The 115,343-nt window shown below is 49.2% G+C and carries 107 protein-coding genes and 6 pseudogenes (1 of these 113 cut by a window edge); 80 read left to right on the top strand and 33 right to left on the bottom strand.

What is annotated here, in order from left to right:
- The first annotated feature begins 90 nt into the window (after window positions 1-90).
- The 4 genes from A1WG_RS01460 to A1WG_RS01475 all read left to right on the top strand — a co-directional run bounded on the left by A1WG_RS01460 (window position 91) and on the right by A1WG_RS01475 (window position 2,310).
- The gene (locus A1WG_RS01460; protein WP_016242653.1) at window positions 91-690 is read left to right on the top strand and encodes a DUF1367 family protein; all 600 of its coding nucleotides are present in this window, start codon (window positions 91-93) and stop codon (window positions 688-690) included.
- Complete coding sequence (locus A1WG_RS01465; protein ID WP_000228038.1) at window positions 690-980, top strand: DUF1364 domain-containing protein; 291 nt, start codon at window positions 690-692, stop codon at window positions 978-980. The genes A1WG_RS01460 and A1WG_RS01465 overlap by 1 nt, the downstream gene beginning before the upstream one ends.
- On the top strand, window positions 977-1,519 hold the full coding sequence (locus A1WG_RS01470) for a DUF1133 family protein (RefSeq protein WP_016242652.1): 543 nt from the start codon (window positions 977-979) through the stop codon (window positions 1,517-1,519). Before A1WG_RS01465 ends, A1WG_RS01470 begins: the two co-directional genes overlap by 4 nt.
- Window positions 1,520-1,740: 221 nt before the next feature.
- The gene (locus tag A1WG_RS01475; protein WP_001208722.1) at window positions 1,741-2,310 is read left to right on the top strand and encodes a hypothetical protein; all 570 of its coding nucleotides are present in this window, start codon (window positions 1,741-1,743) and stop codon (window positions 2,308-2,310) included.
- On the opposite strand, the gene A1WG_RS0122515 is transcribed toward A1WG_RS01475, so the two are convergent.
- Window positions 2,279-2,494: a hypothetical protein gene (locus tag A1WG_RS0122515; protein WP_152948782.1), complete on the bottom strand. Its 216-nt coding sequence runs from the start codon at window positions 2,492-2,494 to the stop codon at window positions 2,279-2,281. The genes A1WG_RS01475 and A1WG_RS0122515 overlap by 32 nt on opposite strands.
- Before the next feature lie 163 nt (window positions 2,495-2,657).
- Between A1WG_RS0122515 and A1WG_RS01480 the strand changes: the two genes are divergently transcribed.
- The 32 genes and pseudogenes from A1WG_RS01480 to A1WG_RS23950 all read left to right on the top strand — a co-directional run.
- Window positions 2,658-2,999: a phage holin, lambda family gene (locus tag A1WG_RS01480; RefSeq protein WP_000781775.1), complete on the top strand. Its 342-nt coding sequence runs from the start codon at window positions 2,658-2,660 to the stop codon at window positions 2,997-2,999.
- Window positions 3,000-3,002: 3 nt separating this feature from the next.
- Window positions 3,003-3,479: a glycoside hydrolase family 24 protein gene (locus tag A1WG_RS01485; RefSeq protein WP_001194112.1), complete on the top strand. Its 477-nt coding sequence runs from the start codon at window positions 3,003-3,005 to the stop codon at window positions 3,477-3,479.
- A complete protein-coding gene (locus A1WG_RS25440; RefSeq protein ID WP_000092309.1) occupies window positions 3,476-3,940 on the top strand; it encodes a lysis protein in 465 nt (154 codons plus the stop codon). Before A1WG_RS01485 ends, A1WG_RS25440 begins: the two co-directional genes overlap by 4 nt.
- Window positions 3,941-4,077: 137 nt before the next feature.
- Window positions 4,078-5,535: a Trk system potassium transporter TrkG gene (trkG, locus tag A1WG_RS01495; protein WP_024196611.1), complete on the top strand. Its 1,458-nt coding sequence runs from the start codon at window positions 4,078-4,080 to the stop codon at window positions 5,533-5,535.
- A gap of 137 nt (window positions 5,536-5,672) precedes the next feature.
- Complete coding sequence (locus tag A1WG_RS01500) at window positions 5,673-6,464, top strand: ParB/Srx family N-terminal domain-containing protein (RefSeq protein WP_001291093.1); 792 nt, start codon at window positions 5,673-5,675, stop codon at window positions 6,462-6,464.
- Window positions 6,457-7,389, top strand: a complete 933-nt coding sequence (locus A1WG_RS01505) for a GREB1-related protein (protein ID WP_001204028.1) — start codon at window positions 6,457-6,459, stop codon at window positions 7,387-7,389. Before A1WG_RS01500 ends, A1WG_RS01505 begins: the two co-directional genes overlap by 8 nt.
- The gene (locus A1WG_RS01510; protein ID WP_000126788.1) at window positions 7,367-7,576 is read left to right on the top strand and encodes a hypothetical protein; all 210 of its coding nucleotides are present in this window, start codon (window positions 7,367-7,369) and stop codon (window positions 7,574-7,576) included. Before A1WG_RS01505 ends, A1WG_RS01510 begins: the two co-directional genes overlap by 23 nt.
- A gap of 3 nt (window positions 7,577-7,579) precedes the next feature.
- Entirely contained in the window at window positions 7,580-8,674 is a 1,095-nt protein-coding gene (locus tag A1WG_RS01515) for a terminase small subunit (RefSeq protein ID WP_016242650.1), read from the top strand.
- Complete coding sequence (locus tag A1WG_RS01520; protein ID WP_000625350.1) at window positions 8,655-9,956, top strand: terminase large subunit domain-containing protein; 1,302 nt, start codon at window positions 8,655-8,657, stop codon at window positions 9,954-9,956. Before A1WG_RS01515 ends, A1WG_RS01520 begins: the two co-directional genes overlap by 20 nt.
- Before the next feature lie 2 nt (window positions 9,957-9,958).
- A complete protein-coding gene (locus A1WG_RS01525) occupies window positions 9,959-11,365 on the top strand; it encodes a DUF4055 domain-containing protein (protein WP_000763709.1) in 1,407 nt (468 codons plus the stop codon).
- Window positions 11,349-12,461: a phage minor head protein gene (locus A1WG_RS01530; protein ID WP_001317036.1), complete on the top strand. Its 1,113-nt coding sequence runs from the start codon at window positions 11,349-11,351 to the stop codon at window positions 12,459-12,461. The genes A1WG_RS01525 and A1WG_RS01530 overlap by 17 nt, the downstream gene beginning before the upstream one ends.
- 104 nt (window positions 12,462-12,565) lie before the next feature.
- Window positions 12,566-13,330, top strand: coding sequence for a DUF6651 domain-containing protein (locus A1WG_RS01535; RefSeq protein WP_000770037.1), 765 nt, complete (start codon window positions 12,566-12,568; stop codon window positions 13,328-13,330).
- A 98-nt stretch (window positions 13,331-13,428) separates the two neighbouring features.
- Entirely contained in the window at window positions 13,429-14,568 is a 1,140-nt protein-coding gene (locus tag A1WG_RS01540; protein WP_016242649.1) for a major capsid protein, read from the top strand.
- A 42-nt stretch (window positions 14,569-14,610) separates the two neighbouring features.
- Window positions 14,611-14,787: a hypothetical protein gene (locus A1WG_RS24920; protein ID WP_000908084.1), complete on the top strand. Its 177-nt coding sequence runs from the start codon at window positions 14,611-14,613 to the stop codon at window positions 14,785-14,787.
- A gap of 3 nt (window positions 14,788-14,790) precedes the next feature.
- On the top strand, window positions 14,791-15,186 hold the full coding sequence (locus A1WG_RS01545; RefSeq protein WP_000634212.1) for a hypothetical protein: 396 nt from the start codon (window positions 14,791-14,793) through the stop codon (window positions 15,184-15,186).
- Window positions 15,186-15,569, top strand: a complete 384-nt coding sequence (locus tag A1WG_RS01550) for a hypothetical protein (protein ID WP_000524259.1) — start codon at window positions 15,186-15,188, stop codon at window positions 15,567-15,569. Before A1WG_RS01545 ends, A1WG_RS01550 begins: the two co-directional genes overlap by 1 nt.
- Window positions 15,570-15,950, top strand: coding sequence for a hypothetical protein (locus A1WG_RS01555; protein WP_001029819.1), 381 nt, complete (start codon window positions 15,570-15,572; stop codon window positions 15,948-15,950). It abuts the gene before it with no gap.
- Window positions 15,947-16,339 (top strand): phage tail terminator-like protein, encoded by a 393-nt coding sequence (locus A1WG_RS01560; RefSeq protein ID WP_000144680.1) that lies wholly within the window; start codon window positions 15,947-15,949, stop codon window positions 16,337-16,339. The genes A1WG_RS01555 and A1WG_RS01560 overlap by 4 nt, the downstream gene beginning before the upstream one ends.
- Before the next feature lie 26 nt (window positions 16,340-16,365).
- On the top strand, window positions 16,366-17,328 hold the full coding sequence (locus tag A1WG_RS01565) for a phage tail tube protein (RefSeq protein WP_000094292.1): 963 nt from the start codon (window positions 16,366-16,368) through the stop codon (window positions 17,326-17,328).
- Window positions 17,329-17,478: 150 nt separating this feature from the next.
- Window positions 17,479-17,838: a protein YdaY gene (ydaY, locus tag A1WG_RS01570; RefSeq protein WP_012565075.1), complete on the top strand. Its 360-nt coding sequence runs from the start codon at window positions 17,479-17,481 to the stop codon at window positions 17,836-17,838.
- A gap of 107 nt (window positions 17,839-17,945) precedes the next feature.
- Window positions 17,946-18,146, top strand: coding sequence for a hypothetical protein (locus A1WG_RS0122510; protein WP_001755909.1), 201 nt, complete (start codon window positions 17,946-17,948; stop codon window positions 18,144-18,146).
- 165 nt (window positions 18,147-18,311) lie between these two features.
- Complete coding sequence (locus tag A1WG_RS01575; protein WP_016242648.1) at window positions 18,312-21,545, top strand: phage tail tape measure protein; 3,234 nt, start codon at window positions 18,312-18,314, stop codon at window positions 21,543-21,545.
- The gene (locus tag A1WG_RS01580; RefSeq protein ID WP_000024051.1) at window positions 21,538-21,876 is read left to right on the top strand and encodes a phage tail protein; all 339 of its coding nucleotides are present in this window, start codon (window positions 21,538-21,540) and stop codon (window positions 21,874-21,876) included. The genes A1WG_RS01575 and A1WG_RS01580 overlap by 8 nt, the downstream gene beginning before the upstream one ends.
- Window positions 21,876-22,574, top strand: a complete 699-nt coding sequence (locus tag A1WG_RS01585) for a phage minor tail protein L (RefSeq protein WP_001152433.1) — start codon at window positions 21,876-21,878, stop codon at window positions 22,572-22,574. Before A1WG_RS01580 ends, A1WG_RS01585 begins: the two co-directional genes overlap by 1 nt.
- Window positions 22,575-22,579: 5 nt before the next feature.
- Window positions 22,580-23,323, top strand: a complete 744-nt coding sequence (locus tag A1WG_RS01590) for a C40 family peptidase (RefSeq protein ID WP_024196610.1) — start codon at window positions 22,580-22,582, stop codon at window positions 23,321-23,323.
- Window positions 23,320-23,892 (top strand): tail assembly protein, encoded by a 573-nt coding sequence (locus A1WG_RS01595; RefSeq protein WP_000847641.1) that lies wholly within the window; start codon window positions 23,320-23,322, stop codon window positions 23,890-23,892. The genes A1WG_RS01590 and A1WG_RS01595 overlap by 4 nt, the downstream gene beginning before the upstream one ends.
- A gap of 59 nt (window positions 23,893-23,951) precedes the next feature.
- A complete protein-coding gene (locus A1WG_RS01600; protein ID WP_016242646.1) occupies window positions 23,952-27,365 on the top strand; it encodes a phage attachment tail tip protein J in 3,414 nt (1,137 codons plus the stop codon).
- A gap of 60 nt (window positions 27,366-27,425) precedes the next feature.
- Window positions 27,426-29,798 carry a prophage tail fiber N-terminal domain-containing protein gene (locus A1WG_RS01605; protein ID WP_016242645.1) on the top strand — a complete coding sequence of 791 codons (2,373 nt, stop codon included), beginning with the start codon at window positions 27,426-27,428 and terminating at the stop codon, window positions 29,796-29,798.
- Entirely contained in the window at window positions 29,798-30,079 is a 282-nt protein-coding gene (locus A1WG_RS01610; protein ID WP_000654143.1) for a hypothetical protein, read from the top strand. Before A1WG_RS01605 ends, A1WG_RS01610 begins: the two co-directional genes overlap by 1 nt.
- Window positions 30,080-30,088: 9 nt before the next feature.
- Window positions 30,089-31,129, top strand: a complete 1,041-nt coding sequence (locus A1WG_RS01615; RefSeq protein WP_001405874.1) for a tail fiber domain-containing protein — start codon at window positions 30,089-30,091, stop codon at window positions 31,127-31,129.
- A gap of 42 nt (window positions 31,130-31,171) precedes the next feature.
- Window positions 31,172-31,465, top strand: coding sequence for a hypothetical protein (locus A1WG_RS01620; protein ID WP_016242644.1), 294 nt, complete (start codon window positions 31,172-31,174; stop codon window positions 31,463-31,465).
- 19 nt (window positions 31,466-31,484) lie between these two features.
- Window positions 31,485-31,604, top strand: a pseudogene (locus A1WG_RS23950) (tail fiber assembly protein); the annotation flags it as partial.
- A 212-nt stretch (window positions 31,605-31,816) separates the two neighbouring features.
- Here the strand turns inward: A1WG_RS23950 and sitD are convergent.
- From sitD to nifJ, 7 genes are all read right to left on the bottom strand, one after another.
- Window positions 31,817-32,674 (bottom strand): iron/manganese ABC transporter permease subunit SitD, encoded by an 858-nt coding sequence (sitD, locus tag A1WG_RS01625; RefSeq protein WP_000968131.1) that lies wholly within the window; start codon window positions 32,672-32,674, stop codon window positions 31,817-31,819.
- Window positions 32,671-33,528 (bottom strand): iron/manganese ABC transporter permease subunit SitC, encoded by an 858-nt coding sequence (gene sitC, locus A1WG_RS01630; protein WP_001101728.1) that lies wholly within the window; start codon window positions 33,526-33,528, stop codon window positions 32,671-32,673. Before sitC ends, sitD begins: the two co-directional genes overlap by 4 nt.
- Window positions 33,525-34,352, bottom strand: coding sequence for an iron/manganese ABC transporter ATP-binding protein SitB (gene sitB, locus A1WG_RS01635; protein WP_000983721.1), 828 nt, complete (start codon window positions 34,350-34,352; stop codon window positions 33,525-33,527). The genes sitC and sitB overlap by 4 nt, the downstream gene beginning before the upstream one ends.
- Window positions 34,352-35,266, bottom strand: a complete 915-nt coding sequence (gene sitA / locus A1WG_RS01640) for an iron/manganese ABC transporter substrate-binding protein SitA (RefSeq protein ID WP_016242643.1) — start codon at window positions 35,264-35,266, stop codon at window positions 34,352-34,354. The genes sitB and sitA overlap by 1 nt, the downstream gene beginning before the upstream one ends.
- A gap of 586 nt (window positions 35,267-35,852) precedes the next feature.
- On the bottom strand, window positions 35,853-36,287 hold the full coding sequence (gene uspF / locus A1WG_RS01645; protein ID WP_001516438.1) for a universal stress protein UspF: 435 nt from the start codon (window positions 36,285-36,287) through the stop codon (window positions 35,853-35,855).
- Window positions 36,288-36,427: 140 nt separating this feature from the next.
- Window positions 36,428-37,561, bottom strand: coding sequence for a porin OmpN (ompN, locus tag A1WG_RS01650; RefSeq protein ID WP_000837952.1), 1,134 nt, complete (start codon window positions 37,559-37,561; stop codon window positions 36,428-36,430).
- A 365-nt stretch (window positions 37,562-37,926) separates the two neighbouring features.
- Window positions 37,927-41,451: a pyruvate:ferredoxin (flavodoxin) oxidoreductase gene (gene nifJ / locus A1WG_RS01655; RefSeq protein ID WP_000628247.1), complete on the bottom strand. Its 3,525-nt coding sequence runs from the start codon at window positions 41,449-41,451 to the stop codon at window positions 37,927-37,929.
- Window positions 41,452-41,723: 272 nt separating this feature from the next.
- On the opposite strand from nifJ, the gene A1WG_RS01660 reads away from it, so the two are divergent.
- Window positions 41,724-41,990 (top strand): putative hemolysin, encoded by a 267-nt coding sequence (locus A1WG_RS01660; RefSeq protein WP_001200698.1) that lies wholly within the window; start codon window positions 41,724-41,726, stop codon window positions 41,988-41,990.
- On the opposite strand, the gene hslJ is transcribed toward A1WG_RS01660, so the two are convergent.
- Complete coding sequence (gene hslJ / locus A1WG_RS01665) at window positions 41,987-42,409, bottom strand: heat shock protein HslJ (protein WP_001516437.1); 423 nt, start codon at window positions 42,407-42,409, stop codon at window positions 41,987-41,989. The genes A1WG_RS01660 and hslJ overlap by 4 nt on opposite strands.
- Before the next feature lie 157 nt (window positions 42,410-42,566).
- Window positions 42,567-43,556: a D-lactate dehydrogenase gene (ldhA, locus tag A1WG_RS01670; protein WP_000762228.1), complete on the bottom strand. Its 990-nt coding sequence runs from the start codon at window positions 43,554-43,556 to the stop codon at window positions 42,567-42,569.
- Window positions 43,557-43,763: 207 nt separating this feature from the next.
- Between ldhA and A1WG_RS01675 the strand changes: the two genes are divergently transcribed.
- The 4 genes from A1WG_RS01675 (at window position 43,764) to A1WG_RS01690 (ending at window position 48,003) form a co-directional block, all read left to right on the top strand.
- Window positions 43,764-46,400, top strand: a complete 2,637-nt coding sequence (locus A1WG_RS01675) for a YdbH family protein (protein WP_001516436.1) — start codon at window positions 43,764-43,766, stop codon at window positions 46,398-46,400.
- Window positions 46,400-46,585 carry a YnbE family lipoprotein gene (locus A1WG_RS01680; RefSeq protein ID WP_000699961.1) on the top strand — a complete coding sequence of 62 codons (186 nt, stop codon included), beginning with the start codon at window positions 46,400-46,402 and terminating at the stop codon, window positions 46,583-46,585. The genes A1WG_RS01675 and A1WG_RS01680 overlap by 1 nt, the downstream gene beginning before the upstream one ends.
- Before the next feature lie 7 nt (window positions 46,586-46,592).
- The gene (locus A1WG_RS01685) at window positions 46,593-46,916 is read left to right on the top strand and encodes a YdbL family probable chaperone protein (protein ID WP_001516435.1); all 324 of its coding nucleotides are present in this window, start codon (window positions 46,593-46,595) and stop codon (window positions 46,914-46,916) included.
- Window positions 46,917-47,136: 220 nt separating this feature from the next.
- The gene (locus A1WG_RS01690; protein ID WP_001516434.1) at window positions 47,137-48,003 is read left to right on the top strand and encodes an aldo/keto reductase family oxidoreductase; all 867 of its coding nucleotides are present in this window, start codon (window positions 47,137-47,139) and stop codon (window positions 48,001-48,003) included.
- Window positions 48,004-48,043: 40 nt separating this feature from the next.
- Here the strand turns inward: A1WG_RS01690 and azoR are convergent, their stop codons facing one another.
- Window positions 48,044-48,649, bottom strand: coding sequence for an FMN-dependent NADH-azoreductase (gene azoR / locus A1WG_RS01695; RefSeq protein WP_000048921.1), 606 nt, complete (start codon window positions 48,647-48,649; stop codon window positions 48,044-48,046).
- Between the two features lie 200 nt (window positions 48,650-48,849).
- Here azoR and hrpA point away from each other — a divergent pair, with 200 nt between their 5' ends.
- From hrpA to aldA, 3 genes are all read left to right on the top strand, one after another.
- A complete protein-coding gene (gene hrpA / locus A1WG_RS01700) occupies window positions 48,850-52,752 on the top strand; it encodes an ATP-dependent RNA helicase HrpA (protein WP_024196609.1) in 3,903 nt (1,300 codons plus the stop codon).
- Between the two features lie 267 nt (window positions 52,753-53,019).
- On the top strand, window positions 53,020-53,820 hold the full coding sequence (ydcF, locus tag A1WG_RS01705) for a DUF218 domain-containing protein YdcF (protein ID WP_001516432.1): 801 nt from the start codon (window positions 53,020-53,022) through the stop codon (window positions 53,818-53,820).
- A gap of 195 nt (window positions 53,821-54,015) precedes the next feature.
- Window positions 54,016-55,455: an aldehyde dehydrogenase gene (gene aldA, locus A1WG_RS01710; protein WP_001516431.1), complete on the top strand. Its 1,440-nt coding sequence runs from the start codon at window positions 54,016-54,018 to the stop codon at window positions 55,453-55,455.
- 41 nt (window positions 55,456-55,496) lie between these two features.
- Here aldA and gap read toward each other — a convergent pair whose 3' ends face one another.
- On the bottom strand, window positions 55,497-56,498 hold the full coding sequence (gene gap, locus A1WG_RS01715; protein WP_001516430.1) for a type I glyceraldehyde-3-phosphate dehydrogenase: 1,002 nt from the start codon (window positions 56,496-56,498) through the stop codon (window positions 55,497-55,499).
- A gap of 188 nt (window positions 56,499-56,686) precedes the next feature.
- Between gap and cybB the strand changes: the two genes are divergently transcribed.
- Together cybB and A1WG_RS01725 are read left to right on the top strand one after the other, a co-directional pair.
- A complete protein-coding gene (gene cybB / locus A1WG_RS01720; RefSeq protein WP_000428995.1) occupies window positions 56,687-57,217 on the top strand; it encodes a cytochrome b561 in 531 nt (176 codons plus the stop codon).
- A gap of 279 nt (window positions 57,218-57,496) precedes the next feature.
- Window positions 57,497-57,670 (top strand): YdcA family protein, encoded by a 174-nt coding sequence (locus tag A1WG_RS01725; protein ID WP_000736410.1) that lies wholly within the window; start codon window positions 57,497-57,499, stop codon window positions 57,668-57,670.
- A 72-nt stretch (window positions 57,671-57,742) separates the two neighbouring features.
- Here the strand turns inward: A1WG_RS01725 and A1WG_RS24915 are convergent.
- Together A1WG_RS24915 and A1WG_RS25215 are read right to left on the bottom strand one after the other, a co-directional pair.
- Window positions 57,743-57,855, bottom strand: a pseudogene (locus A1WG_RS24915) (Hok/Gef family protein).
- Window positions 57,803-57,947 (bottom strand): annotated as a pseudogene (locus A1WG_RS25215) (hypothetical protein). Before A1WG_RS25215 ends, A1WG_RS24915 begins: the two co-directional pseudogenes overlap by 53 nt.
- A gap of 199 nt (window positions 57,948-58,146) precedes the next feature.
- Between A1WG_RS25215 and A1WG_RS01730 the strand changes: the two are divergent.
- On the top strand, window positions 58,147-59,787 hold the full coding sequence (locus tag A1WG_RS01730) for a methyl-accepting chemotaxis protein (RefSeq protein WP_001098610.1): 1,641 nt from the start codon (window positions 58,147-58,149) through the stop codon (window positions 59,785-59,787).
- A 37-nt stretch (window positions 59,788-59,824) separates the two neighbouring features.
- Here the strand turns inward: A1WG_RS01730 and A1WG_RS01735 are convergent, their stop codons facing one another.
- A complete protein-coding gene (locus tag A1WG_RS01735; RefSeq protein ID WP_000414559.1) occupies window positions 59,825-60,748 on the bottom strand; it encodes a LysR substrate-binding domain-containing protein in 924 nt (307 codons plus the stop codon).
- A gap of 216 nt (window positions 60,749-60,964) precedes the next feature.
- Here A1WG_RS01735 and A1WG_RS01740 point away from each other — a divergent pair, with 216 nt between their 5' ends.
- The 4 genes from A1WG_RS01740 (at window position 60,965) to rimL (ending at window position 65,142) form a co-directional block, all read left to right on the top strand.
- Window positions 60,965-62,308, top strand: a complete 1,344-nt coding sequence (locus tag A1WG_RS01740; protein ID WP_001516428.1) for a 2-oxoadipate dioxygenase/decarboxylase HglS — start codon at window positions 60,965-60,967, stop codon at window positions 62,306-62,308.
- Between the two features lie 225 nt (window positions 62,309-62,533).
- The gene (gene opgD, locus A1WG_RS01745; protein ID WP_061090526.1) at window positions 62,534-64,189 is read left to right on the top strand and encodes a glucan biosynthesis protein OpgD; all 1,656 of its coding nucleotides are present in this window, start codon (window positions 62,534-62,536) and stop codon (window positions 64,187-64,189) included.
- A 140-nt stretch (window positions 64,190-64,329) separates the two neighbouring features.
- Window positions 64,330-64,554 carry an HP1242/YdcH family protein gene (locus A1WG_RS01750; protein ID WP_001516426.1) on the top strand — a complete coding sequence of 75 codons (225 nt, stop codon included), beginning with the start codon at window positions 64,330-64,332 and terminating at the stop codon, window positions 64,552-64,554.
- A gap of 48 nt (window positions 64,555-64,602) precedes the next feature.
- On the top strand, window positions 64,603-65,142 hold the full coding sequence (gene rimL, locus A1WG_RS01755) for a 50S ribosomal protein L7/L12-serine acetyltransferase (protein WP_001516425.1): 540 nt from the start codon (window positions 64,603-64,605) through the stop codon (window positions 65,140-65,142).
- On the opposite strand, the gene ydcK is transcribed toward rimL, so the two are convergent.
- The gene (gene ydcK, locus A1WG_RS01760) at window positions 65,134-66,114 is read right to left on the bottom strand and encodes a YdcK family protein (protein WP_001234026.1); all 981 of its coding nucleotides are present in this window, start codon (window positions 66,112-66,114) and stop codon (window positions 65,134-65,136) included. The two genes, rimL and ydcK, sit on opposite strands and share 9 nt — an antisense overlap.
- A gap of 123 nt (window positions 66,115-66,237) precedes the next feature.
- On the opposite strand from ydcK, the gene tehA reads away from it, so the two are divergent.
- The 3 genes from tehA to A1WG_RS01775 all read left to right on the top strand — a co-directional run bounded on the left by tehA (window position 66,238) and on the right by A1WG_RS01775 (window position 68,791).
- On the top strand, window positions 66,238-67,230 hold the full coding sequence (gene tehA / locus A1WG_RS01765) for a dicarboxylate transporter/tellurite-resistance protein TehA (RefSeq protein ID WP_024191883.1): 993 nt from the start codon (window positions 66,238-66,240) through the stop codon (window positions 67,228-67,230).
- Window positions 67,227-67,820 (top strand): tellurite resistance methyltransferase TehB, encoded by a 594-nt coding sequence (gene tehB / locus A1WG_RS01770; RefSeq protein ID WP_001516423.1) that lies wholly within the window; start codon window positions 67,227-67,229, stop codon window positions 67,818-67,820. Before tehA ends, tehB begins: the two co-directional genes overlap by 4 nt.
- 302 nt (window positions 67,821-68,122) lie before the next feature.
- Window positions 68,123-68,791, top strand: a complete 669-nt coding sequence (locus tag A1WG_RS01775; protein ID WP_001261035.1) for a DUF3313 domain-containing protein — start codon at window positions 68,123-68,125, stop codon at window positions 68,789-68,791.
- 34 nt (window positions 68,792-68,825) lie between these two features.
- Here A1WG_RS01775 and A1WG_RS01780 read toward each other — a convergent pair whose 3' ends face one another.
- Window positions 68,826-70,037 (bottom strand): benzoate/H(+) symporter BenE family transporter, encoded by a 1,212-nt coding sequence (locus A1WG_RS01780; RefSeq protein WP_071990339.1) that lies wholly within the window; start codon window positions 70,035-70,037, stop codon window positions 68,826-68,828.
- Between the two features lie 52 nt (window positions 70,038-70,089).
- Here A1WG_RS01780 and A1WG_RS01785 point away from each other — a divergent pair, with 52 nt between their 5' ends.
- A complete protein-coding gene (locus tag A1WG_RS01785; protein WP_001516421.1) occupies window positions 70,090-70,626 on the top strand; it encodes a helix-turn-helix domain-containing protein in 537 nt (178 codons plus the stop codon).
- Between the two features lie 72 nt (window positions 70,627-70,698).
- On the top strand, window positions 70,699-72,660 hold the full coding sequence (gene rlhA, locus A1WG_RS01790) for a 23S rRNA 5-hydroxycytidine C2501 synthase (protein ID WP_024191881.1): 1,962 nt from the start codon (window positions 70,699-70,701) through the stop codon (window positions 72,658-72,660).
- Between the two features lie 93 nt (window positions 72,661-72,753).
- Here rlhA and A1WG_RS0122490 read toward each other — a convergent pair whose 3' ends face one another.
- Window positions 72,754-72,984, bottom strand: a complete 231-nt coding sequence (locus A1WG_RS0122490; RefSeq protein WP_000494240.1) for a DUF2554 family protein — start codon at window positions 72,982-72,984, stop codon at window positions 72,754-72,756.
- 221 nt (window positions 72,985-73,205) lie between these two features.
- Between A1WG_RS0122490 and hicA the strand changes: the two genes are divergently transcribed.
- The 8 genes from hicA to patD all read left to right on the top strand — a co-directional run bounded on the left by hicA (window position 73,206) and on the right by patD (window position 80,919).
- The gene (hicA, locus tag A1WG_RS01795) at window positions 73,206-73,382 is read left to right on the top strand and encodes a type II toxin-antitoxin system mRNA interferase toxin HicA (protein WP_000813795.1); all 177 of its coding nucleotides are present in this window, start codon (window positions 73,206-73,208) and stop codon (window positions 73,380-73,382) included.
- A 45-nt stretch (window positions 73,383-73,427) separates the two neighbouring features.
- Window positions 73,428-73,844: a type II toxin-antitoxin system antitoxin HicB gene (gene hicB, locus A1WG_RS01800; RefSeq protein WP_077627724.1), complete on the top strand. Its 417-nt coding sequence runs from the start codon at window positions 73,428-73,430 to the stop codon at window positions 73,842-73,844.
- A gap of 78 nt (window positions 73,845-73,922) precedes the next feature.
- The gene (locus A1WG_RS01805) at window positions 73,923-75,332 is read left to right on the top strand and encodes an aminotransferase-like domain-containing protein (protein ID WP_001516419.1); all 1,410 of its coding nucleotides are present in this window, start codon (window positions 73,923-73,925) and stop codon (window positions 75,330-75,332) included.
- 238 nt (window positions 75,333-75,570) lie between these two features.
- On the top strand, window positions 75,571-76,716 hold the full coding sequence (ydcS, locus tag A1WG_RS01810) for a putative ABC transporter substrate-binding protein YdcS (protein WP_000047463.1): 1,146 nt from the start codon (window positions 75,571-75,573) through the stop codon (window positions 76,714-76,716).
- 17 nt (window positions 76,717-76,733) lie between these two features.
- Window positions 76,734-77,747, top strand: coding sequence for an ABC transporter ATP-binding protein (locus A1WG_RS01815; RefSeq protein ID WP_001516418.1), 1,014 nt, complete (start codon window positions 76,734-76,736; stop codon window positions 77,745-77,747).
- Window positions 77,748-78,689 (top strand): ABC transporter permease, encoded by a 942-nt coding sequence (locus A1WG_RS01820; RefSeq protein WP_001516417.1) that lies wholly within the window; start codon window positions 77,748-77,750, stop codon window positions 78,687-78,689.
- The gene (locus A1WG_RS01825) at window positions 78,679-79,473 is read left to right on the top strand and encodes an ABC transporter permease (protein ID WP_000555487.1); all 795 of its coding nucleotides are present in this window, start codon (window positions 78,679-78,681) and stop codon (window positions 79,471-79,473) included. The genes A1WG_RS01820 and A1WG_RS01825 overlap by 11 nt, the downstream gene beginning before the upstream one ends.
- A gap of 21 nt (window positions 79,474-79,494) precedes the next feature.
- On the top strand, window positions 79,495-80,919 hold the full coding sequence (gene patD, locus A1WG_RS01830) for an aminobutyraldehyde dehydrogenase (protein ID WP_001163919.1): 1,425 nt from the start codon (window positions 79,495-79,497) through the stop codon (window positions 80,917-80,919).
- 98 nt (window positions 80,920-81,017) lie between these two features.
- On the opposite strand, the gene yncL is transcribed toward patD, so the two are convergent.
- Complete coding sequence (gene yncL, locus A1WG_RS23940) at window positions 81,018-81,113, bottom strand: stress response membrane protein YncL (RefSeq protein WP_071985532.1); 96 nt, start codon at window positions 81,111-81,113, stop codon at window positions 81,018-81,020.
- Between the two features lie 193 nt (window positions 81,114-81,306).
- On the opposite strand from yncL, the gene A1WG_RS01835 reads away from it, so the two are divergent.
- Both A1WG_RS01835 and ydcY read left to right on the top strand, forming a co-directional pair.
- A complete protein-coding gene (locus A1WG_RS01835) occupies window positions 81,307-81,480 on the top strand; it encodes a GhoT/OrtT family toxin (RefSeq protein WP_001516416.1) in 174 nt (57 codons plus the stop codon).
- Between the two features lie 85 nt (window positions 81,481-81,565).
- On the top strand, window positions 81,566-81,799 hold the full coding sequence (gene ydcY, locus A1WG_RS01840; protein WP_000018633.1) for a DUF2526 family protein YdcY: 234 nt from the start codon (window positions 81,566-81,568) through the stop codon (window positions 81,797-81,799).
- Here ydcY and A1WG_RS01845 read toward each other — a convergent pair whose 3' ends face one another.
- Both A1WG_RS01845 and A1WG_RS01850 read right to left on the bottom strand, forming a co-directional pair.
- Complete coding sequence (locus tag A1WG_RS01845; protein WP_001076542.1) at window positions 81,800-82,249, bottom strand: DMT family transporter; 450 nt, start codon at window positions 82,247-82,249, stop codon at window positions 81,800-81,802.
- A complete protein-coding gene (locus tag A1WG_RS01850) occupies window positions 82,246-82,764 on the bottom strand; it encodes a GNAT family N-acetyltransferase (RefSeq protein ID WP_001516415.1) in 519 nt (172 codons plus the stop codon). The genes A1WG_RS01845 and A1WG_RS01850 overlap by 4 nt, the downstream gene beginning before the upstream one ends.
- 184 nt (window positions 82,765-82,948) lie before the next feature.
- Here A1WG_RS01850 and curA point away from each other — a divergent pair, with 184 nt between their 5' ends.
- Window positions 82,949-83,986, top strand: coding sequence for an NADPH-dependent curcumin/dihydrocurcumin reductase (curA, locus tag A1WG_RS01855; protein ID WP_001516414.1), 1,038 nt, complete (start codon window positions 82,949-82,951; stop codon window positions 83,984-83,986).
- A gap of 38 nt (window positions 83,987-84,024) precedes the next feature.
- On the opposite strand, the gene pqqU is transcribed toward curA, so the two are convergent.
- The gene (pqqU, locus tag A1WG_RS01860; protein WP_001516413.1) at window positions 84,025-86,127 is read right to left on the bottom strand and encodes a TonB-dependent receptor PqqU; all 2,103 of its coding nucleotides are present in this window, start codon (window positions 86,125-86,127) and stop codon (window positions 84,025-84,027) included.
- 241 nt (window positions 86,128-86,368) lie between these two features.
- Here pqqU and A1WG_RS01865 point away from each other — a divergent pair, with 241 nt between their 5' ends.
- Window positions 86,369-87,430, top strand: a complete 1,062-nt coding sequence (locus tag A1WG_RS01865; protein WP_000550691.1) for a 7-bladed beta-propeller protein YncE — start codon at window positions 86,369-86,371, stop codon at window positions 87,428-87,430.
- A gap of 197 nt (window positions 87,431-87,627) precedes the next feature.
- On the opposite strand, the gene ansP is transcribed toward A1WG_RS01865, so the two are convergent.
- The gene (ansP, locus tag A1WG_RS01870) at window positions 87,628-89,127 is read right to left on the bottom strand and encodes an L-asparagine permease (RefSeq protein ID WP_001516412.1); all 1,500 of its coding nucleotides are present in this window, start codon (window positions 89,125-89,127) and stop codon (window positions 87,628-87,630) included.
- Between the two features lie 844 nt (window positions 89,128-89,971).
- On the opposite strand from ansP, the gene A1WG_RS01875 reads away from it, so the two are divergent.
- The 9 genes and pseudogenes from A1WG_RS01875 (at window position 89,972) to A1WG_RS01905 (ending at window position 100,731) form a co-directional block, all read left to right on the top strand.
- Window positions 89,972-90,502 carry a hypothetical protein gene (locus tag A1WG_RS01875; RefSeq protein ID WP_001516410.1) on the top strand — a complete coding sequence of 177 codons (531 nt, stop codon included), beginning with the start codon at window positions 89,972-89,974 and terminating at the stop codon, window positions 90,500-90,502.
- Window positions 90,499-90,855 carry a hypothetical protein gene (locus A1WG_RS0122480; protein WP_024196608.1) on the top strand — a complete coding sequence of 119 codons (357 nt, stop codon included), beginning with the start codon at window positions 90,499-90,501 and terminating at the stop codon, window positions 90,853-90,855. The genes A1WG_RS01875 and A1WG_RS0122480 overlap by 4 nt, the downstream gene beginning before the upstream one ends.
- A 221-nt stretch (window positions 90,856-91,076) precedes the next feature.
- Window positions 91,077-93,071: a type VI secretion system Vgr family protein gene (locus tag A1WG_RS01880; RefSeq protein WP_001516408.1), complete on the top strand. Its 1,995-nt coding sequence runs from the start codon at window positions 91,077-91,079 to the stop codon at window positions 93,069-93,071.
- 50 nt (window positions 93,072-93,121) lie between these two features.
- Window positions 93,122-93,574, top strand: coding sequence for a DcrB-related protein (locus tag A1WG_RS01885; protein WP_000141610.1), 453 nt, complete (start codon window positions 93,122-93,124; stop codon window positions 93,572-93,574).
- 18 nt (window positions 93,575-93,592) lie between these two features.
- Entirely contained in the window at window positions 93,593-98,164 is a 4,572-nt protein-coding gene (locus tag A1WG_RS01890; protein WP_016242640.1) for an RHS repeat-associated core domain-containing protein, read from the top strand.
- Window positions 98,161-98,757 (top strand): hypothetical protein, encoded by a 597-nt coding sequence (locus A1WG_RS01895; RefSeq protein WP_228029517.1) that lies wholly within the window; start codon window positions 98,161-98,163, stop codon window positions 98,755-98,757. Before A1WG_RS01890 ends, A1WG_RS01895 begins: the two co-directional genes overlap by 4 nt.
- 156 nt (window positions 98,758-98,913) lie before the next feature.
- Window positions 98,914-99,408: pseudogene (locus tag A1WG_RS24760) on the top strand (RHS repeat-associated core domain-containing protein); the annotation flags it as partial.
- The gene (locus A1WG_RS01900; protein WP_001516398.1) at window positions 99,395-99,844 is read left to right on the top strand and encodes a DUF2947 family protein; all 450 of its coding nucleotides are present in this window, start codon (window positions 99,395-99,397) and stop codon (window positions 99,842-99,844) included. The pseudogene A1WG_RS24760 and the gene A1WG_RS01900, both read left to right, overlap by 14 nt.
- A gap of 602 nt (window positions 99,845-100,446) precedes the next feature.
- Window positions 100,447-100,731, top strand: coding sequence for a hypothetical protein (locus A1WG_RS01905; protein ID WP_001516396.1), 285 nt, complete (start codon window positions 100,447-100,449; stop codon window positions 100,729-100,731).
- 41 nt (window positions 100,732-100,772) lie between these two features.
- On the opposite strand, the pseudogene A1WG_RS25210 reads toward A1WG_RS01905, so the two are convergent.
- Window positions 100,773-100,904, bottom strand: a pseudogene (locus A1WG_RS25210) (toxin SymE, type I toxin-antitoxin system family protein); the annotation flags it as partial.
- Window positions 100,905-101,039: 135 nt separating this feature from the next.
- Between A1WG_RS25210 and A1WG_RS23915 the strand changes: the two are divergent.
- Window positions 101,040-101,666, top strand: a pseudogene (locus A1WG_RS23915) (ISAs1 family transposase); the annotation flags it as partial.
- Window positions 101,667-101,695: 29 nt separating this feature from the next.
- Here A1WG_RS23915 and A1WG_RS01910 read toward each other — a convergent pair.
- Window positions 101,696-102,745 carry a sensor domain-containing diguanylate cyclase gene (locus A1WG_RS01910; RefSeq protein WP_016242638.1) on the bottom strand — a complete coding sequence of 350 codons (1,050 nt, stop codon included), beginning with the start codon at window positions 102,743-102,745 and terminating at the stop codon, window positions 101,696-101,698.
- A gap of 102 nt (window positions 102,746-102,847) precedes the next feature.
- Window positions 102,848-104,824 carry an alkyl/aryl-sulfatase gene (locus A1WG_RS01915; protein ID WP_001516393.1) on the bottom strand — a complete coding sequence of 659 codons (1,977 nt, stop codon included), beginning with the start codon at window positions 104,822-104,824 and terminating at the stop codon, window positions 102,848-102,850.
- Between the two features lie 322 nt (window positions 104,825-105,146).
- On the opposite strand from A1WG_RS01915, the gene pptA reads away from it, so the two are divergent.
- Window positions 105,147-105,374 carry a tautomerase PptA gene (gene pptA, locus A1WG_RS01920; RefSeq protein ID WP_001120151.1) on the top strand — a complete coding sequence of 76 codons (228 nt, stop codon included), beginning with the start codon at window positions 105,147-105,149 and terminating at the stop codon, window positions 105,372-105,374.
- Between the two features lie 4 nt (window positions 105,375-105,378).
- On the opposite strand, the gene A1WG_RS01925 is transcribed toward pptA, so the two are convergent.
- On the bottom strand, window positions 105,379-105,948 hold the full coding sequence (locus tag A1WG_RS01925) for a flavin reductase family protein (RefSeq protein WP_000085920.1): 570 nt from the start codon (window positions 105,946-105,948) through the stop codon (window positions 105,379-105,381).
- A 174-nt stretch (window positions 105,949-106,122) separates the two neighbouring features.
- Here A1WG_RS01925 and nhoA point away from each other — a divergent pair, with 174 nt between their 5' ends.
- Window positions 106,123-106,968, top strand: coding sequence for an N-hydroxyarylamine O-acetyltransferase (gene nhoA / locus A1WG_RS01930; RefSeq protein ID WP_001516392.1), 846 nt, complete (start codon window positions 106,123-106,125; stop codon window positions 106,966-106,968).
- Between the two features lie 142 nt (window positions 106,969-107,110).
- Here the strand turns inward: nhoA and A1WG_RS01935 are convergent, their stop codons facing one another.
- The 6 genes from A1WG_RS01935 to narU form a co-directional block, all read right to left on the bottom strand.
- On the bottom strand, window positions 107,111-108,004 hold the full coding sequence (locus tag A1WG_RS01935) for a PhzF family isomerase (RefSeq protein ID WP_000804361.1): 894 nt from the start codon (window positions 108,002-108,004) through the stop codon (window positions 107,111-107,113).
- 80 nt (window positions 108,005-108,084) lie between these two features.
- A complete protein-coding gene (gene narI, locus A1WG_RS01940) occupies window positions 108,085-108,765 on the bottom strand; it encodes a respiratory nitrate reductase subunit gamma (RefSeq protein ID WP_000617141.1) in 681 nt (226 codons plus the stop codon).
- The gene (narW, locus tag A1WG_RS01945) at window positions 108,762-109,457 is read right to left on the bottom strand and encodes a nitrate reductase molybdenum cofactor assembly chaperone (protein ID WP_001516391.1); all 696 of its coding nucleotides are present in this window, start codon (window positions 109,455-109,457) and stop codon (window positions 108,762-108,764) included. Before narW ends, narI begins: the two co-directional genes overlap by 4 nt.
- Window positions 109,457-111,001: a nitrate reductase subunit beta gene (narH, locus tag A1WG_RS01950; RefSeq protein ID WP_000702537.1), complete on the bottom strand. Its 1,545-nt coding sequence runs from the start codon at window positions 110,999-111,001 to the stop codon at window positions 109,457-109,459. Before narH ends, narW begins: the two co-directional genes overlap by 1 nt.
- Window positions 110,998-114,738: a nitrate reductase Z subunit alpha gene (gene narZ, locus A1WG_RS01955; RefSeq protein WP_001516389.1), complete on the bottom strand. Its 3,741-nt coding sequence runs from the start codon at window positions 114,736-114,738 to the stop codon at window positions 110,998-111,000. The genes narH and narZ overlap by 4 nt, the downstream gene beginning before the upstream one ends.
- Before the next feature lie 132 nt (window positions 114,739-114,870).
- Window positions 114,871-115,343, bottom strand: partial view of a nitrate/nitrite transporter NarU gene (gene narU / locus A1WG_RS01960; RefSeq protein ID WP_001207879.1) — the final stretch only. Its footprint extends 916 nt past the window's final position; only the last 473 of its 1,389 coding nucleotides appear in the window; its start codon lies off the right edge, out of view; it ends in the stop codon at window positions 114,871-114,873.

The following is a 115,343-nucleotide window of genomic DNA, read 5'->3' as shown; positions in this document are numbered from 1 at the left end:
GGGCTTTACACTGGAACCAGTTTATTTATACTTTATACGTCAGCCTGAACAACTGGCATCTGCTGCACTGCGCCATCGAGAGATTGAGAAATGGCGCATATACAACTGGTCAAACAAACTTCTTCTGGTTTACTTCTCCCGGCGACGCCGGAGAGTTGCGATTTTCTGCATCAAATCAAAATAGGTGAGTGGATACACGCAGACTTTAAGCGTGTGCGTAACTACGCATTCCACAAGCGTTTTTTCAAACTCCTGCAACTGGGATTCGATTACTGGACTCCGGTCGGTGGAGCGATCACGCCTCGCGAACGAGAACTGCTGTCTGGTTTCGTTGATTACCTGTGCGAATCAGTTGGTCGGGAACACACGCCAGCCCTGAGTGATGCCGCAGAGCAATATCTGAATACAGTTGCGACACGCAGAACCCGGGATACGGCATTGCTAAAGTCGTTTGAGGCTTTTCGCGAGTGGGTAACCATTCAGGCTGGATTTTACACCGAACATTTTTATCCGGACGGTAGCCATGGGCGTCGGGCGAAATCCATCGCTTTTGCGAACATGGACGAAACCGAGTTTCAGCAGGTTTATAAATCTGTACTGAATGTGCTGTGGAACTGGATCCTGTTCCGTAAATTTTCCTCTCCGGAGGAAGTCGAAAATGTGGCCGCACAGTTACTGGAGTTTGCGTAATGGTGGATTTACGTAAAGCGGCGCGGGGGCAGATGTGCACCGTCAGAATTCCTGGCTACTGCAATCACAATCCCGAAACATCTGTGCTGGCGCATTACAGGCTGGCGGGGACGTGCGGAACAGCGACAAAACCACACGATATGCAGGCAGCGATTGCCTGTAGCTCATGCCACGATTTAATCGACGGGCGGGTAAAAACCAGCGATTACACCAAAGAAGAATTACGCCTGATGCATGCAGAAGGTGTTTTTCGCACACAAGAAATCTGGAGAAAGGAAGGTTATTTATGATTTACCCAACAAATACAGGCAAAAGCGGGGAACACCTTCGTCTCACCACGCTGGAAAGTGTCTGGATTCAGGGAAAACTGCGCATGTGGGGGCGCTGGTCGTATATTGGCGGCGGTAAGACGGGAAATATGTTTAACCAGTTGCTGGCATCCAAAAAATTGACGAAAACAGCCGTCAATGAAGCCCTGCGCAGGATGAAAAAAGCGGGAATAGAGAAACCTGAGCTGGAAGCGTTTTTGCGAGAGATGATCAATGGCAAGCAAAAGACCTGGCTGGCGCATTGTACTGATGCAGAGGCGTTATGTATTGATAGAGTCATAAGTGAGGTGCTGGCAGAGCATCCAGGATTGATTTGCATTCTCCGGCAACGCTATGAAGGGCGGGGGATGACTAAGCGTAAAATGGCTGAATTGCTACATGATGCACACCCAGAGTGGTGTTTTAGCACATGCGAAAAGCGAATTGCTAATTGGTTGGCCGTTGCTGAGTATGCGCTATACATTCCCATGCGAGAATCATTCGCTCAAAAAACGGCTTGATTTTTTACGCGTAAACTGCTTCAATTTTGCTACGCTTCGCAAAGCTGTATCGCGAGGCGAACCAAGCGCATGAACTTTACCAGAACCCGCCATTGAGCGGGTTTTGTTGTTTCTGGTACTGGCGAACCTGATGTTTCATTTCTGGAGCGCGATTCCTGGCGGAATACCTAGAATCGAGACATTCTGGTAAAATTGTTTTCAGTACAGGATGTGGAGGTGAGATGAGAGAACTACCTAAAGATTATTTTTTAGGAGTAGATGATGAGCTCGTCGATTATCTTGAAAAACAAGGGGAAGAGACGATACGAGAGATTCATCTTTCTAACAAAACCAATGTTGAGAATGGATACAAACTTCTGAACATTCAGATTGTTGGAATTGGTTCATCTTTTTTATTGCTGACACAGAAAACTAATTTCGATTTTCTCACCGCCGGAATTACCACATTTACATTACTATGGACATGGTGCGCCATTTACTTGGTATGTACTGGTTTATCTGTGAAGGTTAGGGGCCTGATCAATGCCCCTCCTGATCATCTATATCATGAAAAATATAAGGATATGGAGCCCTCGAGCTTTAAAATATTCGCTGATGCAGGATATTTAGGACCTGATAAGTTATTGCCGCTTATACGAAGGTATCGCCTTGTTGACTTGAGTGATACAGCAAGAGAGTTACTGTTGGAAAATGAGAAAATCCGCACGAGTCTCGATAAAGCAAGGATGTATACCATCCTTGCTCCGGTAGCGGCGATGTTTATCTCGGCTGTTTTTTTATATGTTCAATGACTGAGTCGGCAGAATCTCCAACAAAAACACGACGTGTAGCAAAGTCTGTAGTACTTTGTGTTGGAGTTGGTTTTGGTGCCACGGGTTGCTGAGGTTTATTTTCACCTTGTGGTTTGTTTTTTTCAGACATAAAAATCCTCTTTGTTTGAATTGTTACTTTTGGCGATTTAACGATATCAAACACGAGTATATACCGCCAGAAGCTTAATCTGGCACTCCATCTGGCCCCGGCATGTCCCGGGGCTTTTTCGTTGTTAGGCTCCGGAAACATCCTCGACTTCTTGTTAGCAAGCCTGAGAGCCTGAATCTTACACTTAGCACCATCCGAACTCTCGGAGGTGAGGCTTATGAAAATGCACAATGCCCCTCATTCCTGGCCTGACTTACTGGAACTCTTACAAAGTTGGTGGCGTGGAGATACGCCGCTGGGTGCAGTGGTTATGTCAATTATTATGGCTGGTTTGCGCATTGCCTATTTTGGCGGTGGCGGCGGCTGGAAACGAAAAACGCTTGAGATTCTGCTTTGTGGTGCTCTGACGCTGACCTTTGCATCCGCGCTTGAGTATGTCGGATGGCCTAAATCACTTTCTGTTGCCATTGGTGGTGGGGTGGGGCTGATTGGTGTTGATGCTATTCGTGGTGCGGCAATGAGGGTCATCGGTAACAAGTTCGGTGCCCATAAGGAGTAATTAATGCAGACACTTAATTCCCAGCGTAAAGCTTTCCTTGATATGGTGGCATGGTCAGAAGGAACAGATAACGGACGGCAGAAAACCAGAAATCACGGTTATGATGTTATTGTCGGTGGCGAACTGTTCACTGATTACTCCGATCACCCCCGCAAACTTGTCACGCTAAATCCGAAACTCAAATCAACAGCCGCTGGACGTTACCAGCTTCTTTCACGCTGGTGGGATGCCTACCGCAAGCAACTTGGCCTGAAAGATTTTTCTCCAGAAAGTCAGGATGCTGTAGCGCTGCAGCAGATTAAAGAGCGTGGCGCTTTGCCGATGATTGATCGCGGTGATATCCGTCAGGCTATCGACCGTTGCAGCAATATATGGGCTTCACTGCCGGGCGCTGGTTATGGTCAGTTCGAGCATAAGGCTGACAGTCTGATTGCAAAATTCAAAGAAGCTGGCGGAACGGTCAGAGAGATTGAGGTATGAGCAGAGTAACCGCGATTATCTCCGCTCTGGTTATCTGCATCGTCGTCTGCCTGTCATGGGGTGTTAATCATTACCGTGATAACGCCATCGCCTACAAAGAACAGCGCGACAAAAATGCCAGAGAACTGAAGCTGGCGAACGCGGCAATTACTGACATGCAGATGCGTCAGCGTGATGTTGCTGCGCTCGATGCAAAATACACGAAGGAGTTAGCTGATGCGAAAGCTGAAAATGATGCTCTGCGTGATGATGTTGCCGCTGGTCGTCGTCGGTTGCACATCAAAGCAGTCTGTCAGTCAGTGCGTGAAGCCACCACCGCCTCCGGCGTGGATAATGCAGCCTCCCCCCGACTGGCAGACACCGCTGAACGGGATTATTTCACCCTCCGGGAACGACTGGTAATGATGCAGGCCCAACTTGAAGGTGCTCAGCAATACATAACCGAGCAGTGTTTAAAGTAAAATCTTAACTACAATATGATTCATTTTGATGATTGTTTCATAAGGAACAGTGAAGTAAGATCTAAGAGGAGTTAAATTTTATACAGTATAATCATAATATTGCAGCAAGGTGGTTATAATTGAAAGAATATTTAGATATGAATACATCTCATGTAAGAGTTGTTACTCATATGTGTGGGTTCCTGGTTTGGCTCTATAGTCTTTCAATGTTGCCACCAATGGTTGTAGCATTGTTTTATAAAGAAAAAAGCCTGTTCGTTTTCTTTACAACTTTCGTTATATTTTTTTGCATTGGTGGCGGAGCGTGGTATACAACTAAGAAATCTGGCATTCAATTACGTACCCGTGATGGGTTTATTATAATTGTAATGTTTTGGATTTTGTTTTCTGTTATTAGTGCATTCCCTTTATGGATTGACTCAGAACTTAATTTAACGTTCATTGATGCTCTGTTTGAAGGGGTTTCTGGAATAACAACAACAGGAGCAACTGTAATTGATGATGTTAGTTCATTACCTCGGGCATATTTGTACTATCGGTCACAGTTAAATTTTATAGGTGGTTTAGGAGTTATTGTTCTGGCGGTTGCTGTATTGCCATTATTGGGTATTGGTGGTGCAAAGCTTTATCAGTCAGAAATGCCGGGGCCATTTAAGGATGACAAACTCACTCCCCGCCTGGCCGATACGTCACGGACACTGTGGATAACTTATTCTTTATTAGGTATTGCTTGTATTGTCTGTTATAGACTTGCAGGAATGCCTTTGTTTGATGCTATTTGTCACGGGATTTCCACAGTTTCGCTTGGTGGTTTCTCAACTCATAGCGAGAGTATCGGATATTTTAATAACTATTTGGTTGAGCTGGTGGCTGGTTCTTTTTCCCTGCTATCGGCTTTCAACTTCACTCTTTGGTATATTGTTATTAGCAGGAAAACGATAAAACCTTTAATCAGAGATATTGAACTTCGTTTCTTTCTGTTAATAGCCTTAGGGGTGATCATTGTTACCTCTTTCCAGGTCTGGCATATAGGTATGTATGACTTGCATGGAAGTTTTATTCATTCGTTTTTTCTTGCCAGCTCCATGCTCACTGATAATGGTTTAGCTACGCAGGATTATGCAAACTGGCCCACGCACACGATAGTGTTTTTGCTGTTGTCAAGTTTCTTTGGGGGATGTATAGGTTCAACTTGTGGTGGAATTAAGTCACTTCGATTTCTTATACTTTTCAAACAAAGCAAACACGAGATAAATCAGCTTTCTCATCCCAGAGCGTTGTTGAGTGTAAATGTAGGAGGGAAGATAGTTACAGATCGTGTAATGAGGTCTGTATGGAGTTTCTTTTTTCTTTATACTCTCTTCACGGTGTTTTTTATACTGGTGTTAAATGGTATGGGATATGATTTTCTTACATCATTTGCAACAGTGGCTGCATGTATTAATAATATGGGATTAGGTTTTGGGGCTACTGCATCGTCATTCGGAGTGCTTAATGACATTGCAAAATATTTAATGTGCATAGCTATGATTCTTGGTCGCCTTGAAATTTATCCTGTTATTATATTGTTTTCAGGTTTTTTTTGGCGCTCCTAATATATGGCTGATTTATAATTGTGAGTTTAATATTATGTTGACTCACTCATTGATCCAATACCTAACTTTACCAGCAACACCTCCGCCCCCAGTAGCACTGGCTGCTGGGGTGCGTTTTATTCATAAAGCAAGGCTGTATGAGCGAGAAATTAAAGATAGTCTATCGCCCATTACAAGAATTGTCACCGTATGCGCACAACGCCAGGACGCACAGCCCTGAGCAGGTGGCACAACTGGTAGAAAGTATTAAGCAATTCGGCTGGACTAATCCGGTGCTGATTGACGAAAAGGGCGAAATTATTGCGGGTCACGGTCGTGTTATGGCGGCTGAAATGCTCAAAATGGATTCTGTTCCGGTCATTGTTCTGTCTGGCCTGACGGATGAGCAGAAAAAGGCGTACCGCCTGGCAGATAATCGCCTGCCGATGAATGCTGGCTGGGATGAAGATCTGTTGCGGATGGAGCTGTCGGACCTAATCAATGCTGATTTTGATGTCTCCCTGACAGGCTTCATCCCGACAGAAATTGATGAACTGTTGACGGATGTTTTGCCCGGTACAGGAAATGAGGAGGAGCCGTATACGACGAAAATTGATACGCCTGTTTATGAGCCGTCGGGCGGTAAACCGGATATCAGTGAACTGTACGACGATACGAAAACGCAGGAGCTGATCAGCCGGATACGTTCGGCGTCCCTTGAGCCTGATATTGAGAAATTCCTCCTGTGTGCGGCAGAACGTCACACGGTGTTTAATTTCAGCAGAATTGCGGACTATTACGCTCACGCCCCCGCTGAAATTCAGTGTTTTTTCGAGGAGTCGGCGCTGGTGATCATTGATTATCAGCAGGCTATTGAAAATGGATTTGTCCGGATGACGCAGCGCATGGTGGAGATCATGCATGGTGGTGAGGAGGAGGAATATGCGTGATGATTTTTGCGCCTTTATTCTGACTCACGGGCGACCGGACAAAGTTCTGACTTACCGGACGTTGCGTCGTGCTGGCTATACCGGGAAAATTTTTATCGTTGTTGATGATGAAGATAAGACACGGCATCAGTACATGGCTGAATTTGGTGAACAGGTGCTGGTGTTTTCCAAAGCCGATATCGCCAGTCGTTTTGACGAAGCCGATAATTTCTGTGACCGCCGCTCAATTTTTTACGCCCGTAATGCCTGTTTCGACCTGGCAAAACTGGTCGGGTGTAAATACTTCATTCAGCTCGATGATGATTATCACGAGTTCCAGTTTCGGGTGGATCGCAACTATGACCAGGCCTATTTTCCGATAAGGAAACTGGATGCGATCCTTTCTGAAATGCTGGCGTACTACGAATCAATACCTGCTCTTTCCATCGCTATGTCGCAGGGCGGGGATTTTCTTGGTGACAATGGCGGCCATGCTTCGTGGGTGAAACGCAAGGCAATGAACAGCTTTATCTGTTCGGTTGATCGACCGTTCTCATTCATGGGGCGCATTAACGAGGATGTGAATACGTACACGAATCTCGGTCGCTGTGGTGAATTGTTTATGACGATCGGTGCTGTCCAGTTAGGGCAGAAACAGACGCAGAAAAACAGCGGCGGAATGACCGAGCTGTATCTGGATTCCGGAACCTACGTTAAAAGTTTTTACTCCGTCATGTATGCGCCGTCGTGCGTAAAAATTTCACTGATGGGTGCCAGCCATAAACGCATTCACCATCAGGTCACCTGGAACAACGCTGCAGTAAAAATCCTTCACGAAAAATACAGGAAGAAGACACCCTGCATATCAATGGGGGTGACAAATGATTCCGTATTCGAAAGTCGAGTCTCTGGCAGCGTGCCGGATGACTGCACAACAAATCGCTGACGTTCTGGATGTTGATCTGAACCGACTGAAAGAAAATCGGGAAGCAATGACAGATTTTTATGCGGCCATCCGTAAGGGCAGAGCGAAAGGTGAAGCCGAGTTACGAGCGGCATTGTTTAAGCTTGCCAGAAAAGGGGATGCCTTTGCTCTGCGCGAACTACTCAGGGTGGATAAAAATCAGGACTAACTGATGAGCAGACCGGACTGGGGGGCGTTGCAGCAGGAGTATATTGCTGAATACACCCGCTCCGGTATATCTCCGGTGGCATGGTGTGAAGCAAGGGGACTGAATTACGCAACAGCCCGTCGTTACATCAAAAAAACTCCGAAAAATGCGCAGACAGAAATGCGCAAAACTGCGCAAAAAAGTGCGCAGAAAAAATCTGCGCAGACTGCACAAAAGCGGAACGAAAAATCTCAGGAAAAAAAGCCAGTATTCGATGCGGGCCTGAATGAGGGCGACGCGGAGGAATTTTCGTTCTGTCCCGATGAATTCGGCATTTCTGACCAGCAGGCTAAGTTTGCGATGCTTGTTGCTCAGGGTAAAAAGCCGACAGAGGCGTACCGACTAGCCGGTTATGAGGGGCAAGGTGCGACAGCTAACAGCAACGCTAGTCGTATGCTTAGAAATGCCAGGGTTTTTCGCGCTATCAGCTACTTCCGCAATCAGTACCAGAAACGCTATACCGCAGACCTGGATTTACTAGTGAGTCAGTTGATGGCCATTGTCCTGGCCGACCCCAATCAGCTTGCACAATTTCGCCGTGTTAACTGCCGTTATTGCTGGGGCGAGAATCATCTCTACCAGTGGCGCGATATAGCAGAATTCGACAAGGCAGCGGCGCAGGCTTCCAGAGATGGCAAACCCGAACCGGAATATGGAGGCCTCGGCTTTGTTGATAACGCCATACCTAATCCGGACTGCCCGAAGTGCTGCGGTGAGGGAACGGGACAGCTTTATATGGCTGATACCACTCTGCTTGATGGGGATGCGCGGCAATTATATGCAGGGGCAAAATTCGGAAAATTCGGCGTTGAGATCCTGCTGGAGGATAAGGCTGCCGCCCGGCGTGAATTGTTGCGTTTGCTTTCTGCTGGCGGGGCTTTATGTGCAGATAAGCGGCTACAGGAACTGGAAATTGAACGGCGCAGAATGGAAAACCAGAAGCTGCGCAAAGAGATCGAAACGGTGGAAGATAATGAACATCCCCAGCCTGTGGCGATCAATATTAATGTGGTTGATGCCAGAGTAAGGAGTGATGAAGATGATCTCTCCGACGCTTAATGTGCCTCAGGCGCGATTTCTTTCAATGCCCCATAAATTTAAAGCCTATATTGCTGGTTTTGGCTCGGGCAAAACATGGGTTGGGTGTGGCGGCATATGCAAGGGGATTTGGGAGCATCCAGGTATAAATCAGGGATATTTTGCGCCAACGTATCCCCAAATTCGCGATATTTTTTACCCTACAGTGGAAGAAGTTGCTGCTGACTGGGGATTGAACGTAAAAATTAATGAGGGAAATAAAGAGGTTCACTTTTATTACGGACGCCAGTATCGGGGAACCACTATCTGCAGATCGATGGAGAAGCCACAAACGATCGTCGGTTTCAAAATTGGTAATGCGTTGGTGGATGAACTGGACATTTTGCCGAAGGAAAAAGCCAGAACGGCGTGGCGCAAGATAATTGCGCGTATGCGTTATAAGATTGATGGACTTCGCAACGGTATTGACGTTACAACCACGCCGGAAGGATTCAAATTTGTCTACGAGCAGTTTGTTAAAGCCGTGCGTGAAAAAACAGAGCTGGCCTCACTGTATGGTCTGGTGCAGGCATCTACTTTCGATAATGAAAAGAACCTGCCAGCAGATTACATTCCTTCGCTTCTTGAATCATACCCTCCAGAGCTGATTAAAGCCTATCTGCGAGGACAGTTTACTAACCTGACAAGTGGTACTGTTTACCATCAGTTTGACCGGAAACTGAATAATTGCGAAGAAGTGGAGCAGCCAGGGGAGCCGATTTATATTGGGATGGATTTTAACGTTGGAAAGATGGCGGGAATCGTCCATGTGCTGCGTTTGGGGCTTCCATGTGCGGTAACTGAAATCATCAATGCCTACGATACGCCGGATATGATCCGCATCATTAAAGAACGCTTCTGGCCGTATGACGGGCATGATTACCGGAAAGTGAGGGAGATTTATATTTATCCAGATGCTTCCGGAGATTCCAGAAAATCAAGTAACGCAAGTACGACGGATATAGCCCAGCTTAAGCAGGCAGGTTTTAACGTTGTGGTGAACAGCTCGAACCCGCCAGTAAAAGATCGCGTTAACTCAATGAATGCAATGTTCTGCAATGCCAATGGTGAGCGTCGCTATAAAGTTAATGTGAAGCGTTGTCCGGTATATGCCGAATCTCTGGAGCAACAGGTCTGGGATGATAAGGGGGAGCCTGATAAAAAATCTGGCAATGATCACCCGAATGATGCCGGAGGTTATTTCATCGTTAAGCAATTCCCTATTGTCAAACCGACCGGAAGAGTCACATCACTTCGGATTTAATTATGGCTGATATATCAACACCCAACCTCGACTATAACGATATGCTGGAGGCGTGGGATATTAACGACGCATTGATGGGCGGTACGCTTGAAATGCGCAGGCAGGGGGAAAATTATCTCCCCAAATGGCCTAATGAAGATGAAGACGCTTATAAAAAACGCCTGTCTGTGGCTACGCTACTTCCTGTGTATGAAGAAAGCATCAAACAAAATATTGGGCGAATATTTGCAGAGCCGACAGTATTGAGTGAGGAAACGCCGGAAAAAATCAGGGAATATGCAGAAAATATCGACATGGAGGGGAGCCGACTGGATGTGTGGGCGCAGCAATTTTTCAGTCTCGCATTTCAGTATGGTGTGGCACATGCGCTGGTGGACTATCCACGAACGGATATGAACGAGATTCGGACAAAAGCCGATGAAAACGCGGCCGGTGGTCGCCCGTACGTTACGATGCTGAATCCACGCCAGGTTATTGGATGGAAATCGAAAGTTGAAAAAGGGAAAGTTGTTCTCACTGATTTGCGTATAAAAGAGGTCATCATTATTGATGGTGATGATTTCGGGCAGAAGAAGGTGGAGCAGATCCGCCATATTATGCCCCGTCGAGTAGAAATTTATCGACGCAGCGAAGGTACTAATGGCGAATCTGTCTGGATGCTTCATGAGTCATGGAATACCAGCCGTGATGATATTCCTCTGGTAACACTGTATACGAAGAAAACAGGGTTTATGCGTGGTACACCGCCATTGCTTAATCTTGGCTTGCTGAATATCAAGCACTGGCAAAGCCAGAGCGAGCAGGACAATATTCTTCATGTTGCCCGCGTTCCATTGCTGGTGGCCTACGGGCTGGACAGGAATGAAGAACTGACGGTTGGTGCATCCACCGCTACGATTTTTGAGGACAGAACAAAAAATGGCCTCGAATATGTTGAACATAGTGGCGCAGCGATAGAATCTGGCGAAACATCACTTGAGAAGCTGGAAAATCAGATGCGTCATGCCGGCGCTAAACTTCTGCGGGCTGAAAATACATCCACCAAATCTGTTGATCAGACTAATGAAGAGCGGATGCAGGAACACTCGCCGCTTTATACAATGGCGAACTCCCTCGAAGATGCCCTCGATAATATTCTCCAGATAATGGCGGAATGGAGCGGAGAGAGTTGCGGTGGCAATGTGGATGTGCGCACTGAACTGGATGTATCTGCCCAGGTGTTTGACTCATCCTCCGCGCTGGCTGTTCAGTCATTGCGTCAGGGCGGTGATATACGTCAGATTGATGCGGTTCGGGTGTTGCAGGCGTTGAAATTTATCGATCAGGATTCCCGTCCAGAGGAAGTGATCGATGAATTAAAAAATCAGAGTGTAATGCTGATGGAAATCAATGATGCAAACCGTGAATGAACGGCTGCGTGATGAATCAATTGCTCATGCAGTCTGGATATCCCGCTATAGCACTGGTGTGGCTGCCAGAATGGTGAAAATACTGAATGACAGCGATGCGGAGCTTACAGCTCGCCTGCTGGTAGCACTGGACAGCCTCGATCCTGGTAGTTTTACCGTTACGCGCCTGGAGTCACTTCTGGCGAGTGTCAGAGAGGTTAACCGCGCTGCTATTAACAGCATGTTTACCAGTCTCTCCGGAGAGCTGAACGAGCTGGCAATTTATGAGGCTGGTTATCAGTTAAGTCTGTTTGATTCTCTGCTACCTGATTTTGTTGCTGATGTTCACCCTCTGGTTGGTATATCTTCTGATGCACTTTACGCCGCTGCAATGGCGCGACCATTCCAGGGACGACTGCTCAGTGAGTGGGCCTTGGATCTTGAGGCGGATCGGCTCAGACGCATAACAAATACGGTGCGTCAGGGTTTTTTGCTGGGGGATACCAATGAGCAGATCGCAAGAAAAATTCGGGGACATGTCAGCAAGGGATTTCAGGATGGTGCATTGCAGATGAGCCGGGCTAATGCGGCCAGCATTGCAAAAACAGCGGTTGGACATCTTGCTGCTACTGCCCGTGAGAGTTTTGCCAGCGCGAATAATGATTTGATTAAGGGTAAGCAATGGTTATCAACGCTTGATAATCGTACTACGCCACAATGTCGAATCAGGGATCGCCTCAAATATACGCTGGATAATAAACCTGTAGGTCACAGTGTGCCTTATTTGCATGGGCCGGGAAAAATTCATTTCTGCTGCCGCTCAACGGAAACGTTCATTCTGAAATCAGCGAAGGAACTGGGTATTGATGTTCGTGATATTTCCCCGGCTGAGCGGGCCAGCATGGATGGCGTGGTGGCCGGAGATACAACCTACAGGGAATGGTTTTTGCGTCAGCCTTACACCAGACAAAAACAGATTGTGGGGGAAACCCGGGCAAAGCTGATTCGGGATGGCGGTATGTCGCCAGATGAATTTTACACCGATAAAGGCGAATGGCTGACGCTGAAGCAACTCCGTGAGCGTGATGCACAGGTATTCAGAAAAGCAGGGATTTAAATAAATCATTTATTACAACAGGCTACCTTCGGGTGGCCTTTTTTATTGCTGCGATCCGGATGGTGAGCAGCGTAACTGTCGGAAGACTTAAACCAGGTACTAATATGAAACTGAAAACGGTCGAGATTAACGGAAAACAATACGCAGAAATTGATACTGCTGGCCTGCCAGTTTATGTGCACGACGATGGTAAAGAAATCGGCTTCGATGCACCGCTGGCGATAAAAAAAATTACAGAGCTTAATGGCGAGGCAAAAAATCATCGCCTGGCTAAAGAAGCTGCAGAGGAAAAACTGGCTAAGTTTGCCGCTATCGAAGACCCGAAGAAGGCGATCGAGGCACTGGAAATGCTGTCAAAAATCGACCAGAAAAAGCTGATCGATGCGGGACAGGTTGACCAGGTTAAGGCAGAAATTACGAAAAATTTTCAGCAGCAATTAGATGAAGAAAAGCAACGCTCTCAGATGCTGGAGACGCAGCTTTACGATTCTATGATTGGCGGTAGTTTTGCGGGTTCAAAATATATTGCCGATAAAATTGCGATCCCGGCAGATTTATTACAAGCCCGCTTCGGGCAGGCATTCAAAGTGGAAGAAGGGAAGATCGTTGCTTATGACGCTTCCGGCAACAAAATTTATTCCCGCGCGAAGCCTGGCGAACTGGCGCAGTTTGATGAGGCGCTGGAGTTCCTCGTCGAAAATTACCCTCAGAAAGACTACATCCTGAAAGCCAGTGGCAACAATGGCGGCGGATCCCGTCCGACACAGCATGATATTGGTCAGAAAACGATGAAACGCTCTGCTTTTGATGCACTGGATGTTGCAGGTAAGCAAAACGCATTGAAAGACGGTATCACAATTGTTGATTAACACATTTGTCAGCTTCCGGATGGGAGCTGGTGTCAGGGCTGGATAGCTCATTACTCCATCTATTCACAATTACGCAAATTTTTAAGGAATATTTAATTATGGCTGGAAATACCCTGACCGGGTTGATCCCGACTATTTATACCGCCCTGGATATTGTATCCCGTGAGCAGGTAGGTTTTATCCCTGCGGTAGCAAAAAACGCAAAAGCTGACGCCGCAGCAAAAGATCAGACGGTAACCGCGCCAGTTGCGCCTGAGGCGAAAACCGAAGATATCGTACCGGGGCCGTCAGCTCCGAATACCGGTGATCAAAATATTGGCACTGTTGATGTGAAAATTACTAAATCCAAAATGGCACCGGTTAAATGGAATGGTGAAGAACAACTGGCTCTTGGCCCTTCAGGGACTTACAACACCATTCTGGCTGATCAGTTTAAGCAGGCTTTTCGCGCCCTTGCAAACGAGGTTGAGGCTGATCTTGGTGCGTTGTATTTCGGTGCTTCCCGCGCCGTGGGAACCGCAGGGACAACGCCGTTTGGTGTTAAAGATGATCTTTCTGATGCTGCTCTGGCTCGTCAGGTTCTGGAGGATAACGGCGCACCGACAACCGATCTGCAGATGGTGCTTGGCTCCAGTGCCATTGCTAATTTGCGCGGAAAACAGTCTGTACTGTTTAAAGTGAATGAATCCGGCACTGAACAGCTACTGCGTGAGGGCGTGTTGGGGCGTCTGGAGGGATTCAATATTCACAGTTCGGCAGGTGTAAAACGAGCGCCAAAGGTTGCTGCAACTGGTTATCTCGTGAATGGCGAGAAAAAAGAAGGCGATGTTCTTATTTCCATTGATACTGGTTCGGGGAGTATTTCTGCAGGTCAGATTGTTACGTTCGCTGGCGATCCGAATCAGTATGTTGTGGCAGCAGCGACCAGCAATCTGATTACTCTTGCAGCGCCCGGACTGCGTCAGGATCTGGCCGATGATACTGCAATCACAGTTGTTGGCTCCTTTACTGCAAATATGGCGTTTGATCGCAACGCGTTTCTGCTGGCATCCCGTACTCCGGCAATGCCGGAAGGTGGCGATAATGCTGATGATGTAATGAATGTTACGGACCCGATTTCAGGGATTACGTTCCAGATTGCACTGTATCGTCAGTATCGCCAGGTGCGCTATGAAGTTGGACTGGCATGGGGTGTTTCATCAGTGAAGCCGGCACATGGTTGTCTGATTCTTGGTTAAACATTCAAACGGGGCTTCGGCCCCATTTTTAATGGAGGGCATATGGCCGGATTAACTAAAGAGCAAAGAGCACAGCGTGAAGCCGCACAAAAAACGCAAATTGAGTTAGTGGTTATGGTGACCGATTATCAGATGTTTCCCGGCGCACCAACTATCGCTAATGTTCATCCTGATGAAGTTGACAACTGGAAGGCTATGGGCTGGAAAACTCAGGAGTAACACATGATCACTTACGTGACCTGTGATGACGTTGATAATGCGTTTGGGAACGCCTGGACGAGTGAGAACGCTAAAAATAAAGCTGTTTTAATGGCTAATGCCTGGCTTAATGGCTTCAACCTGAAAATTAACCCATCCCGTATTCCGGAAGAGGTAAAACTTGCGGGAGCATATGCAGCCAGAATTGCCTCATTCGGTAAGTTGTTTCAGCAGAAAAATGATTCTGGCGTTGTTATCAGTAAAGCCGTGTCGGCTGACGGGGTCAGTGTATCGAAATCATTTGCTGAGTTGCCATCAAACAGCACTGTATTGCTTGAACCCGATTTACAGCTTGCGATAGCACTGCTGAAACCGTACGGACTTAGTCGCTCACAAGTCAGGGTTGTGAGGGGGGGATAATGGGGCTTCGTGAAGAGATTCAGTCAGAGGTTGCCGCTGCTTTTGATGAGGATTTAGCGGACGCCGTGAGTGATTTTTCTGGTTCTTACGTTACGCACCGGCACTGGGATCCTGTGACGGAAACTGGCGGCGAATCCACCGCAATCTATACCGGGCGAGGCGTGTTGACACGTTATAAGCTGGGCAGAATTGATGGGATTAATATTTTGCATGGTGACCTTAAATTAACCGCTCTGGTATGCGAGGTTACGGATAAACCCGCTGTCGACCATATTATTGAGATTTATGATCCTGTATTAAGGCAGTTACAACGATACGAGGTAATTACAGCGAGTGTAGATCCTTCCGCATCAGTTTACTCTATCCAGTTAAGGAGAGCGTAAATGGCAAAGGCATGGGATATAGAACCGTCAATATTTGCCGGGATGATTGAGGAAGATGTGGGGCTGAAAATTCGCTACATCGCTATGCAGATTCTTACTGCTATTGATATTGCTGCTCCGGTTGATACCGGACGTTTCAGAAATAACAACCTGGTGTCGTTACAGCATCCCGATTTTGGTATATCTGATAACGTGGATCCGAACGGTACGATTGCGGTTCAGCGTGGGATCGGGGTTATTTCGAAAGCTGCAAATTACGGAGTTATTTATATCCAGAATAACCTTCCTTATGCAGAGGCTCTTGAAAACGGTCATTCACAACAAGCGCCAACTGGCGTGTATGCCAACGCTTTTCATGGTGTTTTACAGGCTTACAAATGACATTTACTGAAATCAGAAATACGGTTATTTCCAGAATGACGGCACAGACGATTATTGATGGAAAAGACGTATTGTATCCGAACGCGCCAACGTTCGATCCTTCCGGTAAGTTAATCTGGGCGCGGTTAAGTAATATTCCCGGGCAGGCTGGAGTTAATGAAATTGGCGCGGGGCCGATTGTTTATCGCACGGGGATAATCATTATTCAGTTATTTGTCCCCGCAGGTTCTGGTTCAAAACTCATTACTGAGACAGCCGATAAATTGCGGGGACTGTTTGAGTTTCAGGATGACGATCGTCTCAGTTACCAGGCTGTTTCCTCAATAGCCGTTGGCGAAAAGAATGGCTGGTTCCAGCTTAATCTTCAAATTCCATATCGCGCGCTCTAGCGCAATTAATGACATAGGAGGCTCCTGTGAGTTCAGGTGCAAAGGTTATCTCGGCATTTATCCGGGAGACGGTTGCAGGCACTACGCCAGCAAGTGGTGACTGGAGTTTATTAAAACGCACAAGCTGGGGAGTAAAACCCACCCAGAATAAAGGCGAAAATAATGAGATTGGTGGCTCCCGGATGGCTCAGGGGGCGACGCCTGGCACTGTGGATGTCGGCGGTGATGTTGGTACCAAATTTCGCTGGGGTCAACATGATGATTTTCTTGCATCCTGTTTCGGCGCGGAATGGTCAGGCGATTCTCTGACAATGGGGAATGAGCGAATAACATTTTCTCTGGCGACCTATGCGTCCGATGTCGGAATTGCCTCTGTCGTCAGAGGAGCGCAGGTTGGCTCATGGAAAATGCAGATCCCTAACGACGGCGATATTACAGCGACCGTAACCTTTGCCGGACTGGACTGGGAATCAAAGGCCGATGATACGAATTTTATCAAAGGCGAACCTGTGGATAGTGCAGGAAAGCTACGTTATTCGTTTAAGGAGGTTTCAGCAGTAAGCCTGAATGGTGTTGCCGGAGGTAACGGTTTTTGTATCGACAGTTTTGATATTCAGTTCGATAACAAACTCCAGACACAGCGTTGTATCGGGACTGGCTCGCCTTATGCAGGAGCAAATATTCCGACTACTTTTACACCGTCCGGTACGGTGACGCTTTCATGGTCTAAAGCCGCGTGGGAAATCTGGAGTAAAACACTGACTGGAGAAACAGTTCCGTTCAGCTTCACGCTTTCGAATGGAGAGGGGGCATACACTTTCAGTTTCCCGAAGGTTCAGGTGTCAGGTGAATGGCCTGATGGGGGTAATAGCGACATTATCCAGGTTCAATTGAGCATTACCGCAGCAGATGAAGCACCTACGATAACCAGAAAAAAAAATTCCCCGGCTGCCGTGATCGCAAAAGCCAGTGCTGAGGCGATTAGTTGATTTTCCGTTATTCCTCCTGTGGTACTGCCCTACAGGGGGACGCATTGAATGAGGTTATGGATGTTTATTCTTAATCAGAAAATTATCATTGGTGGAGAACGCTGGTTTACGCCAATGAAGGACTTAAAACCTGTAGACGGGTTAAAACTGTTGGTGGCAAGCAGCGATAACGATCAGTATCGCTCCCGTAATGCATTAATCCGTCGCCACATTGAGAAAATGGATGCCAGTTTGCACGTCGGAACGAAGGAGTTTGATATTTCAAAGGTTTCCGAGGTGGATTCTGTTGATGATTTACTCATTGATAATGCCGCTCGTTATCTGCTGAAAGACTGGAAAGGGGTTGGTGAACTGGTTAATGGTGTTGAGGTTGCACTGGAATATACGGCAGAACGAGGGATCGCGCTGCTTAAGCAGAATCCAGAGTTGTACTGGCAGATCCTTGCAGAAGCAGCCAGCATCGCCCAGGGTAAAGAGCAGCAGAAGCAGGATACGATAAAAAAGCCATAGCTGCCCAGCGGTGGTTATCGGAGTTCGGGGGAGAAAGGGGGGAAAAGGCAAGATGGAAGCGAGAAAAACTCAGGTTGCCACCGATACCGGAACCAGAAATAGACCCGGTGCTTAAGGAGTTGTTGTACGCCTATTCGGTAATATCCCGTGCCCGACGTTATGCTGGAATGGCTGGGGTGCCTTTGCCTTTATCTCTGACAGAGATAAATGAATATTTAGCCACTCATCCGGTATTGATTGAGCGCGATGAATTTGAAGCAGTGATCTTTGCACTGGATGACCAGTATTTTCAGGAGCAGTGTGTGTAGTTGTTAATTACGTACACTCTGTTACAGAGATGTGATGGTGTCTTTAATTAAATCGATGATGCTCCTGGAGAAAAGCATTGCGTGGCCTCGTAATCGCTATATCTACTATTATGTCGCCTGAAACCCACTTCGCGGTGGGTTTTTTGTTGTCAGGAGTTTTAATAAATGGCAGAGCAAACCTCGCGTCTCGCAATAATTATTGATAGCACTGGAGCGAAAAATAATGCTGACAATCTGACCTCCTCATTAGTCAAAATGACGCAGGCTGGGGAAACTGCTGCAAATAGCGCAGGGAAAGTGACTAAGGCAACAGAAGATGAGAAGAACGCGCTCGCAAAATTAAAAGCAGCTATTGATCCAGTTGGTGCCGCAATTGATACTGTCGGTCGACGCTATTCTGAATTAAAGAAATTTTTCGATAAAGGGCTTATTGATAAAGAAGAATATGAATTTCTTGTCCGTAAACTTAATGAAACCACAGAGGAATTGAGCGGGGTTGCGCAAGCGCAGAGAGAAGCCGAGAAGGCCGAAAAACTTGCTGCCGCCCAGCAGGAAGCGCAGGCTCAGGCCTTTCAAAGAATGCTGGACAAGATCGACCCTCTGGCTGCGGCGCTAAGAAATCTTGAACAACAGCATGATGAACTTAATGCTGCGTTTGCATCCGGGAAAATAAATGGTTCTCAGTTTGAGAATTATAGCCGAAAAATACAGGAAACACGGCGAGAGCTTACCGGAGAGGCTCAGGCAGAGCGAGAAGCAGCAAAAGCGCATGATGAACAGGTTGTTGCTTTGCAACGTCTGATTGCTCAACTTGATCCTGTCGGAACTGCTTTTAATCGTCTGGTAGAACAACAGAAACAGCTCAATGAAGCAAAAGCTAAGGGGATGCTTTCTCCTGAAATGTATGAGGAGCTTTCTGGAAAACTTCGTGCTATGCGGAGTGAGCTTGAGGTTACTCAATCACAATTAAGCAAAACCGGAATGTCGGCAAAACAAACGGCTTTTGCTATGCGCATGTTGCCTGCACAAATGACGGATATTGTTGTTGGGTTGTCCACTGGTCAGTCGCCATTTATGGTGTTAATGCAGCAGGGCGGCCAGCTAAAAGATATGTTCGGTGGGATTGGCCCGGCGATCAAAGGTGTAGGTTCTTATGTGCTGGGATTAATTAATCCTTTTACCCTGGCCGCAGCAGCCGTTGGGGTCTTAGGACTGGCTTACTATAAAGGCTCTCAGGAGCAGGACGAATTTAATAAATCTCTTATTCTTACCGGAAATCAGTTGGGGACAACCAGCGGGCAATTGGGCGATATAGCTCAACGTGCCGGGAATGCGGCTGATTCGACAACTGGTGCTGCGGCGGCAGTATTAAATCAGCTTGTGCGTTCGGGAAAGGTAGCGAGCAGTTCGCTGGAGCAAGTGACGACAGCGATAGTAAAAACGAGCGAAGTAACAGGAATATCAACCGAACAACTGGTTAATGACTTCAATGAAATTGCAAAGGATCCTGTCAGTGCCATATCAAAACTTAATGATCAGTACCATTTTCTGACACTTGCGACTTATAACCAGATTAAGGCGCTACAGGATGAAGGGAACCAGCAGGAGGCCGCCCGCATTGCGACAGAAGAATACTCATCCTCAATGATCCAGCGCACCAACCAGATTAAAGAAAATCTTGGTTATCTTGAGACTGCATGGAAAGCTGTCGCAGACTCCGCAAAATGGGCATGGGATTCCATGCTGGATATTGGCCGTGAGGCCTCCCTTGATCAAAAAATCTCAGATGTTCTCCGTCAAATTGATGAAATAGAAAAAAATACCCGACCCGGAGTTTTCGGGTTAGGTGGCATTGGAGATGGCGGAGCTCAAAATAAAAGGCTGGCACGATTAAAGCAGCAATTGGGCGTACTTCAAGCAGAAAAAATTGCTCAGGACGTACTAAATTCATCAATAAACGATTACAACAAGCGACAACAGGAAGGAATTGAACTCAGACAGAGAGCAGATGCCTTTTCAAAACAATATCAGACCCGGGAGCAGCAGAGAGCTAGTGAACTTGCAAAACTGGAAAAGCTAAAGAATCAGTATTCAAAGGAAGAATATAATAATCTTATCGCTCAAATAAATGAGCGTTATAAAGATCCAAAGCAACCAAAGGCGAAAGGTTATTCTGATGATGCAGCCCAACGAATGATTGATCATCTGAATCAACAGAATGCGTTACTAAGTTCACAAGCTGAGTTGACCGTTAAATTAAGTTCCTCTGAACAGGAACTGGTTAAGTGGCGTCAGCGGATTGCCGACCTAGAGTCACGACCATCATCGAAATTAACCCAGGATCAGAAATCGCTTCTCTTACACCGGGAAGAAATAACCACGTTGATGGAGAAAAATGTTGCGATTGAAAAAAATAACAGGCTAATCAAGGAATCCGCCGAAATAACAGCATGGCGTGATTCATTGCAGGCTTCGATTGATAATCGTCAGCAGGGGTATGATATTCAGATTGCTGGTTATGGGGTTGGCGATAAAAATCAGCAACGCCAGCAGGAATTACTGCGGATTGAACATGGATATAACAATCAGCGTCTGCAACTTGAACGTGACTATGCAGATAAATCCCGTGGAATGTCAGATCATGTTTTTCAAGAGAAAATGCAGGCTCTGAATGATGCTCTGGAACGGGAAAAAGAAATTGTCAGACAGAAAAACGAGCAGCTCGATATTCAGGCAGGAGACTGGGTTAGTGGTGCCTCCCAGGGATTCAATAACTGGCTGGATGACACTAAGGATATCAGTGAGCAGATAAAATCAACCACGACTCAGATGTTTGATGGGATGACCGATGCGCTGGGTGATTTTGTCACGACAGGCAAGGCAAATTTTCGTTCTTTCGCTACTTCCGTGATTTCGGATCTTAGTCGAATAGCATTAAAGGCTTCAATTACTGGGATTTTCGACAGCATTAGTAACAGTTCTTCTGGGGGGATTTTAGGAACTATCGGGAGTGCTATTAGTAAATTTATTCCGAATGCAAAGGGCGGTGTTTATGAGTCTCCGTCATTGAGCACGTATTCGAACGGTATTTATGATTCCCCGCAATTTTTTGCTTTTGCAAAAGGGGCTGGTGTTTTTGGTGAGGCTGGACCGGAAGCCATTATGCCATTAACACGAACTTCCGATGGTTCTCTTGGTGTCAGAGCTATTAATAGTAAAAGTGGTAATGGAGGCGGAGATATTACCTATGCCCCTGTATACCAAATCACTATTCAAAATGACGGCCAGAATGGAGAGATTGGCCCTCAGGCAATAAAAGCACTTATGGGGATGGTTGATCAGCGGGTGCAGGGCAATCTGTTAAATATGCGACGTGATGGGGGAATGTTAAGTGGCTAATACGGAAGAATTTCACTGGTTACCAGAGGATGGAATGAAAACAGAAAATAAACCATCGATAAAAACTGTAAGATTTGGTGATGGTTATGAGCAACGAAGTCCAAATGGACTTAATCATTCTCTGCGCGTTTTCACCTGTGATTTCAAAGTTGAGGCGAATGAACGTGATTCATTTGAAAAATTTTTAGCCCGGCATGAAGGCTATAAATCTTTTTTTTGGCGCCCGCCGGGTATTAACAGAAAAATCAGAGTGGTGTGTCGAACGTGGTCAGCGACAGAACATATCACCTATACCGATTTTTCGTGTCAGTTTGACGAAGTGGTGATCTGATGCAGGACATACAACAGGAAACGCTGAATGAATGCATTCGTGCGGAGCAGTCGGCCAGCGTGGTGCTCTGGGAAATCGACCTGACCGAGGTAGGCGGGGATCGCTACTTTTTCTGCAATGAGCAGAACGAGAAAGGAGAGTCTGTCACCTGGCAGAGTCGGCAGTATCAGGCCTATCCCATTCAGGGGAGTGGATTTGAGATGAACGGCAAGGGCAGTGCTGCCCGTCCGACACTGACGGTTTCTAACCTGCACGGCATGGTCACGGGGATGGCGGAAGACCTGCAGAGTCTGGTCGGCGGAACGGTGGTCAGGCGTAAGGTTTACGCCCGTTTTCTGGATGCGGTGAACTTCGTCAACGGAAACAGCGACGCCGATCCGGAGCAGGAGGTGATCAGCCGCTGGCGCATCGAGCAGTGCAGCGAACTGAGTGCGGTCAGTGCCTCCTTTGTGTTGTCCACACCGACGGAAACGGATGGTGCCGTTTTTCCGGGGCGCATCATGCTGGCTAATACCTGCACCTGGACCTATCGCGGTGATGAGTGCGGTTATCACGGTCCGGCTGTCGCGGATGAATATGATCAGCCGACGTCCGATATCACGAAGGATAAATGCAGCAAATGCCTGAGTGGCTGTAAGTTCCGCAATAATGTCGGCAACTTTGGCGGCTTCCTTTCCATTAACAAACTTTCGCAGTAAATCCCATGACAGAGACAGAATCAGCGATTCTGGCGCACGCCCGGCGATGTGCGCCAGCGGAGTCGTGCGGCTTCGTGGTGAGAACGCCGGAAGGGGAAAGATATTTTCCCTGCGTGAATATCTCCGGTGAGCCGGAGGCGTATTTCCGGATGTCGCCGGAGGACTGGCTGCGGGCAGAGATGCAGGGTGAGATTGTGGCGCTGGTCCACAGCCACCCCGGTGGTCTGCCCTGGCTGAGTGAGGCCGACCGGCGGCTGCAGGTGCAGAGTGATTTGCCGTGGTGGCTGGTCTGCCGGGGGACGATTCATAAGTTCCGCTGTGTGCCGCATCTCACCGGGCGGCGCTTTGAACACGGGGTGACGGACTGTTACACGCTGTTCCGGGATGCTTATCATCTGGCGGGGATTGAGATGCCGGATTTTCATCGCGAGGATGACTGGTGGCGTCACGGTCAGAATCTCTATCTGGATAATCTGGAGGCCACAGGGCTGTATCAGGTGCCGTTGTCATCAGCACAACCGGGCGATGTGCTGCTGTGCTGTTTTGGTTCATCGGTGCCGAATCATGCCGCCATTTACTGTGGTGATGGCGAGCTGCTGCACCATATTCCTGAACAACTGAGCAAACGAGAGAGGTATACCGACAAATGGCAGCGACGCACACACTCCCTCTGGCGTCACCGGGCATGGCGCGCATCTGCCTTTACGGGGATTTACAACGATTTGGCCGCCGCATCGACCTTCGTGTGAAAACGGGGGCTGAAGCCATTCGGGCGCTGGCCACACAGCTCCCGGCGTTTCGTCAGAAACTGAGCGACGGCTGGTATCAGGTACGGATTGCCGGGCAGGATGTCAGCACGTCCGGATTAACGGCGCAGTTACATGAGACTCTGCCTGATGGCGCTGTGATTCATATTGTTCCCAGAGTCGCCGGGGCCAAGTCAGGTGGCGTATTCCAGATTGTCCTGGGGGCTGCCGCCATTGCCGGATCATTCTTTACCGCCGGAGCCACCCTTGCAGCATGGGGGGCAGCCATTGGGGCCGGTGGTATGACCGGCATCCTGTTTTCTCTCGGTGCCAGTATGGTGCTCGGTGGTGTGGCGCAGATGCTGGCACCGAAAGCCAGAACTCCCCGTACACAGACAACGGATAACGGTAAGCAGAACACCTATTTCTCCTCACTGGATAACATGGTTGCCCAGGGCAATGTTCTGCCTGTTCTGTACGGGGAAATGCGCGTGGGGTCACGCGTGGTTTCTCAGGAGATCAGCACGGCAGACGAAGGGGACGGTGGTCAGGTTGTGGTGATTGGTCGCTGATGCAAAATGTTTTATGTGAACCGCCTGCGGGCGGTTTTGTCATTTATGGAGCGTGACGAATGGGTAAAGGAAGCAGTAAGGGGCATACCCCGCGCGAAGCGAAGGACAACCTGAAGTCCACGCAACTGCTGAGTGTGATCGATGCCATCAGCGAAGGGCCGGTTGAAGGTCCGGTGGATGGATTAAAAAGCGTGCTGCTGAACAGTACGCCGGTGCTGGACACTGAGGGGAATACCAACATCTCCGGTGTCACGGTGGTGTTCCGGGCTGGTGAGCAGGAGCAGACTCCGCCGGAGGGATTTGAATCCTCCGGCTCCGAGACGGTGCTGGGTACGGAAGTGAAATACGACACGCCGATCACCCGCGCCATCACGTCGGCAAACATCGACCGACTGCGCTTTACCTTCGGTGTGCAGGCACTGGTGGAAACCACCTCAAAGGGGGATCGGAATCCGTCGGAAGTTCGCCTGCTGGTTCAGATACAGCGTAATGGTGGCTGGGTGACGGAAAAAGACATCACCATTAAGGGCAAAACCACCTCGCAGTATCTGGCCTCGGTGGTGGTGGATAACCTGCCGCCGCGCCCGTTTAATATCCGGATGCGCAGGATGACGCCGGACAGCACCACAGACCAGCTGCAGAACAAAACGCTCTGGTCGTCATACACCGAAATCATCGATGTGAAACAGTGCTACCCGAACACGGCACTGGTCGGCGTGCAGGTGGACTCGGAGCAGTTCGGCAGCCAGCAGGTGAGCCGTAATTATCATCTTCGCGGGCGCATTCTGCAGGTGCCGTCGAATTATAACCCGCAGACGCGGCAATACAGCGGTATCTGGGACGGAACGTTTAAGCCAGCATACAGCAACAACATGGCCTGGTGTCTGTGGGATATGCTGACCCATCCACGCTACGGCATGGGGAAACGTCTTGGTGCGGCGGATGTGGATAAATGGGCGCTGTATGTCATCGGCCAGTACTGCGACCAGTCGGTGCCGGACGGCTTTGGCGGCACGGAGCCGCGCATCACCTGTAATGCGTACCTGACCACACAGCGTAAGGCGTGGGATGTGCTCAGTGATTTCTGCTCGGCGATGCGCTGTATGCCGGTATGGAACGGGCAGACGCTGACGTTCGTGCAGGACCGGCCGTCGGATAAGGTGTGGACCTATAACCGCAGTAATGTGGTGATGCCGGATGATGGCGCGCCGTTCCGCTACAGTTTCAGCGCCCTGAAGGACCGCCATAATGCCGTTGAGGTGAACTGGATTGACCCGAACAACGGCTGGGAGACGGCGACAGAGCTTGTTGAAGATACGCAGGCCATTGCCCGTTATGGTCGTAATGTCACGAAGATGGATGCCTTTGGCTGTACCAGCCGGGGGCAGGCACACCGCGCCGGGCTGTGGCTGATTAAAACGGAGCTGCTGGAAACGCAGACCGTGGACTTCAGCGTGGGCGCAGAAGGGCTTCGCCATGTACCGGGCGATGTTATTGAAATCTGTGATGATGACTATGCCGGTATCAGCACCGGTGGTCGTGTGCTGGCGGTGAACAGCCAGACCCGGACGCTGACGCTCGACCGTGAAATCACGCTGCCATCCTCCGGTACCACGCTGATAAGCCTGGTTGACGGACAGGGGAATCCGGTCAGCGTGGAGGTTCAGTCCGTCACCGACGGCGTGAAGGTAAAAGTGAGCCGTGTTCCTGACGGTGTTGCTGAATACAGCGTATGGGGGCTGAAGCTGCCGACGCTGCGCCAGCGACTGTTCCGCTGCGTGAGTATCCGTGAGAACGACGACGGCACGTATGCCATCACCGCCGTGCAGCATGTGCCGGAAAAAGAGGCCATCGTGGATAACGGGGCGCACTTTGACGGCGAACAGAGTGGCACGGTGAACGGTGTCACGCCGCCAGCGGTGCAGCACCTGACCGCAGAAGTCACTGCAGACAGCGGGGAATATCAGGTGCTGGCGCGATGGGACACACCGAAGGTGGTGAAGGGCGTGAGCTTCCTGCTCCGTCTGACCGTAACAGCGGATGACGGCAGTGAGCGGCTGGTCAGCACGGCCCGGACGACGGAAACCACATACCGCTTCACGCAACTGGCGCTGGGGAACTACAGGCTGACAGTCCGGGCGGTAAATGCGTGGGGGCAGCAGGGAGATCCGGCGTCGGTATCGTTCCGGATTGCCGCACCGGCAGCACCGTCGAGGATTGAGCTGACGCCGGGCTATTTTCAGATAACCGCCACGCCGCATCTTGCGGTTTATGATCCGACGGTACAGTTTGAGTTCTGGTTCTCGGAAAAGCGGATTGCGGATATCAGGCAGGTTGAAACAAGCGCGCGTTATCTTGGTACGGCGCTGTACTGGATAGCCGCCAGTATCAATATCAAACCGGGCCATGATTATTACTTTTATATCCGCAGTGTGAATACTGTTGGCAAATCGGCATTCGTGGAGGCTGTCGGTCGGGCGAGCGATGATGCGGAAGGTTACCTGGATTTTTTCAAAGGCAAGATAATCGAATCCCATCTCGGCAAGGAGCTGCTGGAAAAAGTCGAGCTGACGGAGGATAACGCCAGCAGACTGGAGGAGTTTTCGAAAGAGTGGAAGGACGCCAACGATAAATGGAATGCCATGTGGGGCGTCAAAATTGAGCAGACCAAAGACGGCAAACATTATGTCGCGGGGCTTGGCCTCAGCATGGAGGATACGGAGGAAGGCAAACTGAGCCAGTTCCTGGTTGCCGCTAACCGTATCGCATTTATTGACCCGACAAACGGGAATGAAACGCCGATGTTTGTGGCGCAGGGCAACCAGATATTCATGAACGACGTGTTCCTGAAGTATCTGACGGCTCCCACCATTACCAGCGGCGGTAATCCTCCGGCATTTTCCCTGACACCGGACGGGCGGCTGACGGCGAGAAATGCTGATATCAGCGGTAACGTGAATGCGAACTCCGGGACGCTCAATAATGTCACGGTAAATGAAAACTGTACGATTAAGGGCATGCTGGAGGCGAACCAGGTCAGAGGTGACTTCGTTAAAACTGTATCCAAATCATTCCCGAAAAAGGCTGGTACGTGGGGTAACACGGAAACACCAAACGGGACGGTTACAGTCACCATTTACGATGATCATAACTTTGACCGCCAAATCATTATTCCGCCCATTATTTTTAACGGTGTGGCGTATGACGATCCGGGAAGTGGTAATAACCCGGGAGGTACAAGATACACGGGTTATGGTTTTGAAGTTCGCAAAAATGGCGTATTAATCGCATCCAGAGAAACTAAAGGAGCCATTCCCGGTAGTTACAGTGCGGTTATTGATATGCCGAGTGGTGGTGGTAACGTCACTCTGGAGTTTAAGATTTTCCAGAAAGGCAATCAGGGCGCAGGTAACATCACAGACTGTACGGTGATTGTGACCAAAAAAGCTGCTTCCGGTATCAGTATCCGTTGAAATATTTATAACCCCAATACGGGTGCCAGAAATGGCGCCTTTTTTATTTGTGGAGTGAGTATGGCAGTACAGATTTCAGGTGTGCTGAAAGATGGTGCGGGAAAACCAATACAGAACTGCACTATTCAACTGAAGGCAAAGCGTAACAGCACCACGGTACTGGTGAACACGGTGGCCTCTGAAAATCCGGATGAAGCCGGGCGTTACAGCATGGATGTTGAGTATGGCCAGTACAGCGTTATCCTGCTTGTTGAAGGTTTTCCGCCTTCACATGCCGGAACCATTACCGTCTATGAAGGTTCCAGACCAGGTACGCTGAATGATTTTCTCGGTGCCATGACGGAAGATGATGTCATGCCGGAGGCATTGCGTCGTTTTGAGGAAATGGTGGAAGAAGCGGCACGCAACGCTGAAGCCGCCTCTCAGAGCGCAGCGGCGGCAAAGAAATCCGAAACTGCAGCGGCATCATCGAAGAACGCGGCGAAAACCTCAGAAACGAATGCAGCTAACAGCGCACAGGCGGCAGCGGCCTCGCAGACTGCATCGGCAAACTCCGCAACAGCAGCTAAAAAATCAGAAACCAACGCGAAAAATAGCGAGACAGCCGCAAAGACGAGCGAAACCAACGCAAAGTCCAGCCAGACGGCAGCGAAGACCAGCGAAACGAATGCTAAAGCCAGTGAAACTGCGGCAAAAAACAGCCAGGTTGCAGCAGCCCAAAGCGAGAGCGCGGCAGCCGGTTCTGCGACTTCAGCAGCTGGATCAGCAACTGCTGCGGCTAACAGCCAGAAAGCTGCGAAGACGAGTGAAACTAACGCAAAGTCCAGCCAGACGGCAGCGAGGACCAGCGAAACGAATGCCAAAGCCAGTGAAACTGCGGCGAAAAGCAGTCAGGATGCAGCGGCCCAAAGCGAGAGTGCCGCAGCCAGTTCTGCAAGCGCGGCGGCTGCTTCTGCCACTGCATCAGCTAACAGTCAAAAAGCAGCAAAAACCAGTGAAACCAACGCAAAGGTGAGCGAAACAGCGGCTGCGAACTCAGCGAAAGCATCGGCAGCAAGCCAGACGGCAGCTAAAGCAAGCGAAGATGCAGCCAGAGAGTACGCAAGCCAGGCTGCGGAGCCGTATAAATATGTCTTACAGCCGCTGCCTGATGTGTGGATACCATTTAACGATTCGCTGGATATGATTACGGGCTTTTCGCCGTCATATAAAAAAATTGTTATTGGTGACGATGAAATAACGATGCCTAGCGACAAGATTGTTAAGTTTAAACGTGCATCGAAAGCAACCTATATTAACAAATCTGGTGTGCTGACAGAGGCTGCCATTGACGAGCCACGATTTGAACGTGATGGCCTGCTTATTGAGGGGCAAAGAACAAACTACATGCTCAATTCGGAAAGCCCTGCCAGTTGGGGGCGATCGTCAAATATGGATGTGCCCGAAACAGGGACGGATAATTTTGGTTTTACCTATGGAAAGTTTGTCTGTAACGATTCTCTGATTGGGCAAACCTCAGCCATTAATATGGCATCAATTGCTGCAACAAAGTCAGTTGATGTCTCAGGCGATAATAAACACGTGACAACCTCATGTCGTTTTAAAACAGAACTGCAGGTAAGGTTGCGTATCCGGTTTGATAAATATGACGGTAGCGCAACAACTTTTCTTGGTGATGCGTATATTGATACACAAACGCTTGAAATTAATATGACAGGCGGTGCTGCCTCAAGAATTACAGCGAGAGTCAGAAAGGACGAAGCTACCGGATGGATTTTTGCAGAGGCAACAATTCAGGCAATTGATGGGGAGTTAAAAATAGGCTCTCAGATACAGTATTCTCCTAAGCAGAGCGGGGCAACCGTATCTGGTGACTATATTTATCTGGCCACCCCACAAGTAGAAGATGGGCCTTGTGTATCATCTTTTATTATATCAGGAGCGACGGCGGCGACCCGCGCAAGCGATATAGTTACAGTTCCAATTAAGAATAATCTTTATAATCTTCCTTTTACGGTTCTTTGTGAGGTACATAAGAACTGGTATAAAACGCCAAATGCAGCGCCACGTGTTTTTGATACCGGCGGTCATCAAACCGGAGCGGCTATTATTCTTGGCTTCGGTCGTTCAACAGATTACGACGGATTTCCTTATTGCGATATTGGAGGAGCTAACAGACGGGTAAACGAAAACGCATCGCTTGAAAAAATGGTTATGGGGATGCGTGTAAAGTCAGAGCAGTCTACGTGCTCAGTAAGTAACGGGCATATATCCAGCGAAACAAAAACCACATGGTCCTGTATTCAGAACACCGCAATTATCCGTATTGGAGGCCAGACTACAGCCGGGTTACGTCATTTATTTGGTCATGTCAGGAATTTCAGAATATGGCACAAGGCATTGACTGATGCTCAGGTGGGGGAGTCAATCTAATGAAAGATTTAACACTCAAATTTGCCGACAGGGCCGACTTTTCGGCCTTTATGGATAGCACTGGCTATTATGATGACGAGTCGATGCAGGATGATATTCTTATTGACGTGATAGGTAATGTGTACAAAGAAACCGGAGAACTGACTGAAGATGGCGAACCGGTATGTGTTAAGGAAGACGGATATTTTGTAAACGTGCGCATCATTAATGATTCGCAAATATCGTCATTATTCGATGAATACGTGGTTGCTGTTGAGCATCAACTTCGTGGCTGGATGTGAGGAAGAAAAATGGCTACATCGACAGTAATTCCTGATGACATCAAAACGCTAAAATCCGACGTTAGCAAATTAAAAAACGATCAAGGAAGCTACGCAACAAAATTATATGTAGACAGCAAAGATGAAATCGTTGGTGACTGGTCTGTTTCATGGTATCAGCAGGTATTGCCAACTAGCGGAGCTATATTTGGGAGAAAACTCCGCTCAACTCACAGGACGGCAGGTGTTGAGGATGCGTATTGCGAACTATACCTCAAAAAATGGATAGACAGTCCAGGTAACGCAATGGCGCGCCTTAACCTGAACGATAACGGGACAAACATTTGCTGGGACTTTACCAACCTTTATGGCGGTACGATGATTTTTCCCGGTGACAGCGGATACCTCAAAATGGGTAACTGCCTTATGTCATACAGCAAGCGTGGAAGTAACGCGCTTATTAAATTTGATTACACCGACACATTACAGATCAAATATGCCAATCATGGGTCAACCATGACATTAAACACACAGGGAACCGCTTATGCTGGTGTTACTGCTCAATTGTGGGGCAACTCCAGCCGTCCTGTTGTTTATGAAGTCGGTGTTGATGGTGGCGCTTATATGTTCTATGCGCAGAAAAATACCGATAACACCTATATGTTAAGCGTTAATGGTGCATGTCATGCCACCGCATTTAACCAGCATTCCGACCGGGATCTGAAAGACAACATTCAGGTGATCGATAATGCAACCGACCGCATCCGTAAAATGAACGGCTATACATACACGCTTAAAGAAAACGGTATGCCCTATGCTGGTGTCATTGCACAGGAAGCTCTGGAAGCAATCCCAGAAGTTGTAGGTTCCGCAATGAAATATCAGGACGGTGCGAGCGGATCGGAAGGTGAAGAAGGTGAACGTTATTACACAGTAGATTATTCTGGTGTTACTGGCTTGCTTGTTCAGGTAGCCAGAGAGTCAGACGACAGAATAACAGCACTGGAAGAAGAAAACGCAGAATTAAGACAAAGATTATCTGCAATTGAGGCGGCGCTTGCGTCTAAATAATATTAAGGGGCCGAGCGCCCCGTTTTATTGGGTAGGATGAAAATGGATATAACACCTTTCCTTCATGCGCTTTGTGCTGTGGCTGCGCAGCTACTGATTGGTCTTTTTACCGGGAACTGGGCTTACGGGGCGATAGCCGGTTGTACGTTCTTCATTGCGCGTGAACACACCCAGGCAGAATATCGCTGGATCGAAATGTTCGGGCATGGCAAGCGAATGAATATGCCGTGGTGGGGCGGTTTTGATACACGTGCATGGGATGTGGCAAGCCTGATGGATTTTGCTGTGTCGGTGGTGGCGTGTCTGCTGGTCTGGCTGTTGGTTAATCGTGGGTGAAAAAAGGTGAGCTGTATATGCAACGGAGGAAGAAACCCCGTTGCTGGAAGCCTGGAAAAAGTATCGGATGCTGCTGAACCGTGTTGATACATCAACTGCACCTGATATTGAGTGGCCTACGAACCCTGTCAGGGAGTAATCATTGGGATTATGCCGCAGAAACGTTGTATGCAATAACGTTCTGCGGTTGGCTGATGCACTTTCGAGAGTGCATGTATTGAATTATTTCCAGCTATTATCGATTTTACGTATTTTTTGCATGAGAGAATTTGTACCTCCTCCCAACAACGACCTTCCATGACTTTCCGGACTTCTGTGGGCCAGCGGACGATGCTGCCCTCGGATGTTGTGCTAATTGGGTGATGACAAATCCTGTGTATGGGTGTTTCCCTTTGTGCGTGCGTTGATGCTGGTAACGGTGAACGTCATGATGAACACAACCGCGAATAAGACGACAATCGTCGGAGCTGGTGCACTGTCGATAAAAAAGGACAACCAGACACCAGTCATTGACACTATTACCGATATGCCAATCGCCAGTAGGAGCGCAATATGAAAGCGTTGTGTCAGGAGTACCGCAATGGCACCAGGCGCAATGAGCAGAGAAATGGAGAGAATGATACCTACCGCTTTCAGCGTCGCCACAATGGTCAGAGAGACCATGCACAGCAGCCCATAATGCAGACATCTCGTATGCAAACCGCTTACCTGCGCCTGTTGATAATCAAAGCTGAACAGCAAAAAATCCCGCCATTTTACGCTAATAACAAGTGTAACCAGCCCGGCAATAATCACCGTCTGGATTATATCGCCGATGGTTACCCCGAGCATGTCGCCGAAAAGAATATGGTCAAGATGTACGTCTGGTTTGACTGCAATATACAAGATCAGACCTGCGGCAAACATGCCAGAAAAAACAATCCCCATCACTGTATCTTGCTTGATTCGGCTGTTGTCTTTCAGGTATCCCGTCGCCACCGCGCAGAATACTCCGGCGACGAATGCCCCTGTAGCCAGAGGTAACCTCAGAATCCAGGCAAGCACGATGCCAGGAAAAACCGCATGACTCATCGCGTCACCCATCAGTGCCCAACCTTTCAGGACCAGAAAGACCGACAGCAGCGCACAGGGTATGGAAACTACCAGTGAAATCAGCAGTGCGTGACTCATAAAGGTGAACTGCAGTGGCTCCAGTAATAATGCCATCATGAGCGATCCTCCAGCGCTTTATGCGCACGCCGACGATTTGCCAAAAGCCCATGGGTGGGCGCAAATACAAATGCTAAAAGAAACAGCAGTGTCTGCGCCACCACGATGATTCCACCTGTCGCGCCGTCCAGAAAGTAACTGACCCACGCGCCGAGGAAACTGGTTACACTGCCAATAGTTACAGCAATTATGAGCAGGCGGGGAAAACGATCGGTTAACAACCATGCTGTTGCACCGGGAGTCACCACCAGACAGATCACCAGAAAGGCACCAACCGTTTGCAGCGCCGCAACGGTCGAAACCGACAGCAGGGTGAAGAAGAGGATTTTTAATCTGCCCGGATGCAATCCAATAGCACGAGCGTGATTCTCGTCGAAAAAGGTCACCATAAGATCTTTCCATTTGAAAAAAAGCACGATGATCGAGAGAATGCCAATGATAGTGAGTTGCAGGATATCCGCCGGATCGATTGCCAGAATATTGCCCAGGACGATGGTCTGAATGTTCACGGATGTCGGGTTCAATGACACCATAAACAGCCCCAGGCCAAAAAAGGAGGAGAAGATCAGGCCGATGATGGCATCTTCTTTTAAGCGAGTGCGTTGGTTAAGAAACAGCATGCTGCCCGCTGCCAGTCCGCCGGAAAAGAAGGCTCCCAGAGAAAACGGAAGCCCCAGCATATATGCCCCCGCAACACCCGGGACAATAGAGTGCGACAGCGCATCGCCAATCAGCGACCAGCCTTTTAGCATCAGATAGCATGACAGGAAAGCGCAGAGACCGCCGACCATCGCCGAGACCCACATCGCATTGAGCATATATTCATAGCTGAAGGGTTCCAGTAGCACGTTCATCTTGCTTCCCTCTGCACCGCTGACGGTCGATGTGCCACAAAAGGGTGTTCATCGTCAGTAATAATGCTTTCTTCCGAGCCGTTAAGTGTGACATGGCGCAGTACGCCGCTAAAAGCCAGCTCCAGGTTCTCGGCTGTAAAAGTGGTGTCTGTCGGCCCGCTTGCCAGGACGGTGCCTTTGACCATGACCGTATAATCGCAAAATGTCGTGACTGAGCCGAGATTGTGCGTTGAGACAAGCATCGTCTTGCCTTCCGCGCGTAACTCCCTCAACAGGCTGATGATTTTCGCTTCGGTTTTCACATCAACGCCGGTAAAAGGTTCATCCAGCAGGATCACATCACCCTGCTGTGCAATCGCTCTCGCCAGAAAGACGCGTTTCTTTTGTCCACCGGAAAGCTCGCCGATTTGTCGATGGCGAAAATCCACCATATCGACACGTTCCAGCGCATCGGTGACAATCTGACGATCCCTCTTTTTGGCTATACGCAACATACCCATGTGCCCATAGCGGCCCATCATCACCACATCTTCCACTAGTACAGGAAATGACCAGTCAACCTCTTCTGACTGAGGGACGTAGGCAACCAGGTTTTTCTGTAGCGCCTGTCGCGTGGGAATACCCAGAACAGATATCTTTCCGCTGGTCAGACGCACAAATCCCATAATCGCTTTAAACAACGTCGATTTTCCGGAACCGTTTACCCCAACCAGAGCGGCAATAGATCCACTTGGTACTGTGAAGGATGCATCGCGCAGTGCTGTGTGCCCGTTACGCCAGGTGACAGTAACATCATTAACGACAATGCCCGCAGATTGCATCATTATTTCTCCCTTTTCCCGGCTTTAATTCCCTGTACCAGCGTACTGGTAGTAACCTTCAGAAGGTCGATATACGTAGGTACCGGGCCGTTTTCTGTGCTCAGGGAATCGACATAGAGCACACCGCCGTAGTGCGCGCCGGTTTCACGCGCAACCTGACGCGCTGGTTTATCGGAAATCGTACTCTCGCTAAAGACTGCCGGGATATGATTTTTCTTCACCATATCAACAACCTTACGTACCTGCTGCGGTGTTCCTTGTTGATCGGCATTAATCGGCCACAGATAAAGCTCTTTTAGCCCCAAATCGCGTGCGAGATAAGAAAATGCCCCTTCACTGGTGACCATCCATCGCTGATTCTCAGGGAGTTCCGTGATCTGCTTACGCAGGGGCGCAAGGGTTTGGGTAATCTTGGCTTTATAAGTATCGGCATTACGTTGGTACGTTTGTGCATTTGCCGGATCGTATTTTATCAACGCATCACGAATATTATCGACATAAATCAGAGCATTATCTGGCGACATCCAGGCATGGGGGTTAGGTTTGCCCTCATAGGGTCCTTCGGTGATCCCTACTGGCGTCACACCCGAAGAGACAATTACTTCTGGAACCCCATTGAGATGTTGGTAAAAGCGTTGGAACCACAATTCCAGATTCATACCATTGGCGAGAATCAGTTGTGCCCCCTGCGCACGTTTAATATCTCCAGGGGTAGGCTGATACTCATGAATTTCTGCACCAGGCTTGGTTATGGATGAGACTTCTGCAGCATCTCCAGCCACGTTTTTGGCCATATCCGCGATGATGGTAAATGTTGTAATGACCTTGAATTTTTCAGTTGCACTTGCCTGAAATGCGATCGAGCAGGTGAGGGCGAGGCACCCCAAGAGCATGGTTACTTTTTTTATTGAGTGCATAATTTAGTACCTATAGTGAGCAAAATTAGAACAAACATAGCAACAGCTATGTTTTATAGCATAAGCCATGCAAAATGAAAATGATTATCATTAGCATTTGTGGGCCCAACACAGGGATTAGGTTGTTTCCTGCTGGCGATGTGGTATTGAGGAAAAAATTAGGGCAGCTATTAGGCTTTGAAATGACTTTATGAGGAGAATTGTTGATGGCAAAAATGGGGCAAAGCGCTGCAAAAGGGGCAAAAAAGGGGCAAAAAAAGAGTGGGTTATCGTAGCTTATTGTTGTCGCTGATGATGTTTAACACATTGAAAAATAAGTAAAATACTTATGAGTCAGAGAGTTGTGATTTTTGCCCTTACTTGTTCAGGTTGTATTGTTCTTTCTTACTAATTTCTTGATTTTGCAACATTTAATAGTAGCTCAATTCATTATATGGCATCAGAAGAGTATGCATCATGCCGGGATATCCGACAGCAGAAGTCTGATATAAAAACAGTGGCGTGTATGGTACGGATTAGAGGGGAAAATGTCAGCACATTTGCGAAATGAATCAAAAAGCCCGCAGCGACGTGCGGGCGTTAGTTATTAGCGCACGACCAGCACTGAACACTCTGCATGACGTACTACGGCAGCGGCGTTAGAGCCGAGCAGGTAGGTGGTAATATCCGGTCGATGGGAGGCAATGATGATCATATGAGCAGGGATCTTTTTCGCCATTTCCAGAATGCGGTCTTTTGGCGAACCTTCTTCAACATGGATATGCACTCTGTCAGTCGGCAGTTTGAATTTTTTAATGACTTCTTCCAGTTGCGATTTGGCTTCCGCTTTCAGGTCATCCATTGCCGGTAACTCTGCGGAATACGCTAAACCCAGAGAGGCATAGTAGGGCAGCGAAGGTATTACCGTCAGGAAATGAACCACTGCATCATCAATTTTTGCCTCGGCTTCAACGTGACTAATCACGCGTTGAGTTAATTCTGAGTCGGAAATATCGATAGGGACAAGAATCGTTCTGTTCATAAAACCTCCTGTTTTAGTATCCGCATAAAGTGTAACGCCAGATGACACTTTTTGTGTAATGACGGAGTTCACATTTTTAATTTAGATTAAGCAGGATTCAATAAGTAGAAAAAGCCCGCCAGAGAGGCGGGCAGGCAGGATTAGAACTGATAAACCAGACCTAAAGCGACAATATCATCGGTAGAGATACCGTTGGCAGCGTAGAAGCTGTCATCTTCATCCAACAGGTTAATTTTATAGTCAACATAGGTTGACATATTTTTGTTGAAATAATATGTCGCGCCAACATCTGCGTATTTGACCAGATCTTTATCGTCAACACCGGCTGGATTATCAACACCACCAGCAGCGTTCAGGTCACGCCCTTTAGACATCAGGAAAGACACTGCCGGACGCAGGCCAAAGTCAAACTGATATTGGGCGGTGACTTCAAAGTTCTGGGTCTTGTTCGCAACGGCGTAATCACTGTTGCCAAATGGCGTCATATTACGTGTTTCGGAATACATGGTTGCCAGGTAGATGTTGTTAGCATCATATTTTAACCCGGCAGTCCACGCATCGGCTTTATCGCCACCCGCCACAGTATGATTAACCTGATCATTGGTGCGGTCTGAGGAGGTGTATGCTGCACCCGCACTAAAGCCCATACCTAAATCGTAGGTTGTGGAAAGACCCCAGCCGTCGCCATTTTCATGACGAACATCACGTCCGTTATTCGTACCTTCCTGACCATTGCTCGCGCCTTCGTTGTTACCCTGATATTGCAAAGCGAAGTTCAGTCCATTAACCAGACCGAAGAAATCAGAATTACGATAAGTTGCTACGCCATTAGCACGACCGGTCATAAAGTTGTCCGCATTCGTGTAGGAGTCACCGCCAAATTCTGGCAGCATATCGGTCCAGCCTTCTATATCGTACATTACGCCGTAATTACGTCCGTAATCGAAAGAACCGTAATCAGCAAATTTCAACCCGGCGAATGCCAGACGAGTCCAGGATTGATTTTTTGATGATTCAGTATTGTTTGCCTGAATATTGTATTCCCACTGACCATAACCAGTGAGTTGATCGTTAATTTGTGTTTCGCCTTTAAAACCAAGACGTGCATAGCTCTGATCGCCATCTTTCGCTGAACTATCAGAAAAATAATGTAGACCATCAACTTTGCCATAAAGATCCAATTTATTGCCGTCTTTATTATAAATTTCTGCCGCATGAGCAGCTCCTGCGGAGAGCAGGGCAGGAATTAAGAGTGCCAGTACTTTGCTTTTCATTGAAAAAATCCTTTAGTTATTTTATTTGCCTTTCTTTCCCTGTTCGGGAAGTGAAAACATCCTAAAGGAAAAGTTCCATTAGCCGATAAGTATCATTTGTTACGTCTTAAGTAAAACCTTAATCAAATAATTCTTGAGAAATGACAATAAGTTTGATGAATGTTTTAGTGGTGATACATATAAAATAAAAATTATACATTTAAAAAGTGATGCGTTATTCTGCGCGGGTTATATGCCTTTATTGTCACAGATATTATTTTCTGTTGGGGCATTGCTACGATTACTTATTTCCCAACAAATAAAAAGACAAGCCCGAACTTTCATTCGGGCTTTTTTTTGTTCAGGATAATCCTTACCCTGTTACTCTACTCGGTGCCACTTTTATCCGTTTTCCCCGCCATTTGCGCGAGGAAATCATAGCGTTTTTGCAGATCGGCTGCGGCATCTTTCCATAACTGTTCCGCCACTTCTGGCTGTTGCGAATTCAGACGGCGGAAACGTTGTTCATGGAGCAATGTTTCTTCCAGAGCCTCTGATGGTGGACGTGAATCCAGCGCCAGTGGCAGTTTGCCTTCATCGGCACGACGTGGATCAAAGCGATACAGCGGCCAGAAGCCGGTTGCGGTGAGTTGGCGCATCTGGTCGTGACTCAATGCCAGGTCATAACCGTGCTCTTCACATGGACTGTAAGCAATGATCAGTGACGGCCCTGGATACGCTTCCGCTTCCTGAATCGCTTTCACTGTCTGGTTCAGTTGCGCACCGAGAGAAATCTGCGCCACATAAACATGACCGTACATCATCATACTGACGCCGAGGTCTTTACGCGCTTTGCGTTTGCCGTGTTCACCAAACTTCGTTACTGCACCAAGAGGGGTTGCTTTCGACGCCTGACCGCCGGTATTGGAATAGCATTGCGTATCCAGTACCAGAATGTTGACGTTTTCCGTCAGACTTAATACATGATCCAAACCACCGAAGCCGATATCGTAAGCCCAGCCGTCGCCACCAATCAGCCATATTGATTTTTCCACCAGCGCATCAGCGTCGCGCAGCAGTTCATGAGCTTCAGCGATATCCTTTAGTTGCTGGCGCAACGCGGCAACCTGTTCGCGACGAACCTCTGGCGTGGCATCTGATTTCAATGCTGCCAGTAACTCCGCCGGGATTTTATCGGCAAACTGATCCAGCAGACGCAAAACACGGACACGATGCTGATCGACCGTCAGGCGGAAGCCCAGGCCAAATTCGGCATTATCTTCAAACAGTGAGTTCGCCCAGGCCGGACCACGACCGTTTGCATCAGTGGTATACGGTGTGGATGGCAGGTTACCGCCATAAATCGACGAACATCCGGTGGCGTTAGCGATCAACATTCGATCGCCATAGAGCTGAGTAAGCAATTTGATATACGGCGTCTCGCCACAACCGGAACAAGCACCAGAATATTCAAACAGCGGTGTGATCAATTGCGATGTACGAATATCAATACGTTCCAGTTTACTGCGGTCGATTTCTGGTAAGTTGAGGAAGAAGTCATAATTGATTTTCTCTTCTTCCACATGCTCCAGACGCGACATCATATTGATGGCTTTGATATCAGGATCCTGACGGTCTTTCGCCGGGCAAACTTCAACGCACAGATTACAGCCGGTGCAATCTTCCGGTGCGACCTGCAACACATACTTCTGCCCGCGCATATCGCGCGATTTCACATCCAGCGAATGCAGGCTGGCAGGGGCGTTTTCCATTGCTTCCGGCGGAACCACTTTTGCGCGAATAGCGGAGTGTGGGCAGGCGGCGACACAGTGGTTACATTGGGTACAGAGTTCCTCTTTCCAGATGGGGATCTCTTCGGCAATATTGCGTTTTTCCCAACGCGTTGTGCCCATTGGCCATGTGCCGTCTGGTGGTAGCGCCGAAACGGGGAGGGCATCGCCAAGTCCGGCGAGCATTGCAGCGGTGACGGTTTTAACGAAATCAGGCGCTGCATCGGAAACCACCGGTGGCCGATTCGCACTGTGCGGATTTACCGGTTGCAACGGGACTTCTTCCACGGATTCACGCGCCAGCGCCAGTGCCTGCCAGTTGCGTTCCACCAGATCCTGACCTTTGCTGCTGTAGCTTTTGGCAATTGCGCCCTGCAATTCAGCCAGGGCACTGTCGCCAGGCAGAATTTGCGTCAGGTGGAAAAAGGCCATCTGCATTACGGTGTTAATGCGCGCTGCCAGTCCACATTCACGGGCAATTTTCGCTGCATTAATCACATAAAAGCGAGCTTTCTTCTGATTCAACACCGCCTGAACTTCTTGCGGCAGCCGCGACCAGACTTCTTCGGCACTGTACGGAGTATTAAGCAGGAAAATACCGCCAGGTTTCAGGCGTTCTGCCATCTGATATTTGTCGATAAACTGCAACTGGTGGCAGCCAACAAAGTCAGCTTGTGAAATCAGATACGCGGATCGAATTGGATGCTCGCTCACACGCAGGTGAGAAACTGTCAGACCACCGGCCTTTTTGGAATCGTATACAAAATACCCCTGTGCATACCACGGGGTGGAATTACCGATAATCTTGATATTGTTTTTGGTCGCGGAAACGCTGCCGTCACTGCCCAGACCGTAAAACAGGGCTTCCAGCTTCGCGGAGTTTGGCAGGGTATTTTCTGGCAATGGCAGTGACAGATTGGTCACATCATCATAAATACCCACGGTAAATCGTGGTTTTGGTTTGGCTGTGTTAAGTTCGGCAAATACTGCCAGCACACAGTCCGGGCCAAACTCTTTGGAAGACAGACCATAGCGCCCACCAATGACGCGAGGCAATGCCTCACGCTCGCCATTATTAAAGGCTTCTGCCAGCGCGGTCATCACATCCAAATAGAGTGGTTCTGCCTGGGCACCCGGCTCTTTGGTGCGATCCAACACCGCTACGCTGCGTACGGACTCCGGTAGTGCTTGTAGTAAGTGTTTGGCGGAAAACGGACGATATAGTCGAACTTTCAGCACCCCAACTTTTTCGCCACGGGTCAGCAATTCGTCTACCACTTCTTCACAGGTGCCAATAGCAGAACCCATCAGGATTATCACCCGTTCTGCCTGTGGATGACCGTAATACTCAAAAGGCTGATACTGACGACCCGTAGCGGCGGCGAAATCATTCATTGCCTGTTCAACATGGTCGTAAACTGCGTTGTACCATGGGTTAGTTGCTTCACGAGACTGGAAGTAAGTGTCAGGATTGGCGGATGTACCGCGGATCACCGGATGTTCCGGATTCAGCGCACGGGCGCGATGAGCATCAATTTCTGCCTGCGGTATCAGTTCAAGAATAGTGTCGTCGGCCAGTGGAACGATTTTGTTGATCTCGTGGGAAGTACGGAAACCATCAAAGAAATGAATAAATGGCACACGGCTTTTTAGTGTCGCGATTTGCGAAATGAGGGCGAAATCTTGCGCTTCCTGAACGTTTGCCGCACACAACATGGCGCAACCGGTCTGGCGCACCGCCATCACATCTGAATGATCGCCAAAAATAGAGAGCGCATGAGTAGCGACGGTTCGCGCCGCCACATGCAGTACAAACGGTGTCAGTTCGCCCGCCAGTTTGTACAATGTCGGAATCATCAGCAACAAACCCTGCGATGATGTAAACGATGTAGAGAGTGCGCCCGTTTGCAAAGCGCCATGCACAGTCGCGATAGCGCCAGCTTCGGACTGCATTTCAACTACGCGAGGTGTATCTCCCCACACGTTTTTCAAGCCGTTTCCGGCCCAGGCATCAGCCTGTTCTGCCATCGTGGAACTCGGGGTAATAGGGTAGATGGCGATAACTTCACTGGTGCGAAATGCCACCGAAGCTACCGCGCCATTACCGTCAATTGTGATCATACGACACCCTTACATTGCGCAAATGAGGGGCACACGAAAAAGCTGCGCGCCCAGTAGTTATCTCTCAATTTTAGCAAATGGCTTTCTGTTGCATTTTCGCTTTTGTGTCCCCCATATCCGCATAATGAATGTTTCGATCAAGCACCGGGCAAAAAATAGCGATAAAAAAGTAACAATGCGTTGCAACACACATAGTAGTTCTCGACGTAACCGCCTGGGCTGCCTATTATTTAGGGCGGTGTCGTTTGGCTTAAAGATTAGAGGAAGTAAAGATGCGAGCAGCGTTGTGGGTAGGGTGTGCCGCTTTATTGTTGTCTGCGTGTAGTAGTGAACCTGTTCAGCAGGCAACCGCGGCGCATGTGGCGCCTGGTTTAAAAGCGTCCATGTCCAGTAGCGGTGAAGCAAATTGCGCAATGATTGGTGGTTCGCTATCCGTTGCCCGTCAACTTGACGGAACGGCTATTGGGATGTGTGCATTACCTAACGGCAAACGCTGCAGCGAACAGTCGCTTGCCGCCGGAAGCTGTGGCAGCTACTAATTGACCAAATCTGCCAGTTTATAAGTTAATGTCTGTTTCGCGGTTGCCAGCGTCAACTGGTTGGCGGTCAGATCTACCTGCGCACCTTCTTTCAGCATTTCGCTGATGGTGTGATCGAGTTCGTTAAGCTGTGGGTTGGCACACATCATGCGGGTCATTGCCAGTCCTTTAACTTTCAGTTCTCCGCCCGAAAGTTTACCCTCTCCGCTAAAGCGGTTACACATGTTGCCGGAAATCATCATCTTTTCCCCAAAGCTGATTTCTGGCGGGTTTTTATCGCTGGCAACAGGTTGACCGTTAACACTTTCCAGTACAAACCGGTGATGCTGTAACTGTTCTGGCGTTACAGCAATTTTGTCATTACTTACACATCCCGCCATCAGCAGGCTTAGTGCGACTAGCGCGGCAACTTTCTTCATTTTAGTTCTCAACTTAAGGTATAAATCAGGTGCTGATTGCCGGATGCAACGCTGGGGCGTCTTATCCGTTCAACAAAACTTATTGTAAGAATAGTGGATGAAAGATCTTTGGGGATTATCTGAATAAGCTCCCCTGATTTGCAGGGGAGCTGCATGTTTAAACCAGTTCGTTCGGGCAGGATTCGCCTTTTTCCAGATTGCTCAAGTTTTGCAGCGTAGTCTGGGAAATACTGGTCAGAGCTTCTGCCGTCAGGAAAGCCTGGTGCCCGGTAAACAGTACGTTATGGCAGGCAGACAGACGACGGAACACGTCATCCTGAATCACATCGTTGGATTTATCTTCAAAGAACAGATCGCGTTCGTTCTCATACACGTCCATCCCCAGCGAGCCAATTTTCTGGTTTTTCAGCGCTTCAATTGCCGCCTGGGAATCAATCAATGCGCCACGACTGGTGTTGACGATCATTACGCCGTTTTTCATCTGATCAAACGCCGCCTCATTCAGCAGGTGGTAGTTCTCCGGCGTCAGCGGGCAGTGCAGGGAGATAACGTCTGATTCAGAGAACAGGGTCGGCAGATCGACATATTCCACGCCGAGCTCCAGCGCCGCCGCACTTGGGTATGGATCGAACGCCAGCAGACGCATACCGAAACCTTTCAGAATACGCAGCATCGCTACGCCGATTTTACCGGTGCCGATAACACCTGCCGTTTTGCCATACATGGTAAAGCCAGTCAGGCCTTCCAGAGAGAAGTTGGCGTCACGGGTACGCTGATACGCGCGGTGAATACGGCGGTTCAACGTCATCATCATACCGATAGCGTGTTCAGCGACGGCTTCCGGATCGTAGGCTGGAACACGGACTACTTTCAGCCCCAGCTCTTTTGCCGCGTCGAGGTCAACGTTGTTGAAACCGGCACAGCGCAGGGCGATATATTTAACGCCGTGCTTTTTCAGTTCTTCCAGCACCGGGCGGCTGCCGTCATCATTTACGAAAATACATACCGCTTCGCAGCCATTGGCGGTTTTGGCGGTTTTTTCTGTCAGCAGAAAGTCAAAAAATTCCAGCTCAAAGCCAAAGGACTCGTTCACCTGTTGCAGGTACTTCTTGTCGTACTGTTTTGTGCTATATACGGCGAGTTTCATAAGACTTTCTCCAGTGATGTTGAATCACGTTTAAGCTACTAAAAATATTTTACAAAAATTCAAATATAATTGAAAGCTGTGGTGATATTGAAAAATCCATCAACAACTATGCTTAGTGTAGGCGCAACCTTCAACTGAACGGTTAAACATGCCACAATACCGGTATTGAATGCTTAATTTTTCGCTAAATCAGGATATTAACTACCCATGTTGGGTAAATATAAAGCCGTTCTCGCGCTGTTATTACTGATTATTCTTGTGCCGTTAACGCTGCTGATGACGCTCGGGCTGTGGGTTCCTACGCTGGCGGGTATCTGGCTGCCGCTCGGTACACGCATTGCATTAGATGAAAGCCCGCGCATCACGCGTAAAGGTTTAATTATTCCCGATCTCCGTTATCTGGTGGCGGATTGCCAGTTGGCGCATATCACCAATGCCAGCCTTTCACACCCCAGCCGCTGGTTATTGAACGTTGGCACAGTGGAGCTTGACTCTGCTTGCCTGGCAAAATTGCCACAGGAAGAGCCCTCTCCGGCAGCGCCGAAAACCCTTGCGCAGTGGCAATCCATGCTGCCTAACACCTGGATCAATATTGATAAACTGATCCTTTCGCCCTGGCAGGAATGGCAGGGAAAACTCTCTCTTTCGTTGACCTCTGATATCCAGCAACTGCGTTATCAGGGCGAAAAAGTTAAATTTCAAGGCCAGCTTAAAGGGCAACAACTTACAGTCAGCGAACTGGATGTCGCCGCGTTTGAAAATCAGCCGCCGGTAAAACTGGTAGGGGAATTTACCATGCCGCTGGTGCCGGATGGGCTTCCTGTCAGTGGCCATGCTACCGCGACCTTGAACTTGCCACAGGAACCGTCACTGGTGGATGCTGAACTGGAGTGGCAGGAAAATAGCGGGCAATTGCTTGTGATGACACGGGATAACGGCGATCCATTGCTCGATTTGCCGTGGCAAATTACCCGTCAGCAATTGACGGTCAGCGATGGTCGCTGGAGCTGGCCGTATGAAGGTTTTCCCCTGAGTGGGCGATTGGGTGTTAAAGTCGATAACTGGCAGGCCGGGCTTGAGAACGCGTTGGTCAGTGGACGCCTGAGTGTGCTGACCCAGGGGCAAGCAGGGAAAGGCAATGCGGTGCTTAATTTTGGCCCAGGAAAATTGAGCATGGATAACAGTCAGATGCCACTGCAACTGACCGGTGAAGCAAAACAGGCTGATCTCATTCTGTATGCCCGCTTACCGGCACAGCTAAGCGGAAGTCTGACTGACCCAACGCTGGCCTTTGAACCAGGCGCGTTATTACGTTCAAAGGGAAGAATCATCGATTCACTGGACATCGATGAAATTCGCTGGCCTTTAGCGGGGGTAAAAGTCACTCAACGTGGTGTTGACGGTCGCTTGCAGGCCATTTTGCAGGCCCATGAAAATGAACTGGGCGACTTTGTGCTGCATATGGATGGTCAGGCGAATGATTTTCTCCCGGATGCAGGGCGTTGGCAGTGGCGTTACTGGGGCAAAGGCAGTTTTACCCCAATGAATGCCACCTGGGATGTCGCAGGAAAAGGTGAGTGGCATAACAGCACGATTACGCTTACCGACCTCTCGACCGGGTTCGATCAGTTGCAATATGGCACGATGACAGTAGAAACGCCGCGCTTAATTCTTGATAAACCCGTTATCTGGGTGCGTGACGCCCAGAATCCGTCTTTTAGTGGTGCGCTTTCGCTGGATGCAGGACAAACGCTTTTCACAGGCGGTAGTGTGTTACCGCCATCAACCTTAAAATTTAGTGTCGATGGACGCGATCCGACGTATTTCCTCTTCAAAGGGGATTTACATGCTGGTGAGATTGGCCCGGTACGGGTGAATGGCCGCTGGGACGGTATTCGCCTGCGCGGCAATGCCTGGTGGCCTAAACAATCGCTGACCGTATTCCAGCCGCTGATCCCGCCAGACTGGAAGATGAATCTACGCGATGGTGAACTGTATGCCCAGGTGGCGTTTTCTGCCGCGCCTGAGCAGGGCTTCCGTGCAGGGGGGCATGGCGTGTTGAAAGGTGGCAGCGCGTGGATGCCAGATAACCAGGTCAACGGTGTCGACTTTGTACTACCGTTCCGTTTTGCCGACGGTGCGTGGCACCTGGGAACGCGGCGACCTGTGTCATTACGTATTGCTGAAGTGGTTAACCTGGTGACGGCAAAAAATATTACTGCCGATCTTCAGGGGCGTTATCCGTGGACCGAAGACGAACCCTTGCTACTGACTGATGTGAGTGTTGATGTTTTAGGTGGTAACGTGCTGATGAAACAATTACGTATGCCGCAGCACGATCCGGCGCTGTTACGGCTGAATAATCTCTCTTCCAGTGAACTGGTTAGCGCCATCAATCCAAAGCAATTCGCTATGTCAGGGGCATTCAGTGGGGCATTGCCGCTATGGCTTAATAATGAAAAATGGATTGTGAAAGATGGCTGGCTGGCAAACGCAGGCCCCATGACCTTGCGCCTGGATAAAGACACGGCGGATGCAGTAGCAAAAGACAATATGACCGCAGGGACTGCAATCAACTGGTTGCGCTATATGGAAATTAGCCGTTCATCGACAAAAATTAATCTGGATAATCTCGGTGTGTTAACCATGCAGGCAACGATCAGCGGTAATAGCCGGGTTGATGGTAAAACGGGCACGGTGAATCTTAATTACAGCCACGAAGAGAATATTTTTACGTTATGGCGCAGCTTACGCTTTGGCGATAATCTCCAGGCGTGGCTGGAACAGAATGCCCGACTCCCGAAAACGGGTTGCCCATCAGGAAATGAGTGTGAGGAAAAATAATGAAAATAATGATAACCGCGTTCGCGTCCTCTTTTATGTTGCTTGGTTGCACGCCGCGCATTGAAGTGGCTGCGCCGAAAGAGCCAATCACCATTAATATGAACGTTAAAATTGAGCATGAGATCATCATAAAAGCAGATAAGGACGTTGAAGACTTGCTCAAAACCCGTAGCGATCTTTTTTGAGGTAATGATGAAAAGAGCATTACTGATAATGGTGTGGACTGTTTGCCTGATGAGCAGCAGTGCGATGGCGTTAACCCTGAATGAAGCCAGAAGTCAGGGGCGGGTAGGCGAAACATTTAATGGTTATCTGATGGCACTGAAAACGGATGACGAAACGCAGGCATTGGTAAACGATATTAATAAAGCTCGTGCGCTGAGTTATCAGCAACTGGCCAGACAAAATAATGTCTCAACTGAGGAGATTGCAAAACTGGCAGGGCAGAAACTGGTCGCTCGCGCTAAACCGGGAGAATATGTGCAGGGGATTAATGGGAAATGGCTGCAAAAATAAAAAACGTAAAGCAGCGGTAATTAATTTCGTATTCAGAAAGATCAGTTACCGTTCAAAACGGTACAAATTATACCTACAGACCTCCGCCAGACTGATTGCGGCGCTGTTTTTGCTTGTTGGCGCTCGTTTTTACGCATCCGCATTCAATAGTCATTTATTCACTTTCCGTTCATTTCTATACTGATTTTTCTTAATCCGCTTTATTACAGGGCAGGGTGTTATGAGCAGCAACACATTTACTCTCGGTACAAAATCCGTTAACCGTCTCGGTTACGGCGCGATGCAACTGGCAGGACCTGGTGTATTCGGCCCACCGAAAGATCGCCATGTCGCGATTACCGTGCTGCGTGAGGCACTGGCATTGGGCGTCAATCACATTGATACCAGCGACTTTTATGGTCCACACGTTACCAATCAGATTATCCGCGAAGCGTTACATCCTTATTCCGATGACCTGACTATCGTCACCAAAATTGGCGCTCGCCGCGGTGAGGACGCCTCCTGGTTGCCGGCATTCTCTCCAGCAGAACTGAAAAAAGCGGTGCACGATAACCTGCGAAATCTGGGGGTGGACGTGCTGGATGTGGTGAACCTGCGGGTGATGCCTGACGATGGACATGGCCCGGCGGAAGGGTCGATTGAAGCCAGCCTGACCGTGCTGGCTGAGATGCAACAACAAGGGCTGGTAAAACATATTGGCCTGAGCAACGTAACACCAACGCAGGTTGCAGAGGCGCGCAAGATTACAGAAATTGTTTGCGTGCAAAACGAATACAACATTGCCCATCGTGCGGATGACGAATTAATTGATTCTTTGGCTCGCGATGGCATTGCATATGTGCCGTTCTTCCCGCTCGGGGGCTTTACGCCACTGCAATCCTCCACGCTCTCTGATGTCGCAGCAAGTCTTAATGCGACACCGATGCAGGTGGCGCTGGCGTGGCTGTTGCAACGTTCACCGAATATTTTGCTGATCCCGGGAACGTCTTCCGTTGCGCATTTACGGGAGAATATGGCAGTAGGGGAATTAGCGCTACCTGATGATGTGTTGGCAACGCTGGACAGTATTGCGAAAAAGGCGAGTTAAGTAAAAAAGCCTCCCGCACTCGCGGTAGGCTTCTTAAAACTTATGCTGCAACAATTGCGTCAATTGCCGCTTTAGCGTCTGCCTGCGCTTTTGCTGCCATTTCCGGCCCGTAAGCGATACCTTCAGCAAAGACAAAGTTCACGTCAGTAATGCCGATAAAGCCAAGGAACGTAGAAAGATACGGGGTCACCAGGTCTGTAGGCCCATCCTTATGGATACCGCCACGGCTGGTAATAACAATGGCTTTTTTACCGGTTACCAGACCTTCAGGACCGTTCTCGGTGTAGCGGAAAGTAACGCCTGCACGCGCAACCAGGTCAAAATAGTTTTTCAACTGAGTAGAGATGTTGAAGTTGTACATCGGTGCGGCAATCACGATAACGTCATGCGCTTTCAACTCGGCAATCAGTTCATCAGACAGTGCCAGGGCTTCCTGCTGGCGCGGAGTCAGCGGCGCGTCACTCGGACGCAGAGCGCCAACCAGTTCGCCATCCAGCACCGGAACCGGATTTGCAGCCAGGTCGCGGACGGTGATTTCATCAGCAGTGTGCTTTTCACGCCACTGTTCAACAAAATAATCAGACAACTGACCAGACTGAGAGTACCCTGCCAGGATGCTGGATTTAAGAACTAATACCTTGCTCATGGTGTTTCCTTATAGATGTTTGAATGGGCGATGCCCTGTTGCTTGTTGACACTTTATTCACAATCCTGCCACAGAGATAGCGCAATATATCGAAGTCTATGTTCGAATTTATTGAACAACACATAAAAAGCCGCGATGTGGTACTCTATATCTATCATTTAAAAGAAAATTAATCAGGCACAACGCTGCCCTTTAACGTTATGACAGAACAACAAAAATTGACCTTTAACGCCTTACAGCAGCGGTTGGATTCGTTAATGCTGCGTGACAGACTGCGTTTTTCCCGCCGTCTGCATGGGGTGAAGAAGGTTAAAAATCCTGATGCACAACAGGCCATTTTCCAGGAGATGGCAAAAGAAATTGACCAGGCGGCAGGGAAAGTCCTGCTACGTGAAGCGGCGCGTCCGGAGATTACTTATCCGGACAATTTGCCGGTTAGCCAGAAAAAACAGGACATTCTCGAAGCGATCCGTGACCACCAGGTGGTGATTGTCGCCGGAGAAACAGGTTCCGGTAAAACGACGCAGTTGCCGAAAATCTGTATGGAACTGGGGCGCGGGATTAAAGGGCTGATTGGCCATACCCAGCCTCGTCGACTGGCAGCCCGTACCGTGGCGAACCGTATTGCGGAAGAGTTGCAGACCGAACCGGGTGGCTGCATCGGTTATAAAGTCCGTTTCAGCGATCACGTCAGTGATAACACGATGGTCAAGCTGATGACCGACGGTATTCTGCTGGCGGAAATCCAGCAGGATCGCCTGCTGATGCAGTACGACACCATCATCATTGACGAAGCGCACGAACGCAGCCTGAACATTGATTTCCTGCTCGGTTATTTGAAAGAGCTGTTGCCACGTCGCCCGGATCTGAAAGTCATCATCACTTCCGCGACCATCGATCCGGAACGCTTCTCTCGCCACTTTAACAATGCGCCGATTATCGAAGTTTCGGGTCGAACTTATCCGGTAGAAGTGCGTTATCGACCAATAGTTGAAGAAGCGGATGATACCGAGCGCGACCAGTTACAGGCGATTTTCGATGCTGTAGACGAATTGAGCCAGGAAAGCCCCGGCGACATTTTGATCTTTATGAGCGGCGAGCGGGAAATTCGCGATACCGCCGATGCGCTGAACAAGCTGAACTTACGCCATACGGAAATATTGCCGCTTTATGCGCGGCTTTCAAACAGCGAACAAAATCGCGTCTTCCAGTCACACAGCGGGCGGCGCATTGTGCTGGCGACTAACGTCGCGGAAACCTCGCTGACTGTGCCGGGTATTAAATACGTGATCGACCCAGGTACGGCGCGCATCAGCCGCTACAGCTATCGCACCAAAGTGCAGCGTCTACCGATTGAGCCAATTTCGCAGGCTTCAGCCAATCAGCGTAAAGGCCGTTGCGGACGCGTATCAGAAGGGATCTGTATTCGTCTTTATTCGGAAGACGATTTCCTTTCTCGTCCGGAGTTTACCGATCCGGAAATTCTGCGTACCAACCTGGCGTCGGTTATCTTACAGATGACCGCCCTGGGGCTGGGCGATATCGCTGCGTTTCCGTTTGTTGAAGCGCCGGATAAACGCAATATTCAGGATGGTGTGCGCCTGCTGGAGGAGTTAGGTGCAATCACCACCGACGAACAGCAAACCGCATATAAACTGACACCACTTGGTCGTCAGTTATCACAGTTACCGGTTGACCCGCGTCTGGCACGCATGGTGCTGGAAGCGCAGAAACATGGCTGTGTAAGGGAAGCGATGATTATCACTTCCGCGCTCTCCATTCAGGACCCTCGTGAACGCCCGATGGACAAACAACAGGCATCGGATGAAAAACATCGTCGTTTCCACGATAAAGAGTCCGACTTCCTGGCGTTTGTGAATTTGTGGAATTATCTCGGTGAGCAGCAAAAGGCGCTCTCTTCAAACGCCTTCCGTCGCTTGTGCCGCACTGAATATCTCAACTATCTGCGCGTGCGCGAATGGCAGGACATCTACACTCAGTTGCGCCAGGTGGTGAAAGAACTCGGCATTCCGGTAAACAGTGAACCGGCGGAGTATCGCGAAATTCATATCGCATTACTGACCGGTTTGCTTTCACATATCGGCATGAAAGATGCGGATAAACAGGAATATACCGGCGCACGTAACGCGCGTTTCTCTATCTTCCCTGGTTCTGGTTTATTCAAAAAGCCGCCAAAGTGGGTGATGGTGGCGGAACTGGTAGAAACCAGCCGCCTGTGGGGGCGCATTGCGGCACGCATCGATCCGGAATGGGTAGAGCCGGTTGCCCAACATTTGATCAAACGCACCTACAGTGAACCGCACTGGGAACGGGCGCAGGGCGCAGTGATGGCGACGGAAAAAGTCACCGTTTATGGGTTGCCGATTGTCGCCGCGCGTAAGGTTAACTACAGCCAGATTGATCCTGCGTTGTGCCGTGAACTCTTTATCCGCCATGCACTTGTAGAAGGTGACTGGCAGACACGTCACGCTTTCTTCCGTGAAAACCTGAAACTGCGGGCAGAAGTGGAAGAGCTGGAACACAAATCACGTCGTCGCGATATTCTGGTAGATGACGAGACGCTGTTTGAATTTTACGACCAGCGCATTAGCCATGATGTGATCTCTTCGCGCCACTTCGACAACTGGTGGAAAAAGGTTAGCCGCGAAACGCCTGATTTGCTCAACTTTGAAAAGAGCATGTTGATCAAAGAAGGTGCGGAAAAAATCAGCAAGCTGGATTACCCGAACTTCTGGCATCAGGGCAATCTCAAGCTGCGTTTAAGTTATCAGTTTGAGCCAGGTGCGGACGCTGATGGCGTGACTGTGCATATTCCGCTGCCGTTGCTCAACCAGGTGGAAGAGCGCGGCTTTGAATGGCAAATTCCTGGTTTACGTCGTGAACTGGTGATTGCGCTGATTAAATCGCTGCCAAAACCGGTACGTCGTAATTTTGTGCCTGCGCCAAACTACGCCGAAGCGTTTTTAGGCCGCGTGACGCCACTGGAACTACCGTTGCTCGACAGTCTTGAACGTGAATTGCGCCGCATGACCGGCGTTACCGTTGACCGCGAAGACTGGCACTGGGATCAGGTGCCCGATCACCTGAAAATTACTTTCCGCGTGGTGGACGACAAAAACAAGAAGTTGAAAGAAGGGCGCTCATTACAGGAACTGAAAGAGGCGCTGAAAGGCAAAGTACAGGAAACACTGTCTGCGGTCGCTGATGACGGTATCGAGCAGAGCGGCCTGCATATCTGGAGCTTTGGTCAATTGCCGGAAAGCTACGAGCAGAAGCGCGGCAATTACAAAGTGAAAGCGTGGCCTGCGCTGGTGGATGAACGTGACAGCGTGGCGATCAAATTGTTTGATAATCCACTGGAGCAGAAGCAAGCAATGTGGAACGGTCTGCGCCGTCTACTGTTGCTGAATATTCCTTCACCGATCAAATATCTGCATGAGAAGTTGCCGAATAAAGCCAAGCTGGGGCTGTACTTTAACCCGTATGGCAAAGTGCTGGAGCTGATCGATGATTGTATCTCCTGCGGTGTGGATAAATTAATCAACGCCAACGGTGGCCCGGTCTGGACGGAAGAGGGTTTTGCTGCGCTACATGAAAAAGTGCGTGCCGAACTGAACGATACCGTGGTGGATATTGCGAAGCAGGTCGAGCAAATCCTCACGGCAGTGTTCAACATCAACAAACGTCTGAAAGGGCGTGTTGATATGACGATGGCGCTGGGGCTTTCTGACATCAAAGCACAAATGGGCGGTCTGGTGTATCGCGGTTTTGTCACCGGTAACGGCTTCAAACGGCTGGGCGATACGCTGCGCTATTTGCAGGCGATTGAAAAACGCCTGGAAAAACTGGCGGTTGATCCGCATCGTGACCGTGCCCAAATGCTGAAAGTCGAAAACGTCCAGCAGGCATGGCAACAATGGTTCAACAAACTGCCGCCAGCGCGTCGTGAGGATGAAGACGTGAAAGAGATCCGTTGGATGATTGAAGAACTGCGCGTCAGTTACTTCGCCCAACAACTTGGTACGCCGTATCCGATATCGGATAAGCGTATTTTGCAGGCGATGGAGCAGATTAGCGGTTAACGGCTGTTATTTGGCTGATGAATCTAAAACCCGGTAAGCGTGTGCTGCCGGGTTTTTTCTTTATAAGATCTGAAGGATTCACTCTATCGCAACATTGAATGATTTTGCTGAATTTTTATCAACAGTCTTTCCTCAAATACAGTATGAGTAAAACAAATATCAGGCTTACGAAGGAGGATAGAGAAAATACAACGTCTTCCTTTCAGAGTGCTCCGCTTCTCATTATTATCTCACGCAGTATTCTTAAGGGAACGAGAAGGAGGGACCATGAACATTAACCCGTTTCCGACGCTTTCAGCGACAACTATAGATGCCATAAACGTTATTGGTCGATGGCTGGCGCAGGATGATTTCTCTGGTGAGGTGCCGTATCAGGCTGATTGCGTGATCCTCGCAGGTAACGCTGTTATTCCCACTATCGACGCTGCATGCAAGATTGCCCGCGATCAGCAAATTCCATTACTGATCAGCGGTGGTATCGGTCACTCGACAACCTTTTTATATAGTGCTGTCGCACAGCATCCACATTACAACATCATTCGTACCACGGGCAGGGCAGAAGCCACCATCCTTGCAGATATTGCCCATCAGTTCTGGCATATTCCCCATGAAAAAATCTGGATTGAAGACCAGTCAACGAACTGCGGTGAAAACGCCCGCTTCAGCGTCGCGTTATTGAATCAGGCCACAGAGCGCATTCACACGGCTATCGTTGTGCAGGATCCCACCATGCAGCGGCGCACGATGGCGACGTTCCGCCGTATTACTGCTGATAATCCCGATGCACCTCGCTGGTTAAGTTATCCAGGATTCGTACCACAAGTGGGGAATAACGCAGACAGTGTCGCATTTGTTAATCAACTGGAAGGATTATGGCCAGTTGAACGTTATTTATCGCTACTTACTGGTGAGCTACCACGTTTGCGTGATGATAGCGACGGTTATGGCCCCCGCGGACGTGATTTTATCGTTCACGTTGATTTTCCTGCAGAAGTCGCCCAGGCATGGCAGACGCTGAAACACGACGCTGTACTTATTGAAGCGATGGAAAGTCGTTCGCTACGTTAAAAATTGCCCGTTTGTGAAAAACCGTTGGCAAACGGGCATGATTCTTTACTTTTACTTCTGCCTTTTATTCTTTTCACACCTGTTTTTATGAAGCCCTTCACAGATTCGTCCTTCCACGATGCCGTTTCCGCAATGACCGATGTTTATTAACAATATACTTACTAAATAAAAACACAATAATCACAGGAGTCGCCCATGTCAGTACCCGTTCAACATCCTATGTATATCGATGGACAGTTTGTTACCTGGCATGGAGATGCATGGATTGATGTTGTAAACCCTGCAACAGAGACGGTTATTTCCCGTATTCCTGATGGTCAGGCTGAGGATGCCCGTAAGGCAATCGATGCTGCAGAACGCGCCCAACCAGAATGGGAAGCATTGCCTGCCATTGAGCGCGCCAGTTGGTTACGCAAAATCGCTGCCGGGATCCGCGAACGCGCCAGTGAAATCAGTGCACTGATTGTCGAGGAAGGGGGCAAAGTCCAGCAACTGGCTGAAGTCGAAGTGGCTTTCACGGCGGACTATATTGATTATATGGCGGAGTGGGCGCGGCGCTACGAGGGTGAGATTATTCAAAGCGATCGCCCGGGAGAGAATATTCTTCTTTTTAAACGTGCGCTTGGCGTGACCACCGGTATTCTGCCGTGGAATTTCCCGTTCTTCCTGATTGCCCGCAAAATGGCACCCGCTCTGCTCACCGGCAATACCATCGTCATTAAACCGAGCGAATTTACACCAAATAACGCAATTGCTTTCGCCAAAATCGTCGATGAAATTGGCCTTCCACGCGGCGTGTTTAACCTTGTGCTGGGGCGCGGTGAAACAGTGGGTCAGGAACTGGCGGGTAACCCGAAGGTCGCAATGGTCAGTATGACGGGCAGCGTCGCCGCCGGGGAGAAAATCATGGCAACTGCGGCGAAAAATATCACCAAAGTGTGTCTGGAACTGGGCGGCAAAGCGCCCGCTATTGTGATGGATGACGCTGATATTGAACTGGCAGTCAAAGCCATCGTTGATTCACGAGTCATTAATAGTGGGCAAGTGTGCAACTGTGCTGAACGTGTTTATGTACAGAAAGGCATTTATGATCAGTTTGTTAACCGACTTGGTGAAGCGATGCAGGCGGTGCAGTTTGGCAATCCTTCTGAACGCAACGACATTGCAATGGGGCCATTGATTAACGCCGCGGCGTTGGAAAAGGTTGAGCAGAAAGTGGCTCGTGCTGTAGAAGAGGGCGCGAGAGTGGCGCTTGGTGGCAAAGCGGTAGCGGGGAAAGGGTACTATTATCCGCCGACAATATTGCTGGATGTTCGCCAGGAAATGTCAATTATGCACGAAGAAACCTTTGGCCCGGTGCTGCCTGTTGTCGCTTTCGATACGCTGGAACACGCTATCGCCATGGCTAACGACAGCGATTACGGCCTGACCTCGTCGATTTATACTCAAAATCTGAACGTCGCGATGAAAGCCATCAAAGGGTTGAAGTTCGGTGAAACCTACATCAATCGTGAAAACTTTGAAGCGATGCAAGGTTTCCACGCCGGATGGCGTAAGTCGGGTATTGGCGGTGCGGATGGTAAACATGGTTTGCATGAATACCTGCAAACCCAGGTCGTTTATTTACAGTCATAATGTGTAAAACAGGCGGAGGCATTTTCCTTCGCCTGTATCTGTCAGAGTTTGGCGAATTTTTCCAGGGTGCGAATAAGCTGGGTGACAAAGCCATATTCGTTGTCGTACCAGGCGACTGTTTTTACCAGTTGCAAATCGCCCACGGCGGTAATTTCCGTTTGGGTGGCATCAAACACCGAACCAAAATGGCTACCAATGATATCGGAAGAGACTATTTCTTCATCGGTATAACCAAATGATTCGTTATTGTTTGTCGCCTTTTTAAGTGCATTGTTCACTTCTTCGGCAGTCACTTTTTTACCGAGAATAGACACCAACTCGGTGACAGAACCCGTTTTTACCGGTACACGCTGTGCATGGCCTTTCAGTTTACCGCTCAGTTCCGGGATCACCAGACCAATAGCTTTTGCTGCGCCCGTTGTATGGGGAATAATATTTTCTGCCGCCGCACGTGAAGCGCGTAGATCTTTACCACGCGGACCATCCACCAGTGACTGGGTGCCGGTATAGGCATGAATCGTCGTCATCGTGCCGACTTCTATTCCAAAATTGTCATGGAGTGCTTTGGCCATCGGCGCAAGACAGTTGGTGGTGCAGGACGCCACGGAAACAATGGTGTCGTTGCCATCCAGCGTGTTGTCATTGACGTTATAAACGATGGTTTTCATTTCACCGGCAGGGGCGGAAATTAACACCTTCTTCGCGCCAGCATCCAGATGTGCCTGCGATTTCTCTGCGGATGTATAAAAGCCGGTACATTCAACAATGATTTCTGCACCTTTCGCTTTCCACGGAATATTTTTCGCCTCTTTTTCGGCGTAAACCGCAATACTTTTGCCATCGACAATAAGTGAATCTTCAGTGAAATCAACGCTCCAGGGGAACGGGCCGTAGTTTGAATCGTGTTTTAGCAAGTAGGCGAGAATTTTCGGGGATGTGAGATCATTAATGGCGACAACATCTATATTGCTTTTGACCTTCAGTAATCGACGCAATACCAGTCGACCGATACGACCAAAACCGTTAATACCAACTTTACTCATGGTTTTCTCCTGTCAGGAACTCGTGGGTGAAAATTAATCCTTTCCAGGCTTAGACCAGGATGGTGGGATGAGCAATCTACATTCTCGCAGTGAAACGTAACCTACTGAAAATGGGTGAACAATATTTAATGAAATTTTGAGAAAAGCTGGTTATGTTAACAATAAATTGTTTTAAATCAGGAAATGTTATGGAAAATAAATACTCAAAGTTACAAATCGGTATTCACTGGCTGGTCTTTTTACTGGTTATCGCAGCTTACTGTGCGATGGAGTTTCGTGGATTTTTCCCGCGAGCCGATCGACCGGTTATCAACATGATCCATGTTTCCTGTGGCATTTCGATTTTCGTACTGATGGTGCTTCGTCTCGTGCTAAGACTGAAATATCCAACGCCACCAATTGTGCCTAAACCAAAGCCAATGATGACGGGGCTTGCGCATCTCGGGCATCTGGTCATTTACTTGCTGTTTATCGCACTGCCGATAATTGGCATGGTGATGATGTATAACCGTGGCAATCCGTGGTTTGCGTTTGGTGTGATGATGCCTCATGCATCAGAGGCCAATTTCGATCTGGTAGATACCTTAAAATCGTGGCATGAAACGCTGGCAAATCTGGGGTATTTCGTTATTGGGTTGCATGCCGCTGCTGCATTGGCGCACCACTATTTCTGGAAGGACAATACGCTTCTGCGCATGATGCCGCGTAAGCGTTCCTGACAACAGTAAAAGAAAACGCCTGTACTAAACCAGACCCGTGGTACAGGCGAAGAATACGGGTCTACATCGGAAGCACCTATTATATTTATTTGTATGACAAATAAAACCAGAATTCGTGTTTATATGTTTGCCTGGCCAATATTTAATCAAATTATCTTTCTATTAAGAGCGTTACTCAATTTCCCCCAATCCAATCTTTGATCTCCCTAAGTGAAATAAAAACTGTCCGGCGTATAACTTTTGTACCGAACATAAGATTCGGCAAACCATGGAGGTTATATGAAGAAGTTGTCATTTATTTTACTGATAGGATTACTGATGTCTTTTTATGCTGATGCAGGGCGAAAACCTTGTTCCGGTTCGAAAGGGGGGATCTCTCACTGCACTGCTGGCGGCAAATTTGTCTGTAACGATGGTTCTATCAGCGCATCGAAAAAAACGTGCACTAACTGAAAAGTAAAAAGGGGTGCCATGAGAAAATGAACCTGCCAGCCAGATACGCGGGGAAAACTCCCTGCGCTGCCCTTACCTGGACGTGCAGGCCATGAGGCTGCCACCTCCTTTTCACCGTCCCGGAACCGCAGTTCATAGAGCGTTTGTCGGGTCAGGAGTGTGAATGCCAGTATTGTGAAACAAATAATGAGCAGACACGCCACCTGGGGGGCGCTTCATAGCCTTTCTCTCTGCCGGATGGCGGGTAAGAGGCTAACATCCGAATTGTGTGGTTCATTCGTTGGCCTCGGTTGATAGCATTATCGATCGGGGCCTTCGTCCTTCTGATTCCCGGTTTCTTCATTCCGGCGGTAATAATCTCTCATCGCAATAATTGTTGTAAAAATGTGATATGAACAGGTTTTTGGCAGTAAGCAATTACCGTCAATTGCCGATGACCCTCTATCGGGAGTAAACCTGGAAGAGAGACCACGGTCATGAATACAACATCCTCACACCGCTCAGGCTTTTTACATCACATCAGATTGGTTCCGTTATTTGCCTGCATTCTTGGCGGCATATTATTTCTTTTTGCTTTGAGTTCAGCCCTGGCTGGATATTTTCTCTGGCAGGCTGACCGCGATCAGCGAGATGTCACCGCCGAGATCCAGATTCGCACGGGGTTAGCAAATAGCTCTGATTTTTTGCGTTCAGCCCGAATCAATATGATTCAGGCCGGGGCGGCGAGTCGGATCGCAGAAATGGAAGAGATGAAAAAAAATATTGCACAAGCAGAATTGCAGATTAAACAGTCGCAGCAAGGTTATCGCGCTTACCAGAATCGCCGTGTGAAAACACGTGATGATGAAGCTCTGGATGCTGAATTAAATCAACGTTTTCAGGCTTATATAACAGGTCTGCAACCCATGTTGAAATATGCCAAAAATGGCATGTTCGAAGCGATTATTAATCATGAAAGTGAGCAGATCCGATCGCTGGATAATGTTTATAGCCAGATTTTAAACAACGCTGTTGAAATACGTAGTGCCAGAGCAAATCATCTGACGGAGCAGGCGCATCAGCGCACTCGACTGGGGGTGATGTTTATGATTGGTGCGTTTGTGCTTGCCCTGGTCATGACGCTGATGACCTTTATGGTTTTGCGTCGGATAGTGATTCGACCTCTGCAGCATGCTGCGCAACGCATTGAACAAATTGCCAGCGGCAATCTGACAATGGCTGACGAACCTTCTGGGCGCAGTGAAATTGGCCGTTTAAGCCGTCATTTGCAGCAAATGCAGCATTCGCTGGTGATGACTGTCGGGACGGTACGTCAGGGGGCGGAGGAGATTTATCGCGGCACCAGCGAAATTTCCGCTGGCAATGCCGACCTTTCTTCGCGCACTGAAGAACAGGCCGCGGCGATTGAACAAACCGCTGCCAGCATGGAGCAACTCACTGTGACAGTCAAACAGAATGCGGATAATGCCCACTACGCAAGCCGTCTGGCGCAAGAGGCTTCCATTAAAGCCAGCGATGGTGGGCAGACGGTCTCCGGCGTGGTGAAAACGATGGGGGATATCTCCAGCAGTTCAAAGAAAATTTCCGAAATTACCGCCGTGATCAACAGTATTGCCTTCCAGACAAATATTCTGGCGCTCAATGCAGCCGTTGAAGCCGCGCGGGCCGGTGAGCAAGGGCGCGGATTTGCTGTCGTTGCCAGTGAAGTGCGTACACTCGCCAGCCGTAGCGCTCAGGCAGCGAAAGAAATTGAAGGCCTGATCAGTGAATCAGTCAGATTAATTGGGCAAGGAGCTAATGAGGTGACGACAGCAGGGAAAACCATGAGTGCCATAATGGACGCTGTGGCGAGCGTCACGCATATCATGCAGGAAATAGCTGCTGCGTCGGATGAGCAAAGCAGGGGCATAACGCAAGTCAGTCAGGCGATTTCTGAAATGGATAAAGTGACGCAACAGAATGCCTCATTGGTGGAAGAGGCTTCTGCGGCGGCGGTATCCCTTGAAGAGCAGGCGGCGCGATTAACTGAAGCGGTAGATGTATTCCGTCTGACGAAACAATCTGCGCCGGCAGCTCAACGAGTGGCGGGGGATTCAGTTAGTCTGGTAACGGCGTGAAAAGATTAAAGAAGGGATCTCAAGATCCCTTTACCTTTCAGAACGGCATTGATTTCCGAATGGCGTTAATCATTAGCTGACAGCCGGAAGAGAGCGTCGCATCTACGCGTGTTAGTATTCCAATAGGTTCGCCAGCACCCTGTCCCGAAACAGGCAGCGCCACCAGCGTGGCATGACGCAGATCGTCTTTTACTGCGCCAGAAGGGACAAACCATACATAGTCATATTCAACCGTAAGCTGACGTGAAAGAGAGGCTGAAAGCGTTTCGATACAACCCGAAGGAATTTTACAACCCTGGCTCTGTACTAGCGCATCTGAATGTTGGCGTGGTGCAGTGCCTTCCGGTGATACGACAACAGGCCATTCCAGTACCCGACTTAGCGTCACGTTTTCCTGCAGGAGTGGGTGATTAGGCCGGACAACCAGTTTCAGTGATTCGAGAAACAGCAATTCATAATTAAGCCCGGTCATCAGTTCAGGATCTGACATCCGGCCAACACCGATATCGATTTCTCCTGTTTTTAATCCGGCCAGAATCATGGTGTTACTCATGGTGGCGACTTGCAGAGTGGTCTCTTTTTGTTGTTGATGAAACTGACCGATAACGGAAGGCAAGATCCCCAGCGCAGCAGTAGGTAATGCACCAACTCTTACAACATCATTGTTAAGTCCTTCTTTACGATTAAGCGCCTGACCAGCGGTGTTGATGGCGTCAAGCACTCTGACTGCATGGGTTAAAAATTGCTCGCCGGGTAAGGTAAGTTGTGCGCCCTGACGTCCACGGTCAAATAAGCGAGCGCCCGTCAATTGCTCCAGTTCATTCAGTGTCTTAGAGAGCGCAGGTTGGCTCAGATTAAGGGTTTCAGCCGCGCGCCCCAAAGTTCCTTGTTGTGCGACAGCTACGAATGTATGAAGGTGGCGCAAACGGATGCGCTGACTAAACAGACTATTTTTTTCCATAAGCGATGTTAAAAACGAAGCGGTGCCGCTGACAAGTGAAGTTGTTTAATTATGATAACCTGATTGCAAAATATTATTAACATTTAAAGCAATTTTGTTACCTTGGAATGTCCAGCTTTGCTGATTTCGCGGGGAGATCACAGTTTGTAAATTCTTCACACCAGAGTGAATGCGGTTACCTACACTCCAGATTATCGACCACTGGAGGCAGATATTATGGCGAACAGCATCACGGCGGATGAGATTCGGGAACAGTTTTCGCAGGCAATGTCTGCCATGTATCAGCAAGAAGTTCCACAGTACGGTACGTTGCTGGAACTGGTAGCTGATGTAAATCTGGCTGTGCTGGAAAACAATCCCCAACTGCATGAAAAAATGGTTAATGCGGATGAGCTGGCGCGACTTAACGTTGAACGTCATGGCGCGATACGTGTGGGAACTGCGCAGGAGCTTGCTACATTACGGCGGATATTCGCCATTATGGGGATGTATCCGGTGAGCTATTACGATCTCTCGCAGGCGGGCGTGCCGGTACATTCCACGGCATTTCGTCCTATCGATGATGCCTCGCTGGCGCGTAATCCTTTCCGGGTTTTTACCTCATTACTTCGCCTTGAGCTTATCGAAAACGAAACCTTGCGCCAGAGGGCGGCGGAGATTTTGCATCAGCGCGATATCTTTACCCCGCGTTGTCGACAACTGTTAGATGAATATGATCAGGAAGGTGGCTTTAGCGAAGCACAGGCACGGGAGTTTGTGCAGGAAGCTCTGGAGACGTTTCGCTGGCATCAATCGGCAACGGTGGATGAAGAAACCTATCGCGCATTGCATAACGAACATCGACTAATTGCTGATGTGGTCTGTTTTCACGGCTGCCATATTAACCACCTGACGCCACGTACCCTGGATATCGACAGAGTTCAGTCGATGATGCCCGAATGCGGTATCGAACCCAAAATTCTGATCGAAGGACCGCCGCGCCGCGAGGTGCCGATTTTACTGCGCCAGACCAGCTTTAAGGCGCTGGAAGAGTCGGTCATGTTTGCAGGGCAAAAGCAGGGGACGCATACCGCGCGCTTTGGCGAGATAGAGCAACGCGGTGTGGCGTTAACGCCGAAAGGACGGCAACTGTATGATGTACTTCTGCGTAATGCCGGAACAGGACAGGATAATCTCACTCACCAACTTCATCTGCAGGAAACCTTTAGTGCCTTTCCGGACAGTGAATTTCTGATGCGACAGCATGGATTGGCATGGTTTCGTTATCGCCTGACGCCGTCGGGTGAGGCACATCGTCGGGCGATTCATCCCGGTGATGATCCTCAACCTTTGATCGAACGTGGTTGGGTCGTAGCGCAACCTATTACTTATGAGGATTTTCTGCCGGTTAGTGCTGCGGGGATCTTCCAGTCGAATCTGGGCAATGAAACGCAAATGCGCAGTCGCGGCAATGCCAGCCGGGAAGCTTTTGAACAGGCGCTGGGGTGTCCGGTGTTTGATGAGTTTCAGCTCTATCAGGAAGCGGAAGAACGCAGTAAACGTCGCTGTGGTTTGCTTTAAAATTCGGTGCATCCGACTTTGCAAAAATTTGCCTGATTTTACAAACGAATCAGGCTCTTCCCATCGACAGAAAAAAAATGCCAATTTGTGCAGATTCTCTGTGTCTAACAATTGGATTATTAATAAATATTGTCTAGAGTGAGCGGTTATAAACAAGCATTTTCTTGCCGCTGAATACGACCAGCGCGGGACCATTCACTACACCAGAAGGACTCACTTTCAGGTATGGATCGTAGACGATTTATTAAAGGTTCAATGGCTATGGCCGCCGTGTGCGGGACTAGCGGCATTGCTTCTCTTTTTTCTCAGGCTGCGTTCGCAGCAGAATCGGACATTGCCGACGGGCAAACCCAGCGTTTTGACTTCTCTATTTTACAGTCAATGGCGCATGATTTAGCGCAAAAAACGTGGCGAGGCGCGCCGCGTCCGTTACCCGATACGCTGGCGACAATGACGCCTCAGGCCTATAACAGCATTCAATACGACGCCGAAAAATCGTTATGGCATAACGTTGAAAATCGCCAGCTTGACGCTCAGTTCTTCCATATGGGAATGGGATTCCGTCGCCGCGTGCGCATGTTCTCTGTCGATCCGGCAACTCATCTGGCGCGCGAAATTCACTTCCGCCCGGAGTTATTCAAATACAACGATGCGGGTGTCGATACCAAACAACTGGAAGGGCAAAGCGATCTCGGCTTTGCGGGGTTCCGAGTGTTTAAAGCGCCAGAACTGGCGCGCCGCGACGTAGTTTCTTTCCTCGGTGCCAGTTATTTCCGTGCTGTTGATGACACTTATCAATATGGTTTGTCGGCGCGTGGTCTTGCGATCGACACTTATACCGACAGCAAAGAAGAGTTCCCCGACTTTACCGCTTTCTGGTTCGATACGGTAAAACCGGGTGCAACCACCTTTACCGTTTATGCGTTGCTCGATAGTGCCAGCATTACCGGTGCCTATAAGTTCACCATCCATTGTGAGAAGAGCCAGGTGATTATGGATGTTGAGAATCACCTGTATGCGCGCAAAGACATTAAACAACTGGGCATTGCGCCGATGACCAGCATGTTCAGTTGTGGTACTAACGAACGTCGGATGTGTGACACCATCCATCCGCAAATCCATGACTCCGACCGTCTTTCCATGTGGCGGGGTAATGGTGAGTGGATCTGCCGTCCGCTGAATAACCCGCAAAAATTGCAGTTCAATGCCTATACCGACAACAACCCCAAAGGGTTTGGTTTATTGCAACTGGATCGCGACTTCTCCCATTATCAGGACATCATGGGCTGGTACAACAAACGCCCAAGTCTGTGGGTGGAGCCACGTAACCAGTGGGGGAAAGGCACTATCGGTTTGATGGAGATCCCGACAACAGGGGAAACGCTGGATAACATTGTCTGTTTCTGGCAACCGGAGAAAGCAATTAAAGCGGGCGACGAACTGGCGTTCCAGTATCGTCTGTACTGGAGTGCGCAACCTCCTGTTCATTGTCCATTAGCGCGAGTTATGGCGACGCGTACCGGCATGGGTGGTTTTCCGGAAGGCTGGGCACCAGGTGAACACTATCCGGAAAAATGGGCGCGTCGTTTCGCCGTCGATTTTGTCGGTGGTGATCTGAAAGCAGCAGCGCCGAAAGGGATTGAACCGGTCATCACGCTTTCCAGTGGTGAAGCGAAGCAAATCGAAATTCTCTACATTGAACCAATAGATGGTTACCGTATTCAGTTTGACTGGTATCCGACCTCGGACTCTACCGAACCGGTTGATATGCGGATGTATCTACGTTGTCAGGGCGATGCCATCAGTGAAACATGGCTGTATCAATATTTCCCACCAGCACCGGATAAACGTCAGTATGTTGACGATCGCGTGATGAATTAATCGTCTTTTCTTCGGCACCTTCTTCCGGAGGGTGTCGTCTGGTTAAACACGATCCTGCTCGCATTTTTCCTTACGTTAAATGAGTAATCTGATGGTGTGTATTTCAGATACACCTTGTCAGCCACTAACAGGGAGTGCGTATGTTTCCAGAATACCGAGATTTAATATCCCGTCTGAAAAACGAAAATCCTCGCTTTATGTCCTTGTTCGATAAACACAATAAACTTGATCATGAAATTGCCAGAAAGGAAGGTTCTGACGGTCGAGGGTACAATGCGGAAGTGGTTCGCATGAAAAAACAAAAGTTACAGTTAAAGGATGAGATGCTTAAAATCCTGCAGCAGGAAAGCGTCAAAGAGATGTAAACTTTCTAAGCCGCCAGCAGGGCGGCTTTTTAAACTGATGTAAGGATTATGACCGAGACGATTAAAGTGAGTGAATCACTTGAATTACGTGCCGTTGAAGAAAGACACGTCACACCGCTGTATCAATTAACCTGTAAAAACAAAACCTGGTTACAACAATCGTTAAACTGGCCGCAGTTTGTGCACAGCGAAGAGGACACGCGAAAAACGGTGCAGGGCAATATGATGTTGCATCAACGCGGCTATGCCAAAATGTTCATGATTTTCAAAGAAGATGAACTCGTCGGCGTTATCTCATTTAATCGTATAGAACCGCTGAATAAAACGGCGGAAATCGGCTACTGGCTGGACGAGTCCCATCAGGGACAGGGGATTATTTCTCAGGCGCTGCAGGCGTTTATTCATCATTATGCCCGGATTGGTGAGCTACGACGCTTCGTGATCAAATGTCGGGTGGACAATCCGCAAAGCAACAAGGTAGCCGTGCGTAATGGTTTTACACTGGAAGGTTGTCTGAAACAGGCTGAATTCCTTAACGATGCTTACGATGATGTGAATATATACGCGCGCATTATCGATTCACAATAATCCCGCCAGAGGCGTTCGTGTAATACGTTCCTCGCCGTTAATAACTTTTGGACCACGTACATGAATAGTGTCGCCATCAAAGGCTTCGACGACGGCGTGGTCGGTTATCTCCACATGGTTTTCAATCATTACCGCGCCTGTAATGCAACTGTCACCTTGTATGATAACGTGCTCGTCGAGCAGAATCGGACCACCACGCACAATGGCGTTACCACCAACCAGAACATGATGCTTTAACACACAATTACCTTCTACCGTGGCATGTTCCGCTACCTGGGAACTGTAGTGAAGGGTGGGAATGGCATCTTCTCCTGTCCCGGCAATCACACGTGCATGACCGTAGACTTTCGCACAGTCGCACAGCCAGACGTTGTTTTCTTCATTGCCTTCAATACGGGCAAAATCAAAAACTTCGGCGCGATGCTCAATAAATGCATACCGGACGACGGCATCGCCATAAATTTGCGCCTGATGGACAACACGCGAGGTGCTAACCCTGGCGCGATCATAAATTTGCAGCAGAAGATGGTGGTCGGGCGTTAGCCCTTGCGTGGCGACGATCATTGAATGTTGATCGATACAGGCATGACCAAAAATTCTACACTGACCACATATTAATGAGTCTTTAATCGTGACGTTGTCACTTATATGTGCACCCTGGCTGATTTCACTATTATCGATCCAGGTGTTATCCGTTGCGTAGACCTCCCCCCGCAGCACGCAACTACCGGTGATACGCGTATTACCGGAAACAACCGTTCCGCCGAAAGCAATGGTATTCTGGTCGTAAATCCAGCAATTTCCCTCCTGTGCCAGCGCCGTTTCGCTATCGATCCAGCCGCCAGCGGTTCCCGTTATCACATCGTTAAAATCGGCTACGGCAATAATCTGCCGTAATAACACACTCTTTTTATCGCCATCTTCCTGATAACTAAAGGCTCGCTGTTCTTCACTGAGACGATATTTGCGCATAGCGTTTTCCCGCAGGTGACTTACTATAACCGTAGCAAATTCTGCGACTCTGGCTATGTTTGAGAAATTTCCATAAAATGCATTTCAAATATACTTTATAAATTAAACAAAATGAGTAAGAAGATACAGAGCGATAAAGTGCTCAATTTACCGGCTGGCTACTTTGGCATTGTGTTGGGAACGATAGGGATGGGGTTTGCCTGGCGCTATGCCAGCCAGGTTTGGCAGGTCAGTCACTGGTTAGGTGATGGTCTGGTGATCCTGGCGATGATCATTTGGGGATTACTGACCACGGCATTTATCACCCGGCTGGTGCGCTTTCCGCACAGTGTGCTGGCAGAAGTGCGCCATCCGGTGATGAGCAGTTTTGTTAGTTTGTTTCCGGCAACGACGATGCTGGTAGCAATTGGTTTCGTGCCGTGGTATCGCCCGTTGGCAGTGTGTCTGTTCAGCGTTGGCGTAGTGATTCAACTGGTTTACGCCGCCTGGCAAACTGCCGGATTATGGCGCGGTTCTCACCCTGAAGAAGCGACGACACCGGGGCTTTATTTGCCGACTGTTGCCAATAACTTTATCAGCGCAATGGCCTGTGGTGCGTTAGGTTACACTGATGCCGGTCTGGTTTTTTTAGGCGCTGGCGTCTTCTCCTGGTTGAGTCTTGAACCGGTGATCCTTCAACGGCTGCGTAGTTCGGGTGAGTTACCCACGGCGCTGCGGACATCGCTCGGTATTCAGCTTGCCCCTGCGCTGGTCGCTTGTAGCGCCTGGTTAAGCGTTAACGGTGGCGAGGGTGACACACTGGCGAAAATGCTTTTCGGTTATGGGCTGCTGCAACTACTGTTCATGTTGCGCCTGATGCCGTGGTATCTCTCGCAACCGTTTAATGCCTCATTCTGGAGTTTCTCGTTCGGCGTATCCGCGTTGGCAACTACCGGTTTGCATCTGGGTAGCGGCAGCGATAATGGTTTTTTCCATACGCTGGCGGTGCCGCTATTTATCTTTACCAATTTTATTATCGCATTACTGCTCATCCGTACTTTCGCGCTTCTGATGCAGGGGAAATTATTAATCAGAACTGAGCGCGCCGTTTTAATGAAATCCGAGGACAAAGAATGATCATTCGTGATGAAAACTACTTTACTGATAAATATGAATTAACCCGCACACATTCCGAAGTTCTGGAAGCCGTGAAAGTGGTTAAACCGGGTAAAACGCTGGATCTGGGCTGTGGCAATGGTCGTAATAGCCTTTACCTTGCAGCTAATGGTTTTGATGTTGACGCATGGGATAAAAATGTTATGAGCATTGCCAACGTTGAGCGCATTAAAACCATTGAAAATCTGGAAAATTTACGTACTCAGGTTGTCGATCTGAATAGCCTCACGTTTGATGGACAATACGATTTTATTCTTTCTACTGTGGTGCTGATGTTCCTGGAGGCGAAAACCATCCCAGGGCTGATTGCGAATATGCAGCGCTGCACAAAACCCGGCGGTTACAACCTGATTGTGGCGGCAATGGATACCGCTGATTTCCCATGTACTGTCGGCTTCCCATTTGCCTTCAAAGAGGGGGAGTTGCGTCGATATTACGAAGGCTGGGAGATGCTGAAATACAATGAAGACGTTGGTGAACTACACCGAACCGACGCCAACGGTAATCGTATTAAACTACGTTTTGCTACTATGTTGGCGCGCAAAAAATAATCAGAAAAGGACAATGCGCATGGAAATGCTTCGCGTAGAGATGATTAACGGCTGTTCTTTTCGGTAGGCATGTTTTTTATCAATATGGTGTGAAATAAATCACAAGAAGCGAAGTTTTTTATTAGCTTAACATCCTGAAGATTAACAACTGATGATTGACTCAGCCCCCTTTTCGTCATTGACTATATTGTCAGAAAAGGGGCTGGAAAATTTATTTTCAACAACACTTTTTTTGCCACAACACGAAGCGGCGCTTTTTGCTATAACTTAAAAAGTAATATAATTATCTCAGGAAATTATTCATGCGTACCACATCGATTGCGAAAGTTGCGGCTTTATGCGGTTTGTTGGCTCTGTCTGGTTGTGCCTCTAAAATCACCCAGCCGGATAAATATTCTGGTTTTTTAAACAATTACTCCAACCTTCAAGAAACAACGTCAGCAACGGGCAAACCGGTATTGCGCTGGGTTGATCCAAATTTTGATCAAAGCAAATATGACAGCATTGTCTGGAATCCGATCACCTATTACCCAGTGCCAAAAGCCTCTACCCAGGTAGGGCAGAAAGTTCTGGATAAAATTTTGAGCTATACCAACACCGAAATGAAAGAAGCGATTGCGCAGCGTAAACCACTGGTGACTACCGCTGGCCCACGTAGTCTGATTTTCCGTGGTGCTATTACCGGTGTTGATACCAGCAAAGAAGGGTTACAGTTCTATGAAGTTGTTCCTGTCGCATTAGTTGTTGCGGGGACGCAAATGGCGACGGGCCACCGTACCATGGATACCCGCTTGTACTTTGAAGGTGAGCTGATTGACGCGGCTACCAACAAACCGGTGATTAAAGTGGTTCGCCAGGGCGAAGGTAAAGACCTGAATAACGAAAGTACACCAATGGCTTTCGAAAACATTAAGCAAGTTATTGATGACATGGCGACGGATGCCACCATGTTTGACGTTAACAAAAAGTAATACCAGTCGCGCCATCGTAAGATGGCGCTTCTTATTATCGGTTTCTACCAGCCATTAAATTCAACATCACGTAACAGACGCCACCGGCAATTAATCCCCAAAACGCTGAACCAATCCCAACCAATGTCAGTCCGCTCGCCGTTACCAGAAATGCTACCACAGCAGCGTCGCGCTCACGTTCATTATGCAACGCCTGATACAAACTGCCGCCAATGGTACTTAACAGCGCCAGACCCGCCAGCATCTGGATCCAACTTACGGGCAGGGTAGCCATCATGCCCGTAATGGCACTGCCAAATAAACCCGCCAGTAAATAAAAGACGCCAGCCGCGGCGGCGGCCAGCCAACGGTGATCTTTGTCCGGGTGCGCTTCCGGGCTTTGGCAAATAGCAGCAGTAATTGCCGCAATCCCTACGGAATAAACGCCAAACGGAGAAAATAGAAGTGCCAGTAGTCCAGTAAAGACAATCAGCGGCGAAACGGGAACCGAATATCCAGCCGCTTTCATCGCTGCAATCCCCGGCGCGTTTTGCGACGCCATCGTCACCAGAAAAAGTGGTAGCGCAACACTTAAACTGTGAGAAAACGAAAATTCTGGATCGATATAAGCAGGAAGAACGGGTTTAAAAACAACATTTTTTGTGACAACGTCACCTTGCAGTATTACCACCAAAATTCCGACAACCATAGCCGCGATTACGGCATAACGTGGCGCAAAAGCCTTCGTCGCCAGCCAGACCAGCAACATACTTCCGCACAACGTAAACTGACCATCCAGGCTGGCAAACGCCTGTAAACCAAAGCGTAATAAAATCCCGGCCAGCATCGCTGCTGCAAGAGAATGCGGAATAATGCGCATCAGGCGGGCGAATAATCCCGTCACACCACAGAGGACAATCAACGCGTTCGTGACCATAAAAACGCCGATGGCTTCGTTAAGCGTGAGTCCCTGCAATCCTGTTACTAACAAAGCCGCGCCAGGCGTTGACCATGCGGTCAGAACCGGCACGCGATACCACAATGTCAGGGCAAGAGTACTGAACCCCATTGCCAGTCCCAGTGCCGTCATCCAACCGGAGATTTGCGCAGTGGTGGCACCCGCGACAATCGCTGCCTGCCATATTATTGCCGCCGAACTGGCGTAGCCGATCAATACCGCCAGAAATCCCGCCAGTAATGTAGGTGGAGGAACAGAAAACAGACGCATAATCACCTCGTGCGTTATAGCGGACAGGCACCGTAGCATTTGTCCGTTATAACGCACAAGTGATAAACTCCTGTTTTGCAGGAGGAGTCGCATGGAAAATCTCGCTCACTATTTATCCGCCACGCTTAAATATCTTCGTCAGCAACGAGGCTGGAGTCTTTCTCGACTGGCAGAAGTTACGGGCGTTTCTAAAGCGATGTTAGGGCAGATTGAACGTAATGAATCCAGCCCGACGGTCGCGACATTATGGAAAATCGCCACCGGAATGAACGTGCCGTTTTCGACGTTTATTTCGCCGCCGCAGAACGCTATACCATCAGTTTATGATCCACAACAGCAGGCGATGGTGATCACCTCGTTGTTTCCTTATGATCCACAACTCTGCTTTGAACACTTTTCGATCCTGATGGCTCCTGGCGCAATAAGTGAATCGACGCCACACGAAAAGGGGGTGATTGAACATGTCGTCGTCATCGAAGGGCAGCTTGAACTGTGCGTTGATGGTGTGTGGCATAGTCTTAATCGTGGAGAAGGCATCCGTTTTGCCGCCGATGTCGCTCATGCCTATTGCAACCGTGACGAGCAAAGCGTGCATTTTCATTCCCTCATTCATTACCCACGTAGTTAAACAGGAAAACTATTTCGCAACGTCACGCTTGTGGCTAAAATAGCCGCCATTTTTCAGCTACTGGATAAGAAAGTGACCGTATCTTCTCATCGCCTTGAACTGTTAAGCCCGGCACGCGATGCCGCCATTGCCCGCGAAGCTATTTTGCACGGTGCCGATGCTGTTTACATCGGTGGCCCTGGTTTTGGTGCCCGTCATAACGCCAGTAATAGCCTGAAAGATATTGCCGAACTGGTGCCATTTGCTCATCGTTATGGCGCAAAAGTTTTCGTCACCCTTAATACCATTTTGCATGACGAAGAACTGGAACCGGCGCAGCGGTTGATTACCGATCTTTATCAGACCGGCGTTGATGCACTGATTGTGCAGGATATGGGGATTCTGGAACTTGATATTCCACCGATTGAACTGCACGCCAGCACGCAGTGTGATATTCGCACGGTGGAAAAAGCGAAGTTCCTCTCTGACGTTGGCTTTACGCAGATCGTGTTGGCGCGTGAGCTTAACCTGGAACAGATCCGCGCGATTCATCAGGCCACAGACGCGACCATTGAGTTCTTTATTCATGGTGCACTGTGCGTGGCATATTCCGGTCAGTGCTACATTTCTCATGCACAAACGGGGCGTAGCGCCAACCGTGGCGATTGCTCACAGGCGTGCCGTTTACCATACACGTTGAAAGACGATCAGGGGCGGGTGGTTTCCTATGAAAAACATCTGCTGTCGATGAAAGATAATGATCAGACTGCCAATCTTGGCGCTCTGATTGATGCTGGTGTGCGCTCCTTCAAGATTGAAGGGCGTTACAAAGATATGAGCTACGTGAAGAATATCACCGCGCATTATCGCCAGAGGCTGGATGCCATTATTGAAGAACGTGGCGATCTGGCACGTGCTTCATCTGGTCGTACCGAGCACTTTTTTGTACCTTCGACGGAAAAAACCTTCCATCGTGGCAGTACAGACTACTTTGTTAACGCGCGTAAAGGCGACATTGGCGCGTTCGATTCCCCGAAATTTATTGGCCTGCCAGTGGGTGAAGTATTGAACGTTGCTAAAGATCATCTCGATGTTGAGGTCACCGAACCGCTGGCTAACGGCGATGGTCTGAACGTAATGATTAAACGTGAAGTCGTCGGCTTTCGTGCCAACACGGTAGAGAAAACGGGGAAAAACCAGTACCGCGTCTGGCCAAATGAGATGCCAGCAGAGCTGCATAAAATTCGTCCACACCATCCGCTTAACCGTAACCTTGACCATAACTGGCAACAGGCGCTGACCAAAACCTCCAGTGAGCGCCGGGTCGCTGTAGATATTGAACTTGGCGGCTGGCAGGAACAACTCATTCTGACGTTAACCAGCGAAGAGGGCGTCAGCATCACTCATACCCTGGATGGGCAATTCGACGAAGCGAATAACGCCGAAAAAGCACTCACCAATCTGAAAGAGGGATTGTCGAAGCTGGGGCAGACTATCTATTACGCTCGTGATGTACAAATTAACTTGCCGGGGGCGCTGTTTGTGCCAAACAGCCTGTTAAATCAGTTCCGTCGTGAAGCCGCCGAAATGCTGGATGCCGCGCGTCTTGCCAGTTACCAGCGCGGCAGCCGTAAACCGGTTGCTGATCCTGCGCCGGTTTATCCGCAAACGCATCTGAGTTTCCTCGCGAACGTTTACAACCAGAAAGCGCGTGAATTTTATCATCGCTATGGTGTGCAACTGATTGATGCGGCGTATGAGGCACATGAAGAGAAGGGCGAGGTTCCGGTGATGATCACCAAGCATTGTCTGCGCTTTGCTTTCAATCTGTGTCCGAAGCAGGCGAAAGGCAATATCAAAAGCTGGAAGGCAACACCAATGCAACTGGTTAACGGCGATGAAGTGTTAACGCTGAAGTTTGATTGCCGTCCATGTGAGATGCACGTCATCGGCAAAATCAAAAATCACATTCTGAAAATGCCGTTACCGGGAAGCGTTGTTGCATCCGTAAGCCCGGATGATCTGCTGAAAACATTGCCGAAGCGGAAAGGATAAACCGCAAGTTTTCAGGGTTATTCACAGCTCATTGAATCTGCATGATATTGTTGGCCGGATAAGGCGTTCACGCCGCATCCGGCAACAAACGACTCAACTCTGACCCGCTTCTGGTTTACGTGATTTTTGCCAGTAAAAATGCTCGCGTAAGCCTTCTGCCGATTCTTCCGCAACGGCGCGCAATTCATCGCTGTCCGCTTCATGGCGCAGTTGATGATCCACATTTTTCACCCATAAAAACTCATGTCCTTTGTGTCCTGCCATTAGTTGCCCGGAGAACAGCGCGCAGGTTAATAAGACTACCGATAACGCCTTCGTAAACATCCCGCCACCTTTTTCTTACCTTTTGCCGCTATGATGCCGACAGTTTCTTGAGGTTATTATTCTGTTTTGCAAATTAGCGCAAAGAAATTCTGGAATCTGCCTTCCTGATTTTGCATTGCATTCTGCCGTTGCGGCGATTAAGTGCTATTTTCGAGCAAATTACACACGGAGGTAAACACTAATGTTTACTTTGTTGATATACTCAGCGGCAGGGAGGCGATGTGAAACAAAGCGAGTTCAGACGTTGGCTCGAATCTCAGGGCGTCGATGTAGCGAATGGCAGCAACCATTTAAAACTCAGGTTTCACGGGAGGCGCAGTGTCATGCCGCGTCACCCCAGCGAAGAGATTAAAGAACCATTGCGTAAAGCAATTCTGAAACAACTCGGTTTGAGTTAATCGCCAATTAAAAAGGTTAATGACATGCGAGAGACAGTCGAAATTATGCGTTATCCCGTCACTCTTACACCCGCGCCGGAAGGCGGTTATATGGTTTCTTTTGTGGATATCCCCGAAGCGTTGACGCAGGGAGAAACGGTCGCTGAAGCGATGGAAGCAGCAAAAGATGCCTTACTGACCGCATTTGATTTTTATTTTGAAGATAACGAACTCATCCCGTTACCTTCGCCATTGAATAACAACGATCACTTTATTGAAGTACCTTTAAGTGTTGCTTCTAAGGTATTGCTGCTAAATGCTTTTTTACAGTCAGAAATCACTCAGCAAGAGTTAGCCAGACGAATTGGCAAACCTAAACAGGAGATTACTCGCCTATTTAATTTGCACCATGCGACAAAAATCGACGCCGTCCAGCTCGCGGCTAAGGCGCTTGGCAAAGAGTTATCGCTGGTGATGGTTTAATTACAGTTAACACAAAGTTGTCATTTTTAACAACTGATATAGACTGCCGGATCACCTGCACACTATAACGATTCAAAAATGAAAAAATACCAGCAACTGGCGGAACAATTACGCGAGCAAATTGCGTCAGGCATCTGGCAGCCTGGCGATCGTCTGCCTTCGTTACGTGAACAGGTGGCGCTTTCTGGCGTGAGCTTTATGACCGTCAGCCATGCCTACCAGTTGCTCGAAAGTCAGGGACATATTATTGCGCGGCCGCAGTCGGGTTATTACGTTGCGCCACAGACAATAAAAATGCAGAAAGCGCCAGTCATTCCGGTCACACGTGATGAAGCTGTCGATATTAATACCTATATTTTTGACATGTTGCAGGCCAGTCGCGATCCGTCGGTAGTGCCGTTTGCCTCAGCCTTTCCCGATCCGCGGCTTTTCCCACTGCAACAATTGAACCGCTCGCTGGCGCAAGTAAGCAAAACCGCCACGGCAATGAGCGTGATCGAAAACCTACCGCCAGGGAATGCCGAGCTTCGCCAGGCTATTGCTCGCCGCTATGCCTTACAGGGTATCACCATTTCGCCTGATGAAATCGTCATTACCGCCGGTGCATTAGAGGCATTAAATCTCGGTTTGCAAGCAGTCACAGAACCGGGCGATTGGGTGATAGTAGAGAATCCTTGTTTCTACGGCGCGTTGCAGGCGCTGGAACGATTACGGCTGAAAGCGTTATCGGTGGCGACGGATGTTAACGAAGGGATCGACCTTCAGACGCTGGAACTGGCGTTACAGGAGTATCCGGTGAAAGCGTGTTGGTTAATGACTAACAGCCAGAATCCGCTCGGTTTTACCTTAACGCCGCAGAAAAAAGCGCGGTTGGTAGAGTTGCTCAACCAGTACAACGTGATGCTGATTGAAGATGATGTCTACAGCGAGTTGTACTTTGGGCGGGAAAAACCGCTGCCTGCAAAAGCCTGGGATCAATATGATCGTGTGCTGCATTGCTCATCATTCTCTAAATGCCTGGTGCCAGGTTTTCGTATCGGCTGGGTCGCCGCAGGAAAACATGCGCGTAAAATCCAACGCTTGCAATTGATGAGTACGCTTTCCACCAGCTCACCGATGCAACTTGCGCTGGTGGATTACCTTTCGACACGCCGCTACGATGCCCATCTGCGTCGTCTACGTCGACAGCTTGCGGAACGCAAACAACGCGCCTGGCAGGCGCTGCTGTGTTATCTGCCTGTGGAAGTCAAAATACACCATAACGACAGTGGTTATTTTCTCTGGCTGGAACTTCCCGAACCGTTAGATGCGGGAGAATTAAGTGTTCAGGCACTGGCACATCACATCAGTATTGCGCCTGGTAAAATGTTTTCTACTGGCGAAAACTGGTCACGTTTTTTTCGTTTTAATACTGCATGGCAGTGGGGAGAACGCGAAGAACAAGCGGTAAAACAATTAGGCAAACTTATTCAAGAGCAGTTGAAATAGATTCCAATTTAATTTCCCTCCGGTTGAGCAATAGGAAATTCGAATAGCTCCAGTATTCCTTAACCCCTTGTCTATACTCCAGAAGATAGCCTCTAAAATTGCGTAATGCGCGTTAGCTCACAACCTGACTAAATATTTTCAGGGGCGAAGGTACGCCTGCAATGCGCCGTCTATGGTTAAACAGGGAGATATTTTTACGGCACGGCTGCTGACAATAATGACAACAGGAGTAAGACCTATGAGCAAGACATTTGCCCGCAGCAGCCTGTGTGCGCTAACCATGACTTTAATGACCGCCCACGCCGCCGAACCCCTCACTAATTTAGATAAACCGGAAGGACGACTGGATATTATCGCCTGGCCGGGATACATCGAACGTGGACAAACCGATAAACAATACGACTGGGTTACGCAATTCGAAAAAGAAACAGGTTGCGCGGTAAATGTGAAAACCGCCGCCACTTCCGATGAAATGGTCAGCCTGATGACCAAAGGCGGTTACGATCTGGTCACGGCGTCCGGTGATGCTTCACTGCGTTTGATTATGGGTAAACGTGTGCAGCCGATTAATACCGCACTGATCCCCAACTGGAAAACACTCGACCCACGCGTAGTAAAGGGCGACTGGTTTAACGTTGGCGGCAAAGTTTATGGCACGCCGTATCAGTGGGGGCCGAACCTGCTGATGTACAACACCAAAACCTTTCCGACGCCACCGGATAGCTGGCAGGTTGTCTTTGTGGAACAGGAACTGCCGGACGGTAAGAGCAATAAAGGCCGCGTACAGGCTTATGACGGCCCTATCTATATTGCCGATGCCGCGCTGTTCGTCAAAGCGACTCAGCCGCAGTTGGGCATCAGCGATCCGTACCAACTGACCGAAGATCAATATCAGGCGGTGCTGAAAGTACTTCGCGATCAACATGGTTTGATCCATCGCTACTGGCATGACACCTCTGTACAAATGAGCGATTTCAAAAATGAAGGCGTGGTAGCTTCCAGCGCATGGCCATATCAGGCCAACGCATTGAAAGGCGAAGGACAACCGATCGCCACCGTCTTCCCTAAAGAGGGCGTCACCGGCTGGGCTGATACCACTATGCTGCATAGCGAAGCAAAACATCCGGTTTGTGCCTACAAATGGATGAACTGGTCATTAACACCAAAAGTGCAGGGTGATGTGGCAGCCTGGTTTGGCTCACTGCCTGTGGTGCCGGAAGGCTGTAAAGCCAGTCCGTTGCTGGGCGATAAAGGCTGTGAAACTAATGGATTTAACTATTTCGACAAAATCGCCTTCTGGAAAACGCCCATCGCAGAAGGGGGAAAATTTGTCCCATATAGCCGCTGGACGCAGGATTACATTGCCATTATGGGCGGCCGCTAACTTCGCTGGGGTGTTTTATGACGTACGCAGTGGAGTTTGACAACGTTTCTCGGTTGTACGGTGACGTGCGCGCGGTAGATGGCGTCAGTATTGCGATAAAAGATGGTGAGTTCTTTTCAATGCTGGGGCCGTCCGGCTCCGGCAAAACCACCTGTCTGCGACTAATCGCTGGATTCGAACAGCTTTCTGGCGGGGCAATTACTATTTTTGGTAAACCCGCCAGCAATCTGCCACCGTGGGAGCGGGATGTTAATACCGTTTTCCAGGACTACGCGCTGTTTCCCCATATGTCGATTCTCGATAACGTGGCCTACGGGTTGATGGTCAAAGGCGTTGATAAAAAACAGCGTTACATCATGGCGCAAGAGGCGCTGGAAAAAGTGGCGCTTGGTTTCGTGCTGCAACGTAAGCCGTCACAGCTTTCCGGTGGTCAACGCCAGAGGGTCGCCATCGCCAGAGCGTTAGTGAACGAACCGCGCGTGTTGCTACTGGATGAGCCGCTCGGCGCACTGGATCTTAAGCTGCGCGAGCAGATGCAACTGGAACTGAAAAAGCTGCAACAATCCCTCGGAATCACTTTTATCTTTGTCACCCACGATCAGGGCGAAGCATTATCGATGTCCGATCGCGTGGCGGTTTTCAATAATGGACGTATTGAGCAGGTTGATTCACCGCGCGATCTCTATATGCGTCCGCGTACGCCATTTGTCGCGGGATTTGTCGGGACATCCAACGTTTTTGCGCCGCTGATTGCGGAGAAACTTTGCGGCATGATGGGGAGCTTTGCATTGCGCCCGGAACATATCCGCCTCAATACACCTGGCGAAGTGCAGGCCAATGGCACGATCCAGGCGGTGCAATATCAGGGGGCGACGACTCGTTTTGAACTGAAACTTAGCGGCGGTGAAAAACTGCTGGTCAGTCTGGGCAACATGACGGGCGAAGAACTACCCGCCACGCTCACGCCTGGTCAACAGGTGATGGTTTCCTGGTCCCGCGATGTGATGGTGCCTCTGGTTGAGGAGAGGTGAATGGCGATGAACGTATTGCAGTCACCTGCGCGCCCCGGCATGGGGAAGATGTCGGGTTTTTTCTGGCGTAAACCGGGGCTTGGATTGTTTTTACTGCTGCTTGGCCCGTTGATGTGGTTTGGCATCGTCTATTTCGGCTCGCTGCTGACACTGTTATGGCAGGGGTTTTATACCTTTGATGATTTCACTATGTCGGTAACGCCGGAACTGACGCTGGCGAATATACGCGCACTGTTTAACCCGGCTAATTACGACATCATCATCCGCACACTGACGATGGCAGTGGCGGTGACCATCGCCAGCGCTATTCTGGCCTTTCCGATGGCGTGGTACATGGCGCGCTACACCAGCGGCAAAATGAAAGCGTTTTTTTATATTGCGGTGATGTTACCGATGTGGGCGAGCTACATTGTTAAAGCCTATGCCTGGACGTTATTGCTGGCGAAAGATGGCGTAGCGCAGTGGTTTTTGCAACATCTGGGGCTGGAGCCACTGCTGACGGCGTTCCTGACACTTCCGGCTGTGGGCGGCAATACACTGTCTACTTCCGGGCTGGGGCGTTTTCTGGTGTTTCTTTATATCTGGCTGCCGTTCATGATCCTGCCTGTGCAGGCAGCGCTGGAGCGTTTACCCCCGTCACTGCTGCAGGCATCGGCAGATCTCGGCGCGCGCCCACGGCAAACTTTCCGCTATGTGGTGTTACCGCTGGCGATCCCGGGTATTGCCGCAGGTTCTATCTTTACCTTCTCGCTAACGCTGGGCGACTTTATCGTTCCGCAATTGGTGGGGCCGCCGGGGTATTTTATCGGCAACATGGTCTACTCCCAGCAAGGGGCGATTGGCAATATGCCGATGGCTGCAGCTTTCACTCTGGTGCCAATTGTTCTTATCGCACTGTATCTGGCGTTCGTGAAACGCATGGGGGCGTTCGATGCACTCTGAACGCGCACCGTTGTTCCTCAAACTGGCGGCCTGGGGCGGCGTGCTTTTTCTCCATTTTCCCATCTTGATTATCGCCGCCTATGCGTTTAACACCGAGGAAGCCGCATTTAGTTTTCCACCACAAGGCTTGACGCTGCGCTGGTTCAGCATAGCAGCACAGCGTAGCGATATTCTTGATGCCGTGACACTGTCACTTAAAGTGGCGACGCTGGCGACATTCATCGCGCTGGTGTTAGGAACACTGGCGGCCGCGGCGCTCTGGCGGCGTGACTTTTTCGGCAAAAGCGCCATTTCACTGTTACTGCTGTTACCCATTGCATTGCCTGGCATTGTCACTGGTCTCGCACTATTAACGGCCTTTAAAACGATCAATCTGGAGCCAGGCTTTTTCACTATCGTGGTTGGTCATGCGACTTTTTGCGTGGTGGTCGTCTTCAACAATGTCATCGCCCGTTTTCGCCGTACCTCGTGGAGTCTGGTGGAAGCGTCAATGGATCTTGGAGCCAATGGCTGGCAAACCTTCCGCTACGTGGTGTTGCCGAATCTCAGTTCGGCGTTACTGGCGGGGGGAATGCTGGCGTTTGCCTTGTCGTTCGATGAAATCATCGTGACGACTTTTACCGCGGGTCACGAACGGACGTTACCACTGTGGTTGCTCAATCAGCTTGGGCGACCGCGTGATGTACCGGTAACCAACGTTGTGGCACTGCTGGTTATGTTGGTAACAACCTTGCCGATCCTGGGGGCCTGGTGGCTAACCCGTGAAGGCGACAAGGGTCAATAACCACTGAAATGGGAATATGCTATGCAACATAAGTTACTGATTAACGGAGAACTGGTCAGCGGCGAAGGGGAAAAACAGCCTGTCTATAATCCGGCAACGGGAGAAGTATTACTGGAGATTGCCGAGGCAACCGCAGAGCAGGTTGATGCCGCTGTTCGCGCGGCAGATGCCGCATTTGTCGGGTGGGGGCAAACCACGCCGAAAATGCGTGCGGAATGCCTGCTGAAACTGGCGGATGTTATCGAAGAGAACGGTCAGGTTTTTGCCGAACTGGAGTCCCGTAACTGTGGCAAACCGCTGCATAGTGCTTTTAATGATGAGATTCCGGCGATTGTCGATGTCTTTCGCTTTTTCGCCGGCGCTGCGCGCTGCCTGAATGGTCTGGCGGCGGGTGAATATCTTGAAGGTCATACATCAATGATTCGCCGCGATCCATTAGGTGTTGTGGCCTCTATCGCCCCCTGGAACTACCCGTTGATGATGGCAGCGTGGAAACTGGCTCCGGCGCTGGCGGCGGGGAACTGCGTAGTGCTTAAACCATCAGAAATTACACCGCTGACTGCGTTGAAACTGGCAGAACTGGCGAAAGATATCTTCCCGCCAGGCGTGATCAACGTACTGTTTGGCAGAGGTAAAACGGTGGGTGATCCGCTGACCGGACATCCAAAAGTGCGCATGGTGTCGCTGACGGGGTCTATCGCTACCGGTGAGCACATCATCAGCCATACAGCACCATCCATAAAGCGCACCCACATGGAACTGGGTGGTAAAGCACCAGTGATTGTCTTTGATGATGCAGATATTGAAGCAGTGGTCGAAGGTGTGCGCACCTTTGGCTATTACAATGCCGGACAAGATTGCACTGCTGCCTGTCGTATCTACGCGCAAAAAGGTATTTACGACGCGCTGGTGGAAAAACTCGGTGCCGCAGTGGCAACGTTAAAATCTGGTGCACCGGATGATGGTGCCACAGAGCTGGGGCCGTTAAGCTCACTGGCACATCTCGAACGCGTCAGCAGGGCGGTGGAAGAGGCGAAGGCGACGGGACACATTAAGGTGATCACCGGCGGTGAAAAACGGCAGGGTAACGGCTATTATTATGCGCCTACACTGCTGGCCGGTGCGTTACAAGAAGATGCCATCGTTCAAAGAGAGGTATTTGGCCCGGTAGTGAGCGTGACGGCCTTCGACAACGAAGAGCAAGTGGTTAACTGGGCGAATGACAGTCAGTACGGGTTGGCCTCTTCGGTGTGGACGAAAGATGTCGGCCGGGCGCATCGTGTGAGCGCTCGTCTGCAATATGGCTGCACCTGGGTCAATACCCACTTCATGCTGGTCAGTGAAATGCCGCACGGCGGGCAGAAACTTTCAGGTTATGGCAAAGATATGTCACTTTATGGGCTGGAAGATTACACCGTAGTACGCCACGTAATGGTTAAGCATTAAGGATAGTGTTGTAAATCTGGAGAGTGTGAGAGGATCTAACCTACTGTCAGAGAGTTGATTTCTCTCTGACAGTACGTGCTGCGTGCAATATCGCTACATCAAATAAACCAACCAAATCTCATAGAGATAAGAGTAAACAACCCAACAGCAGCAAAGAGATTTATCAACACTACAGTTTTACTGGAAACGTTCATTTTTGCCACCTTTTGTCATAGCCCCTATGTGTATAGTACGGGTTGGGAAAATCCGCAATCATACTCATTCTGAAGATGGACAAGAGCATGCCGTAGGTTATTGAATTTATCTTAAATGGATTGAAAACTTGATGCGCATCAAGAAATGACGCATATTTGCGCGCGTTTTATTCACCTGGCTGGATGCCTGTACATGTCTCTTTTTCAATGTTTGCTTGTTTTTTATGCTGTTATGGCAGTAATCGCCTTTCTTATTACCTGGTTTCTTTCCCACGATAAGAAGAGCATTCGCTTTCTGAGCGCCTTTCTGGTGGGGATCACATGGCCGATGAGTTTTCCAGTGGCGCTACTGTTTTCACTGTTTTAAATCTTACTCGCTGGCTTGACGGCACAACGCAGACTTATATCATTTGAGTGAATCGATAAATTTCACAAGTGGCTAAGGAGAAAGTATGTCGCATCTGGATGAGGTCATCGCGCGCGTGGATGCCGCGATTGAGGAGAGCGTCATTGCCCATATGAACGAATTGTTAATCGCCCTGAGCGATGACGCAGAGTTAAGTCGGGAAGATCGCTACACCCAGCAACAGCGTTTGCGCACAGCAATCGCCCATCACGGACGCAAGCATAAAGAAGATATGGAAGCGCGCCACGAACAGTTAACGAAAGGTGGCACCATCCTCTGATTAAAACGTGCGTCTGGCCACCAACCAGGCGCCAACTACCAATAAAACCGCTCCGCAAATTGGACCAATCAACGCCCGAAGTGGCACGCCATGACTGCGGAAAATATCCAGTACCAGACCTCCAATAAGTTGGCTGGCGACCAGTACTGCAATGGTCGTTGCCGCCCCCACATTTTGATACCCGCTGATACTGGCGAAGACAAAAAATGATCCCAGCAAACCAGGGATTAGAGTCCACCAACGCACGCTGGACACCAGTTCGCCAAACCCTGCCATCCCTTGTTTAAACCACAAAATAGACACGAACAGCACAATTCCCACCAGTGAGTTCAGTAGCATGGCGATGAGAATGGTGGAGGAGGTCTGAGTGATGCGCACCATCAATGTGTTTTGCACCACCAGGCCAATCCCGGCGGCGATCAAAAAGGCAAGGGTAAGCGACTGATTCATCCGATAGCGTCCGGTTCACTGCGTTCGTCGAGTTGCAACTGCATAAAGGTGAGATCCAGCCAGCGACCAAATTTAGTGCCTACCTGCGGCATTTGTGCGGTGACGACAAATCCCAGCGACTGGTGTAGATGCAGCGAGGCCTGATTTTGCGACTCGATCCCGGCAACCATGACATGCTTCCCGCAATCCCGCGCTTCATCAATCAACCGGCTTAACAATTTGCGCCCAAGACCTTTGCCCTGATGATCCGGATGAACATATACCGAATGTTCCACTGTATGGCGAAAACCGTCGAAACTACGCCAGTCACCAAATGAGGCATACCCCGTGACAACGCCATTTTCTTCGCTCACCAGCACCGGATAACCGGATAATGTTCGCGCTTCAAACCAGGCGATTCGGTTATCTGCATCCACCGTTTGGTCGTTCCAGATAGCCGCCGTATACAACACGGCGTGGTTATAAATTTCTGCAATTGCAGCACAATCGGCTTTGCGGGCAAAACGGATGGACATGTCGAGCCTCTATAAAACATCGAATAGTAATGATGCTATCAATACTATCGAAAACAGCCGGAAGCAACGCAATCTATAATGAAATTATTGTGTGTTGCTGGACGAATGTGATGCATACAAACACATCTAACCACGTGAGCCTGCTACCATTGATGGATTCATGCCAAAAGCACAGGAGATCATTATGGGGCAACAAAAGCAGCGTAACCGCCGTTGGGTTCTGGCCTCGCGTCCGCATGGAGCGCCGGTTCCGGAGAATTTCCATCTGGAAGAAGATGACGTTGCCACGCCAGGTGAAGGTCAGGTGTTACTGCGCACAGTTTATCTGTCGCTGGACCCGTATATGCGCGGGCGCATGAGCGATGAGCCATCCTATTCACCACCGGTTGATATTGGTGGCGTGATGATTGGCGGCACGGTGAGCCGGGTGGTGGAATCAAATCATCCGGACTACCAGCCTGGCGACTGGGTGCTGGGCTACAGCGGCTGGCAGGACTACGACATATCCAGCGGTGATGAACTGGTGAAACTTGGCGATCAGCCACAAAACCCTTCGTGGTCGCTGGGTGTGCTGGGGATGCCTGGTTTTACCGCTTATATGGGCTTGCTGGATATCGGTCAACCTAAAAAGGGGGAAACGCTGGTGGTTGCTGCTGCAACCGGCCCTGTTGGCGCAACGGTGGGGCAAATCGGCAAACTGAAAGGCTGTCGGGTGGTGGGTGTTGCCGGTGGCGCTGAAAAATGCCGCCATGCTACTGATGTACTGGGTTTCGATGTTTGCCTTGATCACCATGCGGATGATTTTGCTGAGCAACTGACGAAGGCGTGTCCGAAAGGTGTTGATATCTATTATGAAAATGTGGGCGGTAAAGTGTTTGATGCCGTGTTGCCGTTGCTCAATACATCCGCGCGCATTCCTGTCTGCGGCTTAGTGAGCGGCTATAATGCGACGGAATTGCCATCTGGTCCGGATCGTTTACCGTTGCTGATGGCCACGGTGCTGAAAAAACGTATTCGTCTGCAAGGCTTTATTATCAGCCAGGATTATGGGCACCGGATCCATGAGTTCCAGCAGGAGATGGGGCAATGGGTGAAAGAGGGGAAAATCCATTATCGCGAGCAAATGACCGACGGTTTAGAAAATGCCCCACAGACTTTTATTGGCCTGTTAGAAGGTAAAAACTTCGGCAAAGTCGTTATTCGTGTGGCGGATGACAATTAACAAAACAGGTGGCGGTGTTATACCGCCACCACGTAATATTATTCAAACCGCCATGCGAGATTTACGCCAATACCATAATTCCGTCCAGGTGCTGGCTCGTAATATCGGCCATTGGATTCATTAACAATCACCGATCCGACATATTCTTTGTCGAATAAATTATCGACCCGGCCAAATAAATCCACCGTCATATTGCGGTAATTATATTTATAGCCGGTAAACAAACCAACGAGAGTATAAGAGGGCGTTTTTGCCGTGTTTTCGTCATCAGCCATAATATCGCCCATATATCGCGCTTCTGTACCGGCATACCAGCCTTCTTCTGGTACGTAACCTAAAGACGCAAAGCCCATATTGCGGGCGATCCCTGGCATCCGGTTACCATTACAGTTCTGATCGTTACAAACGTTGCTGCGATATGTTGCATCAAGCCAGGTCCACGACGCTTTTACGCGGAAATCTCCGGCGAAACGTTGATCCCACGCCAGCTCGGCTCCCTGACGACGCGTCTTCCCGGCATTTTTATAAGTGGTACGCCCACCGCTACTGCTATCGACAACGATTTCATCATGAGTATCGGTCTGGAACACTGCGAGGCTAAACAGACCATCGCCAATACGCGTTTTACTGCCGATTTCGATTGTATCGTTGGTGGACGGTTTTAAACCAAAGTTCATCCCGCTTTGCCCATCGGCACGGTATGAAAGTTCATTAATGGTCGGCGTTTCAAAGCCGCGTCCCGCTGCCAGATAGATATTCCAGGCATCGGTGATGGCGTATTTTAACGATCCGGCTGGCAGCCATTTGTGATAACTGGCATCTCCGCTGTCATCGCCGTTACCGGGAGTAATGTAATAATCGTTGGAATCAAACCATACTGAGCTATAGCGCACGCCAGCATCCAGTGACAGTTTGTCAGTCAGTTGCCACTGGGTCTGTAAATAGGGATCGACGTTCCACATCAGATTACGCTCGTCGCGGCGCAAATCACCTTTTTGCCCGTATTCTGGTATGCCGTAATTCAAGCGGAAGTTATTGTAGCCCTTGCGGTTTTCACTCATGTTTTCATAGTTTAAACCGGTGGTTAAAGTGAACGGAACACCCAGTTCGCCGCGGTGTGTCCAGCGACTGTCTATTCCCTGATAATGGCGTTGCAGCGTAATCACGCCGCCTGCGTGTGACGGGGTAAGTTGTGGTGCCATCGGGATTGACTGGTACTGGGTCGTTTCACGCTCACCCGCGTACATCATCACGCTCATCTCATCGCTGGCGCTAAGACTACGCTCATAACGCACTCCAGCCTGAGTTTGCTTGATGGTTTTCCGTGTATCGTACTGTTCAGCGCGAGGAGCTTGTTGCGGATCCGCTTTCCATTCTGCTTCGGTCAACCCACCAGGGTCGTTTGCTTTGATATCCACACTATTAAAAATCAGGCTTAATTTGCTGGCATCATCAATACGTACGCCCAATTTGGCATTGGCTAAATTTTTCTGTGCACCACTATGGTCACGGTAGCCGTGGGTCGTAAAACGTGTGGTCGAAACGGTGTAATCGACATCGCCAGCCTGTGTGCCGTCACCCATTGCTCCCGTTGCCTTCAACCCGTAACGCCAGCTACCAAAACTGCCATAGTAACTGCTGGCTTCAATGCCTGACGGTTGTTGCCCCGTTTGTGTGGTGACATTCATCACCCCACCGGAAGCGTTGCCATAGAGGGCGGAAAAGGGGCCACGCAGTACTTCCACGTTTTGCACGCTACTTAAATCGATATTAGACGTTTGTCCTTGCCCGTCGGGCATGGTGGCGGGAATGCCGTCCACATACAGGCGAATCCCGCGGATCCCGTAAGTAGAGCGGGAACCAAATCCACGAATCGACAACTGTAAATCCTGCGCATAGTTCTGCCGGTTTTGTACCTGTAAACCAGGCACGCTGGTCAGTGATTCAGACAAGTTAATGCGCGGTGTTGCCAGGCGCATCTCTTCGCCATCAACCACACTGACCGCCGCTGGGGTATCCAGCTCTGAAACCACCTGTGGTGTGGCACTCACAATCATGGTTTGTTCATTAGCGGCAAAAACGGATGGGGAAAGGACAATCAGCGCAGATAAAACAGTCTGTCGGACGGAAAAAATCTTCATGAAAAAAGCCAGGTTAAGAATGGAAAAACATCGCTATGGTAATAAATTTGTAAATTTATAGAAAACAAAACGGCACGATACGTTAACAAATTGAGAAAATTGTAGTCGTAACAGCAAGAAATACTCCACATTTGAGAAAATAATGATTACCATTCCCATTTATAACAAGGGTGTAACGAAGATTACGCTCAGCGAAGCACTGTGAAGCAGCAAAAATATCGGTTCATCAAAGGGAGTCGTCATGCATTTACGTCATCTGTTCTCATCGCGTCTGCGTGGTTCATTACTGTTAGGTTCATTGCTCGTTGCTTCATCGTTCAGCACGCAGGCAGCGGAAGAAATGCTGCGTAAAGCGGTAGGTAAAGGCGCTTACGAAATGGCTTATAGCCAGCAGGAAAATGCGCTGTGGCTCGCTACATCGCAAAGCCGCAAACTGGATAAAGGCGGGGTGGTTTATCGTCTCGATCCGGTCACTCTGGAAGTGACTCAGGTGATTCATAATGATCTCAAACCGTTTGGCGCCACCATTAACAATGCCACCCAGACGTTGTGGTTTGGTAACACCGTAAACAGCGCGGTCACGGCGATCGATGCCAAAACGGGCGAAGTGAAAGGGCGTCTGGTGCTGGATGATCGTAAGCGCACGGAAGAGGTGCGCCCGCTGCAGCCGCGTGAACTGGTAGCAGATGATGCCACGAATACCGTTTACATCAGCGGTATTGGGAAGGAGAGCGTGATCTGGGTGATTGACGGTGAGAATATCAAACTGAAAACTGCCATCCAGAACACCGGTAAAATGAGCACTGGCCTGGCGTTGGATAGCAAAGGCAAACGTCTCTATACCACCAACGCTGACGGTGAATTGATTACTATCGACACCACCGACAACAAAATTTTGAGCCGTAAAAAGTTGCTGGATGATGGCAAAGAGCACTTCTTTATCAACATTAGTCTCGATACCGCCAACCAGCGTGCGTTTATCACCGACTCCAAAGCTGCGGAAGTGCTGGTGGTTGATACTCGTGAAGGCAATATTCTGGCGAAGGTAGCGGCACCGGAATCACTGGCTGTGCTGTTTAACCCGGCGCGTAATGAAGCCTATGTGACACATCGTCAGGCAGGTAAAGTCAGTGTGATTGACGCGAAAACCTACAAGGTAGTGAAAACGTTCGATACGCCGACCCATCCGAACAGCCTGGCGCTGTCTGCCGATGGCAAAACGCTGTATGTCAGTGTTAAACAAAAATCCACTAAACAGCAGGAAGCTACCCAGCCGGACGATGTGATTCGTATTGCGCTGTAATCGACACAGGGGAATTTGTCTTTCGTAGGCCTGATAAGGCGCTAGCGCCGCATCCGGCAAGCGGAGCACAATGCCTGATGCAACGCTGTCGCGTCTTATCAGGCCTACAACACGCATAATTATTTGATTTATTTGGAGTTTGTTGGCCGGATAAGGCATTTACGCCGCATCCGGCTTTAAACCGGGCAATTTTGCAATTAACTCGCCGTTTCAGGCTTAAACACAATTTCCTGTTTTTCTTCATCTTCCTCGATGACTGGCGCAGTGCTGTGAACTTCGGCAACGCGTTTACGCACACCAAACCAACCCACAACCAGCAGAATACCGATAACCGGCAGTGCCGCGATGGTATAAGTCCCGTTCGGATAATCGAACGCCATCAGCACCAGGACGCACAGCAAAAACAGTAAAGTCAGCCAGGAAGTGAAGGGCGCGCCGGGGAGTTTAAAACTGACTTCCTGCGCTTTACCTTCTTTAATCGCTTTACGCAGGCGCATCTGGCAAACAATGATAAACGCCCACGAAGCGATAATTCCCAGCGACGCAAAGTTCAACACAATCTCAAAAACGCGCGACGGCACCAGATAATTGAGGAATACGCCGACAACATACACGACCAGCGTCGCCAGAATCCCGGCATACGGAACATGCTGGCGACTCATTTTCGCCATAAAACTTGGTGCAGAACCGCCCATTGCCATTGAGCGTAAAATACGTCCGGTGCAGTACAGGCCAGAGTTCAGGCTGGAGAGTGCGGCGGTCAGCACCACGATATTCATAATGCTGCCGATGTACGGCACGCCAAGTTTAGAGAAGAACGTCACAAACGGACTTTGCCCCGCCTGATACGCACTCCACGGCAATAACATCACCAGCAACAACACGGAACCGACATAAAACAGACCAATACGCCAAATCACGCTGTTAATGGCTTTAGGCACCATGGTCTGCGGATCTTTACATTCTCCGGCGGCAGTTCCCACCATCTCAATGGAAGCGAAAGCAAATACTACGCCCTGAATCAACACCAGTGCAGGCAATAAACCGTGGGGGAAGATACCGCCATTATCGGTAATTAAATGAAATCCTGTGGTGTTGCCATCCAGTGGCTGACCGCTACCGAGGAACACTGTACCCACGACCAGAAAGGTAACAATGGCGAGAACTTTAATCAGCGCAAACCAGAACTCCATCTCTGCAAACCATTTTACACCTATCATATTCATGGTGCCGACGATGGTTAATGCCCCGAGCGCAAATACCCATTGTGGAATATCGCCAAACGCGCCCCAGTAATGCATATACAGTGCAACTGCAGTAATATCGACAATCCCGGTCATTGCCCAGTTAATGAAGTACATCCAGCCAGCAACATAAGCGGCTTTCTCACCCAAAAACTCACGGGCATATGAGACAAAACTGCCACTGGAAGGGCGATGTAATACCAACTCACCCAACGCACGCAAAATAAAAAACGAAAACAAGCCGCAGATTAAATAAACCAGTGCCAGTGCTGGTCCCGCCATTTGCAGTCGGGCACCTGCGCCTAAAAACAAACCAGTACCAATCGCGCCACCAATGGCGATCATCTGCACCTGGCGATTACCCATCGCTTTGTGATAGCCCTCTTCGTGGGCATTAAGCCAGCGGCGTTTCGCGGCGTGTTGATCTGAAGTATCTGTGTCGTGTTTACTCATTGCGCTCCCTGAGTTTCTCGCTAAAAGGTTATATATGACACCACATGGTTTGTTTATTCACCGTGGCAATGACAGCCTTCACCATTATTCTTTATGGGTATAACTGTCGGCGCAGAATCCTACCTGTTATCGTGTAACGATGCAAAATGATCCCGCTCTAAATGTATGGGTATAAAAGCGACTGACGACAAAATAGCAATCTGGTGAAATTATGACTGATACAACTATTGTTGCGTTGAGGGTGCTCGATTGCAGACCAGATCTTTTGTTCCTCGTTCGTCGCTCTGAACGCCCGTGGTTTCAGTGGTCACTAGTGTGGTTGGTCGCCAACATATCCCTTCGCTGATTATCACTGAACAGTGAGGGACTGGCGTATGACTGGTTTCAGGGGAATACAACTCTTAAAACATTACTTCAATATAATTTTAATATGTATATCATTCTCGATATTAATTTATGAAGTGAATTTGATATATTCCGAATTCATGATTTACATTACTAATGTATGGAGCATCACGTTAAGATAGCCACGTGCAGATCATGATATCAGGGTGGGGCGGTAGCGTTTACAGATATTAATTAATTGATGAGGATTATGTTATCCGTGCAATCATTTGCATCAACTATTGATATTGAAGATAGATAAACAAAGATACTGAGAGTTAATGTTAAGTAATCGTAATGGGAAACTTTGATAACTTGCTTTGATTTCATTGTCTATGAAGATGATGTCATCAACACTGCATAAAGTGGAAATGTTGAACATCAAAGAGAACCCTATTTAATAAATAATAAAAGAACGTTTGTTTTTTATCTGAAAAATATTCTTTCCAGAAGGAATGAGATGTCATTAAGGAGAATGACATCTGGCGAATTAACATTAGCCAGATCGATTTTTGAGAATACAATTGATTATAACAAGGTATGGATCCACAATGAAAAACCCTTGCCAGGTCAAGGGGAAAGAACAGCGATGACCCCAAACGGGGAAATGTATTATCCTGATGCTGTTTATAGTTCAGATTTTTCATCGCAAGCAATGCCTGGCGATCGTGAAACAGTAGCTGGTGCTTCTCACTTGTTTATTCATGAAATGATGCATGTTTGGCAATATCAGAAAGGGTATTCAGTTAAGTTGCGTGGTTTGTTTTCCTGGGCGGCAAATTATCATTACGATCTTAATTTACAGTCAATTGCTTCTTATTCAATGGAACAACAAGCATCTATAGTTGCTGATTATTGGCTATTGATTAACTATGGATTGGTAGCTGATTTGGCAAATGTTAACTATGTAGGAGATACAACTGAATCAGTGAATACTCTATCGGAAAAATACAAAAAAGTGCTTAATTTATTTCCTGCGGGCGTCATGTGAAGAGATTCTTTTTGTTGCTCTTTTTATCGGGATGCACTGTTGGTGATTATGTTCGTCCATTGTTGCCCGGTAATATATATTTACAAGACGCACGGGTTTGTTCAAAACCAGACGATGGAAATATGATTTCAAATTATATTTTATATGAAGGTAAATATGGTAATGCAATAAAACTGAAAAGAGTGACTGGTCAGTTCGAACCCGTGTGTATTGACATAAGTGAGCTATCTTCAGATGTTATTTATATCGGAAAATATATGCTCTCTTCCGGAAGTAAAAAAGAATACTATGGTTTTAGCATAATTAGATCAGGGGGGCGTATTTTAAGACTTGATGATAATCATATCAAATGACAAGTTAAATAATTTCATTGCTTTTATTAATGTGCTTCAGGTGAATATTTTCACCAGGGTAACATGACTGTGCATTCTTCATGGTATATATGGTTGATAGTACCTTCAGTAGCACTCATAAGTATTGAGGTGTTTTATGCCAACGACGAATATTTTGTATATTTTCTTCTCTGTAAGATTTCTTATTAGCACTTAGCCATTCCTAGTTAAAAGGATTAATTATGAGTTTTACAGCTACAGATTACCCATCCGGCACACTAATTGGATCGGGTAAGCATAACGTGACTTTGAGCGGCAGCGCTGTTCCTGATGGAATGTTACTGTTCGCAAGCTTAGGTGGTACAGAAACAGTAGGGGAACTATTTACTTATTCTATTAAATTAAAAACTCCTGACACCCTGAACATAGGCTATGTTTCCCCCGCAGCCAACCTGCAGCTCAAATCGATGGTAGGCAAAGATCTGTGCGTCCATATCGAATTGGATGGCGGCGGAAAACGGTATATCAGCGGGCTGGTGACGGCGGCGCGCGTGGCTGGTCATCAAGGACGTTCGGTGGTGTATGAACTGCGGATCGAACCGTGGTTAAAAATATTGACCCACACGAGTGACTACAAAGCGTTTCAGAATAAAAACGTGGTGGACATCCTGGATGAGGTACTGGATGAGTACCCCTGGCCAGTGGAAAAACGACTGGTGGAAAATTATCCGACTCGCACCTGGCAGGTGCAGTACGGTGAAACAGATTTTGATTTTATTCAGCGCCTGATGCAGGAGTGGGGTATCTACTGGTGGTTTGAGCACAGCGAGAACAGTCACACGTTAGTGCTGGCTGATGCCATTAATGTCCACAAGACATGCGCAGATTCGCCGCTGGTGTGTTATTACCAGAAAGGGCTGAAACTGGACAAGGAGTTTATCCATACCATCACAGCAAATGAAAGCCTGCGCAGCGGACAGTGGGTGCTGAATGATTTCGACTTTATGAAGCCGCGTTCACTGCTGAAGAGCACCGTGGCTAATCCACGTGAAACCGGCCTTGCTGAATATGAGCACTACGAATGGCCGGGAGACTACTTCACAAAGAGTGAAGGTGAAATGCTGACACGCATCCGCATGGAAGAACAGCGTAGCCCCGGTAGTCGGGTACAGGGCAGTGGCAATATTCGTACCCTGATGACAGGTTTTACCTTCATCCTGGAAAACTATCCAACAGCCGAAGTGAACCGGGAATATCTGCTGGCACAGACCACACTATTTATACAGGACAATGCGCAACACAGCGGCCAGGAGCAGCACTTCTCTTACTCAACCAGCTTTGAGTTGCATCCCACCAATGAAGTTTACCGTCCGCAGCGAACTCTGAGCAAACCCCATACCAAAGGTCCGCAGAGCGCCATCGTGACTGGCCCGGCGGGGCAGGAAATCTGGACGGATAAATATGGCCGGGTGAAAGTTCAGTTTGGCTGGGATCGTTACGGTAAGAATGACGAAAACAGCTCCTGCTGGATCCGTGTCAGTTATCCGTGGGCGGGTAAAGGATTCGGTGGCATTCAGATCCCGCGCATTGGTCAGGAAGTACTAGTGGATTTCAAAAACGGTGACCCGGATTTACCCATTATCGTGGGGCGGACATACAACCAGGACACCATGCCTCCGTGGGGACTACCGGGCGCAGCGACGCAAAGCGGGTTTTACAGCCACACCATCGGCGGCGGCCCAACCAATGCTAACGCCCTGCGTTTTGAGGATAAAACTGGCGGAGAAGAAGTCTGGTTGCATGCCGAGAAAGATCAACGCATTGAAGTAAATAATAATGAAAGCCATTGGGTGGGCAATAATCGCCTTAAAGTTATTGATAAAACAGAAACTGCGATTATTGGTGAGAAACGTTCTCTAACAGTCCAGACAGATGATATCTCTCTCGCCGGAGGGGATAAAACAATTCAGACAGTGCAGAATTTACGCCTTGCTGCGGGAGATTCCATTATTCTTAGCTGCGGAGAAACTATCCTGCAAATGACCAGTGACGGAATATTTAATATAACCTGTAAGAATTTTAATATTACAGCAACAGAGAACGGAAAAATAAATACACAATCAGGGCAGCTTGATTTAAACATGAATGACAGAGCGGCAAATATACCTCCGCCTGGAGCATTAGAGAAAACAGCCCTTCAGACGGCAATAGACGTCACCTTCATGACTAAAAAATAAATAAAAACCCATCAAAAATAATTCGTTTATTAAAAAGGACTCATGCCATTATGACGGAATATTACCTCAATGAGACAGTTATAACTTTCACCGGGAATATTATTCAGGACAGTACCATTAATATGTTGCGGCTCAGCAATCCCGACGCCGCACTCATTATCAGCCGGGGTCAGATGCAGGAAGGAGACGAATTAGCCTCTCAGGTTGAACAGCAAATGAAAAAGCTGGAAAAGCAGGTCAGGGAACTGCACCACACGCCCGTGCAGGTGACCCGCGTGGGGATTAATGACGCTGAGGAAGGGCTGGAGATACAGAGCCAGTTTCTCCGGGGTAACGAGCAGGTGTATCAGTGTCAGGTGGCATTTGTATTGCCGGGTGAGCGGGTCATGATGGCCTTCACTTACGCCAGAACCACACCGCTGACCCCGGCAGACATGACGCGCTGGGCTGAAATTAAAAAGAATCTGCGCTTCAGGATACGGCAGGAAACCAGGACGCATTAATCACACAGGGAACGGGACATGGAAGATGCATTCTGGGCGGCAAGGCAGGGTGATGCCCTGCTGCATACGTCGTTTATGGCAGATGTGCTGGGGGCGGTGCTGGAAGTGGCCGCAAATGTCGTTATTGATGCCCTCATTGTCGGCGCAACCTCGTTACTGGCGGCGTCAGTAGGGATCACGATGGGGTGCACGGCTGTCGTGCTGACCGGTTTTGTGGCGGGTGTGGCGATGGTGTACACCGGCGTGACAGAAACGGTCAGCGAAGCCTGTTCAGACCTCGCAGATATGCTTTTCCCGCCTCAGATTGAAGGTTACATCCTCACCGGCTCTGGTGACACATTGATCAACAGCAAACCTGCCGCGCGGGCAGCGGCCACAGCGGCATCGCGGCAGGAGATTGAGGCACAGGAAGCGCAGGCGAAGGCGGAACAGGAAGAAGCGCAGCGTCAGGAGGACGCCAGAACGTTCCGGGATGTGGCCGGGGAATATCTGGAAATGGCGGGGGCAATAGCCCTGGCGGTTCATCCGGTGACTGGACCTGTTCTGATGTCCCGGGCGCTGCACGACCAGCTCAGTACGGAAGAAGGGCGTTCTGAGATGGTGGATGGCGTGACACATTTTGTGTCGGAACTATGGCAGCCCACCGTGGCCAGTGCGGCACCTGGCTCCACCCCGACCCCTGACGATAAAATCGACTGCCATAAACATCCTTCCTCACTGACTCAGTTACTCGCACAAAAAAAAGCCGCCTTTCTGGATGACCCTCTGGGAACGGCCCTTAACCTGTTGAGTCCGGACGGTCTGCTGGAAACCGCCTTTCAGGGAGTGAATGCGGTTATTGGTAGTATCAGTAATCTGTTCAAAGATGATGACGAACCGCCCGCGGCGGAATATATCGCGGAAGGTGCGCGGGATGTGCGTGTCAACAGTCAGCCAGCGGCACGCAGCGGGGCACGCTGTACCTGCGAGGCCAGGGTGGTGAATGCGCCGGGGGACGGGGCGTTTGTGTCACCGGATGTCCGCATTGGCGGTCCGTTACTGGTGGTCAGGGATATCAGAAGCGGCAGGTCGCAGATAACCCTGGTGGCAACCGTGGCGCTGATGTTTCTTCGCCCGGGCAAAATGCTTTCTAAAATCGCCTGTTTTGCTGCCGGTATCGGGATGAGCATGATGACGCAGAAGGCCATCAGCGCCCTCCCGCATCCGGTCAACGCCGCCACCGGGGCCAAATACCTGGCTGATGATGATGACTTCGATTTCAGCCTGCCGGGCCACTTTCCGCTGGACTGGCAGCGTGTGTACAGCAGTCGTGACGAACGCACGGATGGGATGTTCGGTCAGGGCTGGAGCGTGATGTATGAAGTCAGCCTCGAGCGCACACCGGGTAACGCTGACGAAAACTGCATGACCTTTGTGGCGGGTATGGGGCGACGGCTGGATATGGAAGCCGTGCTGCCGGGGAGCGGATTTTACAGCCCCGGTGAAGGACTGGCAGTACGGCGTGGTGAGCAGGGGCACTGGCTTATCAGCAGCGATGATGGACATTTTTTTCTGTTTGAAGCCGACCCGCATCACCCGCAGCGCCAGCGGCTGAAAATGCTGGGCGACCGTAACAGCAACTGTCTGAATCTGTACTACGACGACCGGGGGCGCATCACTGAAATCCGCGGCGAACAGCAGCGTCCGTGCATCCGTCTGTATTACGAACTGGCGGCGCATCCCCGGCGGGTGACACAGATTTATCAGCATTTCCCTGATACTGCACCTTTACTGCTGCGTCGTTACAACTATGACGAGGCTGGCCACCTGAACGGCGTGCACGACAGCACGGGGCACCTGTTGCGTGAGTTTGCTTACGACGAAAACAACTGCATGACGCTGCACCGCCAGCCCGGCGGCGAAGGGTATTATTACCAGTGGGGCTGGTATGAAGGGCCGGATGATGCAGGCTGGCGCGTGACGGGCCACCATACCGACAGTGGCGCACGATACCGTCTGGACTGGCGGATGGCTGAACGTGTGGTATGTGTGACAGACGGGGCGGGCCGGACACGCTTTCATCAGTGGGATGCGCAGAATCAGGTGACGGCGTACCAGGACGAAGCCGGGCAGGTGATGACGTTCCGCTGGAGCGACGAAGAACGACTGCTGCTGGGGATGACCGACGCTCAGGGCGGCAAATGGCGCTATGTGTATGACCGCCTGGGGCATATCACGGAGACGCACGACCCGCTGGGGCGGGTGGCACAGACACAGTGGCACCCGGTATGGCACGAACCGGAAACGGAAGTGGATGCGACGGGGAACAGCTGGCGCTGTGAGTACGATGAACGCGGCAATCTTCTTACCGTGACCGACCCGTTGCAACAAAACACCCGGTATCAGTATGACCGCCACGGCCAGGTGGTACAGATAACCGATGCCCGTGGGGGGAATAAATACCTTCAGTGGAACGAAGACGGGCAGCTCACGCGGCATACGGATTGTTCCGGCTCGCAGACGACCTGGTTCTACGACGAACGCACGCGACTGATACGGGTGACAGACGCGCAGAGCCACAGCACGCGCTACGGGTATGACGACAGCGGTCACCTGGTGGAGGTGATACTGGCGGACGGCCGCACGGCGCATTACCAGCCGGATGCGGCGGGCAGGCTGGTGAAGTATACCAGCCCGATGGGGAGGATAACGCGCTGGCAACGCGACGGGCAGGGCCGGGTGCGCAGCCGGACGGACGCGATGGGGCGCAGGACGGCATTCGGGTACGACGCCTACGGGCGGCTGACCCGGCTGACAAACGAGAACGGAGAAAGCTATCAGTTCCGCCACGATGTGCTGGACCGTCTGGTGGAGCAGATAAACCCGGATGGCTGTCGCCAGGCGTACCGTTACAACGCGCTGAACGCGGTCACGGAAGTGGTGTTCACCGGGGACCGGGGCGGTGAAATCCGTCACCGGCTGGCGCGCGATGCGGCGGGCCGGCTCACGGCAAAAGAGACAGCAGAAAGCCGTACAGAATACATCTATGATGCGGCAGACCAGCTACTGGAAATCCGCCGCCAGCGGTCGGATGCCGGGGAAACGGATGCACCGGAGATTATCCGCTTCAGTTACGACAGACCGGGACGGATGCTGACCGAGGAGACGGCACAGGGCGTCTTAACCCATCAGTACGATGAACTCAGCAACCGGACAGCCACCACCTTTCCGGACGGCAGAACGCAGCGCCATCTGTATTACGGGAGTGGACATCTCCAGCAGATAAATCTGGACCGGGAGGTCATCAGCGAGTTCACACGTGACGCCCTGCACCGGGAGGTGCTCAGAAGTCAGGGGCGGCTGAGCACGCGGCAGCTTTACGACCCTGCCGGGCGACTGAAGCGCAGGGAGACATACAGCGGGATGCGCGGGGTGGTGCCGGAGACGTTCACGGACCGGCAGTACAGCTACAACGGTCAGGACGAACTGCTGAAGACGCGGCACAGCCGGCGGGGGGAAACGGATTACTTCTATGACACCACGGGCCACATCACGGCATGCCGCTCGGAGGATGAGGGGTATCTGGCGAGCTGGCAGTACGACGCGGCGGGAAACCTGCTGGGGAGGCGCGCGGGGGAAAGGGCCACGGCAGAAAACAGCGTGGTGCCGTTCAACCGGCTGATGTCTTACCGTGGCGTGCACTATCGTTATGACGAACACGGCCGGACGGTGGAAAAGCAGGGCCGGAGCGGAACGCAGAGTTACCGTTATGATGCGGAACACCGGATGGTGGAGGTGACGACAGCGCGGGAGACATACCGGTATGTGTACGATGCGCTGGGGAGGCGGACGGAAAAACAGCACATCAGCCCTGACGGTAAACCGTACAACCGGACAAAATTTTTATGGGACGGGATGCGGCTGGCGCAGGTGGACAAGGCGGGCAAAGAGGGACCGAACCGGATACTGTATTTTCACACAGATGTGAACGGCGCGCCGGAAGAGATGACGGACAGTGACGGGAAAATCGTGTGGGAGACGGGGTATCAGGTCTGGGGTAACACGATACAGGAGAAGGACCACGGCAGGGTGGAACAGAACCTGCGTTACCAGGGGCAGTACCTCGACAGGGAAACGGGGCTGCACTACAATCTGCACCGTTACTATGATCCGGATGTCGGGCGGTTCATAGTAACGGATCCGATAGGGCTAAATGGAGGTATCGACCTCTATGCTTATGCGCCGAATCCTCTGTCATGGATCGATCCACTTGGATTGTTTTGTGGTTCGTCTCAGAAGCACCATCCAATACCTAAATTTTTAGGCGGAAATAAAAAGCAAGATTTAATCAAATTGGATAAGGCACCTCATGTTGATTTTCATAATGCTTTAAACGAGAGCCTTAAAAAGCTTTTTGGTATGAGAGGTGGTGGCAAAGGTGGCGGGACTCGTGACTGGGAAAAAATGATGCAACGTACCCCTGGTGCTCAACAAAGAGCACTGGATGCCGCGCTCGATGCTGCCAGAAAGACTGACGCAACTCACGGGACCAGTATTTTTGATGCTATTATTGATAATATGAATAAAGGTAATTATAAGAAAATACCATGATGCGCGAACAACTTTATCATCTTTATTACTCTGGAATGGATGTCTACGATTTGACTCCTGAGTGGATATCCAAAAATGAAAGGCAGTTTTGTGGTTGTTGTGGACTACTGAAACTGCCTCATAGTGGTATGGATTTTGTTACGGACGGGAAAATAAGAAAAGACCTAGACATGATATCTATAGGACATTATTTGATACCTAGTGTTATGTCGCTCCGCTTATTTGAACTATTAGGTGAAAATGCTGTTCAATATCTAAATATTGGAACTATTTACAATGGTGTATCAAGAGATGATAAAAAACAACCTTTTGTCACCTTCGTTAGTAAGTACGACTACATTGTACTCAGGGGTGAGAAACCTGATATTTTTGATGGTATTCCTGTTTCTGAAGATGAACGGGAAATAATTTGTCCAGAGTGCCACTTTCGAGCAAGAAGAGAAAGGTCTCCATATTTTTTACTTGAAAATGAATATCCGGAACATCCAATTTGTTGTACAGACGCAGGATTGTTAATATATGAAAGTGTTTATAATAGAATAAAAGACATTAAATTGGTTGGTGTTCGGATAGAGAAAGTTAAAATTAAGTAAAGGCTTTTAAACTTTTGTCGTTGATGATCATAATTAAGGATGAAAATATTCCAAAAAAAAACGATAATTTAATATAAAATGGAAATGTTCCCGATCAAAATAGACCGAATATTCAGGCGGTAACGTGTGAACTATGACGTCATGGTTCCAGAAAGGTATAGCAGAAGCAGGAAGTATGATCCACTGATTGGGTAGATTCATCGCACTGACTCGATAGGGCTAAAGGGTGGGATAAATTTATACCAGTATGCACCTAATCCATTAAGCTGGATCGATCCACTTGGTTTATTGAAATGTGGTCTGACTGGTAATGAAGTCGGTAATGCATCAAATTTACCTGTTATACGACTTGGCACAAAAGAATGGAGACAGGCTGTTGAAGCTATCAGAAGCGGTAAAAATACTAACTTCAGGGTAGCAAGCGAAAAAGATGCTGTAGATCTTATTAGTCAGGGCCGTGGACGGATGCAAAGACAAGGTGCTCCTAGCGATCCCTATAATGAGATGGGTGAACCTTACAAGAAAGGATATGAAGTTCATCCAAATGAATCACATACGCAAAATGCGCCTGAAAATGACATACCCCATGTCAAATGGAAAGATTGGGAATCGGGAAAATCTAGCGGAGGAAGAGGCAATGTCTTTTTCTGAATATGAAGAATTTTTTGAAATATGGCGTTTTGAGGAGTGCTCTGAACTAATGCAAGCTGTTCAGCGCGGAGATATAATGTTATTTAATAAAGAGCAGAGTAAAATTCTTTGGTCTATGTTTGTCTCACCAAATGTGAAACATCTGATGAGAATGGATATGAAAGTGTTCTCGAAAATAGAATATTGCGATGTCGATTTCGACAGAAAGGAATCTGCTGATGATTTATTCTATAGATTTAATAAATTATCTGACCATCCTCAATATGTGTTTTTATTCTTTGGTGAGAAACATCTATGTATAACTCCATATTCTCTTTTGCAGAAATATTGGAATTATTGTTTTTTACCATCAGATGAGACAACTATAATTATCACGCCTCAAAATAAGCATTTTCTTTTCTCTTATGAGGAACGTTTTTTTATTGTAACCAGATGATTGCTTATAATAATTAGATAAGATAAATTATCTCCCAATGAATTTATCAATCGATGACAACAAGTTATGATGGTATAACACTATGATTTTGAACATTTATGTTTGACGTTGATGGTACGGTTCGCTAAATGGGTAGATTGCGTATCCTGATCCGATAGGGCTGGCGGGGGGGGCTGAACTTATATGCTTATGCGCCTAATCTTCTTGGATGGATAGATCCTCTTGGATTAAGTGCCGCCTCTGATTTGCCTCAATTAAAAGGAAGATCCCCAGGGGCAATAGGTTCTATTCTTACTGATAATGGATTCAATTTGGATAAACAAACAAGTACCGGGAATCAGACATGGAGTCACGCTGATGGCTCTAAAGTTCGTGTCGATCCCTATGGAAATCAAAGTATGACGATGAAAAACGGTGATCCATTACCCAAGTCTGGGGCTAACGCACATGTGCATAAATATGATCCCGGTGAGGTACCTCTGAATGACAGAGGCATTCCGAGTACTAATCCGAATGAAACACACATAGGGATCAGGAATCCAAATGATTATCCTACAAAACGAGGGCGGGCCCATGGGTGCGGCGCATGAGGCAAGAAATTAATGAGTGTTGAATATATTATACATGTTGATGATAAAGTAGATAATTTACTTTCTTTTATTGTCGAGAGAATAAAAGAAAATCAACCATCCTCTCGGATTAATACTGATGGTTCACTTTGGATTCCATCTAGTTATTCAAACTGGATTGATTTTTCAATAGAAGATCATGAGGATGGTTTTTTTATTGTAAATAATTTAAATGGAAGTGATAGAGATAAATTATTTTCACTGATATTTACTGCCTTTCATGAATTGTCTATAAAATATGAAATAGAAGAAGTCTAATGAAAGCTGGGAGGAAAATTAGAACTTCCCGGCTTTCATTTTTATGCTTCTTTCAATACGCCGGATATCCCAATCTTCATTTCTTTAACCACCTGTTTAACCTGATAAAGCTCCTTCCTCAGTTCCTGTACTTCGTTGCAGTCAGCGATCAGGATCAAACATCCCAGGGAAAGATCACGTAACGCAGCTTTTTTGTACTAAATAATTCGCACTAAATGTTCAATAATTAAGATATTCCTTATTGCCTAAAGCTGTTTTTCATTGCTTATACATGATCAAATACTCCTTACATAATTTAGGAGAACAAAATGGAACTTAAAAAATTGATGGAACATATTTCTATTATCCCCGATTACAGACAAGCCTGGAAAGGGGAACATAAATTATCTGATATTCTACTGTTGACTATTTGTGCCGTTATTTCTGGTGCAGAAGGTTGGGAAGATATAGAGGATTTCGGGGAAACACATCTCGATTTTTTGAAGCAATATGGTGAATTTGAAAATGGTATTCCTGTTCACGATACTATTGCCAGAGTTGTATCCTGTATCAGTCCTGTAAAATTTCATGAGTGCTTTATTAACTGGATGCGTGACTGCCATTCTTCAGATGATAAAGACATCATCGCAATTGATGGAAAAACGCTCCGGCACTCTTATGACAAGAGTCGCCGCAAGGGAGCGATTCATGTCATTAGTGCGTTCTCAACAATGCACAGTCTGGTCATCGGACAGATCAAGACGGATGAGAAATCCAATGAGATCACAGCTATCCCTGAACTTCTTAACATGTTGGATATTAAAGGAAAAATTATCACAACTGATGCGATGGGGTGCCAGAAAGATATTGCAGAGAAGATACAAAAACAGGGAGGTGATTATTTATTCGCTGTAAAAGGAAATCAGGGGCGGCTTAATAAAGCCTTTGAGGAAAAGGGAGCGTAATCTGACTTGTCTCCCAAAGCTTACAAAGCCCACCGGTTCCGCCCGCTTTCTTTCGCCCGGTACAGCGCAGCATCGGCATCTGCAACTATTTGTTCAGTCGTTTTGGCGGGAGCAGAACAGGTGATCCCCTGGCTAACCGTAACAAACGCACTTACAGAAGATGCCTGATGGGCAATCGCTGCCAGTTTAAGTTCTTGCTTAATTCTGGCTGCTATCTTTTCGGCTTCCTGCAAGCAGGTATTAAAAAGAATAATGGCAAACTCTTCGCCACCATAACGAGCGACTATATCTTCGGGCTGGCGAATTGCGCGTTGCAGTACATCGGCAACTTGTATCAAACAACGATCGCCCGCCGGGTGTCCGTAAGTGTCGTTGTAGCGTTTAAAAAAATCGACATCCAGCATAATTAGGGCAAATGAGGCCTCTTGTTCTACTGCATCACCTAAAATACTATCCAGCGCCCGTCGGTTTGCCACTCCCGTTAAGGGATCGCGATGAGCCAATGCGTCGAGGCGATTAATTAGCAGGTTGTTGTATCTGTTTTGTTGCCATGCTTCTTCAAACCAACGTAATAAAATAAAACGTCCACCATAGAGAGCGAGAGAAAAAAGGCACCAGATAACAACGAAATGAATATTTAAATGATGATTGAGCATAAGACTGGCTAACGGAATGGTAAACCATAAGGGAATGATAAATGCGAGTAGTGATGGAGTATGAAAATACAATGCAACAATGGCGCTAAGCATTAATAATACACATAGCGGATAAGCAAAAGGTAGCGTCCAGTGTGCAATAAAATAAAAGCAACACCATGACCATAACAGGCTTAGAACGAACAATAACCGCTGAATATACAGTACGTTTTGGCAGGGGGTGACCAATAAAAGGCCACTGATCAGCAGAATGCCAAATGATGAAATATCAATAGTATGTACAAGGTTTTCCTCATTAAACCATGAAGTCATATCCTCATTGAATAAAATGCTTCGCAGCAAAATCATCGATGAAAAACCGATGTTAATCAAGGCAAACCACGGCAGGCTAATCGACATTCCACGAATAACCATATCCTGTCGTTTTTTCCACGAATAATGAGAGTGTTTTCTTTTATCAAAAATCATTTCTTATAACCAGAAAAGGGCAGGAAGCCTGCCCAATTTATGCTGAACTTATGGCGTCACAATATTGAACCAGAATTCAAAATTATCCATATAGCCTAACATTTCGTTGAGTTTCTCTGCATTGCCACTGATTTTGACTTCGCCTTTATCTATCGCTTCTTTCAATGTCTCTTCCTTCAGAACGATTTTATTCAAGACATCGCGGGAGAGAGTGATTGTCGCGTCAGCATCAGATGCTTGCGTACCTGCAGTGTGATTGAGCACACCATTTTCAAGCTCTACTTTATAAGTACCGCCATCTTCACCGAAATCAAAATTCAATACAGCTTTAGCGTCTGCTGCTTTCTCGCCATTAATGTGCACCGCAAGATAATCAAAGAACATTTCCGGCGTCATTGCGCGTACAGTGTCAGGGCTGGCAGTATTTGGCGTTGGCAGTTTTTGCACGCCGTTACGTAATTCCTGTGCGCCAGTCAGATAGAAATTACGCCACGGCCCGGATTCTGCCTGGTAGCCTAACTGTTCAAGCGCATCGGCTTCCAGATTTCTCGCAGCCTGGTTATTTGGATCGGCAAATACCACCTTGCTGACAACCTGGGCAACCCAGCGGAAATTACCCTGGTCATAATCCTGTTTGGCTTTTTGTAAAATGGCATCAGCACCGCCCATATATTCGACAAATTTCTTCGCAGCGTCTTCTGGCGGCAATTCATCAAGCGTTGCCGGGTTACCATCAAACCAACCGAGATAAAGCACATAAGTTGCTTTCACATCATGACTCACCGAACCGTAATACCCGCGATTCGCCCAGGTGTTAGCAAGCGAGGAGGGTAATTTAAAGTTTGCGGCGATCTCATCGCGGGTCTGCCCCTGATTCGCCATGCGCAGCGTTTGATCGTTGATGTAACGATACAAATCGCGTTGGGTTTTTAGCAGTTTAACGACGTTGTCATTGCCCCAGGTTGGCCAGTGATGCTGAGCGAGAATTATCTCCGCTTTATCACCCCACAAATTGAGTGCCTCGTTGATGTATTTGGACCAGGGAAGAGGTTGACGAATTTTGGCACCACGCAGTGAATAGGTGTTGTGGAGGGTGTGCGTGACATCTTCTGCAGTTTCGATCAGTTTCTTTTCTTCGATAAACCACAACATTTCAGAAGGTGCTTCGGAACCGGGCGCCATCAGAAAATCGTAGGTCAACCCATCGATCGTCTCTTTTTGCCCGGTTTTGGTGATGTAGTTGGTAGGGGCAATCAATGTAACTGTTCCTGCTGACGTTGTTGTTCCCAGCCCGGCTCCAACCTGGCCTTTAGCATCAGGTTTCAATAAGTTGCCGTACATATAACTGGCTCTTCGGCTCATCACATTGCCAGCCATAATATTTTCTGAAACGGCCTCCTCTAAAAAACCGGCTGGTGCATAAATTTTTGTTTTACCTGATTTAACGTCAGCTTCATCAACCACGCCGCGAACGCCACCGTAGTGATCGACATGGCTGTGCGTGTAGATAACTGCCATTACCGGTTTTTGACCACGATTTTTGTAATAAAGATCCATACCCACTTTGGCTGTTTCTGCAGAAACCAGTGGGTCAACGACGGTAATACCTTCTTTACCTTCGATGATGGTCATATTTGATAAATCGAGATTGCGAATTTGATAGACGCCGTCGGTTACTTCAAATAAACCACTGATATTTATCAGTTGCGCCTGACGCCATAAACTTGGGTTAACCGTATCAGGTGCTTTATCGCCTTCTTTTATAAAAGTATATTGCTGTGGATTCCAGATGACGTTCCCTTGTTCACCCTTAATCACCTCCTGAGGTATGGGGGCAATGAATCCTTTATGAGCATCAGTGAAATCGGTGTTATCGGAAAAGGGTAATTGACTATAAAGCGCATTATTCGCTTGTTGGGTGGCTGAGGTGGCCTCTTTTGGTGCTTCCGCGGCAATGAGAGGAAGTGAACTGGTGGTGAATAATCCCATGACTAGCAGACTTTTAGCAATATGATTAAGCTGCATCGCAAGTGTCTCCAGAAAGACTTTATAAAAGAAAGGATATTCCGAGCGAAAATTCTTAGTGAGGGCAAGAATAACTATAATTGGCATTAATAAATCAGCAAGCTGGATGTCGTGAATTTTCTTAATATGATAAGAAATAAAGAATAGATTCTGTATATTACAAGGCAGGTGTTTATTATTGTGGAAGCTAATAGTATATATGCGTTATTAAAATGGCGACGTAAATATCGCTATCTCTTTGCACATCATTTCGCATCAAAGAACACATGACGTTTTCGGCTTGTGCTAATTTTGCTGGCAGTCTTTAAAAAGGAGCATAACAATGCCACATATTGATATTAAGTGTTTTCCCCGTGAACTGGACGAGCAACAAAAAGCGGAACTGGCCGCGGAGATTACCGACGTCATTATTCGCCATCTGAACAGTAAAGAGAGTTCGATCAGCATCGCACTACAGCAGATCCAACCGGAAGCATGGCAAGCTGTCTGGGACAGCGAAATCGCGCCCCAGATGGCGACATTGATCAAAAAACCGGGTTACAGCATGTAGCGCGCTATCCTGCCGTGACGCGTTTACCGCTGGTAACGAAAGTGCCAGCGCCTAAATGGTGAAGGGTGTTGAGTTTATCATCATCAAATTGCCAGCGACCTTCGACAAATACCCGCGCGTCTGCCGCTGCCGACACAACTTCGCCAAATAGAGTATCGTATTTTTCTTGCGCAGAAGTCGCGGGCAGCAGGCGGCATTCCATCCACGCCAGACATTTCTCTTCGACCAACGGTAAACCCAGCACCGGACCTTTCACGACAGGAATGCCGTAACAGTTAAACTTATCTTCATCGCGCCCTGAAACGCTACCTACCGCCCAGGTCCAGTTAGTTGCCGCTACGCCGGGGATCACAATGCCAAACATGCCGCTACGTTCTATCAACTCCCGTGACCAGGTGGATTTATCCACCACAATTGCCACCCGCGGCGGCTCAAATTCTACAGGCATCGACCAGGCTGCGGCCATTACGTTTCGTAACTGGGACAGTTTATCGTGACTGGTAATCAAAATAGTCGGGCCGTGGTTTAACAGACGGCTGGCATGATGCAACTCGACGGGAATAAATCGGCTCACGGTATCGCCTCGCTATGAAGGGGGTTTTAAAAGCGTAGCTCGTAACGCAATAAGCAACGAAATTAACGGGATTGGCGATTTACGAACGTGATGGATGTCCACGAACGCACAAAATAGCCGGTGCTACGTCTAATCCAGGTTATAAGTTGATAAAACCACTTAGGGAAACGCCTGATGACGCCCATTCTGAATCACTATTTTGCCCGCATTAACTGGTCGGGAGCCGCTGCGGTCAACATCGACACGCTGCGCGCATTACACCTGAAACACAATTGCACCATTCCGTTTGAAAACCTCGACGTCTTGCTGCCGAGGGAAATGCAGTTGGATGATCAATCGCTGGAAGATAAGCTGGTCATCGCCCGTCGTGGTGGTTACTGCTTTGAGCAGAATGGCGTGTTTGAGCGGGTGTTACGCGAGTTAGGTTTCAACGTTCGTAGTCTGTTAGGACGCGTGGTGTTATCTAATCCACCATCGTTGCCGCCGCGCACGCACCGTTTGCTGTTGGTGGAGCTGGAAGATGAACGCTGGATTGCCGATGTCGGTTTTGGTGGGCAGACGTTAACCGCGCCGATTCGTTTAGTGCCTGACATCGTGCAAGCCACGCTGCACGGAGAGTATCGCCTGCGACAGGAAAATGACGACTGGATTTTGCAGTTTAATCATCATCAGCACTGGCAGTCGATGTACCGTTTTGATCTCTGTGAACAGCAGCAAAGCGATTATGTGATGGGCAACTTCTGGTCGGCGCACTGGCCGCAATCGCATTTTCGCCATCATTTGCTGATGTGCCGTCATTTGCCAGATGGCGGCAAGCTGACGTTGACCAATTTCCATTTTACCCGTTATGAAAATGGTCACGTAGCAGAGCAGCAGAATTTGCCAGATGTAGCGTCGTTATATGCCGTGATGCAGGAGCAGTTTGGTCTGGGCGTGGATGATGCAAAACATGGTTTCACTGAGGATGAGCTGGCGCAGGTGATGGCAGCATTTGATACGCATCCGGAGGCAGGTAAATAGTTTGTTTCAGAGTGCCGGATGCGGCGTAAACGTCTTATCCGGCCTACATTAGCCAACAGATTCAATAAATTATGATGCGGTTGTAGGCCTGATAAGCGAAGCACATCAGGCAATTTGTTTTTCTGCCATTTATGGCAACGGTTTAAAGATCAATTGCCCACTCGGCATGAAATAAAATCACCGCCGTACCAGAAATAGTCACTTTCTCCGGCTGGTTATCGCGAATTGTCACCGTCACATCAATCACTCCATCACGACCCAATGCGCGCCCCTGATGGCCTTTAACACGCAATACATTGCCATCGTGGGGTAACACGTTGTGATGCACCAGCCATGCGCCCATCGGGCCGTTGGCATTGCCGGTAACCGGATCTTCCACAATGCCAATTGCAGGCGAGAACATGCGTCCATCGGTTTCATTTTTACCAGGGCGGATCTGGAAGGGGAAAAAACCATTACAGCCAATCTGTTTACTGATGGCAGTCAGCGCAGCAAGGTCTGGTGAAAGGGCATCGATATCCACTTCCGGCTTCAACGGGATCATCACTTTTGAGTGTCCGGTAGTCGCCACCTGGATCGGCAAACCGGGCAGAATGTCGTCTTCAGTGAGATGAAGCGCGTTGATAATCGCCGCACGTGTTTCGCCTTCCAGCGGTGGCTCAAAGCCAGGGGAACCTTGTTCCAGCGAAATACGATAATCATCGTTATGTTTTTCGATAGTCACGCGGTGCTTTCCCGCCAGTGACGTTTGCCAGACGGTGCAATTCCCCAAACCTGATACCTTCGAACGCACATAGTGCGCCGCCACGGTCGCGTGACCGCAAATCGGCACTTCAACCGTTGGCGTAAAGTAGCGAATGCGCACATCGCTGTCGTCGCTGTGCAGCAGAAAAGCGGTTTCAGAATGGCCTAATTCGCGGGCGATAAGCTGCATTTGCGCTTCGCTGAGATCATCGGCAGGGAAAACAACACCGGCAGAATTGCCGCGAAACGGTTGAGAGGTAAAAGCATCGACGTGGTAAACCTGCGGTTTCATTAACGTTCTCCTGTGGCTGGAGAACTAGCATAGCCTGCAAGTGGCCGGAGAGCGAAGGGCTAATCCGGCCAACGTGAGAATCAACGCCGCGAGCGCACAATCTGATACCGACGGGTAAAGTACTCAAACGGCGCGCTCCACACATGCACCAGTCGGGTGAACGGGAAGAGCAGGAAGATGGTCATTCCTAACACCAGATGAACGCGGAAGATATAAGCCACACCATCAAGATGCGTCGATGCACCGCCCTGGAAAGTGACGATGCTTTGCGCCCAGCCCACCAGCTTCATCATTTCGCTGCCGTCCGGATGTTGTGCTGAAAAGGGAATGGTGGTTAACCCCAGAATGCACTGAATTAACAAAATGGCGAGGATCAGGATATCCGCACCAGAAGACGTCGCCCTGATACGCGGATTCGTTAAACGGCGTACCAGCAACCCCGCTCCGCCAATCAGTGTCAGCACACCGCAAATACCACCGAGGATCATCGCCATCTGCTGTTTTACCGCCACTGGCAGAAACCATGCGTACATCCAGTGTGGCGTTAGCATGCCAAACAAATGGCCGAAGAAGATCCCCAGAATGCCGATATGGAACAAGTTCGACCACAGCACCATTCCACGTTTATCCAACATCTGGCTGGAGGAGGCACGCCAGGTGTACTGTCCGTAATCGTAGCGCAGCCAGCTTCCGAGGATAAAAACCGTGCCACACAAGTACGGGTAGATATCGTAAAAAAAGACGTTCAGATACTGAATCATTTCCCACCTCCCGCACTGATGTCGACATACTGCGGTGCGACATCCTGGCTAAAGCGTCGCTGATATTGATTAAGCGGCGAGCTGTCACACGCCGTGGCGTTATCTTCAATAAACTTCACCTGTTCCTCTTCCCACACTGCATCCAGCGCCTGACGGGTGTCGTCGCGCTCCTCGCTGCGTATCTGTTTTGTGACACTGTCACTTGAAAGAGTACTTCCCGCCAGATGCAGCAGGGCGTCAAACAACGGATACCACGGTGCCTCGCGTTGTTTTAAGCGTCCGCCAAGCAGGGCGAGGATTGGCGCAACGTTGAGCAAACCTTCTTTAGCCTGGTCATCCGGCAGCACACTTAAATACTCCAGATACAGCGGCAGATAATCAGGCAGCTCGCGACAATTTAGTTGCAGGCCGACTTTTTCATACTCCGCCAGCAGATCTACCATTGCCTGACCGCGATCGCGGGACTCGGCATGAACATGTTCGAATAGCAGCAGCGAAGTGGTACGTCCACGGTCAAACACTTCACACCATTCAGCCTGTTTATCCAACAGCGGTGTATTGAGCAGGTCGCAGGTGAAATCGGTGAGCATCGGCGCGTTACGGCGAATCAGCGCCAGTGCGTCGTCTTTGTTCTCCCATAGCAGCTCGTCCGGATACTCCATCAACAAGCCGATCACTTTGAGGATTTGCATTATTCCCCCTCCGCTTTATTGCGTACTTCGGTAATGTCGATGGCATCGATCCGGCTACTGTTGAACAGGTTGAATTTGGTATCAGAGCCGTGGCAACCGTCGCCAAAGGTAAAGCCACAGCCGTTACGCTCTCCAAACGCATCACCCGCCATTTCCCGATGACTGGTTGGGATGACAAACCGATCTTCATAGTTGGCGATAGCGAGATAGCGATACATATCTTCGACCTGGGCGACGCTCAAACCCACTTCGTCAATTGCGCGGGTATCAGTTACGCCTTCTACGGTTTGCGAACGCATATAGTGCCGCATCGCCATCATCCGTTTCAGTGCCCGTAGTACAGGGCCGGTATCACCCGCACTTAACATATTGGCGAGGTATTGCACCGGAATACGCAGGCTTTCGATGGCCGGCAGCACGCCTTCGCTTTTGGGGAGTCCGCCCGCGTCGGCGTAAGACTGAATGGGTGACAGCGGTGGCACATACCAGACCATCGGCAGGGTGCGATATTCAGGGTGCAGCGGCAGCGCCAGTTTCCAGTCCATTGCCATTTTGTAAACCGGCGAACGCTGGGCGGCGTCAATCACGTTGTGTGGGATACCTTGCTTCAGGGCTTCTTCGATCACCGAGGGATCGTGCGGATCGAGGAACACTTCGCACTGGCGCTCATAGAGATCAACTTCACGTTCCGTGCTCGCCGCTTCTTCGATGCGGTCGGCGTCGTAGAGCAGCACACCAAGATATCGAATGCGACCTACGCAGGTCTCGGAGCAGACCGTTGGCTGTCCGGACTCAATTCGCGGATAACAGAAGATGCATTTTTCTGACTTGCCGCTTTTCCAGTTAAAGTAGATTTTTTTGTACGGACAACCGCTGATGCATAAGCGCCAGCCACGACATTTGTCCTGGTCGATCAGCACAATGCCGTCTTCTTCGCGTTTATAGATAGCGCCGCTGGGGCAGGTCGCCACACAGCTTGGGTTAAGGCAGTGTTCGCACAAGCGCGGCAAATACATCATGAAGGTATTTTCAAACTGACCGTACATCTCCTTTTGCATGGCGTCGAAGTTGCGGTCGCGGGCGCGTTTTTCGAACTCTCCGCCCAGCAGTTCTTCCCAGTTTGGCCCCCAGATCACTTTGTCCATCCGTTTGCCGTCGATCAGCGAACGTGGACGCGCAGTGGGAATGTGTTTACCTTCCGGCGCGCTATGCAAATGTTCATAGTCGAAGGTAAAAGGTTCGTAGTAGTCGTCGATCTGCGGTATCACCGGATTGGCAAAGATTTTGGTTATCACGCCCATTTTGCTGCCCAGCCGCGGGCGGATCTTGCCATTGACATCGCGAACCCAGCCGCCTTGCCACTCTTCCTGATCTTCCCAGTTTTTCGGGTAACCAATGCCCGGTTTGGTTTCGACGTTATTAAACCACGCGTACTCCATACCTTCGCGTCCAGTCCAGACGTTTTTACAGGTCACCGAACAGGTGTGACAGCCGATACATTTATCGAGGTTAAGCACCATGCCGACTTGCGAACGTATTTTCATTTTTTCGCCTCCTGTACCTGATCGCGACCTTCATCATCCAGCCAGTTCACGTTCTTCATCTTGCGGATCATGATGAACTCGTCGCGGTTCGAGCCGACGGTGCCGTAGTAGTTAAAGCCCCAGGCCAGTTGCGCGTAACCGCCAATCATATGCGTCGGTTTCGGACAAACGCGGGTGACCGAGTTGTGAATACCGCCGCGCATTCCGGTCACTTCCGAGCCGGGGATATTCATAATCCGTTCCTGAGCGTGATACATCATGGTCATGCCCGGCGGTACACGCTGGCTGACTACCGCGCGGGCAGTCAGCGCACCGTTGGCGTTAAAGACCTCCACCCAGTCGTTATCAACAATAGTCAGTTCACGGGCATCGGTTTCGCTGATCCAGACAATCGGTCCACCGCGTGAGAGCGTCAGCATCAACAGGTTTTCACTATAAGTGGAGTGAATGCCCCATTTCTGATGCGGTGTCAGGAAGTTAAGGGCTTTTTCCGGAAAGCCGTTTGGTGGGATCTGGCGCATTTCGCTAACGCTACGGGTGTCGATAGGTGGGCGATAAGCCACCAGACTTTCGCCAAAGGCACGCATCCACGGGTGATCCTGATAGAGCTGCTGACGGCCTGACAACGTGCGCCACGGAATTAACTCGTGAACGTTGGTGTATCCCGCATTGTAGGAGACGTGATCGCTTTCCAGGCCAGACCAGGTCGGGCTGGAGATGATTTTACGCGGCTGCGCCTGAATATCGCGGAAGCGAATCTTTTCATCTTCTTTATGCCGCGCCAGATGAGTATGTTCGCGTCCGGTGATCTCACCCAGCGCCTGCCAGGCTTTTACCGCAACATGGCCGTTGGTTTCCGGTGCCAGCGCCAGAATCACTTCCGATGCATCAATGGCGGTATCAATCAGCGGACGCCCCTGAGCCGGGCCATCGCGTTTGGTGTAATTGAGTTTGCCGAGGAAATCGATTTCATCCTGGGTATTCCATGAAATACCTTTACCACCGTTGCCGAGTTTGTCCATCAACGGCCCCAGCGAGGTAAAGCGTTCGTAGGTAGCAGGGTAGTCGCGCTCCACCGCCACAATATTAGGCGCAGTCTTGCCGGGGATCAGATCGCATTCACCTTTGCGCCAGTCGAGCACTTCGCAAGGTTGGGATAGCTCTGCCGGAGAGTCGTGTAACAATGGCTGAAGTACCACGTCAGTTTCTTTGCCGAGATGGCCCACGCACACTTGCGAGAACGCTTTGGCGATACCCTTGTAGATTTCCCAGTCGCTGCGTGATTCCCAGGCGGGATCGACCGCTGCAGAAAGTGGATGAATAAACGGATGCATATCCGAGGTATTCATATCGTCTTTCTCATACCACGTGGCGGTAGGCAGGACGATATCGGAAAACAGGCAGGTGCTGGACATACGGAAATCGAGCGTTACCAGCAGGTCGAGCTTTCCCTCTATCGCGGCGGTTTGCCACTCTACTTCTTCCGGTTGAATTCCCTCCGTCGGCCCAAGTTCTTGCCCCTGAATGCCACTTTCCGTACCCAGCAGATATTTCTGCATATACTCGTGACCCTTGCCGGAGGAGCCAAGCAGGTTAGAGCGCCAGACAAACAGGTTACGCGGATGATTGCTGCCGTTGTCCGGCTGTTCGCAGGCCATGCGTAACTCGCCTGACTTCAACGCCTGAGCGGTAAATTCGGTGGGTGATAATCCGGCCTTATCGGCTTCGGCTTTCAGCCCGAGCGGGTTACGCCCCAGTTGCGGCGCGGAAGGTAGCCAACCCATGCGCTCAGCGCGAACGTTGAAATCAATCAGATGACCGCTGTATTTACTGGCATCGGCCAGCGGTGAGAGCAGTTCCTGGGCGGTGACTTTTTCATAGCGCCATTGGCTGGAGTGATTGTAGAAAAACGAAGTGCTGTTCATCTGGCGCGGTGGCCGGTTCCAGTCCAGCGCAAATGCCAGCGGCAGCCAGCCGGTTTGCGGGCGCAGTTTTTCCTGACCAACGTAATGCGCCCAGCCGCCGCCGCTTTGCCCGACACAACCGCAGAAAATCAACATATTGATCATCCCACGGTAGTTCATATCCATGTGATACCAGTGGTTGACGCCAGCACCGAGGATAATCATCGAGCGCCCGTGGGTTTTATGGGCGGTATCGGCAAATTCACGGGCGATGGTTTCAATATACTGGCGCGGTACACCGGTAATTTGCTCACCCCAGGCCGGGGTGTAGGCTTTGATTTCATCGTAATCTTTCGCGCTGTTTTCGTCCTCCAGCCCGCGATCGAGGCCGTAGTTTGCCAGCACCAGATCATAAACGCTGACGACCGGACAGGTGTTGCCATCGGCTAATGTCAGGTTTTTAACAGGTAACTGACGCACCAGGACGGGTTCGTGTTTTACGCTGCGAAAATGCGGATTTTCAATGCCGCCAAAGTAGGGGAAAGCCACGCCAGCGACAGCGTCGTGTTGGCCGAGCAGGGTTAATGACAAATCGGTTTCTGCACCTGCGGCAATGGATTCCAGATTCCATTTGCCTTTTTCGCCCCAGCGAAAGCCAATCGAACCGTTGGGCACGACCAGTTCACCTGCGGTATTAAATGCCACGGTTTTCCACTGCGGGTTATTGCTTTCACCCAGTCCATCCACCAGATCGGACGCGCGAATCATTCGTCCGGGAACGTAGCTGCCATCGTCACGCGGTTCCAGCATCACCAGCATCGGCATATCGCTGTAGCGGCGGCAGTAGTTGATAAAGTAATCGCTGGGATTATCGAGATGAAACTCTTTTAAAATCACATGCCCCATCGCCATTGCCAGCGCGCTATCGGTGCCTTGCTTCGGAGCCAGCCACTGGTCGCACAGTTTCGCCACCTCCGAGTAGTCAGGAGTAATGGCGATAGTTTTGGTGCCTTTGTAGCGTACTTCAGTAAAGAAGTGGGCGTCTGGCGTGCGTGTCTGCGGTACGTTAGACCCCCAGGCGATGATATAGCTGGAGTTATACCAGTCGGCAGATTCAGGGACGTCGGTTTGCTCGCCCCAGGTCATCGGTGAGGCGGGTGGCAGGTCGCAATACCAGTCATAGAAACTTAAGCAGGTGCCGCCGAGTAGTGACAGATAGCGTGTTCCTGCGGCGTAAGAGATCATCGACATTGCCGGAATCGGAGAGAATCCGGCAACACGATCCGGCCCGTAAGTTTTGATAGTCCAGACGTTAGCAGCGGCAATCAGTTGATTCAGCTCCTGCCAGTTAGAGCGGATAAACCCGCCGCGTCCGCGCACCTGTTTGTAGCTTAAGCACTTTTGCGGGTCATGCATAATCGATTCCCACGCCAGCACCGGATCGCTGTGCTGTTTAAGTGCTTCGCGCCACAATTCGATTAACCGCTTACGAATTAGTGGGTATTTCAGGCGGTTGGCGCTGTAGAGATACCATGAGTAGCTTGCGCCGCGTGGGCAGCCGCGGGGTTCATGATTGGGCAGGTCAGGGCGGGTACGCGGGTAGTCGGTCTGCTGGATTTCCCACGTTACCAGGCCGTTTTTGACATAGATTTTCCAGCTACAGGAGCCAGTACAGTTAACGCCGTGGGTGGAGCGCACGATTTTGTCGAATTGCCAACGTTGTCGATAGCTGTCCTCCCAGTCGCGGTTGCTATGCATCACCTGTCCGTGGCCATCGGCAAAGGTTTCGCCCTTTTGTTTGAAGTAGCGAAAGCGATCCAAAAGTTTACTCATGACATGACTCCTGCTCCAGGAATGATTTGGGATCTGATGCCCTGTCGGATGCGGCGTAAACGTCTTATCCGACCCCGACCTACGGGGGCGACACGGTTGTAGGACTGATAAGACGCATCAGGCATCGATCTCTTATTTTTGGCTAAACTGCCGCCGACCATAGACCAGCCAGGTCAGCAGCACACAGATGATGTAAAAGATTAAAAACACTTTCATCGCGCCAACCGGCGAGCCGGTCATATTCAGCGACATGCCAAACGCCTGTGGAATAAAAAAGCCGCCAACTGCACCAATTGCCGAGATAAAGCCAAGTGCGGCGGCGGTTTCGGTGATTGCTTCTCGCTGTGCTTCTTCATCGCTACCGCCTTTCATCTTCACCCGATAAATGGTTATCTGGCGGAAGATGACGGCAATCATCTGGAAAGTAGAGCCACTTCCCAGACCCGCCGTCAGGAACAACCCCATAAATACGGCGTAAAACGCAATGAAATTACCTGAACCCGTGCCGGGTAACGTCAGAAACAGCAACGCACTGAACAGAGCCATAAAAATAAAGTTGATAAGCGTAACGCGAACGCCGCCGAACTTATCGGAGATAGCGCCGC

It is taken from the genome of Escherichia sp. KTE96 (assembly GCF_000408525.1).
GTDB lineage: Bacteria > Pseudomonadota > Gammaproteobacteria > Enterobacterales > Enterobacteriaceae > Escherichia > Escherichia marmotae.
This window is presented reverse-complemented; position numbering and strand designations above follow the sequence as displayed.

Excerpts from the sequence above, each read along its gene's own strand:
- A1WG_RS01540 (WP_016242649.1), top strand. The coding sequence starts at position 13,429 with ATGGCTGGAAATACCCTGACCGGGTTGATCCCGACTATTTATACCGCC.
- A1WG_RS01915 (WP_001516393.1), bottom strand. The coding sequence starts at position 104,824 with ATGCAGCTTAATCATATTGCTAAAAGTCTGCTAGTCATGGGATTATTC.
- gap (WP_001516430.1), bottom strand. The coding sequence starts at position 56,498 with ATGAGTAAAGTTGGTATTAACGGTTTTGGTCGTATCGGTCGACTGGTA.
- sitB (WP_000983721.1), bottom strand. The coding sequence starts at position 34,352 with ATGATGCAATCTGCGGGCATTGTCGTTAATGATGTTACTGTCACCTGG.
- A1WG_RS01545 (WP_000634212.1), top strand. The coding sequence starts at position 14,791 with ATGATCACTTACGTGACCTGTGATGACGTTGATAATGCGTTTGGGAAC.
- A1WG_RS01575 (WP_016242648.1), top strand. The coding sequence starts at position 18,312 with ATGGCAGAGCAAACCTCGCGTCTCGCAATAATTATTGATAGCACTGGA.
- A1WG_RS01900 (WP_001516398.1), top strand. The coding sequence starts at position 99,395 with ATGTCTTTTTCTGAATATGAAGAATTTTTTGAAATATGGCGTTTTGAG.
- A1WG_RS01485 (WP_001194112.1), top strand. The coding sequence starts at position 3,003 with ATGCAGACACTTAATTCCCAGCGTAAAGCTTTCCTTGATATGGTGGCA.
- A1WG_RS01515 (WP_016242650.1), top strand. The coding sequence starts at position 7,580 with ATGAGCAGACCGGACTGGGGGGCGTTGCAGCAGGAGTATATTGCTGAA.
- A1WG_RS01535 (WP_000770037.1), top strand. The coding sequence starts at position 12,566 with ATGAAACTGAAAACGGTCGAGATTAACGGAAAACAATACGCAGAAATT.
- A1WG_RS01505 (WP_001204028.1), top strand. The coding sequence starts at position 6,457 with ATGCGTGATGATTTTTGCGCCTTTATTCTGACTCACGGGCGACCGGAC.
- A1WG_RS01880 (WP_001516408.1), top strand. The coding sequence starts at position 91,077 with ATGAGTTTTACAGCTACAGATTACCCATCCGGCACACTAATTGGATCG.
- A1WG_RS25440 (WP_000092309.1), top strand. The coding sequence starts at position 3,476 with ATGAGCAGAGTAACCGCGATTATCTCCGCTCTGGTTATCTGCATCGTC.
- uspF (WP_001516438.1), bottom strand. The coding sequence starts at position 36,287 with ATGAACAGAACGATTCTTGTCCCTATCGATATTTCCGACTCAGAATTA.
- A1WG_RS01885 (WP_000141610.1), top strand. The coding sequence starts at position 93,122 with ATGACGGAATATTACCTCAATGAGACAGTTATAACTTTCACCGGGAAT.
- azoR (WP_000048921.1), bottom strand. The coding sequence starts at position 48,649 with ATGAGCAAGGTATTAGTTCTTAAATCCAGCATCCTGGCAGGGTACTCT.
- A1WG_RS01600 (WP_016242646.1), top strand. The coding sequence starts at position 23,952 with ATGGGTAAAGGAAGCAGTAAGGGGCATACCCCGCGCGAAGCGAAGGAC.
- A1WG_RS01835 (WP_001516416.1), top strand. The coding sequence starts at position 81,307 with ATGTCTCTTTTTCAATGTTTGCTTGTTTTTTATGCTGTTATGGCAGTA.
- A1WG_RS01805 (WP_001516419.1), top strand. The coding sequence starts at position 73,923 with ATGAAAAAATACCAGCAACTGGCGGAACAATTACGCGAGCAAATTGCG.
- A1WG_RS01725 (WP_000736410.1), top strand. The coding sequence starts at position 57,497 with ATGAAGAAGTTGTCATTTATTTTACTGATAGGATTACTGATGTCTTTT.
- A1WG_RS01475 (WP_001208722.1), top strand. The coding sequence starts at position 1,741 with ATGAGAGAACTACCTAAAGATTATTTTTTAGGAGTAGATGATGAGCTC.
- A1WG_RS0122490 (WP_000494240.1), bottom strand. The coding sequence starts at position 72,984 with ATGTTTACGAAGGCGTTATCGGTAGTCTTATTAACCTGCGCGCTGTTC.
- A1WG_RS01525 (WP_000763709.1), top strand. The coding sequence starts at position 9,959 with ATGGCTGATATATCAACACCCAACCTCGACTATAACGATATGCTGGAG.
- A1WG_RS01730 (WP_001098610.1), top strand. The coding sequence starts at position 58,147 with ATGAATACAACATCCTCACACCGCTCAGGCTTTTTACATCACATCAGA.
- tehB (WP_001516423.1), top strand. The coding sequence starts at position 67,227 with ATGATCATTCGTGATGAAAACTACTTTACTGATAAATATGAATTAACC.
- sitA (WP_016242643.1), bottom strand. The coding sequence starts at position 35,266 with ATGCACTCAATAAAAAAAGTAACCATGCTCTTGGGGTGCCTCGCCCTC.
- A1WG_RS01660 (WP_001200698.1), top strand. The coding sequence starts at position 41,724 with ATGCGAGCAGCGTTGTGGGTAGGGTGTGCCGCTTTATTGTTGTCTGCG.
- curA (WP_001516414.1), top strand. The coding sequence starts at position 82,949 with ATGGGGCAACAAAAGCAGCGTAACCGCCGTTGGGTTCTGGCCTCGCGT.
- A1WG_RS01785 (WP_001516421.1), top strand. The coding sequence starts at position 70,090 with ATGGAAAATCTCGCTCACTATTTATCCGCCACGCTTAAATATCTTCGT.
- A1WG_RS01555 (WP_001029819.1), top strand. The coding sequence starts at position 15,570 with ATGGCAAAGGCATGGGATATAGAACCGTCAATATTTGCCGGGATGATT.
- opgD (WP_061090526.1), top strand. The coding sequence starts at position 62,534 with ATGGATCGTAGACGATTTATTAAAGGTTCAATGGCTATGGCCGCCGTG.
- nhoA (WP_001516392.1), top strand. The coding sequence starts at position 106,123 with ATGACGCCCATTCTGAATCACTATTTTGCCCGCATTAACTGGTCGGGA.
- ldhA (WP_000762228.1), bottom strand. The coding sequence starts at position 43,556 with ATGAAACTCGCCGTATATAGCACAAAACAGTACGACAAGAAGTACCTG.
- A1WG_RS01780 (WP_071990339.1), bottom strand. The coding sequence starts at position 70,037 with ATGCTACGGTGCCTGTCCGCTATAACGCACGAGGTGATTATGCGTCTG.
- A1WG_RS01685 (WP_001516435.1), top strand. The coding sequence starts at position 46,593 with ATGAAAAGAGCATTACTGATAATGGTGTGGACTGTTTGCCTGATGAGC.
- A1WG_RS01750 (WP_001516426.1), top strand. The coding sequence starts at position 64,330 with ATGTTTCCAGAATACCGAGATTTAATATCCCGTCTGAAAAACGAAAAT.
- A1WG_RS01460 (WP_016242653.1), top strand. The coding sequence starts at position 91 with ATGGCGCATATACAACTGGTCAAACAAACTTCTTCTGGTTTACTTCTC.
- patD (WP_001163919.1), top strand. The coding sequence starts at position 79,495 with ATGCAACATAAGTTACTGATTAACGGAGAACTGGTCAGCGGCGAAGGG.
- A1WG_RS01560 (WP_000144680.1), top strand. The coding sequence starts at position 15,947 with ATGACATTTACTGAAATCAGAAATACGGTTATTTCCAGAATGACGGCA.
- A1WG_RS01905 (WP_001516396.1), top strand. The coding sequence starts at position 100,447 with ATGAGTGTTGAATATATTATACATGTTGATGATAAAGTAGATAATTTA.
- ydcF (WP_001516432.1), top strand. The coding sequence starts at position 53,020 with ATGAACATTAACCCGTTTCCGACGCTTTCAGCGACAACTATAGATGCC.
- pptA (WP_001120151.1), top strand. The coding sequence starts at position 105,147 with ATGCCACATATTGATATTAAGTGTTTTCCCCGTGAACTGGACGAGCAA.
- A1WG_RS01605 (WP_016242645.1), top strand. The coding sequence starts at position 27,426 with ATGGCAGTACAGATTTCAGGTGTGCTGAAAGATGGTGCGGGAAAACCA.
- A1WG_RS01875 (WP_001516410.1), top strand. The coding sequence starts at position 89,972 with ATGTCATTAAGGAGAATGACATCTGGCGAATTAACATTAGCCAGATCG.
- sitC (WP_001101728.1), bottom strand. The coding sequence starts at position 33,528 with ATGAACGTGCTACTGGAACCCTTCAGCTATGAATATATGCTCAATGCG.
- hslJ (WP_001516437.1), bottom strand. The coding sequence starts at position 42,409 with ATGAAGAAAGTTGCCGCGCTAGTCGCACTAAGCCTGCTGATGGCGGGA.
- A1WG_RS01690 (WP_001516434.1), top strand. The coding sequence starts at position 47,137 with ATGAGCAGCAACACATTTACTCTCGGTACAAAATCCGTTAACCGTCTC.
- A1WG_RS24920 (WP_000908084.1), top strand. The coding sequence starts at position 14,611 with ATGGCCGGATTAACTAAAGAGCAAAGAGCACAGCGTGAAGCCGCACAA.
- A1WG_RS01825 (WP_000555487.1), top strand. The coding sequence starts at position 78,679 with ATGCACTCTGAACGCGCACCGTTGTTCCTCAAACTGGCGGCCTGGGGC.
- A1WG_RS01680 (WP_000699961.1), top strand. The coding sequence starts at position 46,400 with ATGAAAATAATGATAACCGCGTTCGCGTCCTCTTTTATGTTGCTTGGT.
- ydcS (WP_000047463.1), top strand. The coding sequence starts at position 75,571 with ATGAGCAAGACATTTGCCCGCAGCAGCCTGTGTGCGCTAACCATGACT.
- trkG (WP_024196611.1), top strand. The coding sequence starts at position 4,078 with ATGAATACATCTCATGTAAGAGTTGTTACTCATATGTGTGGGTTCCTG.
- A1WG_RS01735 (WP_000414559.1), bottom strand. The coding sequence starts at position 60,748 with ATGGAAAAAAATAGTCTGTTTAGTCAGCGCATCCGTTTGCGCCACCTT.
- A1WG_RS01530 (WP_001317036.1), top strand. The coding sequence starts at position 11,349 with ATGCAAACCGTGAATGAACGGCTGCGTGATGAATCAATTGCTCATGCA.
- A1WG_RS01610 (WP_000654143.1), top strand. The coding sequence starts at position 29,798 with ATGAAAGATTTAACACTCAAATTTGCCGACAGGGCCGACTTTTCGGCC.
- narW (WP_001516391.1), bottom strand. The coding sequence starts at position 109,457 with ATGCAAATCCTCAAAGTGATCGGCTTGTTGATGGAGTATCCGGACGAG.
- A1WG_RS01775 (WP_001261035.1), top strand. The coding sequence starts at position 68,123 with ATGCGTACCACATCGATTGCGAAAGTTGCGGCTTTATGCGGTTTGTTG.
- narI (WP_000617141.1), bottom strand. The coding sequence starts at position 108,765 with ATGATTCAGTATCTGAACGTCTTTTTTTACGATATCTACCCGTACTTG.
- A1WG_RS01615 (WP_001405874.1), top strand. The coding sequence starts at position 30,089 with ATGGCTACATCGACAGTAATTCCTGATGACATCAAAACGCTAAAATCC.
- A1WG_RS01465 (WP_000228038.1), top strand. The coding sequence starts at position 690 with ATGGTGGATTTACGTAAAGCGGCGCGGGGGCAGATGTGCACCGTCAGA.
- narH (WP_000702537.1), bottom strand. The coding sequence starts at position 111,001 with ATGAAAATACGTTCGCAAGTCGGCATGGTGCTTAACCTCGATAAATGT.
- ydcK (WP_001234026.1), bottom strand. The coding sequence starts at position 66,114 with ATGCGCAAATATCGTCTCAGTGAAGAACAGCGAGCCTTTAGTTATCAG.
- A1WG_RS01590 (WP_024196610.1), top strand. The coding sequence starts at position 22,580 with ATGACAGAGACAGAATCAGCGATTCTGGCGCACGCCCGGCGATGTGCG.
- A1WG_RS01895 (WP_228029517.1), top strand. The coding sequence starts at position 98,161 with ATGATGCGCGAACAACTTTATCATCTTTATTACTCTGGAATGGATGTC.
- ydcY (WP_000018633.1), top strand. The coding sequence starts at position 81,566 with ATGTCGCATCTGGATGAGGTCATCGCGCGCGTGGATGCCGCGATTGAG.
- cybB (WP_000428995.1), top strand. The coding sequence starts at position 56,687 with ATGGAAAATAAATACTCAAAGTTACAAATCGGTATTCACTGGCTGGTC.
- A1WG_RS01890 (WP_016242640.1), top strand. The coding sequence starts at position 93,593 with ATGGAAGATGCATTCTGGGCGGCAAGGCAGGGTGATGCCCTGCTGCAT.
- A1WG_RS01620 (WP_016242644.1), top strand. The coding sequence starts at position 31,172 with ATGGATATAACACCTTTCCTTCATGCGCTTTGTGCTGTGGCTGCGCAG.
- A1WG_RS01820 (WP_001516417.1), top strand. The coding sequence starts at position 77,748 with ATGGCGATGAACGTATTGCAGTCACCTGCGCGCCCCGGCATGGGGAAG.
- aldA (WP_001516431.1), top strand. The coding sequence starts at position 54,016 with ATGTCAGTACCCGTTCAACATCCTATGTATATCGATGGACAGTTTGTT.
- yncL (WP_071985532.1), bottom strand. The coding sequence starts at position 81,113 with ATGAACGTTTCCAGTAAAACTGTAGTGTTGATAAATCTCTTTGCTGCT.
- pqqU (WP_001516413.1), bottom strand. The coding sequence starts at position 86,127 with ATGAAGATTTTTTCCGTCCGACAGACTGTTTTATCTGCGCTGATTGTC.
- rimL (WP_001516425.1), top strand. The coding sequence starts at position 64,603 with ATGACCGAGACGATTAAAGTGAGTGAATCACTTGAATTACGTGCCGTT.
- A1WG_RS01675 (WP_001516436.1), top strand. The coding sequence starts at position 43,764 with ATGTTGGGTAAATATAAAGCCGTTCTCGCGCTGTTATTACTGATTATT.
- A1WG_RS01845 (WP_001076542.1), bottom strand. The coding sequence starts at position 82,249 with ATGAATCAGTCGCTTACCCTTGCCTTTTTGATCGCCGCCGGGATTGGC.
- A1WG_RS01740 (WP_001516428.1), top strand. The coding sequence starts at position 60,965 with ATGGCGAACAGCATCACGGCGGATGAGATTCGGGAACAGTTTTCGCAG.
- A1WG_RS01510 (WP_000126788.1), top strand. The coding sequence starts at position 7,367 with ATGACTGCACAACAAATCGCTGACGTTCTGGATGTTGATCTGAACCGA.
- sitD (WP_000968131.1), bottom strand. The coding sequence starts at position 32,674 with ATGATGGCATTATTACTGGAGCCACTGCAGTTCACCTTTATGAGTCAC.
- A1WG_RS01500 (WP_001291093.1), top strand. The coding sequence starts at position 5,673 with ATGAGCGAGAAATTAAAGATAGTCTATCGCCCATTACAAGAATTGTCA.
- A1WG_RS01585 (WP_001152433.1), top strand. The coding sequence starts at position 21,876 with ATGCAGGACATACAACAGGAAACGCTGAATGAATGCATTCGTGCGGAG.
- A1WG_RS01850 (WP_001516415.1), bottom strand. The coding sequence starts at position 82,764 with ATGTCCATCCGTTTTGCCCGCAAAGCCGATTGTGCTGCAATTGCAGAA.
- A1WG_RS01520 (WP_000625350.1), top strand. The coding sequence starts at position 8,655 with ATGATCTCTCCGACGCTTAATGTGCCTCAGGCGCGATTTCTTTCAATG.
- narZ (WP_001516389.1), bottom strand. The coding sequence starts at position 114,738 with ATGAGTAAACTTTTGGATCGCTTTCGCTACTTCAAACAAAAGGGCGAA.
- hrpA (WP_024196609.1), top strand. The coding sequence starts at position 48,850 with ATGACAGAACAACAAAAATTGACCTTTAACGCCTTACAGCAGCGGTTG.
- A1WG_RS01480 (WP_000781775.1), top strand. The coding sequence starts at position 2,658 with ATGAAAATGCACAATGCCCCTCATTCCTGGCCTGACTTACTGGAACTC.
- A1WG_RS01910 (WP_016242638.1), bottom strand. The coding sequence starts at position 102,745 with ATGGTTATTCGTGGAATGTCGATTAGCCTGCCGTGGTTTGCCTTGATT.
- A1WG_RS01470 (WP_016242652.1), top strand. The coding sequence starts at position 977 with ATGATTTACCCAACAAATACAGGCAAAAGCGGGGAACACCTTCGTCTC.
- hicB (WP_077627724.1), top strand. The coding sequence starts at position 73,428 with ATGCGTTATCCCGTCACTCTTACACCCGCGCCGGAAGGCGGTTATATG.
- nifJ (WP_000628247.1), bottom strand. The coding sequence starts at position 41,451 with ATGATCACAATTGACGGTAATGGCGCGGTAGCTTCGGTGGCATTTCGC.
- A1WG_RS01550 (WP_000524259.1), top strand. The coding sequence starts at position 15,186 with ATGGGGCTTCGTGAAGAGATTCAGTCAGAGGTTGCCGCTGCTTTTGAT.
- ansP (WP_001516412.1), bottom strand. The coding sequence starts at position 89,127 with ATGAGTAAACACGACACAGATACTTCAGATCAACACGCCGCGAAACGC.
- A1WG_RS01815 (WP_001516418.1), top strand. The coding sequence starts at position 76,734 with ATGACGTACGCAGTGGAGTTTGACAACGTTTCTCGGTTGTACGGTGAC.
- A1WG_RS01935 (WP_000804361.1), bottom strand. The coding sequence starts at position 108,004 with ATGAAACCGCAGGTTTACCACGTCGATGCTTTTACCTCTCAACCGTTT.
- ompN (WP_000837952.1), bottom strand. The coding sequence starts at position 37,561 with ATGAAAAGCAAAGTACTGGCACTCTTAATTCCTGCCCTGCTCTCCGCA.
- A1WG_RS01865 (WP_000550691.1), top strand. The coding sequence starts at position 86,369 with ATGCATTTACGTCATCTGTTCTCATCGCGTCTGCGTGGTTCATTACTG.